Annotated in this window: 79 protein-coding genes, 1 tRNA gene and 3 pseudogenes (1 of these 83 running past the window's edge); 50 read left to right on the top strand and 33 right to left on the bottom strand. The window is 71.3% G+C overall.

What is annotated here, in order from left to right; genetic code table 11:
- Window positions 1–494 carry the 5' end (the start) of an ABC transporter ATP-binding protein gene (locus ACIQMX_RS24385; RefSeq protein ID WP_402481041.1) on the bottom strand. Its footprint begins 1288 nt before the window's first position, so the window shows 494 of its 1782 coding nt (coding positions 1–494); it begins with the start codon at window positions 492–494; the stop codon falls past the left edge of the window.
- Window positions 491–2341 (bottom strand): ABC transporter transmembrane domain-containing protein, encoded by a 1851-nt coding sequence (locus ACIQMX_RS24380; protein WP_402481039.1) that lies wholly within the window; start codon window positions 2339–2341, stop codon window positions 491–493. Before ACIQMX_RS24380 ends, ACIQMX_RS24385 begins: the two co-directional genes overlap by 4 nt.
- A 289-nt stretch (window positions 2342–2630) precedes the next feature.
- Here ACIQMX_RS24380 and ACIQMX_RS24375 point away from each other — a divergent pair, with 289 nt between their 5' ends.
- Window positions 2631–3371, top strand: coding sequence for a L,D-transpeptidase family protein (locus ACIQMX_RS24375; protein ID WP_363073521.1), 741 nt, complete (start codon window positions 2631–2633; stop codon window positions 3369–3371).
- 15 nt (window positions 3372–3386) lie between these two features.
- Here the strand turns inward: ACIQMX_RS24375 and ACIQMX_RS24370 are convergent, their stop codons facing one another.
- Both ACIQMX_RS24370 and ACIQMX_RS24365 read right to left on the bottom strand, forming a co-directional pair.
- Window positions 3387–6320, bottom strand: coding sequence for an FAD-binding and (Fe-S)-binding domain-containing protein (locus ACIQMX_RS24370; RefSeq protein WP_402481037.1), 2934 nt, complete (start codon window positions 6318–6320; stop codon window positions 3387–3389).
- Between the two features lie 43 nt (window positions 6321–6363).
- Window positions 6364–6807, bottom strand: a complete 444-nt coding sequence (locus ACIQMX_RS24365) for a MarR family transcriptional regulator (RefSeq protein ID WP_363073525.1) — start codon at window positions 6805–6807, stop codon at window positions 6364–6366.
- A gap of 208 nt (window positions 6808–7015) precedes the next feature.
- Here ACIQMX_RS24365 and ACIQMX_RS24360 point away from each other — a divergent pair, with 208 nt between their 5' ends.
- Window positions 7016–8827, top strand: a complete 1812-nt coding sequence (locus tag ACIQMX_RS24360; RefSeq protein ID WP_363073527.1) for an ABC transporter ATP-binding protein — start codon at window positions 7016–7018, stop codon at window positions 8825–8827.
- Between the two features lie 433 nt (window positions 8828–9260).
- The gene (gene mltG, locus ACIQMX_RS24355) at window positions 9261–10115 is read left to right on the top strand and encodes an endolytic transglycosylase MltG (RefSeq protein ID WP_402481034.1); all 855 of its coding nucleotides are present in this window, start codon (window positions 9261–9263) and stop codon (window positions 10113–10115) included.
- Window positions 10116–10122: 7 nt separating this feature from the next.
- Here mltG and ACIQMX_RS24350 read toward each other — a convergent pair whose 3' ends face one another.
- Complete coding sequence (locus ACIQMX_RS24350) at window positions 10123–11214, bottom strand: NAD(P)-binding domain-containing protein (protein ID WP_402481032.1); 1092 nt, start codon at window positions 11212–11214, stop codon at window positions 10123–10125.
- Window positions 11215–11345: 131 nt separating this feature from the next.
- Between ACIQMX_RS24350 and ACIQMX_RS24345 the strand changes: the two genes are divergently transcribed.
- Window positions 11346–11768 (top strand): YjbQ family protein, encoded by a 423-nt coding sequence (locus ACIQMX_RS24345; protein ID WP_363073533.1) that lies wholly within the window; start codon window positions 11346–11348, stop codon window positions 11766–11768.
- Window positions 11769–11894: 126 nt separating this feature from the next.
- Here ACIQMX_RS24345 and ACIQMX_RS24340 read toward each other — a convergent pair whose 3' ends face one another.
- Both ACIQMX_RS24340 and ACIQMX_RS24335 read right to left on the bottom strand, forming a co-directional pair.
- Complete coding sequence (locus ACIQMX_RS24340) at window positions 11895–12212, bottom strand: hypothetical protein (RefSeq protein WP_402481029.1); 318 nt, start codon at window positions 12210–12212, stop codon at window positions 11895–11897.
- A gap of 95 nt (window positions 12213–12307) precedes the next feature.
- Window positions 12308–12610 (bottom strand): hypothetical protein, encoded by a 303-nt coding sequence (locus tag ACIQMX_RS24335; RefSeq protein ID WP_402481026.1) that lies wholly within the window; start codon window positions 12608–12610, stop codon window positions 12308–12310.
- A 342-nt stretch (window positions 12611–12952) separates the two neighbouring features.
- Between ACIQMX_RS24335 and ACIQMX_RS24330 the strand changes: the two genes are divergently transcribed.
- Window positions 12953–13681 (top strand): SMI1/KNR4 family protein, encoded by a 729-nt coding sequence (locus ACIQMX_RS24330; RefSeq protein WP_402481025.1) that lies wholly within the window; start codon window positions 12953–12955, stop codon window positions 13679–13681.
- 43 nt (window positions 13682–13724) lie between these two features.
- Here the strand turns inward: ACIQMX_RS24330 and ACIQMX_RS24325 are convergent.
- A pseudogene (locus ACIQMX_RS24325) lies at window positions 13725–13850 on the bottom strand (AAA family ATPase); the annotation flags it as partial.
- Between the two features lie 456 nt (window positions 13851–14306).
- On the opposite strand from ACIQMX_RS24325, the gene ACIQMX_RS24320 reads away from it, so the two are divergent.
- On the top strand, window positions 14307–16205 hold the full coding sequence (locus ACIQMX_RS24320) for an RNA polymerase sigma factor (protein ID WP_402481022.1): 1899 nt from the start codon (window positions 14307–14309) through the stop codon (window positions 16203–16205).
- Window positions 16206–16534: 329 nt separating this feature from the next.
- Here the strand turns inward: ACIQMX_RS24320 and ACIQMX_RS24315 are convergent.
- Window positions 16535–16714, bottom strand: a pseudogene (locus ACIQMX_RS24315) (IS5/IS1182 family transposase); the annotation flags it as partial.
- A gap of 162 nt (window positions 16715–16876) precedes the next feature.
- Window positions 16877–17050: a hypothetical protein gene (locus tag ACIQMX_RS24310; RefSeq protein ID WP_363073549.1), complete on the bottom strand. Its 174-nt coding sequence runs from the start codon at window positions 17048–17050 to the stop codon at window positions 16877–16879.
- Between the two features lie 167 nt (window positions 17051–17217).
- On the opposite strand from ACIQMX_RS24310, the gene ACIQMX_RS24305 reads away from it, so the two are divergent.
- The 5 genes from ACIQMX_RS24305 to ACIQMX_RS24285 all read left to right on the top strand — a co-directional run bounded on the left by ACIQMX_RS24305 (window position 17218) and on the right by ACIQMX_RS24285 (window position 22467).
- The gene (locus tag ACIQMX_RS24305; protein ID WP_363073551.1) at window positions 17218–17658 is read left to right on the top strand and encodes an ATP-binding protein; all 441 of its coding nucleotides are present in this window, start codon (window positions 17218–17220) and stop codon (window positions 17656–17658) included.
- A 549-nt stretch (window positions 17659–18207) separates the two neighbouring features.
- Window positions 18208–18963 (top strand): (5-formylfuran-3-yl)methyl phosphate synthase, encoded by a 756-nt coding sequence (locus ACIQMX_RS24300; protein WP_363073568.1) that lies wholly within the window; start codon window positions 18208–18210, stop codon window positions 18961–18963.
- 8 nt (window positions 18964–18971) lie between these two features.
- Window positions 18972–20381 (top strand): aldehyde dehydrogenase family protein, encoded by a 1410-nt coding sequence (locus tag ACIQMX_RS24295; protein WP_402481019.1) that lies wholly within the window; start codon window positions 18972–18974, stop codon window positions 20379–20381.
- Window positions 20378–21484 carry an NAD(P)-dependent alcohol dehydrogenase gene (locus tag ACIQMX_RS24290; RefSeq protein WP_402481016.1) on the top strand — a complete coding sequence of 369 codons (1107 nt, stop codon included), beginning with the start codon at window positions 20378–20380 and terminating at the stop codon, window positions 21482–21484. The genes ACIQMX_RS24295 and ACIQMX_RS24290 overlap by 4 nt, the downstream gene beginning before the upstream one ends.
- Window positions 21481–22467, top strand: coding sequence for a class I SAM-dependent methyltransferase (locus ACIQMX_RS24285; protein WP_402481013.1), 987 nt, complete (start codon window positions 21481–21483; stop codon window positions 22465–22467). Before ACIQMX_RS24290 ends, ACIQMX_RS24285 begins: the two co-directional genes overlap by 4 nt.
- A gap of 213 nt (window positions 22468–22680) precedes the next feature.
- Here the strand turns inward: ACIQMX_RS24285 and ACIQMX_RS24280 are convergent, their stop codons facing one another.
- Complete coding sequence (locus ACIQMX_RS24280) at window positions 22681–23214, bottom strand: EF-hand domain-containing protein (RefSeq protein ID WP_402481415.1); 534 nt, start codon at window positions 23212–23214, stop codon at window positions 22681–22683.
- A gap of 499 nt (window positions 23215–23713) precedes the next feature.
- On the opposite strand from ACIQMX_RS24280, the gene ACIQMX_RS24275 reads away from it, so the two are divergent.
- The 8 genes from ACIQMX_RS24275 (at window position 23714) to ACIQMX_RS24240 (ending at window position 30577) form a co-directional block, all read left to right on the top strand.
- Window positions 23714–24415, top strand: a complete 702-nt coding sequence (locus ACIQMX_RS24275; RefSeq protein ID WP_402481010.1) for a hypothetical protein — start codon at window positions 23714–23716, stop codon at window positions 24413–24415.
- A gap of 7 nt (window positions 24416–24422) precedes the next feature.
- On the top strand, window positions 24423–25058 hold the full coding sequence (locus ACIQMX_RS24270; protein WP_402481008.1) for a MauE/DoxX family redox-associated membrane protein: 636 nt from the start codon (window positions 24423–24425) through the stop codon (window positions 25056–25058).
- Window positions 25034–25582 (top strand): hypothetical protein, encoded by a 549-nt coding sequence (locus ACIQMX_RS24265; protein WP_402481005.1) that lies wholly within the window; start codon window positions 25034–25036, stop codon window positions 25580–25582. Before ACIQMX_RS24270 ends, ACIQMX_RS24265 begins: the two co-directional genes overlap by 25 nt.
- Window positions 25579–26502: a peptidoglycan-binding protein gene (locus ACIQMX_RS24260; RefSeq protein ID WP_402481003.1), complete on the top strand. Its 924-nt coding sequence runs from the start codon at window positions 25579–25581 to the stop codon at window positions 26500–26502. Before ACIQMX_RS24265 ends, ACIQMX_RS24260 begins: the two co-directional genes overlap by 4 nt.
- Window positions 26503–26691, top strand: coding sequence for a hypothetical protein (locus ACIQMX_RS24255; protein ID WP_402481001.1), 189 nt, complete (start codon window positions 26503–26505; stop codon window positions 26689–26691). It abuts the gene before it with no gap.
- Window positions 26692–26763: 72 nt separating this feature from the next.
- A complete protein-coding gene (locus ACIQMX_RS24250) occupies window positions 26764–27267 on the top strand; it encodes a hypothetical protein (RefSeq protein ID WP_363073588.1) in 504 nt (167 codons plus the stop codon).
- 588 nt (window positions 27268–27855) lie between these two features.
- On the top strand, window positions 27856–29604 hold the full coding sequence (locus tag ACIQMX_RS24245) for a glycoside hydrolase domain-containing protein (protein ID WP_363073590.1): 1749 nt from the start codon (window positions 27856–27858) through the stop codon (window positions 29602–29604).
- A 34-nt stretch (window positions 29605–29638) separates the two neighbouring features.
- Window positions 29639–30577: a penicillin-insensitive murein endopeptidase gene (locus ACIQMX_RS24240; protein WP_402480998.1), complete on the top strand. Its 939-nt coding sequence runs from the start codon at window positions 29639–29641 to the stop codon at window positions 30575–30577.
- Window positions 30578–30632: 55 nt separating this feature from the next.
- Here ACIQMX_RS24240 and selD read toward each other — a convergent pair whose 3' ends face one another.
- Window positions 30633–31676: a selenide, water dikinase SelD gene (selD, locus tag ACIQMX_RS24235; protein ID WP_402480995.1), complete on the bottom strand. Its 1044-nt coding sequence runs from the start codon at window positions 31674–31676 to the stop codon at window positions 30633–30635.
- A gap of 56 nt (window positions 31677–31732) precedes the next feature.
- Between selD and ACIQMX_RS24230 the strand changes: the two genes are divergently transcribed.
- The 7 genes from ACIQMX_RS24230 (at window position 31733) to ACIQMX_RS24200 (ending at window position 41394) form a co-directional block, all read left to right on the top strand.
- A tRNA-Sec gene (locus tag ACIQMX_RS24230) sits at window positions 31733–31826 on the top strand.
- Between the two features lie 68 nt (window positions 31827–31894).
- Window positions 31895–33169 carry an L-seryl-tRNA(Sec) selenium transferase gene (gene selA, locus ACIQMX_RS24225; RefSeq protein ID WP_402480993.1) on the top strand — a complete coding sequence of 425 codons (1275 nt, stop codon included), beginning with the start codon at window positions 31895–31897 and terminating at the stop codon, window positions 33167–33169.
- A 2-nt stretch (window positions 33170–33171) separates the two neighbouring features.
- The gene (selB, locus tag ACIQMX_RS24220) at window positions 33172–34959 is read left to right on the top strand and encodes a selenocysteine-specific translation elongation factor (RefSeq protein ID WP_402480990.1); all 1788 of its coding nucleotides are present in this window, start codon (window positions 33172–33174) and stop codon (window positions 34957–34959) included.
- A 585-nt stretch (window positions 34960–35544) separates the two neighbouring features.
- On the top strand, window positions 35545–36288 hold the full coding sequence (locus ACIQMX_RS24215) for an IPT/TIG domain-containing protein (RefSeq protein WP_402480988.1): 744 nt from the start codon (window positions 35545–35547) through the stop codon (window positions 36286–36288).
- Between the two features lie 157 nt (window positions 36289–36445).
- On the top strand, window positions 36446–37204 hold the full coding sequence (locus tag ACIQMX_RS24210) for an IPT/TIG domain-containing protein (RefSeq protein WP_363073602.1): 759 nt from the start codon (window positions 36446–36448) through the stop codon (window positions 37202–37204).
- A 271-nt stretch (window positions 37205–37475) separates the two neighbouring features.
- Window positions 37476–37973, top strand: coding sequence for an Ig-like domain-containing protein (locus tag ACIQMX_RS24205; RefSeq protein WP_402480985.1), 498 nt, complete (start codon window positions 37476–37478; stop codon window positions 37971–37973).
- Between the two features lie 1396 nt (window positions 37974–39369).
- Window positions 39370–41394, top strand: coding sequence for a beta-N-acetylglucosaminidase domain-containing protein (locus tag ACIQMX_RS24200; protein ID WP_402481412.1), 2025 nt, complete (start codon window positions 39370–39372; stop codon window positions 41392–41394).
- A gap of 256 nt (window positions 41395–41650) precedes the next feature.
- Here the strand turns inward: ACIQMX_RS24200 and ACIQMX_RS24195 are convergent, their stop codons facing one another.
- Window positions 41651–42490: a helix-turn-helix domain-containing protein gene (locus ACIQMX_RS24195; protein WP_402480982.1), complete on the bottom strand. Its 840-nt coding sequence runs from the start codon at window positions 42488–42490 to the stop codon at window positions 41651–41653.
- 70 nt (window positions 42491–42560) lie between these two features.
- Between ACIQMX_RS24195 and ACIQMX_RS24190 the strand changes: the two genes are divergently transcribed.
- A complete protein-coding gene (locus ACIQMX_RS24190; protein WP_402480981.1) occupies window positions 42561–43388 on the top strand; it encodes a phytanoyl-CoA dioxygenase family protein in 828 nt (275 codons plus the stop codon).
- A gap of 863 nt (window positions 43389–44251) precedes the next feature.
- Here the strand turns inward: ACIQMX_RS24190 and ACIQMX_RS24185 are convergent.
- The gene (locus tag ACIQMX_RS24185; protein WP_363073612.1) at window positions 44252–44692 is read right to left on the bottom strand and encodes a hypothetical protein; all 441 of its coding nucleotides are present in this window, start codon (window positions 44690–44692) and stop codon (window positions 44252–44254) included.
- A 110-nt stretch (window positions 44693–44802) separates the two neighbouring features.
- Between ACIQMX_RS24185 and ACIQMX_RS24180 the strand changes: the two genes are divergently transcribed.
- From ACIQMX_RS24180 to ACIQMX_RS24155, 6 genes and pseudogenes are all read left to right on the top strand, one after another.
- A complete protein-coding gene (locus ACIQMX_RS24180) occupies window positions 44803–45408 on the top strand; it encodes a class I SAM-dependent methyltransferase (protein WP_363073614.1) in 606 nt (201 codons plus the stop codon).
- A gap of 93 nt (window positions 45409–45501) precedes the next feature.
- Window positions 45502–46427: pseudogene (locus ACIQMX_RS24175) on the top strand (helix-turn-helix domain-containing protein).
- 121 nt (window positions 46428–46548) lie between these two features.
- Window positions 46549–47409: an ABC transporter ATP-binding protein gene (locus tag ACIQMX_RS24170; protein WP_402480977.1), complete on the top strand. Its 861-nt coding sequence runs from the start codon at window positions 46549–46551 to the stop codon at window positions 47407–47409.
- 237 nt (window positions 47410–47646) lie between these two features.
- Complete coding sequence (locus ACIQMX_RS24165) at window positions 47647–48714, top strand: iron-siderophore ABC transporter substrate-binding protein (RefSeq protein ID WP_363073618.1); 1068 nt, start codon at window positions 47647–47649, stop codon at window positions 48712–48714.
- A 10-nt stretch (window positions 48715–48724) separates the two neighbouring features.
- Complete coding sequence (locus ACIQMX_RS24160) at window positions 48725–50821, top strand: iron ABC transporter permease (RefSeq protein ID WP_402481410.1); 2097 nt, start codon at window positions 48725–48727, stop codon at window positions 50819–50821.
- 117 nt (window positions 50822–50938) lie between these two features.
- Entirely contained in the window at window positions 50939–52060 is a 1122-nt protein-coding gene (locus tag ACIQMX_RS24155) for a peptidase C39 family protein (RefSeq protein ID WP_363073622.1), read from the top strand.
- On the opposite strand, the gene ACIQMX_RS24150 is transcribed toward ACIQMX_RS24155, so the two are convergent.
- Together ACIQMX_RS24150 and ACIQMX_RS24145 are read right to left on the bottom strand one after the other, a co-directional pair.
- The gene (locus ACIQMX_RS24150; RefSeq protein WP_363073624.1) at window positions 52027–53535 is read right to left on the bottom strand and encodes a DUF4246 domain-containing protein; all 1509 of its coding nucleotides are present in this window, start codon (window positions 53533–53535) and stop codon (window positions 52027–52029) included. The two genes, ACIQMX_RS24155 and ACIQMX_RS24150, sit on opposite strands and share 34 nt — an antisense overlap.
- A 129-nt stretch (window positions 53536–53664) precedes the next feature.
- Window positions 53665–55539 (bottom strand): transketolase, encoded by a 1875-nt coding sequence (locus ACIQMX_RS24145; RefSeq protein WP_363073626.1) that lies wholly within the window; start codon window positions 55537–55539, stop codon window positions 53665–53667.
- 319 nt (window positions 55540–55858) lie between these two features.
- Between ACIQMX_RS24145 and ACIQMX_RS24140 the strand changes: the two genes are divergently transcribed.
- On the top strand, window positions 55859–56509 hold the full coding sequence (locus ACIQMX_RS24140) for a DUF4230 domain-containing protein (RefSeq protein WP_363073628.1): 651 nt from the start codon (window positions 55859–55861) through the stop codon (window positions 56507–56509).
- 138 nt (window positions 56510–56647) lie between these two features.
- A complete protein-coding gene (locus ACIQMX_RS24135) occupies window positions 56648–57823 on the top strand; it encodes a cellulose-binding domain-containing protein (RefSeq protein WP_363073630.1) in 1176 nt (391 codons plus the stop codon).
- Between the two features lie 83 nt (window positions 57824–57906).
- On the opposite strand, the gene ACIQMX_RS24130 is transcribed toward ACIQMX_RS24135, so the two are convergent.
- Window positions 57907–58797, bottom strand: a complete 891-nt coding sequence (locus tag ACIQMX_RS24130; RefSeq protein WP_363073632.1) for a helix-turn-helix transcriptional regulator — start codon at window positions 58795–58797, stop codon at window positions 57907–57909.
- Window positions 58798–59031: 234 nt separating this feature from the next.
- Between ACIQMX_RS24130 and ACIQMX_RS24125 the strand changes: the two genes are divergently transcribed.
- Both ACIQMX_RS24125 and ACIQMX_RS24120 read left to right on the top strand, forming a co-directional pair.
- Window positions 59032–60048: a zinc-dependent alcohol dehydrogenase family protein gene (locus ACIQMX_RS24125; RefSeq protein ID WP_363073634.1), complete on the top strand. Its 1017-nt coding sequence runs from the start codon at window positions 59032–59034 to the stop codon at window positions 60046–60048.
- Between the two features lie 83 nt (window positions 60049–60131).
- Window positions 60132–60548, top strand: coding sequence for a cupin domain-containing protein (locus ACIQMX_RS24120; RefSeq protein WP_402480970.1), 417 nt, complete (start codon window positions 60132–60134; stop codon window positions 60546–60548).
- Between the two features lie 10 nt (window positions 60549–60558).
- Here ACIQMX_RS24120 and ACIQMX_RS24115 read toward each other — a convergent pair whose 3' ends face one another.
- The 4 genes from ACIQMX_RS24115 to ACIQMX_RS24100 are packed head-to-tail and all read right to left on the bottom strand — an operon-like array spanning window position 60559 to window position 64528.
- Entirely contained in the window at window positions 60559–61917 is a 1359-nt protein-coding gene (locus ACIQMX_RS24115; RefSeq protein ID WP_402480968.1) for a dipeptidase, read from the bottom strand.
- 10 nt (window positions 61918–61927) lie between these two features.
- On the bottom strand, window positions 61928–62365 hold the full coding sequence (locus ACIQMX_RS24110) for a hypothetical protein (protein ID WP_402480966.1): 438 nt from the start codon (window positions 62363–62365) through the stop codon (window positions 61928–61930).
- A complete protein-coding gene (locus tag ACIQMX_RS24105) occupies window positions 62362–63825 on the bottom strand; it encodes an APC family permease (RefSeq protein WP_363073641.1) in 1464 nt (487 codons plus the stop codon). Before ACIQMX_RS24105 ends, ACIQMX_RS24110 begins: the two co-directional genes overlap by 4 nt.
- Window positions 63826–63850: 25 nt before the next feature.
- On the bottom strand, window positions 63851–64528 hold the full coding sequence (locus ACIQMX_RS24100) for a GAP family protein (protein WP_363073643.1): 678 nt from the start codon (window positions 64526–64528) through the stop codon (window positions 63851–63853).
- Window positions 64529–64770: 242 nt separating this feature from the next.
- Between ACIQMX_RS24100 and ACIQMX_RS24095 the strand changes: the two genes are divergently transcribed.
- The 3 genes from ACIQMX_RS24095 to ACIQMX_RS24085 all read left to right on the top strand — a co-directional run bounded on the left by ACIQMX_RS24095 (window position 64771) and on the right by ACIQMX_RS24085 (window position 71306).
- Window positions 64771–65256 (top strand): DUF1269 domain-containing protein, encoded by a 486-nt coding sequence (locus tag ACIQMX_RS24095; protein WP_363073645.1) that lies wholly within the window; start codon window positions 64771–64773, stop codon window positions 65254–65256.
- Window positions 65257–65332: 76 nt separating this feature from the next.
- Window positions 65333–67042: a SulP family inorganic anion transporter gene (locus ACIQMX_RS24090; protein WP_363073647.1), complete on the top strand. Its 1710-nt coding sequence runs from the start codon at window positions 65333–65335 to the stop codon at window positions 67040–67042.
- A 169-nt stretch (window positions 67043–67211) separates the two neighbouring features.
- Window positions 67212–71306 (top strand): S8 family serine peptidase, encoded by a 4095-nt coding sequence (locus ACIQMX_RS24085; protein ID WP_363073649.1) that lies wholly within the window; start codon window positions 67212–67214, stop codon window positions 71304–71306.
- A gap of 25 nt (window positions 71307–71331) precedes the next feature.
- Here ACIQMX_RS24085 and ACIQMX_RS24080 read toward each other — a convergent pair whose 3' ends face one another.
- Window positions 71332–72162 (bottom strand): helix-turn-helix transcriptional regulator, encoded by an 831-nt coding sequence (locus tag ACIQMX_RS24080; protein ID WP_363073651.1) that lies wholly within the window; start codon window positions 72160–72162, stop codon window positions 71332–71334.
- Between the two features lie 195 nt (window positions 72163–72357).
- Between ACIQMX_RS24080 and ACIQMX_RS24075 the strand changes: the two genes are divergently transcribed.
- Window positions 72358–76113 (top strand): S8 family serine peptidase, encoded by a 3756-nt coding sequence (locus ACIQMX_RS24075; RefSeq protein ID WP_402480961.1) that lies wholly within the window; start codon window positions 72358–72360, stop codon window positions 76111–76113.
- Between the two features lie 55 nt (window positions 76114–76168).
- On the opposite strand, the gene ACIQMX_RS24070 is transcribed toward ACIQMX_RS24075, so the two are convergent.
- The 3 genes from ACIQMX_RS24070 to ACIQMX_RS24060 form a co-directional block, all read right to left on the bottom strand.
- On the bottom strand, window positions 76169–77554 hold the full coding sequence (locus tag ACIQMX_RS24070; RefSeq protein ID WP_363073655.1) for an MFS transporter: 1386 nt from the start codon (window positions 77552–77554) through the stop codon (window positions 76169–76171).
- Between the two features lie 136 nt (window positions 77555–77690).
- Window positions 77691–79355, bottom strand: coding sequence for an amidohydrolase (locus ACIQMX_RS24065; RefSeq protein ID WP_363073657.1), 1665 nt, complete (start codon window positions 79353–79355; stop codon window positions 77691–77693).
- Between the two features lie 183 nt (window positions 79356–79538).
- The gene (locus tag ACIQMX_RS24060; RefSeq protein ID WP_363073659.1) at window positions 79539–80438 is read right to left on the bottom strand and encodes an Lrp/AsnC family transcriptional regulator; all 900 of its coding nucleotides are present in this window, start codon (window positions 80436–80438) and stop codon (window positions 79539–79541) included.
- Window positions 80439–80649: 211 nt separating this feature from the next.
- Here ACIQMX_RS24060 and ACIQMX_RS24055 point away from each other — a divergent pair, with 211 nt between their 5' ends.
- The 8 genes from ACIQMX_RS24055 (at window position 80650) to ACIQMX_RS24020 (ending at window position 102030) form a co-directional block, all read left to right on the top strand.
- Window positions 80650–81651 (top strand): C-terminal binding protein, encoded by a 1002-nt coding sequence (locus ACIQMX_RS24055; RefSeq protein ID WP_363073661.1) that lies wholly within the window; start codon window positions 80650–80652, stop codon window positions 81649–81651.
- Entirely contained in the window at window positions 81648–82436 is a 789-nt protein-coding gene (locus ACIQMX_RS24050) for a class II aldolase/adducin family protein (RefSeq protein WP_363073663.1), read from the top strand. Before ACIQMX_RS24055 ends, ACIQMX_RS24050 begins: the two co-directional genes overlap by 4 nt.
- 177 nt (window positions 82437–82613) lie before the next feature.
- Complete coding sequence (locus tag ACIQMX_RS24045) at window positions 82614–85913, top strand: S8 family serine peptidase (RefSeq protein WP_402480956.1); 3300 nt, start codon at window positions 82614–82616, stop codon at window positions 85911–85913.
- A gap of 254 nt (window positions 85914–86167) precedes the next feature.
- On the top strand, window positions 86168–87025 hold the full coding sequence (locus ACIQMX_RS24040) for a helix-turn-helix transcriptional regulator (RefSeq protein WP_363073667.1): 858 nt from the start codon (window positions 86168–86170) through the stop codon (window positions 87023–87025).
- A gap of 148 nt (window positions 87026–87173) precedes the next feature.
- On the top strand, window positions 87174–90917 hold the full coding sequence (locus tag ACIQMX_RS24035; protein ID WP_402480952.1) for a S8 family serine peptidase: 3744 nt from the start codon (window positions 87174–87176) through the stop codon (window positions 90915–90917).
- A gap of 296 nt (window positions 90918–91213) precedes the next feature.
- Window positions 91214–94729 (top strand): S8 family serine peptidase, encoded by a 3516-nt coding sequence (locus tag ACIQMX_RS24030; protein ID WP_363073671.1) that lies wholly within the window; start codon window positions 91214–91216, stop codon window positions 94727–94729.
- Window positions 94730–94822: 93 nt separating this feature from the next.
- Window positions 94823–98413 carry a S8 family serine peptidase gene (locus ACIQMX_RS24025; RefSeq protein ID WP_363073673.1) on the top strand — a complete coding sequence of 1197 codons (3591 nt, stop codon included), beginning with the start codon at window positions 94823–94825 and terminating at the stop codon, window positions 98411–98413.
- Window positions 98414–98433: 20 nt separating this feature from the next.
- Complete coding sequence (locus ACIQMX_RS24020; protein ID WP_402480949.1) at window positions 98434–102030, top strand: S8 family serine peptidase; 3597 nt, start codon at window positions 98434–98436, stop codon at window positions 102028–102030.
- A 92-nt stretch (window positions 102031–102122) separates the two neighbouring features.
- On the opposite strand, the gene ACIQMX_RS24015 is transcribed toward ACIQMX_RS24020, so the two are convergent.
- The 3 genes from ACIQMX_RS24015 to ACIQMX_RS24005 form a co-directional block, all read right to left on the bottom strand.
- Entirely contained in the window at window positions 102123–103601 is a 1479-nt protein-coding gene (locus tag ACIQMX_RS24015; RefSeq protein WP_363073677.1) for a M20/M25/M40 family metallo-hydrolase, read from the bottom strand.
- A complete protein-coding gene (locus ACIQMX_RS24010; RefSeq protein WP_363073679.1) occupies window positions 103594–104658 on the bottom strand; it encodes a DUF917 family protein in 1065 nt (354 codons plus the stop codon). Before ACIQMX_RS24010 ends, ACIQMX_RS24015 begins: the two co-directional genes overlap by 8 nt.
- A 65-nt stretch (window positions 104659–104723) precedes the next feature.
- The gene (locus tag ACIQMX_RS24005) at window positions 104724–106355 is read right to left on the bottom strand and encodes an OPT/YSL family transporter (RefSeq protein ID WP_363073681.1); all 1632 of its coding nucleotides are present in this window, start codon (window positions 106353–106355) and stop codon (window positions 104724–104726) included.
- Window positions 106356–106608: 253 nt separating this feature from the next.
- On the opposite strand from ACIQMX_RS24005, the gene ACIQMX_RS24000 reads away from it, so the two are divergent.
- The gene (locus ACIQMX_RS24000) at window positions 106609–107391 is read left to right on the top strand and encodes an IclR family transcriptional regulator (protein WP_363073683.1); all 783 of its coding nucleotides are present in this window, start codon (window positions 106609–106611) and stop codon (window positions 107389–107391) included.
- Window positions 107392–107398: 7 nt separating this feature from the next.
- On the opposite strand, the gene ACIQMX_RS23995 is transcribed toward ACIQMX_RS24000, so the two are convergent.
- From ACIQMX_RS23995 to ACIQMX_RS23975, 5 genes are all read right to left on the bottom strand, one after another.
- Window positions 107399–108079: an AroM family protein gene (locus ACIQMX_RS23995; RefSeq protein ID WP_402480946.1), complete on the bottom strand. Its 681-nt coding sequence runs from the start codon at window positions 108077–108079 to the stop codon at window positions 107399–107401.
- 183 nt (window positions 108080–108262) lie between these two features.
- Complete coding sequence (locus tag ACIQMX_RS23990) at window positions 108263–108433, bottom strand: hypothetical protein (protein WP_363073687.1); 171 nt, start codon at window positions 108431–108433, stop codon at window positions 108263–108265.
- Window positions 108434–108593: 160 nt separating this feature from the next.
- Entirely contained in the window at window positions 108594–111956 is a 3363-nt protein-coding gene (locus tag ACIQMX_RS23985; RefSeq protein ID WP_363073688.1) for an AAA family ATPase, read from the bottom strand.
- A gap of 96 nt (window positions 111957–112052) precedes the next feature.
- Complete coding sequence (locus tag ACIQMX_RS23980; protein ID WP_363073690.1) at window positions 112053–113072, bottom strand: DUF389 domain-containing protein; 1020 nt, start codon at window positions 113070–113072, stop codon at window positions 112053–112055.
- An 85-nt stretch (window positions 113073–113157) separates the two neighbouring features.
- Window positions 113158–115053, bottom strand: coding sequence for an alkyl sulfatase dimerization domain-containing protein (locus ACIQMX_RS23975; RefSeq protein WP_363073692.1), 1896 nt, complete (start codon window positions 115051–115053; stop codon window positions 113158–113160).
- Between the last annotated feature and the right edge of the window lie 290 nt (window positions 115054–115343).

Here is a 115343-nt window from a genome sequence, read left to right as displayed (position 1 = left end):
CCGATGGCCAGCTGCGGCACCGCCTCACGCATGGCGTTGGCGAGCCGGTCGATGTCCGTGGTGATCCGGGACAGCAGGTCTCCCGTACCGGCCCGTTCCAGTACGCCCGGCGGCAGCCTGACCGACCGTACGAGGAAGTCCTCACGCAGATCGGCCAGCATCTCCTCGCCCAGCATCGCGCTGCGCAGCCGCATCATCCTGGTGACCACGGTCTGGATGACCAGCGCCAGTGCGAACACGGCGGCGGTGCGCTCCAGATGAAGGTCGGTGACTCCTTCGGACAGGTCCTCGACCAGTCCGCCCAGCAGGTACGGACCCACGATCGAGGAGATCACCGCGACGGAGTTGAGCGCCGTGACCACGACGAACGGCCGCCGGTGGCGCCGCATCAGCTCCCGGACATAGGTGCGTACGGTCGTGGGGGTACCGACCGGCAGGGTCGTCGCCGACTCCGGGGCGGCCGGGTCGTACGGCGGTGGTGCGAGGCCGATCATGCCCTCTCCTCGATTTCCTCGATCGTGTCGATCGTGTCGATGTCCTCGTGCGTGCCCGGTCCCGCCGCGGCGATCTCGTCGTCGGTCTCCCGGGTGACGACCGCGCGGTAGAGCGGTTCGTCACGCAGCAGTTCCCGGTGGGTGCCCACCGCCACCACGGCCCCGCCATGGATCAGCGCGACCCGGTCCGCCAGATCGAGCAGCAGCGGTGACGAGGCGAAGGCCACCGTCGTACGGTCCTTGCGCAGCGCCTTGACGCCCTCGGCGACCCGCGCCTCGGTGTGCGAGTCGACGGCGGACGTCGGCTCGTCGAGGACCAGGGCCTCCGGGTCGGTCACCAGCGACCGTGCCAGGGCGAGCCGTTGCCGCTGGCCGCCGGACAGCGACCGGCCGCGCTCGGTGATCCTGGTGCTCATGGGGTCGCCCCCGGTGTCGGCGGACGCCTGGGCGAGCGCGTCCAGGACATCGCCGCACTGCGCCGCAGCCAGCGCGTCGGCGGCGGCCACCCGCCCGGACGACGGCACGTCCAGCAGGTCCCGCAGCGTTCCGGAGAGCAGTACCGGGTCCTTGTCCTGGACCAGCACGGCGGTCCGGGCCGCGTCCAGTTCCAGTTCGTCCAGGGGTACGCCCCCGAGCAGGACCGAAGGCACCGCGGGAGCCTCGGCCTCCTCGGCCTCACCCTCCTTCGCGACGGCCGGCTGGGCATGGCCGCCGAGCCGGTCCGCGAGGCGGCCCGCCTCGTCCGGGTCGCCGCAGACCACCGCGGTGAACAGCCCTTCCGGAGCCATCAGCCCCGTGACCGGGTCGTACAGGTCACCGGTCGGGACGGTGTCGATGGTGGACGGCCGCGCGACGCGGTTCAGCGAGAGGACCCGGACCGCGCGCTGCGCGGACGGCCGGGAGAAGGAGTACGCCATCGCGATCTCCTCGAAGTGCCGCAACGGGAACAGCATCAGCGTCGCCGCGCTGTACACCGTCACGAGCTGGCCGACGCCGATCTTCCCGTCCTGGGCCAGCGCCGCCCCGTAGGTGACCAGCGAGATCAGCAGAACACCCGGCAGGAGCACCTGGATCGCCGAGATCAGCGACCACATCCGCGCACTGTGCACGGCAGCCGTGCGGACCTCCTGGGAGGCGCGCCGGTAGCGGCCGAGGAACAGCTCCTCGCCGCCGATGCCGCGCAGCACGCGCAGCCCGGCCACCGTGTCGGAGGCCAGCTCGGTGGCCTTGCCCGCCTTCTCGCGCTGGACGTCGGCGCGGCGGGTGGCCCGGGGGAGGAGCGGCAGTACGGCCAGCGCGAGCAGGGGCATGGCGAGCGCCACGAGCACGCCGAGCGAGGGCAGGTAGAGGACGAGCCCCGCACAGATGATGACGAGGGCCGCGGCGGCCGCGGCGAAGCGGGAGAGCGCCTCGACGAACCAGCCGATCTTCTCCACATCGGCGGTGGACACCGCGACGACCTCGCCCGCGGCGACCCTGCGCGTCAGCGCCGAGCCGAGCTCCGCGGTCTTGCGGGCCAGCAGCTGCTGGACCCGGGCGGCAGCGGTGATCCAGTTGGTGACGGCGGTGCGGTGGAGCATCGTGTCGCCCACCGCGATCAGCACGCCCAGCACCGCGATCATGCCGCCGGCCAGCGCCAGCCGTCCGCCGGACCGGTCGACGACCGACTGGACGGCGAACCCCACGGCGAGCGGCAGCCCCGCGATGGAGCACTGGTGCAGCAGACCCCAGGCCATGGACGTGAGCTGTCCGCGGATCTGGTTGCGGCCGAGCCAGAGCAGGAAGCGAGGACCCGACCGGACATCGGGATCGCCGGGATCCGAATACGGAAGATCGCGAATGTGCATGACGTCCCAAAAGATCGGAAGGAGCTGAGATCCGAGGGGATCTCCAGAAACGTGTGGGGGAGGCCGTGGGGGACCCATGAGGGACCCACGGGGGAGCCACGGGAGACCCCTGGGGGACCAAACCGTCCAAGCCTCGCTCCCCGCAGGAGCCGAGGCAAACCCTTTTACGTACGGCCCCGTGAACGCCCGGGAAGCCGGGGCCCGTCCACGGAGTAAAGATTGGGCACGCATTCACCGGCCCCGGCGGCCGAGGACGACTCCGGCCGCCGCGTGGTGCGAGCATGGACGGATGCGTATAGCCGGTGCGGTACGAGTGGTGGCCTCGGCGGCCGCCTGCGGTGTCCTGCTCACGACCCTGACGTCGTGCGGCGGCGGGCAGAAACCGAAGAAGGCGGACGCGCGGTCCGCCGATGCCCGCAAGGACAAGGACAAGGAGCGGACCACCGGGCTGAAACGCATCCCCGACGTGGGCGACCGCCTTCAGTCAGAGATCCCGGACGACTCCCGTCAGGTCGTCGCCGTGTACGGCGCGGGCAGGAACTCCGCGGACTCCACGGTCGTCCTGTACACCCGGACCGGCTCCACCTGGGACAAGGCAGCCGGCTGGAAGGCCCACAACGGCCGCAAGGGCTGGACCACCGACCACCACGAGGACGACAAACGCTCCCCGGTCGGCGTCTTCACCCTCACCGACGCGGGCGGCGCACTGCCCGACCCGGGCGCCCTGCTCCCGTACACGGAGTCGGACGCCATCCGGGCCCCCCGCTACTGGTCCAAGCCGTACTGGCACGACTTCGACTACGTCATCGCCATCGACTACAACCGCGTCAAGGGCACCGCTCCCAACGATCCGACGCGCCCTCAGGGCCAGTCCAAGGGCGGCAGCATCTGGCTCCACATGGACCACGGCAGCGGCACATCGGCCTGCGTGAGTCTGCCGAAGGCGGCCATGGTGAAGCTGCTGCGCACCCTCGACCCGAAGCAGAACCCGGTCGTGGTGATGGGCGACCGCGCAGGACTCAAGGCCTGAGCGGCCGCCCGGCACTCATACGGGCCCGGGCCGGGTCGCCCGCTCCAGCTCCATCAGCGCCGAGTGGTACGAACGCCCGGTCGCCCGGTCCATGCCGATCTCGCACATGCGGTTCGCGCACAGATAGGTGTCGTACTCCCGTGTGTTCACCTCGGCGGCCTCCTTCGCCGTGGCCGAATCGGTCAGTTCCTTGTGCAGCATGCCCCGGTCGCCCGCAAAGCCGCAGCACGCGGCGTCGTCCGGGATCACGACCTCGTCCGCGCAGGCCTCCGCGACCGTACGCAACTGGTCGACGTCGTCGAGATGCTCCATCGAGCACGTCGGGTGCAGCACCGCCGAACCGGATTTCCTCAGCACCGTCAGCTCGGGCAGGAGCTCGTCGGCCGCCCACACCAGCGAGTCGACCACCGTCAGCTCCCGGTGCAGCTTCCGGTTGTCCTCGGTCAGATACGGCACCACCTCATGGGCGATGCCCAGCGTGCACGAGGAGGCGTCGACTACCAGGGGCAGCGTTCCGCCGGCGGTCCAGCCCCAGGCGGCCTCGACGATCCGGTTGGCCATCACCGCGTTCCCGGCGTCGTACCCCTTGGAGTGCCAGATCGTCGCGCAGCAGGTGCCCGCGACATCCTCCGGAATCCAGACGGGCTTTCCGGCACGGGCCGAGACGAGGACGACGGCCTGGGGCAGCGAGGGGCCACGGTGCCCCTCCGGGCCGCCGAAGATGCGGTTGACGCAGGCCGGGTAGTAGACCGCGCTCGCCCCCACCCTCGAGGTGCGGGGCAGCTTACGGGCTGCCGCTCCCGGGATCTGCGGCAGCCATTCGGGTACCAGATCGGGGCGCACGGCCTTGCGGGCGAGCCCGGTGACACCCTGGAGCAGCCGGTCGTCGATCCTGTCGGCCGCGGCGATCGCCAGCCGGGCCGCCGCTTCGACCACGCGGAAGTTCTTCGCGGTGAGCGCGGCGATCCGTTCCTCGCGCGGGGAGTGCCGGCGGTGCCGGAAGTCCTTCATCATGGCGCCCGTGTCGATCCCGACGGGGCAGGCGAGCTTGCACGTGGAGTCGCCCGCACAGGTGTCGACGGCGTCGTATCCGTAGGCGTCGAGCAGTCCGGCTTCCACCGGTGAACCGTCCGGCTGCCGCATCATCTCGCGGCGCAGCACGATGCGCTGGCGCGGTGAGGTGGTCAGATCGTGGCTGGGGCAGGTCGGTTCGCAGAATCCGCATTCGATGCAGGGATCGGCCACCGCCTCGACCTCGGGAATGGTCTTCAGCCCGCGGAGATGGGCCTTCGGGTCGCGGTCCAGCACGATCCGGGGGGCCAGGACCCCGTCGGGGTCGATGACCTGCTTCGTACGCCACATCAGCTCGGTCGCCCGCGGGCCCCACTCCAGCTCCAGGAAGGGCGCGATGTTGCGGCCGGTGGCGTGCTCCGCCTTGAGCGATCCGTCGAACCGCTCCACCGTCAGCCGGCAGAAGTCCGCCATGAAGGCGGCGTACCGGTCGACGTCGGACTGCTTCGCAGCGTCGAACGCCAGCAGGAAGTGCAGATTGCCGTGGGCCGCGTGGCCCGCCACGGCGGCATCGAAACCGTGTTCCTCCTGGAGCCCCAGCAATGCCTCGCAGGCGTCGGCCAGCCGGGAGGGCGGGACCGCGAAGTCCTCCGTGATCAGCGTCGTACCGGACGGCCGGGAGCCGCCGACGGCGGTGACGAAGGCCTTGCGGGCCTTCCAGTAGCCGGAGATCGTCCGGGCGTCCCGGGTGAACTCATTGGTCACCGAGGTGACGGGACGGACCAGCTCCAGCTGCCGCACGACCCCGGCCGCGGCCTCCTCGTACGCCTCCTGGCCCGCCTCGTCGGGAGCGCGGAACTCCACCAGCAGGGCCGCGGTCTCCTTCGGCAGCCCCGCCCAGTCGGCGGGCACCCCCTTGACGCTGACCGAGGCGCGCAGGGTGTTGCCGTCCATCAGTTCCACGGCGATGGCGCCGGCCTCGTTGAACAGCGGGACGGCCGCCGCGGCGGCCGTCAGGGAGGGGAAGAAGAGCAGTGCGGTGGAGATCCTGCGGTCCAGCGGCAGCGTGTCGAAAACGACCTCGGAGATGAACCCGAAAGTCCCTTCCGAGCCGACCATGAGACCGCGCAGGATCTCGACCGGCGTCGAACCGTCCAGGAACGCGTCCAGCCGGTATCCGTTGGTGTTCTTGATCTCGTACTTGGCGCGGATCCGGGCGGTGAGCGCGGCATCGGCCTCGATCTCCGCCTTCAGGGCGAGCAGCCCCTCGCAGAGCCGCGGCTCCGCGAGGGCCAGGGCCTCGTCCGCCCCGGGATCCCCGGTGTCCACCACGGTGCCGCCGGGCAGCACGACGGTGAGCGAGGAGACGGTGCGGTACGAATTCCGGGTGGTGCCGGCGGTCATCCCGGAGGCGTTGTTCGCGACCACGCCCCCGATCGTGCAGGCGATCGCGCTCGCCGGGTCCGGCCCCAGGAGCCTGCCGTGCCGGGCGAGGGCGGCGTTCGCCCGCACGACCGTCGTCCCCGGCCGGATCCGGGCTTGCGCGCCGCCGTCCAGGACCTCGATGCCCGCCCAGTGGTGGCGTACGTCCACGAGGATGTCCTCGCCCTGCGCCTGGCCGTTCAGACTGGTGCCCGCCGCCCGGAACACGACGTTGCGGCCCTTGCCGTGCGCGTACGACAGGATCGCGGAGATGTCGTCGATGTCCTCCGGAACGACCACGACCTGGGGAACGAACCGGTACGGACTGGCGTCGGAGGCGTACCGCACCAGGTCGGAGATCTTCCAGAGCACCTTCTGCGGGCCCAGGAGCTCGGTCAGATCGCCCCGGAGCGGCTCGGGGGTGCCCGGTGCCTGCGCGTCGGGAACCCGGTCGTGGGACGGGGGGCGTGCCACCCCGGGGCGCAGGGATTCCGGGTTCGGTTCGAGCAGTGGCATGTCCAGATCCCCTCGGCGGCTCGGCGCGACGCTTCGCGCCCGGTCAGCAGGTGCGCTCCGGCATTCCGTTGACCAGAGCGGTCAGCAGTCCGCCGAGCACCTCACGCTGATCGGCGGTCAGTGGAGCCAGGATCTCCTCTGCGGCCGCCCGGCGCGCGTTGCGCAGCGACCGCAGCGTGGCGATGCCCTCGTCCGTGATCTCGATCCGGACCACCCGGCGGCTGTCCGGATCGGGTGCCCGACGCACCCGGCCGCTGGCCTCCAGCCCGTCGACCAGCGTGGTCACGGCGCGGGGGACGACGTCGAGACGCTGCGCGAGATCCGCCATCCGGGGAGGGCCGTCGTAGTGCGCGACGGTGCGCAGCAGCCGGAACTGCGCGGGAGTGATGCCGATCGGCTCCAGCTGACGGCTCTGAATGCGCTGGAGCCTGCGGGTCAGCCGCAGCAGCTGTTCGGCGAGCACGCCGTCGGGGTCGGGGGTGTCCATGACGGGAACAATATCAGGACCTTGTTCATTGTGAGTATAGGTAACAATGAGCTAAGCTCTCATCCGTCCGGCTGTCAGGGGCTGCGAGGTCCGGGCCTCCGGACCTGCCGGGCGGCCATCCACCGCCCTGTCACGCTGTGGACGCGCACGCTGTCGCACACTCACGCGTCTGCCCCTCCCCGTTGTCGCACGCCTGACGAAGGAGCCCATGAAACCCGACCAACCCACGTGGACACCCCCGCCCCGGGATGCCGCCCAGCCGCCCGCCGAGCTGCGCCGCATCCTCCGCCTCTTCCATCCCTACCGCGGCCGCCTCGCGGTGGTCGGACTGCTCGTCGGTGCCTCGTCGCTGGTGTCGGTGGCCTCTCCGTTCCTCCTGCGCGAGATCCTGGACACGGCCATCCCGCAGGGGCGCACCGGGCTGCTCTCGCTGCTCGCCCTCGGCATGATCCTCACCGCGGTGATGAACAGCGTCTTCGGCGTGCTCCAGACGCTCATCTCCACCACGGTCGGCCAGCGGGTCATGCACGACCTGCGCACCGCCGTCTACACCCAGCTCCAGCGGATGCCGCTCGCCTTCTTCACGAAGACCCGCACGGGTGAGGTCCAGTCCCGGATCGCCAACGACATCGGTGGGATGCAGGCCACCGTCACCTCGACGGCGACCTCCCTGGTCTCCAACCTGACCGCGGTCATCGCCACGGTCGTCGCCATGCTGGCGCTCGACTGGCGGCTCACCGTCGTCTCGCTGCTCCTGCTGCCGGTCTTCGTCTGGATCAGCCGCCGGGTCGGCCGTGAGCGGAAGAAGATCACCACCCAGCGCCAGAAGCAGATGGCCGCCATGGCGGCCACCGTCACCGAATCGCTCTCCGTCAGCGGCATCCTGCTCGGCCGCACCATGGGCCGCTCGGACTCGCTGACCAAGGGATTCGCGGAGGAGTCGGAGCGCCTGGTCGACCTCGAGGTCCGCTCCAGCATGGCCGGACGCTGGCGGATGTCGACGATCGGCATCGTCATGGCCGCGATGCCGGCCGTCATCTACTGGGCGGCGGGCCTCGCCCTGCAGTCCGGTGGTCCGGACGTCTCGATCGGAACGCTGGTGGCCTTCGTCTCGCTCCAGCAGGGCCTCTTCCGGCCCGCCGTGAGCCTGCTCTCCACCGGGGTGCAGATGCAGACGTCCCTCGCCCTCTTCCAGCGCATCTTCGAATACCTCGACCTCACGGTGGACATCACCGAGCCGGAGAAGCCGGTACGCCTGGAGAAGATCCGCGGTGAGATCCGTTTCGAGAACGTCGACTTCAGCTATGACGAGAAGAGCGGTCCGACCCTCAGCGGCGTCGATGTGACCGTGCCCGCCGGAGCCAGCCTGGCCGTCGTCGGCCCCACCGGTTCCGGCAAGTCCACCCTCAGCTATCTCGTGCCGAGGCTCTACGACGTCACCGGCGGCCGTGTCACGCTCGACGGGGTCGACGTGCGCGAGCTGGACTTCGACACCCTCGCCAGGGCGGTCGGCGTCGTCTCCCAGGAGACGTATCTCTTCCATGCCTCGGTCGCCGAGAACCTCCGCTTCGCCAAGCCGGACGCGACGGACGAGGAGATCGAGTCGGCGGCCCGCGCCGCACAGATCCACGACCACATCGCCTCCCTGCCCGACGGCTACGACACCCTCGTGGGTGAACGCGGCTACCGGTTCTCCGGAGGCGAGAAGCAACGCCTGGCCATTGCCCGCACGATCCTGCGCGATCCGCCGGTGCTGATCCTCGACGAGGCGACGAGCGCCCTCGACACCCGCACCGAATTCGCCGTGCAGGAGGCGATCGACGCGCTCTCCGCCGGCCGCACGACGATCACCATCGCCCACCGGCTCTCCACCGTGCGCGATGCCGACCAGATCGTCGTCCTCGACGCCGGCCGCACCGCCGAGCGCGGCAGCCACGAGGAACTGCTGCGTCAGGACGGGCGGTACGCGGCCCTGGTCCGCAGGGACGACATCCGGGTCGCCGCCCCCGTTGCGAGCTGACCGGCCGGGGCCGGGGGCGCGATACGGCAGGGTCCCCGGCCGTGAGAGCTCTCCCCGGGAGGCCTGCAGCCGCACGCGACGACGCCGCCCCTCCCGTGGGACGGGGAGCGACGGCGCCGGGGTGGAGCAATGGTCAGATGAGCCAACCCACGAAGTGGACGACGCCGGCGAGCAGGTTGGTGATCAGGTTCATCGGGTGTTTCTCCTTGTGCATGGTGAATCTCTGGGACAGCGCAGTCGCGGTCTGCAGCCCGTCGCTTGCGCCCTGTAATCATCAACCGCGGTCCGGCAGTTGAGCAACGAATGCCGACATGATCACGCGTTCCAGCGAACATCCGATCCCCTGTTCGTGTGTTCGTGTCACGTGGTCCGTGCAGCGTGTCGCCACGGACCACGCACCGACGGCATGATCCGCGCGGGATAGCGTGCCCGCATGGCGAACGAGTCCCCGGACACCCGTCCCCACCGCAGGATCCGTCCGACCCGGCGGGGTCGTCTTCTGCTGGTCGTCGCCGCCGTGCTCGCACTCGGGGCGGCCGCCGCCGCTGTTCTCGTACCCCTGCTGTCCAAGGAGCCGAAGCCCGCCGAGCAGGCTCGCTCCCTGGTGATTCCGGAGGGGTGGCGGGCGTCACAGGTGTACGCGGCCGCGGACAAGGTCCTGGGCGAACCCGCCGGAACCACGGAGACGGCGGTCGCGACGGCGGACCTGTCACTGCCGGCCGAGGCGAAGGGCAACCCCGAGGGCTACCTCTTCCCGGCCACGTATCCCGTCACCTCCGGCACGACCCCCAAGAGCCTGCTGCGCTACATGGTCTCCACGGCACGGACCCGCTTCGGCGCGGACCACATCACCGCCGGAGCGCAGCGCAACAACGTCACCGTGTACCAGACAGTGACGATCGCCAGCGTCGTCCAGGCCGAGGCGGACACGGAACCCGACATGGGGAAGGTGGCCCGGGTCGTCCACAACCGGCTCGACCGCTCCATGCCCCTCCAGATGGACTCCACGCTCAACTACGCGTTGAACCGCAGCACCCTGGACACCACCACGGGCGACACGAAGATCGACAGCCCGTACAACAGCTACGAGCACAAGGGACTCCCGCCCACCCCCATCGGCAACCCGGGTGAGGAGGCGATGGTGGCGGCCATCAACCCCACCCCCGGCCCCTGGCTGTACTTCGTCACGGTCGCGCCCGGAGACACCCGCTTCACCGACGACTACGCGGAGCAGCAGCGCAACGTCGCCGAGTTCAACCGCAACCGCCGCAGCGAGGGCACCGGCTGAACGGCGCTCACGCGGGGACGGCCATGGGCTCCTCCGCCTCGGGCGCGGCGCGCTCCAGGAGCCGGCCGATCCCGCGCACGGCGGCGCGGCCGGCCCGGTTCGCACCGATCGTGCTGGCGGACGGCCCGTACCCGACGAGATGGATGCGCTCGTCGCGCGCGGCCTGCGTCCCTTCGACCCGGATCCCGCCGCCGGGCTCACGCAGCCTCAGCGGGGCGAGGTGGTCGACGGCGGCGCGGAAACCCGTCGCCCAGAGGATGACGTCCGCCGCGACGGTGCGGCCGTCGTCCCAGGCCACCCCGTCCGGTGTGATCCGGTCGAACATGGGCAGCCGGTCGAGCACCCCCGACTCGCGGGCCCGCCGGACCGCGTCGGTGACCGGCAGCCCCGTGACGCTCACGACACTCTGCGGCGGCAGCCCGCGCCGCACCCGTTCCTCGACCAGGGCCACGGCTGCCCGGCCCTGGTCGGCACCGAACGGGCCCTCCCGGAACACGGGCGGCCGGCGCGTCACCCAGTACGTCTCCGCCGCCACATCGGCGATCTCCATCAGATGCTGCGTCCCGGAGGCCCCACCGCCCACGACGACCACCCGCTGCCCGGCGAACCCGTCCGGCCCCGGGTAGTCCGCCGTGTGCAACTGCCGCCCGCGGAAGGTCTCCTGCCCCGGATAACGGGGCCAGAACGGACGGTCCCAGGTGCCGGTGGCATTGATCAGCGCGCGCGTCGCGTAGCCGCCCTCGGACGTCTCGACGAGCAGCCGCCCGCCCGTACCCTCACGCACGGCGCTCACCTCGACGGGCCGGTGCACCCGGAGCCCGAAGGTGCGCTCGTAGGTATCGAAGTACGCCCCGATCACCTCGGACGAGGGCCGGCTGTCGTCGGCACCCGTCAGCTCCATGCCGGGCAGCGCGTGCATGCCGTGCACCTTGCCGTACGTCAACGAGGGCCAGCGGAACTGCCAGGCGCCGCCGGGACGCGGGGCATGGTCGAGGACCACGAAATCGCGGTCCGGTGCCAGACCGCTGCGACGCAGGTGGTACGCGCTGGACAGCCCTGCCTGCCCGGCGCCGATCACCACGACATCCACTGTGCGCATCCCGAGACTGTTCACGCTTCTACCAACCGCATCGGCGACGCGGATCTTCCCGCCGCCCCCCGGCCGCTCCGACCGGCACCGTCCCGGCCCGTGGTCGCGCATTCCCGCGGCGCGGGCAGGACAATGAACCCATGTCCTCAGCGTTCACCACCAGCGTCCTGCACCTCACCACGGGCACGACGGAGACCGTCACCGACCTGACGTCCGACTGCGAACAGTTCCTCACCCGGACGGCCGCGGGCCGCGACGGCCTGCTCAACATCTTCGTCCCGCACGCGACCGCCGGAATCGCGGTACTGGAGACCGGCGCGGGCAGCGACGACGACCTCCTCAGCGCCCTGCACGCCCTGCTCCCCGCGGACGACCGCTGGCAGCACCGCCACGGCAGCCCGGGCCACGGCCGCGACCACGTGCTCCCGGCCTTCGTCCCACCGCACGCGACGCTGCCCGTGATCGGGGGGCGGCTGGAGCTGGGGACCTGGCAGTCGGTGTGTCTGGTGGATACGAACGTCGACAATGCCAACCGCAACGTCCGGCTGAGCTTCCTCGGGTAACTCCGAGGAAGCCGCGACTGCAGGTGCGTCTTCCGGCCGCACCAAGCGAGAATCTGGCCGTTGCCGGTGTCGCCCGATTGCTCGGCGAGTTCCGCGCCGGTCACGACCCTCTAATCCGCCTGCGGTTCACCCTCCGATCCACTGCGGACCACTCCGCCCATCCTCGAGGAAGCGGGGAAGCGTGGCTTTGATATTGAGGAAGAACTCGGGACGGTTCGCCGGATTTTCGCCTGAGGCAGCTGAGAGCGTTGCCGCGCTGGTACCTCCCAGCCACATGCCTACCGTCAGGTCGGTCAGGTAGTGCTCCAGACTCACGGCGGCATGACGTACATCGCTGTGCCCGACGGTAAACAGGGAATCGCGACCGGAACGGGCGGCCCCAACAGCAGCCAGAAACTTCGCTGGTACGACGTAGACATTGCCGCTGCTGGGGATGAGAGGCAACGCTGAAAACGGTCAGTGACAATGCCGAAAACGCTCAATGGCTCTGCCCCCGATCCCCTGCCGACAAGACCCCGGGGGCTGAGTGACACCGCCGCCTACTCCGCTTGGCGACTCGCTCGCAGCATCTCCTCGACCATGCGCTTTGCGTCAGGGCGCAGAGACACAAGCAGCTCCTCAGGGCACCCGCCGTCCCGGGCCAGGATCCGACCCAGGGACTCTGCTGCCGAGTCGAGCACAAGCTCGTCCTCGACCGGCGAACTGGTCACGTCGATGAGCGCCTTCACCACGTGCTCACCCGAGTACGCCTCAAGGTCCATCGCGGCATCATCGCGCTCGTCGACGCGAGCAGCCCTGTTCAGCAGAACCGATATCAACCCTGCCGGCTGTGGAACAACCACGCCTCCCCCTCCTCATGGATTTCTCCCACCAGCATCCACATGTGAGGCGCTTTGGTCGAGCACGACCACCGACGGCAGGCCCCGGCGTGAAGGGGAATCGACCGCATCTGGCTTCGCCGGGGCTGGGAGCGGGGCGGCGTGCGTGCCCCGCCGGCCGGCGATGGGTGTTCGCGTTTGCCGAGCAGTTCGGTCTTGGCTTCGTAGGCGAGAGGGGGAGCGATTGATGTCGTGTTCGGAGAACGGATGTTGATCAATCGGGTCGAGATGGTGGGTTTCGATAGCGCGTGGCTGGTGTGTCGGGGCATGGCCAGGGCTGCAGATCGGGGCGGATATCGTCGTGATATGACACATGAGTTCGATCTTGCTGCCTCCCTCGTTGACGCCGTCAGGGGACGCAGCGGCGCTTGGGGCTTCATCCGAGACTTTGCTGGTCATTGGGCCAGCCCTCTGGAGGTCACCGATGGGTGGTCAGAGGCCGATCTGGCCGCAGCTGAGGAGAGACTCGGAATGCGGCTGCCGGCTGCGTTGCGCGAGGCGTATCTGCTGTTCGGGCGCCGCCGGGATCTGACCAGTAACTACGACGTGCTCCTCGGCCCGGCCGAGCTCTATGTGGATGAGGCCAGGCAGGCCCTGGTCTTCCGGCATGAGAATCAAGGCGCGGCGTCTTGGGGAATCCGCCTCGATAGCCTGCAGGACGACGACCCTGCGGTGTTCAGCCGGACTGATCTGGCGGACAAGAGCGCCGAACGGTGGGAAGGCTGGCTGGAGCGCCTTTCCCTGTGCTTCATTGAGATTATTCTGTCCGAATCCCTGCATGCCGATGAAGAGCGCTGCGACTTCCTTGACTCCGATGAGTCCGACGTCGAGTTGCTGGAGGAGAACTTCGTCCGGCTGCCGTTCCCGCTGTATCCCACCGGTGATGACGAAAACGGGAGCCGATGGTTCCTGGGCCAGGACGCCCTGCTGCGCGACGACGCTGGCGCAGCCATTTTTGCCCGTGGCCGGACGGCAGAAGACCTCGACCGAGCTCGGAACCTGATCCCGGGAGACTGGCTCAACGACCACTGGTGACCACAATCATGCGGCCATTTCGGCCAGGCTCCCGAGGCTGGAGTCAGCCCAGAGACTGCTGTTCGGCTCGTGCTCGGATGGTGGCGAGGCGGTAGGAGTCGGTCCCGGTTCCGATGATGTTGCTGCCGAAGGTGAGGCGGTCGACGATGGCTGCGCAGAGGCGGGGGTCCCGTCGTGACCCCGGCGTCACTCGATCGTGGCCACGTTGAAAAGGCTCAATGTTCGTGCAGCACGGGCGAGAAGACTCGAGGTCGCAGTCTCGGGCCACGACGAACGCGTCTCGGAGTCCTCGTAGTCTCGTCGGACCCCCGGGTCGCCAGTTCCGTGAACGTGCGAGACTGAGAAAATCAGGACTGCATGTCATGAGGATGCCCTGCTCGTCCCTCTCTCTTGTGAACGGCCACCGCGCCCACTGAGCGCAATGGCCCACACCAAACGGGAGGTTGAACGGTGGAGCTCACCGCTGCACTCTTGTCCGCTGTCACCCTTTGCGCCCCTGCGTTCAAGGGCTGGCTTGACAGCATGGCGCAACGCAATCGGTCGCTCGCCCGAGCCGAGATCATTCGGGCCCGCCTGGCAAGTTCGACCGGCTTGCAGGATGTGCGGGCGAAGCGAGAGGGAGAAGATGGCTGAGCGGGAGGCGGTGACCGGGGAGGAGTTGGGTGCCCTCTACGCGCAGTACCGGGTCAGTCTCTCGACGATTGCCCGGAACGAACTCTTTGCTCGCGGCGTGCCTGAGTCGGTTGTCTCGGCAGAGGACATCGTGCAGGATGCCTTTGCCAAGGCCCTGCGTAATCCGGCATCCATCGAGAACCCGATCCCGTACTTGCGCGTGGTGATCCGCGCAGAGGTGGCCAATCGGGCCCGGCAGCAGGTGGTTCGAGCCCGTTTGGAGGCCCGTCGCGCGGCTGATCCCCTGCGGTTCGACCCAATGCAATCCGCAGACATCGCCGCATTGATTGCCAACCGTTGTGCAATCGAGCAGGCTCTGGCAGGCCTGTCTCTTCCGCAGCGAACAGCGGTATGGGCAACGAAGGCATTGGACTGTACTCAGGGCGAGACCGCAGCCCTGATGGACAGAGCGCCAGGGACGGTCGCCACGCATGTGTCTCGTGGCATGGCACTGCTGCGTTCGAGCCTGGCGGCCGCTGTGGTTGCCACCATCGTGATTTTGGGAGGTCGTCACTTCGGAGGCGGGCTGCAACACGGTGATCCTGCGAATCGACGCGGCGATTCGACTGTCCCGACGAGCTGGTGGAATGAAGGACGGGCCCTACTGAATCCGCTGTACGAACAGTGGCCCGTGGTCGCTTGGATTTCCATTCCGGCTGCGTGCTGCTCCCTGTGGTGGCTCTGGTGCTGCATGCAGAGGAGATCCGCGACGTGCCTCAACGCCTGGCTGCGGGTTCGCCGAACGGGGCAGACGTGGTTGAGGACTATGCGTCGATGGCGAAATTCCTTTGGTACGCCCCGCGTTACCCGCGACAGGCTCTCCAGCCTTCAAGACTGCCCGAACACGCGCTTGCAGGATCTATTGAGCCTGGCCGGCTGGTCCAGGGGCGAACTCGCCGGACTGGTGAACCGGCGGGCGGCGGCCGTGGGCCATCCGCAGCTGGCGACCGACACCTCGCGCGTACGGCGCTGGATCGACATGGGCGAGAGCCCGCGTGAGCCTGTACCAACGGTGCTGGCAGCGCTGTTCACCGAACGTCTCGGGCGTGTCGTGACCGTTGAGGACCTCGGGTTCGGACGGCCGGGACGCGCAAGGAAGCGCCGGGACGTCAGTAGTGCGGAACGCGCCAACCCCGACGGCCTCCCGTGGGCGCCCGAACGGACGGCAGCAGTCCTCACCGAATTCACGGGAATGGACCTCATGCTCAACCGACGCGGCATGGTGGGCGCGGGCGCCGCGCTCGCCGCAGGATCTGCACTGAGGAGCGGCATCCACGACTGGCAGCAAAACGATCCCGAACCCACTCAACAGGCCGACGACCAGGCCGCGGCGGATACGGATCTGGGAGCGCTGGACGCGCAGTGCCATCATGCAATCCCGGAAGCCTTGAAGATCTTGGAAACACTTACACATTCCCCGCAAGGAGTGGTGACTCGGGCGCAGCTCGCTCGCTCCTTGAGGGCGTTCGGCTCGGCTGAGTCAGCAGCCCTGTCGATGCTGATCCGCCAGGGCTACGTCCAAGGGCTTCCGGGCAGCAAGTACACGCTCGGACAGGGCTTCAGGAGTCGTCTCGTCAGCCCAGGCACAGAGAAGTCCCTGCTCCTGCCGGCGCGGTCTCAGCTCCAGTCCGGAGAGGACCGTTTGTGGAGTGGCGGCTCCAGTTCGTACGCCGTGTCGTCAGGCGAGTCCGGGCTCATCCGCCGGGCGAGTATCACGTCAGCCGTCGATGACGATCGATTTGGCATGTTCGTCGCATCGGGCGTCGCTTCGGGCGTCGTGCGGTCCTCCATGCCACAGCGGGCTGCTTACCGTATGCGGTGGCTACGGGACGGAAGTGATTCAGCGCGCTGATCGTCCGCTCAACTCCGTCTCTCCACTTGTAGATCGCCTCGTCTGTAGATCGCCTCGTCGAAACCGTGGGCCGACCACCACCGAGCCAGGGCGTTTGCGGGTCGGCCCGCTGATCCTTCGGTTCCGGGATGATGTGCGTGATCTGTCGTCTGCTGAGGAACGAGGTTCACGGCGGGACGAGTACGTCTGCCAACCCCCGCCTGCTCGGGCCGGGTGCACGGCCGTCCAACGCTGCGGCGAGACCCGGATGCGAACGGGACGGGGACGAACTGCGGAGCGTCGGCCCGCTGGTTCGGCGTGATCAGCAGAACCAGCGGGCAGCCATCGCTGTACGCGGCAATCAGCAGGGCTCGGTCTTCCAGCCGGAGGCCCCACGGCCGGCCCTCGCGGACCGCACCCGCACCCTCACGACGCGGAACGCTCACCAACTTCCCGAAGGTGCGAGGGCTCAGCCCGGTGAACGGGCTTGTCCAGACACCCCGCGGCGCCGAGCCGGCAGGTCGAGACAGCGAGCACGAGCTCACTGCTCGATTCCAAGCTCTACGGGTGGCCACCAGGGAGCGTCCTTGATGTGGCCTCGGGCCAAGTCCCATGGAGGGGTGCATGGGTGGCCGCGTACTCGTCCGCGATGTGGAAGACGCTCCCGCCCCGCCGGGTTCCCGCCCGTGCCGTCAGCGTCTGCGGGAGGGGCGGGAACCGGCTCCGATTCCCGATACGTGCAGGGCCAGAAGTGCCAGACCCAGGAGCATGAGGTTCACGGAGGAGAAGACGTCGTTCGTGGTGATGTCTGCTGCGTTGATCAGGAAAGCGATGACGAACAGGACGGCTGCGCCTATGCCGAGCATGGAGTGCTCCTCTCGAAGGGGTGCAGTGCGTGTGCCCTCATATCCCAAGGGCAGACCCCGATTGCGCTTCGGCTTCGGGACGGCGACCGGACTGTGTGTCGGGGTTCCAGGGGTGCGCTTCGCAGCCGGGGGCAGGAGAGGGAGAGGAGCGGAGTGAGGGAGGACCGATGGCGAAGGACGCGTCGCTGCGCGCGGTCGGATGGGCGCAGTCTTTTCCGGTGTCGCAAGGCGTGCGGGCCGGCCGTCGGTGGACGCGGGAACACCTGATGTCCCTGGAGTGGACCGAGAGCGCCCCCGAGACGGTGGACGCGATACTGCTCAGTGTCTCCGAGCTGATCACCAACGCGCACATACACGCGCACAGCGACGCCCAGCTGGTACTCACCTGGGACAGCCACTGCCTGCACGTGAGCGTCCACGACTCCGACCCTGTTCCTCCTGCCAAGCAGTCCGAGGACCTCACGACGACCGGAGGGCGGGGGCTGGCCATCGTCGACGCGCTCGCCGATGGCTGGGCCACGCATCCGCAGGCGTCGGGCAAGACTGTCACCGCGTGCTTCGTGCCACCAGGTGCGCCGAAGCCTCAGCATGGCGGGCACGTCAGCTGAGTTCCGGATGGAAGCGACCCGGAGCGGAGGAATGGTGTCCGTCCGACCTGGCGCATGCCTCACGCCCGTGCCGCCCGACATGTTTGTCGCCAGGCCGTGCTGGGCGCATCGTGGAGAGGGCGCGTTGCGCTCTCAGGAGCCAGTGATTGAAGGCGGCCATCGCCTTCTGCGGACTGTGACGTGGAGCCTGCGGCCTCCGGTAATTTGAGTGTTCTTAACGGATGTTGGTGGACGCGAACGCCGACTGCGCCAACCGGCAGATTCGGTTGGGCTTCATTGGTGAGCGCGCTTTCTGATCAGGCGGCGGACACGGTTGCCGGCCGAGGCCAGTCACGGTCCAGCAGGCCCGCGGTTTCAAACCGGCTCCTTCGGGCGTTCTGCGCCGGTGTACTCGGAGTCATGCCCATGCGTACACGCGCCGTCCGGGGACTCCGCACGCCCTACCGCCCCGCGGCGGCAGTGGAAATGATGAGCACACCGCACATGAACCAGGTGATCCGCGGTTCCCCGTGCCCCGGCCGGGCGGATTCGCGGCGGAAGGAGTTCACGGTGTTGCTTCTCATCTCCCCGGACGGCGTCGAGGAAGCGCTCGCTTGCGCGAAGGCGGCGGAACACCTCGACATCGTCGACGTCAAGAAGCCCGATGAGGGTTCTCTCGGCGCCAACTTCCCTTGGGTCATCCGGGAGATCCGCGACGCGGTTCCGGCGGACAAACCGGTGTCCGCCACTGTGGGCGACGTGCCGTACAAGCCGGGCACCGTGGCGCAGGCCGCGCTCGGCGCGGCCGTCTCCGGTGCCACGTACATCAAGGTGGGCCTGTACGGATGCACCACTCCGGAGCAGGGTGTCGAGGTCATGCGGGCGGTCGTCCGGGCGGTCAAGGATCACCGCCCGGACGCGCTCGTCGTCGCCTCGGGCTATGCCGACGCCCACCGCGTCGGCTGCGTCAATCCGCTCGCCCTGCCCGACATCGCTGCCCGCGCCGGTGCCGACGCGGCCATGCTGGACACCGCGATCAAGGACGGGACGCGGCTGTTCGACCACGTTCCGCCGGACGTGTGCGGCGAGTTCGTCCGCCGCGCCCACGCGTCCGGTCTGCTCGCCGCCCTCGCGGGCAGCGTCAAGCAGGCCGACCTCGGTCCGCTGACCCGTATCGGCACGGACATCGTGGGCGTGCGGGGAGCGGTCTGCTCGGGCGGTGACCGCAACACCGGAAGGATCCAGCCGCACCTGGTCGCGGCCTTCCGGGCGGAGATGGACCGGCAGGCCCGGGAGCACGCCGCCGACGTCCCGGCCCTGAACTGAACGCCGGGATGCCGACACCCGAATCCGGCCGCGGCCCCGGACACCGTGCCCCACGCCTCGCCGTCATCGACCCGGCCACCGGGAAGACCTTCGACGAGACCCCGGACCAGGGGCCGCACGAGCTGGACGACGCGATCGACGGGGCCCGGCGCGCCTGGACCGGATGGCGCGCCGACCCGGCCGCCCGTACCACCGGACTGAACGCCGCAGCCGACGCCGTGGAGGCTGCCGGGGACGACCTCGCTCCGTTGCTCACCCGGGAACAGGGCAAACCCCTGGCCGAGTCGTACGCCGAGGTCGCCCGTACGGCGGCCCGGCTGCGGTACTTCGCCGACCTGGCTCCCCGTACCCGCCGGATCGACGACGGCCGCCCCGTGCACAGCGAGATCCGCTGGCGCTCCCTCGGCCCGGTCGCCGCGATCGTGCCGTGGAACTTCCCTCTCCAGCTCGCGTCGGCCAAGTTCGCGCCCGCCCTCGCGGCAGGAAACACCGTGATCCTCAAACCGTCCCCCCACACCCCCCTCGCCACCCGGCTGCTCGGTGCCGTCCTCGCCACAGCTCTGCCCGAGGACGTCCTCACCGTCGTCACCGGCCGGGAACCCCTCGGCGCCCGCCTTGCCTCCCACCCGGGCATCCGACACGTCACGTTCACCGGCTCAGTGCCGACCGGGCGGGCCGTCGCCGGTGCTGCGGCGGCCTCCCTCGCCCGAGTCACCCTGGAACTGGGCGGCAACGACGCGGCCGTCCTGCTGGACGACGTCGACGTGGACCGGATCGCGGACCGGCTGTTCTGGGCCGCTTTCCGTAACTGCGGGCAGGTCTGCATGGCGGTCAAACGCGTATACGCACCGGCCCGGCTCCACGCCGAGGTCGTCGAGGCCCTCGCGCACCGCGCGAAGACCGTCGTCGTCGGACCCGGCCTGGACCCGGACACCCGGCTCGGGCCGGTCAACAACGCCGCCCAGCTGGCCAGGGTCGAGCGGGTCACACAACAGGCCCTGGCCGCCGGCGCCCGGGCGGTGACCGGTGGTCACCGGCTCGACGGACCGGGCTACTTCTTCGCTCCCACGATCCTCACGGACGTCCCTCCCGACGACCCGGTGGTGACCGGGGAACAGTTCGGACCGGTTCTGCCGGTGCTGCCCTACCGCGACCTGGACGAGGCCGTCGAGGCGGCCAACGGCACAGGCTTCGGGCTGGGCGGCTCCGTGTGGGGGACCGATCTCGACCGGGCGGCGGCGACAGCCGACCGGCTCGAATGCGGCACGGCCTGGATCAACCACCACGCCGAACTCTCCCTCGCCCAGCCCTTCGCAGGCGTCAAGGACAGCGGTGTCGGTGTCGCGGGCGGGCCATGGGGCCTCTACGGCAACGTCCGTCCGTTCGTCGTGCACCGACCGCGGGAGGAGGAGCGATGAGGTTCCGAGCCGCGGTGCTGCGCTCGTACGAGTCCCCGTTCGCGGTCGAGGAGGTCGTCCTGGGCACCGTCCCGGCCTCCGGTGAGATCCTCGTCGAGATCGCGGGATGCGGAATGTGCCGGACCGATCTCGCGGTCCGGCGATCAGCCGGCCGTACCCCGCTGCCGGCCGTCCTCGGCCACGAGGGGACCGGAGTGGTGGTGGCTGCGGGCGACTGCCCGGACAGCGCGATTGGCGTCGGTGATCACGTCGTGCTGAGCTTCGATTCCTGCGGAGACTGCCGGAACTGCCGCGGCGCGGCCCCCGCATACTGCGACTCCTTCGCCTCGCTCAACCTCTTCGGGGGACGCGAGGAGGACGCGCCACGGCTCACCGACGCCGCCGGGGGAGCGCTGGCCTCGCGGTGGTTCGGCCAGTCCTCCTTCGCCGAATACGCCCTCGTCCCGGCGCGCAACGCCGTCCGGGTCGACCCCTCCCTGCCGCTGGAACTGCTCGGTCCGCTCGGCTGCGGCGCCCTCACCGGCGCCGGAGCCGTACTGAACACCTTCCGTGCCGGTCCCGGTGACACCCTCGTCGTACTCGGTGCGGGAGCGGTGGGCCTGACCGCGGTCATGGCGGCCGCTTCCGCCGGCGTACGGACCGTGGCCGTCGACCGGCATCGCGGGCGTCTGGAGCTGGCCGAGCGGTTCGGTGCGGTCCCGCTGTCCGCCGAGACGGCCGGACTGGCCGAGCGCATCCGCCGGCACACCGACGGCGGCGCGCAGTACGCCCTGGACACCACGGCCTCCGTCCCGCTCATCAACGACGCGCTCCGCGCGCTGCGTCCCACCGGCACCCTCGGACTCGTGGCACGTCTGCACACGGCCCTGCCGCTCGAACCGGGCACGCTCGTCGGGGGCCGCGGCATCCGGCACATCTGCGAGGGGGATGCCGTACCCGAACTGCTGATACCCCGGCTGATCGGTCTGTGGCAGGCCGGCCGCTTCCCCTTCGACCAACTGATCCGCACCTACCCCCTGTCCGACATCAACGAGGCCGAACGCGACTGTGACGCCGGACGCGTGATCAAACCCGTCCTGCTGCCGGAAGGAAGAGAACGATGAGTGAAACGTCCACGACCGAAGACCCCGGCCGTCCCGGCAGCGACCCTTCCGAGCGCTTCGCTCCCACCGAAGGCGACACGACCGCGTCGGCGGCGCAGCCGACCGGTGCGGAAGGCGTGAACGCAGGCGTGGGACTGACCGCCCTCCTCGTCGCCGCCGCACGGGCGATCGAGACCCGCCGCCCCGACAGCCTGGCACAGGACGTCTACGCGGAACACTTCGTACGCGCGGCCCCCGCCTGTGCGGACTGGCCGGTGAGTATTCAGCAGGTTCCGGACGGGGACGGCAACCCGTTGTGGGGAAGGTTCGCCCGCTACTTCGGTCTGCGGACCGGGGTCCTCGACGACTTTCTCCAGCGGTCGGCCGGTACGGGCGTGCGCCAGGTGGTCCTGCTGGGAGCGGGACTGGACACCCGGGCCTTCCGGCTGGACCTGCCGTCCGACTGCGTCGTCTTCGAGATCGACAGGGCCGGCGTGCTGGCCTTCAAGCAACAGGTGCTCACGGACCTGTCGGCAGCCCCGAGGGCGAAGCGGGTCCAAGTTCCGGTCGACCTGCGCGACGACTGGGCCACCGCGCTGACCTCCGCAGGCTTCGACCCGGCTGCCCCGAGCTGCTGGCTGGCCGAAGGACTGCTCTTCTACCTTCCGGGACCCGCCGAGACGTACCTCATCGACACGGTGGACCGGCTCACCACCGGGGGTAGCGCCCTGGCCTTCGAGGCCAAGCTGGAGAAGGACCTGCTGGCATACCGCGACAGCCCGATCTATGCGGCGACGCGGGACCAGATCGGCATCGATCTGCTCGACCTCTTCGACCGGGGCCCACGCCCCGACTCCGCGGGTGACCTGGCGGCGAAGGGCTGGTCCACCTCGATGCACACCCCGTTCGAGTTCTCCCGTCTGCGGGGACGTGGTCCCCTTCCCGAGCCGAACGACGCGCTTGAGGGGAACCGGTGGGTCTTCGCGCACAAGAACCGCCCCTGACGCCCACCCACCACGACGTCCGCGCGGGCCCGGCACCGCCGTGACCTCCCGGGGCCGATGCCCGCGCACGAGGCAGAGCCGAAGACCCGCACGTACGCGGAGATCGTCCGCCTCCGATGCCCGCGCGCACGAGGAGGAGCCGGGTGTCCGTGCCGGCGTTCGGCGTTCCGTGACAGCCGGCGCCGCCACGGAACGCCCGACGTCCGGGCCGGGTCAGACGGCCCGGACAGCCACCAGCTGGTCAGCCGGAATCCCGCCCATGTCCGGGGCGTAGTAGTCCTCGATGCCCCTGGCCCACGTGGTCACGGTGATGCGGTCCTCGGCGTCCGGGCCGAAGGCGTCGAAGAGTGCGTGGATGTTCGCCTCGGCGAAGCCGATCGCCGTCATCAGCGAGACGAAGAGCGGGCGCTCGATCAGTCCGTCCCCGTCGGGGTCGCCGAGTACGGCGAGCGCCTCGGCGAACTCGGTGATCGTGGGACCGAAGCGCTCGGGGTCGAGCACGAACGGACGGAACTCGTCGACGGAGATCACCCCGTCGCCGTTGGCGTCCAGCTCGGTGGCCAGCGTGGTCCAGTACCGGCGGAACGCGGCTCGGATGGCCTCCCTGGCGCCGTCGTCCGAGGCGACCGCAACCTCCAGGACACGTCCCGTCATGAGGTCGAAGTCCTCGGAGTCGAGGACCCCGTTGCCGTTGGCGTCGAAGAGGGAGAAGACCAGCTCGGCCCTCTCGGTGGCCTCGGTTCGCATGTGCGTCACCTGTCTCCTGCGGTCCGTGCATCCCGGACTCGGCTGAATGCGTGCTTCTACGTAACCTCCTGGGGAGGCAGGCGTGACGGTGGGGAGACCTTCGCTACCAGAAGGAGTGAGTCCGCCGACAACCAGTTCGTGCGGCAGGGCCCGGACATCTCGTGCCGTCGGCCCCGGACATCTCGTGCCGCCGGACCGCCGCAGCCGGTGAAGCCAGGCTGTGGAACACGGGTGCCGGCCGGGGCTTGCCGCGGCTCTTCGGCCCTCCGGTTTCCGCGCCCGGTTCGAGGGGGAGGACGGCCACGGGGGACGGGCCCGGGGTGTGCGCGGCAACCCGGACAGGCGGTATCCCCGCGCTGAAGCAGCGGTGGGGGACGACGCGCGCGCAGTGGCTGATCCGGAGTGGTCGGGCGCCCCGTGATTGACAGGGGCATGACTTGTGTCTAGTTTCCTCAGCGGCTGCGGTGTCACATCGGACCCCCGCCCCGGGAGGATGCACATGGCCGCATCGTTCGTCACTCATCGCGCGCTCGATGGCGGGACGTATCACCTGGAGGGCGACATCGACCTCCGGGAGCCGTGCACTTCGGCGGTCGAGGTGGTGGCCGGTGGCCGGCTGGTCGAATTCACCGCCGGGCCGGCTTCGCTGGGGGATGATGTCGCCGCCTCCCTGGGTGTCGGGTCGCCGGAGTCCGAGCTCACGTTCCAGAAGGGCACGCTGCGCGTTTTCCGGTCGGTCGAACGCGAGCCGCGCTCGGGGCTCGTGGAGCGGCCGTCGCTCGTCGTGTGGTGTGGCGAGCGCCATTCACTCGTGACCCGGCTGTACGGCATGGGCGTGGCCGAGGTGCTCGGGCTGCTCCGGTCCGTGCGTATCGCGGAGAGCGAGTACGGGGTCACCCTCCAGCCGGACCCCTCGGCCGGAAGCGCCTTCGCGCGTCCCGCGACGCTGGTCAAGGAGGTGCCCGGCCTCGGACTGCTGGAGCTGTCGCGGCGCACGAAGGAGCACACCGCCCAGCTCCCGCCCTGGAAGGGCGTGGCGGTCGCGTCCGGCGAGCTGTTCCGCGACACGCTCTCCGACGGCAGCCCGTTCTTCGTGCTCTCCTCCACCGCGATCTGGGCCACGGTGGTGCCTCTCGCGTCGACTCCCGTCGAGAAGGTGCCCGAACTCGTCGGGCGACTCACGCTGCGGCACACCGGGTGATCCGCCGGTGACCGGTTTCTGGGGCGGCCTGACCGCCTCCGTCGTCGTCCTGACCCTGCTCATGGGTGCGGGCTCCCACGCCGTCAGCCCGGCTGCCCTGGGCGACGCGCTGTGGGCGCACGGCGTGCTGGGCCCGCGGGTCCGCCGGTCGGCCGCCGCCGTGCTGCCGGTCGCGGAGGGTCTCCTCGGGGCGGCGGGCGCGACCGCGCTCCTCACGGGGCACCAGCGGGGGCTGCGGACCGTGCTCGTCGCGGGGGCCGTCCTCTTCGGGTTCTACGCCGCCTACACGCGGCACGTCCTCGCCCTCGGCCGCGGCGGGCCGTGCGGCTGTTCCGGACAGGATGTGCCCCTGAGCCGCTGGGTGACCCGACGGGCCGTGGCCCTCGCCGTGCTCGCGATCAGCGGTGCGGCCGCGGCCGGGGCCGGCCCCGGCCGGTTCTCCACGGCGGAGCTGGTCACGCTGGCGCTCGCGGCCCCCGCCTGCACAACTCTGCTGTGGTACCTGCCCGCTGCCATGCACGAGCCGACCGCAGCCTCCGTCCACCTGTCAACGAGGGCCACTGCTCACCAGCAGACCAAGACCACCGTGCACCGGACCGCCGAAGGAGTGCCAACGCGATGGACTTCACCACCAGCGCCCTGATTGCCTCGTGGGCGGCGATCGCGCTGCTCGCGCTGGTCGTCTCGGGGCTGATCAGGCAGGTGCACCAGCTGTCACGCACGCGGCCGCACCCTCCTGGGCGCATGGGCATCGCCCCGGGCGCGCACGCTCCGGGCCTCGATGCGGCCCGGCCCGGTCCCGCAGGACTCGACGGCCTCCTGGCACCGGGCCGCGCCGCGCTCCTGCTCTTCCTCGACGCGGACTGCCGCACCTGCGGCCAGGTGCTCGCCGAGGCCGGTGCCTGGACGGCCCGCCAGGGCGACGCGACGGGCCCGCAGGTGCTCGGGCTCTACGCGGGCGCCGGACCGCAGGCCGGTGAGGGAGCCGTCCCGGTCAGGGACCACCGGCCGGAGCTGTTCACGGCCTACGACATCCCCGCCACCCCCTACGCGGTGGCCATCGATCCGGAACTCTGGATCGTGCGTTCCGAGCCACTCGGTTCACCCACCGCGCTGCTGCGGCTGCTCGACGACATCGCACCCGCAACGCCGAGGAGCCGGCCATGACCTCACTGGACGACGTGCCCACACTGCGCCGCGCAGGGAGCGGCGGCCGCCGCCGCTCCTGGACCGGGCGCGGGGCGGCCCTCCCCTCCTTCGCACCGTCCCGGCGCACCGTGCTGCAGGCGGCGACCGCCGCGGGCTTCGCCGCGCTGGGAGTGTTCTCCGCGGCCCGGGAGGCGTACGCCGACGGGTACGACATCTGGACCGGTGCGTGCCCCAGTTACGCCGCGGACCACAACTGCTCCCCGGGCTGCGGGCCCAGCACCATCTATGCCGACGCGTGCGTGACCTCGGGGACGAACACCGGCTTCCACCGGACGGACGGAGTCACCTGGACCCTGCGGCCCAACCAGTGCTACGCCGGTACCTACGACGGCTGGCTGTGGCGCTACAGCGCGGCCTGCGGCAGTTGCGGCTGCGGCATCGAACGGCGGTGCCACGACGGGTACCGCAACACCGGCTCCGGCTGGGTGAAGTCCATCTGCCGCTGGACCACCGACTGCGACTGCCCCGGCTCCGTCACCTGGCCGGCCGTCGCCCGCGGCGCCACCGGACCCGACGTCTTCACCATCCAGCATCTGCTCACCCAGCACGGTCATCCCACGGATGCCGACGGCATCTTCGGGGTGGACACCGAGGCGCAGACCGAGGCGTTCCAGTCGGCGAACGGACTCAGTCCCACGGGCAGCGTCAGCGCGGCGACCTGGCCGGTCCTGGTGGTCACCGTGCGTCAGGGCGATGTGAGCGATGCCGTACGGGGCGCGCAGCGGCAGCTCAACAAGCACGGTTCCGCGCTGACCGTCGACGGCAACTTCGGGACGCTCAGCCGGCAGGCCGTCGTCTCGTTCCAGTCCCTGCACGGCCTGAGTGCCGACGGGGTGGTCGGCCCGAACACCTGGCTCACACTGACCGGGACGGCCTAGATGAGCGAGCCCGTCCGTCCTGCGAGCCGGCCGGCCGGCGCCCGTGCCGTACGGGCGCTGCTCACCGACCCCGTTCTGCCCGTGGCGGCCCTGGCGATCGCGATGATCGCGGCAGTCCTCCACGCCCCGGTGCTGACCTGGGCGGTCACCGGCGGTCTGGCCGGCTACTCGCTGTCCGGCTCCGTTTGAACGCGTAACAGCGCTTTCGCGCTGGCCTCGCCAGGTTGGCGGGCAACATACAGGCAGGCGCTGGTTCTCGGCGTGTTCACCTGCGGTCTGCTGGCCGGCGGGTTGCTTTCGGCCGGGGTGCTGTGGCTCGTGTCCGGTCTCTTCACACCGCTTCCGGCCGGCGTGCGGCAAGGACTGATCGTGGCCGTCGCGCTGCTGGCCGCGCTGCGCGACGCGGGCAGGCTGTCGCTGCGGCTGCCGCAGAACGCCCGGCAGATACCGCAGGACGTCCTGCGGCGTCATCTTGCGCGCGGAGCACTGCAGTTCGGCTTCGAACTCGGTACGGGTGTGCGCACCTACGTCTCGGCGAGCGCGCCGTACGCGATCGCGGTAGCGGTTCTCCTGTCCGGGGGCTCCTACGCGCCCGCGCTGGCCGCCGGACTCGGCTTCGGAGCCGGCCGGGCACTCACCCCGGTCCTGCGCAGGCTCTCCGGAGACGGAGAGCGCTGGGACGACCGGCTCGCGCTGCGGCTCAGCGGCATGACCGTCGTGTGCTCCGCGCTGATCGCCGTTGCCGCCTGCGGGGTCGGGCGGTAGGGGCTTCGTCCTGCCTCGTGCCGGTCCGGCCGGGCAGGAGCCGTACGCCCCGCCGCACCGGGTGCCGCCCGCGGGAGGGGCCTGCCGCAGGTCTGGTCCTGTGGCGGCTGAGGATGGTGTGGACACGTCATGGAGGGCCGGGTCAGACTCGCCTCAGCCCTTGAGCGGGGAACCGGGAAGGACTCACAACGGAGGCGCCATGCTGAGGCGTGCGGCGCGGACCGCCCTGTCGTTTGATTGTCATGATCATGGCGGTGGTGATGGGAGGAGCGCCGGCCACCGCTGCCCCGGTCCGGTCGGCGGCCCGTCGTTCTGCGCGCTCGCCCGGCGGGCGCGCCCGCACGGCTCCGGCGGCATCTTCGGCCACCGCTGCCCCGACCACGACGACCGCATTCATCCGGACGGACGCGCCAGCCGCTCGTGGCCCGCCCCCAACTGCGGTGTCTGACCGCCACGTCACCACCGCCCCCGCACGGCATCCCGCCTTCCCCGGGCCGGACTCCCGCCCGGCCGCGCATTCTGTGGACGGCGCGGGGCCGAACCGCTCTCCCTCACTCTCCCCTCACGCATTCGCATAGGAGTGAACCGATGTCCTCTCGGACCCCCTGGCGCGCCCGCGCCGGAACCGCCCTGCTGGCGGTGCTCGCCGGTATCGGCGCATTCGCCACCCCCGTCCCCGCCGCGGCGGATTCCCAGCCCGAAGGCCTGCGGAGCGTCAGCTACCACGGCTACCGCATCGAGGTGCCCGCCGAATGGCAGGTGGTCGATCTGGCCGAGAACCCGCGCGCCTGCCTCCGGTTCGACAGACCCGCCGTCTACCTGGGCGAGCCCGCCGAGCAGAGCGACTGCCCCTCCGGGGTCGTCGGCCGTTCGGCGGGCATCGTCGTGGAGCCCCTCACCGCCCGCTCCGCCGGCCAGGCGACGGCCGCGACCGCGCGGACCCAGCGCGGCAAGGCCGTCGCCCCGTCCGCCGCTTCCAGCAACGACACCATCCAGATCGCGGTCGAGGACGCCGGCGTCCTCGTGACCGCCGCCCACACGGCGGAGACGGAGAACCTCGTGCGCGGCGTGCTCGCCTCCGCCGAGCTCACCGAAGGTGCCGAGCGCACCGCGCTGCCCCGCGCGGCGCAGCGCTCCGACGCCACCCCCCTGGCCGCGGCCGGGCCGCAACCCGGCAGCTACCAGGGCAAGGGCTTCGACGCCTGCGCCGCGCCCTCGCAGGCGGCGATGAACGCCTGGCAGGCGAGCTCGCCGTACAGTGCGGTCGGCGTTTACATCAGCGGATCCTTCCGCGGCTGCGCCCAGCCGAATCTGACGGCGAGCTGGGTGACCAGCCAGACGGGCAACGGGTGGCGTCTGTTCCCCATCGACGTCGGCCGCCAGGCACCCTGCACCGGCTACTCGCTGAAGATGTCCACCGACCCGGCCACGGCCAAGGCCCAGGGCGTCACCGCGGCCACCGGTGCCATCACCGCCGCTTCGAACCTCGGCATCCCGGCGGGCAGCGCCATCTACAGCGACATCGAGGCGTACACCTCCACGGCCTCCTGCAAGGCGTCCGTGCTGTCGTACCTCTCCGGCTGGACCGAACGGCTGCACAGCAGCGGCTACCTGTCGGGCTTCTACTCCAGTGCCGCCTCCGGGATCAAGGACGCCGCCGCCGAGTACAACAACGGTGCCTACACGCGCGTCGACCATCTCTTCTACGCGTGGTGGAACGGCGCAGCCGACACCAACACCGGCTCCTACGTGCCGTCCTCCTACTGGTCCGGCCACCAGCGGATCCACCAGTACGCGGGCGAGGTCACCGAGTCCTACGGCGGCTACTCGATCAACATCGACCGTGACTACCTCGACGTCGGCAACGGCTCCGCCCCCGCACCGACCTGCACGGGGGCGAACCTCGACTTCACCGCGTACACCACCGTCCAGAGCGGCTCGACCGGAGACCGGGTCAAGGCCGCCCAGTGCCTGCTGAAGGCCGCCGGCTTCGACCCGGGCACCCCCGACGGGATCTTCGGGCCCGACACGGGCGCCGCCGCCCGGAGCTTCCAGGCCGGCAAGGGGCTCACGGCGGACGGCGTGATCGGCGCGAAGACCTGGACGGCCCTGCTGTCCCGCGGATCCACCCCGACCGTCCAGAGCGGCTCGACGGGAGAGGCCGTCACCCGGCTGCAGCGCGCCCTGACCGCCGCGCTCGGCCGGACGGTGGCCATCGACGGCGTGTTCGGCCCGGGCACCGGTCAGGCCGCGCGCGACTACCAGTCCTCGCGCGGGCTGGGTGCCGACGGCATCGTCGGCCCCGCCACCTGGGGCGCCCTCCAGTCCGGAAAGTGAGCAGGCGAATGAAGAGGAATGTGAGGCAGACACGGTGAGACGACTCGCCCGCATCATCACGTTGTTCGCCGCGCTGACGGGCCTGCTCCTCGGGCTCGGCGTCCCCGCGCAGGCCTTCCCGCAGGCGGCGTTCCCGCTGACCAGCAGTGGCAACCGCGGCTCCGACGTCGTCGCGCTGCAGCACCTGCTCGCCGCGCACGGCCGCCCCGTGGCGGTGGACGGTGCCTTCGGCCCCGGCACACAGAGCGCCGTGGTGGGCTTCCAGCAGTTCAAGGGCCTGACCGCGGACGGCATCGTCGGGCCCGCCACCTGGGGCGCCCTCCTCATCACCGTCCGCCAGGGCGACAGCGGGCCCGCGGTGACGGCCCTCCAGACGCTGCTCAACGCCAAGCGGGGCGCCGGACTCACGGCCGACGGGGCGTTCGGACCCGCCACCGGCACCGCCGTCCGCACCTTCCAGTCCCACGCGGGAATCGGCGCGGACGGCGTCGTCGGGCCGGCCACCTGGCAGAACCTGCTGTGGCACTACGAGAACATCGACTTCGGCGGCACCACGATGTGCGCGCAGAGCCCCGACGGCAACGCGGGCGCCCACTGGGCGACAGCCGGCGCCGCCGGCCAACTGGAGGCCGCCGCCGCCACCTTCGCCGCCACCGGGAACGGCAGACTGCCGGTGGGCGACGCCGGCTTCGAGCACGGCGGGGACATCCCCGGCCACGGCAGCCACGAAGTCGGGATGGACATCGACGTGTGGCCCGCGCGCACGGACTCGGCGCAGTGCACCGCCGGCCGCATCACCTGGCAGTCGAGCGCGTACGACCGGGCGGCCACCCGCAGACTCGTGCAGGAGATCCGTGCGAAGGCCGTCGGCCACGTCCAGCTGATCTTCTTCAACGACCCGCAGCTGATCTCGGAAGGGCTGACCACGAGCTACGCCAACCACGACAACCACCTGCACATCCGCTACCGGTAGGGAGCCGGCCGCGGGACCCGGGCCCCGCCCGCGGACCCGCGGCCGTTCGCAGCGCTCAGCGGACCACCAGCGTGGTGCCGGCCACGGCGGGAACCAGTTCCCCGATGACCGGATGTCCGGGCACCTCACCGGCGATCAGCAGCCCGCCGGAGGTCTGTGCGTCGGCGAGCAGGTGCAGTCGGTCCTCGCCCGCCTGTCCCGCGTCGAGGTGCGGGCGCACCCATTCGAGATTGCGCAAGGTGCCGCCGCTGACGTAACCGGCCCGCAGGGACTCCCGGGCGCCGTCGAGTACGGGAACGGCGGCCGCGTCCACCACGGCCGTGACGCCGCTGGCCCGGGCCAGCTTGTGCAGATGGCCGAGCAGCCCGAATCCGGTCACATCGGTGGCGCACACGGCGCCGGCCGCCAGAGCGGCCGCAGAGGCCTTGTCGTTGAGCGCCGCCATGGTGGCGACGGCGTGCGCGAAGACCTCGCCGGTCCGCTTGTGGCGGTTGTTGAGTATCCCGACGCCCAGCGGCTTGGTCAGGGTCAGGGGCACCCCGGGCCGCCCCGCGTCGTTGCGCAGCAGCCGGTCCGGATCCACCAGGCCGGTCACGGCCATTCCGTAGAGCGGTTCCGGGCTGTCGATGCTGTGGCCGCCGCCGACGAAGCAGCCGGCGCCGCGGGCGACTTCGAGGGCGCCCGCCAAGACCTCCCGGGCCAGTTCCGCGGGCAGGACGTCGCGGGGCCAGCCCAGCAGATTCAGCCCGACGACGGGCCGGCCGCCCATCGCGTAGACGTCGGACAGGGCGTTGGCCGCGGCGATCCGGCCCCAGTCGCGGGCGTCGTCGACGACGGGCGTGAAGAAGTCGGCCGTCGACACCAGGGCGGTGCCGTCACCGGTGAGCACCACCGCTGCGTCGTCACCGTCGTCGAGTCCGACCAGCAGCCGGTCCTCGTCCCCGCCGAGGGCCTGTCCGGGATCCCGGGGCGGCAGCAGTCCCGCGACCATCGCCTCCAGTTCCCCCGGAGGAATCTTGCACGCGCAGCCGCCGCCGTGCGCGAACTGGGTCAGCCGTACGGGCGCAGCCGGTACGGCGGTCGGGCCAACTGGCTTCATACGGCGATCATTTCACCTCTTGCCCCAGCAGTGTGCGGGGACCACAATCTTGCTCCGGAGGCGTTGGGCGGGCTGGTGCCCCTCCCGATCTTCAAAATCGGTGTGGTCCGGGAACCGGGCCAGGCGGGTTCGATTCCCGTCCGCCTCCGCTGACTTCGATCGGGGTGGCACGGGTGGCGGACAGGTCGGACGAGCCGCCTGCGGACATCCGGAGGCAGGTGCCGAGCACCACGGTCCTCCTCGGCGACCCCCGCCTGGGCGAGGCGTCCGCACGGCTGGGCAGGTCCGTCGTCAAGGCCGCGGTCGGCGCCGCCCAGCAGCTCGTACGCGAAGGACGGATCTGCCCGGGCGACGCGGTCCGGGCCGCACTCGCCGCGCTCCCCGCGCACACGGGCGCACTGAGCCCCGTGCACAACGCCACCGGCGTCGTACTGCACACCAATCTGGGACGGGCCCCGCTGTCGCCGTCCGCGCGGGAGGCCATGGCGGCGGCAGGCGGATACACGGACGTCGAGCTGGACCTGAAAACCGGCAGACGGGCGCCACGCGGCCGCGGCGCCATGGCCGCCCTGCGGGAAGCGGTGCCCGCCGCGGAGGCCGTGCACGTGGTCAACAACGGAGCCGCAGCCCTGGCCCTCGCGGCGGTGACGCTGGCCCCGGGACGCGACATCCTGCTCAGCCGGGGCGAGTTCGTCGAGATCGGCGACGGGTTCCGGATCCCCGAACTGCTGGTCTCCTGCGGCGCACGGATACGCGAGGTCGGCACCACCAACCGGACCCGTCTGCGCGACTACGCGGACGCCGCGGGCCCCGACACCGGCTTCATCCTCAAGGTCCACCCGTCGAACTTCACGGTGAGCGGCTTCACCGGTGGAGTCGGGCCCGGGGAGCTGGCTTCCCTCGGCCTTCCCGTCGTCGTCGACATCGGCTCCGGCCTCCTCGCTCCCGACCCGGTGCTGCCGGACGAGCCCGACGCGGCCACGGCCCTGCGCGCCGGGGCCACCCTGGTCACGGCCAGCGGTGACAAGCTGCTCGGCGGGCCGCAGGCCGGGCTGGTCCTCGGCGAGGCCGCCGTCGTGGAACGGATGCGGCGCCATCCACTGGCCCGGGCCCTGCGCGTGGACAAGTTCACCCTGGCCGCCCTGGAAGCGACACTGCGCGGCCCCGAGCCACCCGTGCGCGCAGCCGTGCGCATGCCGCTGCCGCAGCTGCGCGTCCGCACGCAGCGCCTGGCCGAGGACGCCGTCCGCCGAGGCCTGGACGCGCGCGTCGTACCCCACGATGCGGTGGTCGGAGGAGGCGGCGCGCCCGGGACCGTTCTGCCGTCCTGTGCGCTCAGCGTCCCCGACCACCTGGCCGAAGCCCTGCGCACCGGTGAACCGGCCGTGCTCGGGCGGGTGGTGCGCGGCCGGCTGCTGCTGGACCTCCGGTGCGTTCCGGAGGAGTCCGACGGCGAGATCCTCGCCGCGGTGCTGCGCGCGGCGGGGCGGTGACCATGCGGGTCATCGCGACGGCCGGGCACGTCGACCACGGCAAGAGCACACTGATCCACACGCTGACCGGCACCCACCCCGACCGGCTGGCGGAGGAACGACGCCGTGGCCTGACCATCGACCTGGGCTTCGCATGGACTGATCTGCCATCGGGTGAACGGCTGGCGTTCGTCGACGTCCCGGGACACGAGCGGTTCGTCCCCACCATGCTGGCCGGGGTGGGACCCGTGCCGGCGGTGCTGTTCGTCGTCGCCGCCGACGAGGGGTGGAAGCCCCAGTCCGCCGAACACCTCGCAGCCGTGGACGCGCTCGGCGTACGGCACGGACTGCTCGTCATCACCCGTAGCGATGTGGCCGACCCCGGTCCGGCCATGGTGCAGGCACGGGACCGGATCCGGTCCAGCACCCTCGGCAGCGTCGGAGCCGTGGCCGTCAGCGCCCGCACCGGCGCGGGAATCGCCGACCTGCGCGCCGCCCTCGACCGGCTCGTCGCGCGGCTGCCGGACGAGGACACCGAATCCCCCGTGCGGCTGTGGATCGACCGGGCCTTCACCGTGCGCGGCAGCGGGCTGGTGGTCACCGGCACCCTCGGGGCGGGGCGGATCCGCAGGGGCGACGTCCTGGTGACCGCACGCTCCGGCTGCCCCGTCCGCGTCAGAGGACTGCAGGCCCTCGGCGAGGAGACGGACGTGGCACGGGCGACCGCCCGCGTCGCCGTCAACCTCCGAGGCCTCGACAAGGAGGCGACGGGCCGTGGTGACGCCCTGCTCACACCCGACGGTTTCCTGCCCTGCCTGAGCTGCGACGTGCGCGTACACGGCGGAACGCCTGCCACGGAACTTCCCCGCACCGCTGTCGCCCACCTCGGCTCGGCGGCCGTGCCGGTGCGCGTACGGCCGCTCGGTCCGGACCTCGTCCGCCTGACCCTGGAAAAGCCGCTGCCGCTGCGCATCGGTGACCGCGCGGTGCTGCGCGATCCCGGCCTGCGACGGGTGCTCGCCGGCCTGACGGTGCTCGACCCCCGGCCACCGGAGCTGCGGCGCCGCGGCGCGGCTGCCCGGCGGGCCGCGGAGCTGGACGACGCCCACGGCGCACCGGCCGAGGCCGCCGAGCTGCGGCGCCGGCTGCTGGTCAGGCGCAGCGAGTTGACCGCGATGGGGGTGGCCGTACACACCGCGCCCGTCGTGGGGGACTGGCTCGCCGACCCTGCACACTGGACCGCCCTGCGCACCCGGCTGGCCGAACTGGTGGCGGCGTACCTCTCCGAGCGGCCCACCGAGGACGGCATACCGGTGGAGGCCGCCCGGCATCGTCTGGGGCTGCCCGCGGTCTCCCTCGTGGAGGCGCTGGTCACGCCGCCCCTGCGGATGAGCCGCGGACGCGTGAGCGCCGGACCCGCGGCACAGCCGGCCTCCGTGACGGACGCGGTACTCCGGCTCACCGCTGAACTCGACGGGCGGCCCTTCGCCGCTCCTCACGCCCAGCGGCTCGCGGAACTCGGCTTCGGCCGCCGAGAGCTCGCCGCGGCGGTCCGCCACGGAGCGGTACTGCGGCTCGCGGAGCACGTGGTGCTGCTGCCGGACGCCCCCCGGCTGGCGGCCGACCGGCTGAGCGGACTCGACCAACCGTTCACCGTGGGAACGGCGAGCCGCGCCCTGGGCGCCACCCGACGCGTCACCGTTCCCCTGCTGGAGCACTGCGACGGTCTGGGCATCACCCAGGTGCTTCCTGACAAGCGCCGCCGGTGCGCGCACCCGCGGCGGCCGGCGCCGGTCACCGCATCACCCTGATCGCACGGACGGCGGCCTTCGACGGCGGGCAAGCCGAAGCCGGGTGAAGGCGGCGAGGATCCGCCGGGTCCGGGTGGTCGGCGGCCAGATGGCTGCGGATCCTCGGGCCGGTCGGGAGCAGGGCCTGTCCGGACAGGCGGAAGGTGTGCTGCTCGTCGTCGAGGCGCCGCGTGAATGCCCAACGGGGCAGGCCGAGTTCATGACCGCGCGCGGCCGTTCGCCCAGCGCCTCCGCCCAAGGACCCAGCGCCTCCGCCCAAGGACCCAGTGGTGGCCGTGTACCACTGGAACGTGCGCCACCGTACGCCCGGCGCGCTCCGCCAAATGGTTGATACCGCGTCAATTCCCCTGGCGCAGGAATCACTCTGATGGGTCAATTCAGGTGTCTGCACCAACGGGCGGCGGTCCATCGGATCCTCGCGGACAGACCTCCTTCCGGGACTGCACGCGTCCCACCCGGACGGGGCCTCCGCACATCCTGCCTGCCGGCGGCCGGACGAGCAGGCCCGGGCCGGTCCGGGGCCTCCGTGGACCGGAACATCCAGTCACCGCTCGGAGAAGACTTCCGAGTGAGGAGGAATCCCTCATGCCCATCAGTCCCAACCAAGGTTCCACCAGCGGCGGAACGACCGTCACCATCACCGGCGTGAACCTGGCGGGTGCCACCGCCGTCCACTTCGGTTCCAGGACGGCCACGATCACCTCGAACACCCCGACCTCGATCACCGTCATCGCCCCTGCGGGCTGCGGCGTCGCCGATGTCAACGTGACGACCGCGGGAGGGACGAGCAACTCGCTCTCCTTCTTCTACATCAGCCCGCCCATTGCGGTGTTCATCGATCCGGGAGCCGGTCCGACCGCGGGCGGCAACGCGGTCACCGTCAACGGCTACGGCCTCTCCACGGCCACCACCGTGTCCTTCGGCTCCAACGGCGCAACCCCGACCGTCGTGTCGGACAGCCAGCTGTCGGTGATCGTTCCGGCCGGCAGCTCCAGCGGTTCCGTCGATGTCACCGTCACCACCGCCGGGGGGACGACCGCCCCGCTCGTCTACGCCTATGCCGACGCGCCGGCACTCGTCTCGCTCACACCCGCGTCGGGGCCGACGCCCGGAGGCACTTCGGTGACCGTGAACGGCACCGGTCTGGCGTTCACCACGGGCGTCACCTTCGGCGGCACCCCCGCATCCTTCGCCGTGCTGAACAACACCACGCTGGTGGCCTTCACCCCTCCCGGCGCCACGGGTTCCGTCGACGTCGTCGTGACAACCGTGGGCGGTAGCGCCACCCTCAGCGACGGCTTCACCTATGTGTCCGGCCCCGGCATCTGACGGTGCCCCGGACACACGGCCACTCACGGCCCCGGTCCGCTGCGTGCACCGGGGCCGTGCCCGGCGGAAGCGGGGCGCGGCTCGCCTGCGTAGCCCTCACCGCTTCCGCGCCCCCGTTCGCGGCCCAGCCGGGCCGACCACACTCCCTGGAGTCACCGTGGCCCCTCCCGTCCTCACGTCGGTCGTACCCCACACGGGTCCGGCGGCGGGCACGAATCCCGTGACCCTCAACGGAAGCCAGTTCACCGGCGCCATCGCCGTCACGTTCGGATCCGCGGCCGCCCTGTCGTACACGGTCAGCACACCGTCGACGATCACGGCGACGGTCCCGCCCGGAACCGGAACGGTCAACGTCACCGTGCGCACACCCGGCGGCCTCAGCAACACGATCCCCTACACCTACGCACCCACCCCGTCCCTCAGCGCGATCGCGCCCGACCGGGGCCCGACGTCCGGCGGGACCGGCGTGATCCTCACCGGCACCGGCCTGACCGGGACCACCGCCGTCACGTTCGGCAGCACCCCCGCGACCTCGTTCACCGTCAACTCCGCCACTCAGATCACCGCGGTCACACCGCCCGGCACCGGATCCGTCGCATGCACCGTCACCGGCCCCGGCGGCACCAGCAACTCCCTCGTCTACACCTATCTGACGGCACCGGCGCTCACCGCGCTCGTGCCCGCGCAGGGGCCGACGAGCGCCGGTGCCTCCGTGACGCTGACAGGAACCGGTCTGACCACGACCTCCGCGGTCAGCTTCGGTGCCGCACCGGCGGCCTTCACCGTGGTGTCGGACACGACTGTGTTCGCGATCGCCCCGGCGGGTCCGGCGGGTCCGGTGCTGGTGAGCGTCACCACGTCGGGCGGCACCAGCAACTCGCTCGCCTACCAGCGCGTCGCGCCTCCCGCGATCTGAGGGCTGCCCCGCCAGGAACTGCGGGACAGCCCTCAGGGCCGCGGCAGGCAATGTTTGCTCCGCCCACACCTGGCCCGCCGTGGCACCGGCCAGTCGCCCCGGTGCCATCGGCCCGCGCCTCCGGCCCGCTCCGGCGCATTCGAGCGAGTCGATGACTCAGGTGGCTTCGCCGGGACACGCGCCTACCGCACATGCCGTCAAAAGCGGCCTATGGTCACGCTCCGAACGGTCGGGCGAACCCGCCTGACGATCAGACCGAGGAGGCTCCTCAGTGAAAGCGTGTCTTGCGCGTAAGGCCGGAATCGTGGTCGCCGTGGCGGCGGCCACGGTGCTGTCCCTCGCTCCGTCGGCTGCGGCCGCCGATCCGTCGTCGACCACGCTCCAGGCCACGCCCTCCTCGGCTGTGACCGGGCAGTTGGTGACCCTCGACGCGACGGTGACCTGCAGCTCGGACCCGAGCGGCGGCCTCGGCGTGTCGTTCTTCGACGGCTCGGACCTCCTGGCGACCGCACCCGTCTCCGCCGACGGACACGCCTCGCTGACCACCGGTTTCACGACCACCGGAACGCGCACCGTCACCGCCGCCTACAACGGCGACGACAGCTGCGGCGCCTCGAACGGCACCACCACCGTCACCGTGTCCCAGGCCCCGTCTCCGCCGGCCGGCAATCCGGGCTGCCTGTTGTGCGGGCTGATCGACTTCCACGTCGGGGACGTCCACAACGAGGTCAACGTCAACAGCAACAATGTGACGCACATCGACAAGTGAGCTCGCCCCAAGGGATGTTGGGCGCAGGCGAGGGGGAGACGCGGGCCGTGGTACCTCCCTCGCCCGTCCGCTGGACGGGCGTGGTGGCCCGAGGGATGCCAAGGGGCTTGGGGTGGGTCGGCGGAGCACGTGGGTGAGGTGTCCGGGTCGGTGTCGCGGCAAGATCGTGTGATCGCCCCAGGGGCTCCCGCGCGATCCGCCGCCGGACCGGCAACGGGATCCCACGGCGACCGGTTCACGAACTGCCGCTCCGACCCTGAAGCCGCTCTTCTCCGAACTCGTCCGACCCCGCCCGGAGAAGCGCACCCACCTCGCCGGGCGGCACCGTGGCCTGACGGACCGGTGCCGCCCGGCGAGCGCGGCGGACGCTGTCGGAACGGAGTCCGGGCGGCTCCGCCCACGGACGTCGGTCGCCGTTCCCCGCACATCACGGCATGATCGGATCGATGGGCCGAGCCGGAGCCGCCGGCCACGCGGCGTTGGACAATTCTCCTCGCGCTGCTGCGGAACAGTGGTCTCGCCCGCATCCAGAGCGCCGTCGCATGTGCTCCGTGCGGCGGGCTTCCCCTGCTCCGGCGGCGGGGAAGGTCACGGTCGGGGCAGCGGCGCAGCCGTGGCCGGCGCCTGCATCGCCCAGATGTGCGTGCAGGCGACCGGTGAAGCCGTGCCGGGGTTCGGGTCCGCCGGGCAGCGATGACGGCTGCGGCGCAGGCTGCGAGGCCCTCGGTGCCCGCTGGCCATCGGTGTCCTTGCGGGTGGCGAAGCGGCAGGAGCGAACCGCATTGCCGGCGCCGGCCTCGCAGGCGACGGACGCCATGGAGAAGCCGAGTTTCTCGTGCACGCAGGGGCGGCAGGGCGCTGTCGACGAGGACGGCGAACTCCGCTGGCACCGGGGCGGGTTGACGGTGTGCAACCACCGCCTGGCCGGGGTGCGGGAGATGGCGCTCGCCGGTGACGGCTGTGGCGCTGCGAGGAGTTCCGCGAAAGGCCGTTCGCCGCGCCGGGCCCGGTCTCTCGCTCCGGCTGTGAATGGCGGCCGGGCGCCCCGGGCGCGACCACCGCCGACGCGTGTCCGCTCATGAACTTCCGGGAAACCAAAGCTCAGGCCGATGGTCTAGACCAAAAGGTCTAGACATGGTGCGGCGCATGTGCGATTTTGATGCCCAGGCTGCACCAGGGCCTTCGCTCCTCCGTTCCAGCACCCCTGAGCTCGCGATTCTCCGATTCCTCTCCCCGACAACTGACGTCAAGGGAAAGGGAGTTGGTGCGATGTGCAGGGCGTCGCCATGCGTTCCGGGCGCGCTGCTGGAGTGGTTGAGCGCAATCGAGGACACACGCTCAGCTCCACCCATCCGCTGAAGCAGGCGGGCCGCTGTCACGAACGGCTCGACTGCGCATTGATCGGAGAGCCTTGAAGAGATCTCGTCGTCTGGTAAGAGCATCACTCCTGGTTGCCGCGCTCGGCGCGAGCCAACTCGGGCTGGGGCCGTTGGCCAGTGCCGATACCGGACCCGCCGCAGCCTCCGCCCGGCCTCCCCTCCCCACCGTCTCGCCCACACCGCAGTCGATCGCCCGGGTGGATGCTGACATCGTTGTCACCGGGCGAGCGGTGATTGTGGCGGACGCCGGCACCGACCCCGCGGCGCGGGAACGGCTCGTCCGGGAGTTGCGCGCCCACGGCGTACGCCGCGTCGACACCGTAGCCCCCGGCGCGAGATCCGCCCCAGGGCTGCTGACCGTGCGTCTGGGGGCCGCATCGCGGCCCGACATCGCCGGTGGACTCGGGGACACGCCGGTGCCCGGCCAGGGCGAGGGGTACGCCCTGCAGGTCACCTCCCACGGTCCGCACAAGGAGGTGGCCCTCGGCGGCGCCGACGCCGCAGGGCAGTTCTACGCCGTGCAGACCCTGCGCCAGCTGTTCGTCCGCTCCGCCGAAGGCTGGCGACTGGCGGGCGCCCGCGTCAGTGACCACCCCGCGATGCCGCTGCGCGGCACCATCGAAGGCTTCTACGGCCAGCCCTGGTCAGCTGCCGAGCGCCTCGATCAGATGGACTTCTACGGAGATGTCAAAGCCAATACCTACATTTACGCTCCGAAGGACGACCCGTACCACCGGGAGCAGTGGCGGCAGCCGTATCCGGCCGACAAGCTCACCGAACTCGGGGCGCTGATCGACCGTGCGAACGCCAACCACGTCCGGTTCACTTTCGCCGTCTCCCCGGGCCAATCGATCTGTTACTCCGACGCCTCCGACCTCGCGGCGCTGAAGACGAAGCTCCAGGCGGTCTACGACCTGGGTGCCCGCGCCTTCTCCATCCCGCTGGACGACATCAGTTACACCCGCTGGAACTGTGCCGCTGACCAGGCGGCCTTCGGCGCTCCCGGCCGCACGGCCGCCGCCGAGGCGCAGGTCGCACTGCTCAACGACGTTCAGCGCACCTTCGTTGCCACACACCCCGGCACCCGGCCCCTGCAGATGGTGCCCACCGAATACGGCGACCTCACCGACACCACGTACAAGCAGACTCTGCGTGCGGCACTCGACCCCGATGTCGTCGTCATGTGGACGGGTACCGACGTCGTGCCGCCCGCCATCACCAATCAGCAGGCCGACGCCGCCTCGACGCTGTTCGGACGCAAGGTGTTCGTCTGGGACAACTACCCCGTCAACGACTTCGGCGCCACCAGCGGCCGGCTGCTGCTCGCGCCGTACGACAAGCGGGAGCCGGGGCTCTCCGATCACCTGAGCGGGGTCGTCGCCAACCCCATGAACCAGCCGTACGCCAGTAAGATCGCCGTGTTCGGCGCGGCCGGCTTCGCCTGGAACGACCGTGCCTACGACGCCGGGACGAACGGTCGGCAGGCACTGTCCTACCTGGCTGCCGGTGACCCGACGGCCACGGACGCCCTGGCCGTCTTCACCGACCTGGAACACCTCGCCCCCACGTTCGGGGCGAAGCCGTGGCAGCCGCAGGCGCCCCGACTCGCCTCGCTGTTCACGCGGTTCTGGGACCGGTGGAACGCGGGCGAGCGCACGGCCGCACTGTCCGACCTGCGCTCCTACGCCGTCGCCATCGCGGACAGTCCTGCGCAGATCCGCGCAGGATCCGTGCAGGCGGGCTTCGTCGTGGACGCCAAGCCGTGGCTGGACGCCACTGACCTCTGGGGCCGTGCCCTGGTGTCGATGGTGGACGCCCTCGCTGCCCGCGTGGACGGGGAGACGGAACGGTCTCAGAGCCTGCTCGGCAGTGCCCGGACGCTGGCGCAACAGGCGGCCGCCGTACGGGTCGAGCCTGCCCGCAACCGCTGGGGAGCCGCCCCGGTGAAGGTCGCGGACGGCGTTCTGAACACCTTCCTCGGAACGGCGGGAGGCATTCTGGACCAGTGGGACGACGCCGGCCGGTCCGACATCACGCCTTGAGACATCCGGCTCGTGTGCCGGGCCCCGGCCCGTACAACTGCTGAGCAGGCAGGGCCGTGCAGCGTCGTGCTGCACGGCCGAGCGGCCGGGGTGGCGGTGGCGCCCGGCCTGTCGGTCGCCACTCCTGCCGCCCCGCCGCTCCGGCGTGTCCCTCTTGTCCGCCGCCGCGCCTCCTGCCGAAGGTGCCACGCCCATGGCGCACACCGGCGGACCGACGGCTTTGTCACCGGCAACGGCGAACGAACGCGGCGGTGTTCTACGGAACGCCCCAGCTGGAACGGAACCGGGACGGCGACATCGCGGTGAGCGCGCGGAAGCGGCGGGAGAAGTGGAGCGGATCGGCGAAGCCGACCTGACCCGCGACGTGGGCGATCGGCAGATCGGTGTACCGCAGCAGGTGCCGGGCCCGCTCCATGCGCCGGTGATCCACGTACGCGATCAGGCTCGTACCGAGCTGGGCCGAGGCGAGGTGGGCGAGGCGCGAGGACGACACACCGCCGACCCGGGCCAGGGAAGCGACCGTGTGCGGCTCGTCGAGGTGGTGGCCGACGTGTTCGAGGACCGCGCGCAGACGGGGATCCATGACCCTCTCCCGCGGGTTGGCCGTGTCGCACCACAGCAGAGCCTCTTCGACGGCGTTCATCGCGAACATCCTTTCGCGCCGCAGCCCGCCGTGGCGCGCCGCGGTGGCCCGGTCGAGCGCCCGGACGATGCGGGCGTGCACGGTCGCGTCGACGTCGATCCGGCGGATGCCGGCCGCCGGCGACGGCCAGTCGAGCAGCAGGAGCCACTCGGGACGCGGCAGGATGTGGGCCCAGCGCAGCGACCACCGGCCGCTGTCCCGGTCCGTGCCGTAGTCGTGCGGGGTTCGCGGCTCGATGACCGCCACCTGGCCGGGTGCGACGAGTACGTCCGGCCGGCCCGGCAGACACAGCTGCCCGCACCCTTCCACCGTGACCAGCACCAGCCAGTCCGCGGTGCCGCCCGGCCGGACGGTGCGGTAGGAGAGGTCCTGACCGTCCAGGCGACCCGTGACCACGGGGTCGGCCGGCTCGGTGGGGGAGCGGAGGGCATCGGGCGCGCGCTGAGCCGGCACAGCAGGATCCTCCATGGAAGCGGCCGATTGCTCCATGCCCGTACGGAGCGACCGGCATGACGATGGAGCCATGACAACAAGTGCATTGTCCCTTGCGCGGGACGACACCGCCGCGCTCCGCGACCGCTACGAGCGTGACGGCGTGGTCCAGGTCGACGGCCTGCTCACGGACTGCGAGACGCAGGCTCTGCGCGATGTGTTCATGGCACAGGTCGAACGCGGCCACGCGGATCTCGGAGCGTCCGACGAAGTCGCTCCGGACGACGTCCTGGCCCGCTACCCGCGGTTCATACAGCCTCACCGGCGTACCGACCTCGATGTGGGCCGCGCCGCCCGCCGCCTGATGACCGACCGCCGGCTGCTCGACGTGGTCACGGCGCTGATCGGCCCCGCGTACGGTGCCCAGTCGATGTTCTACTTCAAGCCCCCGCAGGCGAGGGGGCAGGCCATGCACCAGGACAACTACTTCCTCCGTGCCCACCCGGAGACCTGCCTTGCCGCGTGGATCGCCGTGGACCGCTGCGACGAGGCGAACGGCGCCCTCAAGGTGGTCCCGGGCAGCCACACCATGGACATCGCCTGTCCGGAGGCCGCCGACCGGGCGGAGTCCTTCAGTACGGGACTGGTGCGGCCGCCTGCCGGGCTGGCCGTCGTACAGAGCGAACTCCGCCCCGGTGACGTGCTGTTCTTCCACGGCAGCCTGGTGCACGGATCACTTCCCAACACGACGCGCGACCGCTTCCGCAGGTCGCTCATCTTCCACTACGTCCCCCGGACCGGTTCGGAGATCGCCCGCTTCTACCAGCCGCTCGTCGACGTGGACGGCCAAGACGTCCGCATCGACGAGAGCGCCGACGGCGGCCCCTGCGGCGAGGGTTGGGAGGGGGCGGCCCACTGAGGCCGCCGCGCGGCAGCCGGACCGCCGAAGCCTCCGGTCCGGGGCCGGCGCTCCCGACGAACCCCGGAACGTGGGCACACCGGATACGAGCGCGAGCCGGGGTACCGGACGCTCATGTCGCAGCCGCCCCCGGGGACTGCTGCGGAGTCCAGTACTCCAGTAGTCCCCATATTCCGAGTACGAGCGAGGCCGATGCCGCGAGCGCCGCGGCCCAGGGGCGGCCCGTCCAGCGTGTCGTCAGCATCCAGGCGAGCAGAGGGACCAGGGCGCCGCCGAGCGCGACGAGCGGAAGGCCGACGAGGAGCACGCTCAGATCACGGTCCTGGCCCTCGAAACCGCCGTGGACACTGTCCGAGACCCGTGGCGCCCATGCCAGTGGCGCGGCGGCTGCGCCGAATGCGGAGATCAGGCAACCCACACCGCCGGCTCCAACCGATACGGCTTTCCTGTTCCGTTTCACGAGGTTCGTGCTCCGCTCTGTGGCAAGCGCTCAGTGGCAAGCGCTTGTTGTGCGGCAGACGCCGGCGCTGCGGTGCGTGGTTCCGTTCGGGGCGAAGCCGGCACGTGTTCTCGCGGTGGAACGGCCATCTGTTCCGGCCGGGAAGCAGCCGGCTGCGCACCCGGCCCGCGAGCGCCGGCATCCGGCTCCTGAGGCGGGGGCCAATCGGGCCGGCTCCGGCGCGTCCTGGGCCCCGGGCTCAGTACCTGCTCAGCCCGGTCCACTTCCCGATGGAATCACCCCGGGCCGAACCCGGGCGGCCGACGAGGGAAGCCGAACAGCGGTCGGACACATGAGCCGTCCGGACGGACCGGCGCGGCCGACGGTCCGGTGTGACGCGCGCGGGTGCGCCGGTGACCCCCGGTCAGCGGCGGCCTGCGGTCAGGGTGACGAGGAACTGGCCGCCGCCCGGCTCGATGCCGGCGGTCACCGGCAGGCCCGGTACGAGCCGGGAGAACCGGTCGACCAGCCAGTCCGCCGCCTCCTGGGCGTCCTGCCTGGTCGGACAACGGCCCACCATCTCGCGGCCCCCCTTGCGCTCCAGCCTCCCCGCGACGGTGATCAGCGGCGCGGGTTCGACCACGTACAGGCGGTCGGGCCAGGCGATGACCACCTTGACCGCGCCCTTGCGGGTGTTGCAACCGCGGTGCGCGAGCCGTTCGGCGACCTTGGCCTTCCGGTCGGCGGTCCGGCTGTCGACGCTGGGCCCCCGCGGGTCGTTCACCGACTCGTCGGGATCGACGGCTTCGTCACACACCCAGCATCGCCAGCCGTCGCGCTCGGCCACATCATCAAGGAGACTCATCCGAGCAAAGTAGCCTGCCCGGCCGCCACCCCACGCACCAGGGCTCCGGCGGAGCCCCGGACGGTCTGGCTGAACTCCGGGCGGCCGGACGGCCGACCTATAGTTGGCCCATGAGCCGTTGGTCCGAGTTTGCTGGGAAAGCGTCCGGGGAGGACTACGCCGCACGATTCGCGGCCCTGGCCCGTAGCGGCAAGAACGTGCACGGTGAGGCCCGGTTCTGTGCGGCTCTCGTGCCCGCCGGAGCGCGGGTGCTGGACGCCGGGTGCGGTACCGGACGCGTCATGATCCGGCTCGCGGAACTGGGCTACGACTGCGTCGGGGTGGACCTTGACGCGTCGATGCTGGCCGTGGCGCGGAAGCAGGCTCCCGACCTGCCCTGGTTCGAGGGCGATCTGGCCGAGTTCGAGCCGGACTCACTCGGTGTCGCGGGGGGCTTCGACCTCGTCGTCGCCGCGGGCAACATCTTCCCGCTGCTCGCCCCCGGTACGGAGGCCGCGGTGGTCGAGCGCCTGTCCGCGGCACTGCGTCCGGGCGGCCTGCTGGTTGCCGGCTTCGGCCTGGACGCGGCCCATCTGCCGGTGCCGCCCGGCCTCACACTGACGGACTACGACGACTGCTGCGCCGCGGCCGGCCTCGCACTCGTCGACCGGTTCGCCACCTGGGACGCCGACCCGTACGACGGCGGCGGCTATGCCGTCAGTGTCCACCGCCGGTGAGGGCGTGCGGGTGCCTGCCCGGGTGCGCGGCGCCCTGACGGCCGTGCCCACCGGCCGCTCGGGGGAACACGGGCCGCGGATAGAATCCGCCGTATGGTCCGGTCGTCCTGCGGTGAAGTGATGCCCGCGATGTGGCGGCGCGAGGCGGGCACTGTGGTGCACAGAGCCCCGGCACCGCCGCCTCCGGAACAGGGCGAGGGCCCCTTCGCCATCAGCGCCGGGTTCCGGATTCCGCCCGTTCCCACGGAGTGGGCACCGCACGCGCATCCGCTGCACGAGCTCGTCTGGGTGCGGGGCGGAACGCTGACGTCCCAGGTGGGGGACCGCATCTTCACCGTGTTCGAGGGCAACGGGCTGTGGATGCCCGCGGGAGTGGTCCACAGTGGCCGGGCGACGGCGGGCGCGGCGTTCCACGACGCCCTTTTCGCACCCGACCGCACGCCGTTCGCGTTCGGGGAGCCGAAGGCGATCGAGATGACGCCTCTGCTCGAGTCGCTGCTGGCCCATCTGTCCCGTACGGATCTCGACCCATCGGCCAGGGCGCGGGCCGAGTCGGTGGTGTTCGACGTGATCCGGCCGTCGGAGCGCCAGTTCGCCCTGCAGCTCCCGGGCGATCCCCGGATCGACGCGATAGCCGAAGCCCTGCTGGACGATCCTGCCGACAGCCGCTCACTGGAGGAGTGGGCGCGGCTGCTGGAGACCAGCGAACGCACGGTCACCCGTGCGTTCCGCCGGGCGACAGGCCTCTCCTTCGCCCAGTGGCGGCAGATGCTGCGGGTCCATCGGGCCCTGATGCTCCTCTCCGAGGGTTTCGATGTGATGACGGTGTCCGAGACGCTGGGATACGCGCAGCCCAGCTCCTTCATCGCCGCGTTCCGCCGGGTCATGGGAACCACGCCCGGCGCCTTCTCCGCAGTGGCCGGCGGGCCCGCGTGAATGTCCGGAATCCCGTATCGCATGTCCAGAACGCCTGGTTGTCGACATGGCAAGCGGAATATAACCTTCTCGGAGTTAGGTAACCCTTAGTTGGTGCTTGCCGTGAAGGGCGCTGCCCGAACGCGGAAGAGTTGGCTGTCCGGCTCGTGAAGACCGGACGGAGGGTGCCGCAGTCCTCGCCCCTTCGAATCTCCGGACGCATCCATGTTCACAAGCCCCTTCCGGCAGGCCGCCCCCGCGGCCGACCCCGGCACCCAGGCGGCCGCGCTCAACGGGCACGACCTGGTGCTGAGCTACGGCGGCCGGACGGTCGTGCACGGCGTCTCGATCGCCCTGGAACCGGGCCGTGCGACGGCACTGGTGGGACCCAACGGCAGCGGGAAGTCCACGGTGCTGCGCGCGCTCTCACGGCTGCACCGGGTGGACGGCGGCCGGATGACGCTCGGTGTCCCCGGCGGGGCGGACGAGTGCGACGCCGCACTGCTCAGCGCCCGCCGGTTCGCCCGCGAGGTCACGCTGTTCTCCCAGTCGAGGCCCGCGCCCCAAGGGCTGACGGTCACGGAGGTCGTGGCCTTCGGGCGCCACCCGTACCGGCGCGGCTTCGCCGGACTCACGGCGCAGGACCGGGTCGCCGTGGACCGCGCCATGGGTGTCACCGGCGTACGGGACATGGCCGGCCGGCCGGTCGGGGAACTCTCCGGCGGTGAGATGCAGCGCGTCTGGCTCGCGGCCTGCCTGGCCCAGGACACCGGCGTCGTACTGCTCGACGAACCGACCAACCATCTGGACCTGCGCTACCAGATCGAGACCCTCGATCTCGTGCGCGACCTCGTCGAGAAGCACGGCATCGCCGTCGGCATCGTGCTGCACGACCTCGACCACGCGTCACGCGTCGCGGACACGCTGGTCCTGATGCGCTCCGGCCGCGTACACGCGGTGGGAGCACCCGCCGATGTCCTCACCGCGCAGAACATCGGCGAGGTCTACGACATCCCTGTCGAGGTCGGTACCGACCCCCGCACGGGCCGCCTCCGTATCGATCCGATCGGACGCCATCCCGTCTGAGGAAACCGGGCCCCGGCCCCTACCGCCCGAATCCACCGGGACCGTCCGTCCCGCCCGAAGACACCGGAACCGTTCCGTCCGCTCTGAACCGCCGGGCTCCGTCCGCATGCGCCGGCCCGGCGACACCCCCTGCCCGAAATCCCCGCCCGAGGCGGTCGGACAGCACCCCGCCCCCGCCTCGGCCGCGGCGGCACATCGTCCGCCGCCACAACTCATCGTAAGAAAGAGGACCATTTCATGAACCGCACCCATCGCCTCGCGGCGTCAGCCTCCACCGGGCTCATCGTCCTCGCCGCAACGGCCTGCGGCACGACGTCCGTCGACAGGACCGAGGCCGCCGGCAGCAGCGCCGGCGCGGCGCCCGCGTCGGCGAGCTGCGCCGAGGACACCACGTCCACCTCGACCGAGCCGGTCTCCTTCACGGACGGTGTCGGCCGGCAGGTGAAGCTGGACAAGCCCGCCAAGCGGATCGCCGTCCTGGAGTGGCAGCAGGTGGAGGACGCGCTGACGCTCTGCGTGACCCCCACCGCGGTCTCCGACGCCAAGGGATACAGCACCTGGGTCAGCGCGGAGAAGCTGCCCGGCGGGGTGACCGACATCGGCACCCGTGAGGAGCCCGACCTCGACACCCTCTACGCGGCGAAGCCCGACCTCATCGTCGTGGAGGCGTTCAAGGCCGACGACGAGACCCTCGCGAAGCTGGAGAAGCGAGGTGTCCCCGTGATGGCCACGCTGGGGGCGGACCCGAAGGACCCGATCGGGAACATGAAGAACGTGTTCAGCATGATCGGCAAGGCGACGGGGCGCACCGAGCGGGCGGACCAGGTGCTCAAGGAGTTCGACGCGCACCTCGCGACGGCGAAGAAGCAGGTCACCGACGCCGAGCTGCCGACCAACGACTTCCTGTTCTTCGACGGATGGCTGGAGGGAGGCAACCTCACCGTCCGCCCCTACGGCAAGGGCGCCCTGTTCACCCAGATCGGTGAAGAGCTCGGCATGAACCCCGTGTGGACCGACGACGTCAACAAGGCCCACGGTGACGGAGGCGTCGACCCCTCCTACGGTCTCGCGCAGACCGACGTCGAGGGACTCACCGCGGTGGGCGACGCCAACTTCTTCTACGCCAATGACGAAGGGGCCGGCGGGTACGTCGCCGCGCTGGAGAAGAACCCGCTCTGGAAGACCATCCCGGCCGTGAAGGAAGGCCGCGCGCACGCCTTCCCGTCGGGTGTGTGGGGCGCCGGCGGCCCGCTCTCCTGCGAGCAGGCGATCGACGCCTACGTCGACGTACTCGACAAGAAGTGAGCACGTGACCATCTCACAGACATCGGTGTCCCGGAGGGAAGCGCTGCCACGCGCCGAGCGCGGCAGCGGTCCCGCCGGGGCGGCCGTCCTGACAGCCCTGTTCGTCCTGACCGTCCTGGTGGGCATGTGGCACCTGACGCAGGGAACGTCAGGGGTCGGCGTCGGCGACCTGGTGAGGTACTTCACCGGGGAACAGGAGAACACCGGCGGAGCGCCGGTCGGCGACATCCTCATCGGCTCGCGCCTGCCGCGCCTGCTCGCGGGCGTCGCGGTGGGTTTCGCCCTCGGATCGGCCGGCACGCTGCTGCAGTCCGTCACGCAGAACACACTGGCCTCCCCGGACACCCTCGCGGTCACGGCCGGGTCCTACTTCACGCTCTCGCTCGTCGCCGCCCTCGGGCTCACCGTCCCCCTCTGGGCATCGGGCGCCGTCGCCTTCGCCGGCGGCCTGGCCGCCGCGGCACTCGTGCTGCTCCTCGCGGGCCGGGCGGCGGGCACCTCCGGTACCCGCCTCATCCTCGCCGGGTCGGCGATAGCGATGGCCCTGGACTCGGCGACCGCGATGGTCCTCATCCTGTTCAAGGAGAACACCACCGGTCTCTTCGCCTGGGGGAGCGGTTCGCTCGCGCAGATGAACATCGACGCGTCCGTGCGCGCCCTCCCGGTCGTGGTCGTGGTGCTGTGCGTCGCCCTGGCACTGTCCCGGCGGCTCGACGTGATGAACCTCGGCGACGACGCCGCGTCCACCCTCGGCGTGCCCATCCGGGCGACGCGCGTGACCGCCGTGATCTGCGCCGTGGTCCTGACCGGCACGGCGGTGACACTCGCGGGCCCCATCGCCTTCGTCGGCCTCGGCGCCCCCGTCTTCGCCCGGCTCATCGCGGGACGGGTCCGCGCGCTGCGCCGCCACCTCTACCTGGTGCCCGCGGCCGGGCTGCTCGGCGCGCTGCTCATCCTGCTCGCGGACGCGACCCTGCGCGCGGTGCAGGGCGCGGACGGGGCCGCCTCCATTCCCACCGGTGTGCCGACCGCGCTGCTCGGTTCCGTCGTGATCGTGGTTCTCGCGCTGCGGCTGCGTGACACGGGCCGGCTCCGGCAGCCACCGCACGCCCGGGTCGTCGCACGGTCGCGCCGCGCGTTCCTCCTCGTCGTCTCCGGCTCGGCGGGACTCCTGGTCGTGGCGGCCGCCGTGGCGGTCCTGGCCGGAAGCCTCTGGCTGCGGACGGGGGACGTCGTGCTCTGGATCCAGGGCACCGCACCCGACCTGATCGGACAGGCGCTCGACGACCGCGTCCCGCGCGTGGTCGCCGCGATCCTCGCCGGTGCGGCACTCGGACTGGCCGGCTGCGTCGTACAGGGCGTGGTCCGCAATCCGCTGGCGGAACCGGGCGTGCTGGGCATCACGGCGGGCGCCGGACTGGGCGCCGTGGTCATTGTCACGTCCGGGCTGTCCGGCGGCCGTCCGCTGCTCATCGTGGCGGCCGTCGTGACGGGGCTCGCCACGTTCGGGCTGATCGCCCTGCTGTCCTGGCGCGGCGGCTTCCTGCCCGACCGGTTCGTGCTGATCGGCATCGGCTGCGGGTACGGCCTCAGCTCCGTCACCACCTTCCTCCTGCTGCGTGCCGACCCGTGGAACACGCCCCGGATCTTCACCTGGCTCTCCGGTACGACCTACGGGCGCACGTTCCCCGACGTCGTACCGGTCGCGGTGGCCCTGGCGCTCGCACTCCCCGTGCTGCTCGCCCTGCGCAACCGGCTGGATCTGCTCGCCGTCGACGAGGACACCCCGCGCATCGTCGGCATCAGGCCGGTACGCGTGCGTTTCGCGGCCCTGGCGATCGCCGCGGTGCTCGCGGCACTCAGCGTGGCCGCCGTCGGCGTCGTCGGCTTCGTGGGACTCGTCGCCCCGCACCTGGCCCGGTCGCTGGTGGGCGCCCGGCACGGGCGGTCGATCCCGGTCGCGATGCTGCTCGGCGGGCTGCTGGTCTGTGTGGCCGACGCCCTCGGCCGCACCGTCGTCGCCCCGTCCCAGGTACCGGCGGGCCTCATGATCGCCCTGGTCGGTGCCCCGTACTTCGTGTGGGTGCTCCGGCAGTCCCGCGCATGACACCGGGCGGCGGCCGGGTCCCCCCGGCCACGTATCCGCGGGTGAACGCCACGTACCCGCGGGCGAACGCCCATCCGCCCCCTTCCTTCCCCCCGCCGTCCCGCCAGGAGCACCCGAATGCCGTCCCCACAGGAAACGTCCGTGAAGAGCGTCGTCGTCCCGTTCGTGCCCGATGAGTCGCCGGCCCTGGCGAGGAGGCTCGGGGGCCGCCGGGTGCCGGAGCGCTGGCAGACGGCCGACCGCTCGGCCCACGCCCCTCACCTCGTCGCCGTACCGAGTGACGACGGTGCGGGGTGGAGCGCTGCCGCGCTGGTGACGGCACGCCCGAACACGGCCTATCTGAAGATCGTCGATGCCGTCGGCGATGTGCGGGCAGCCGTCGCGGCAGTCGTCGACCACGCACGCCGGCGAGGGCTCGCGCAGGTCAAGTGGGAAGGCTGGACGGCCGGCCCCGAGGACGCCGCTGCCGCGGGCTTCGCACCCTTGGGGCCTCCGCTCGCACAGCCGGAGGGTGCGGCCGGACCCGATTCCGGATACGTCCGCTGGCTGAGCGACGGCGTGGTCGCCGAGCCGCCTCCGTACTACGGGCAGAGCACGCACTTCACGTGTGGTGCCGTCACCGCCCTGGTCGCGCAGGCGCACGCGGGGACACTGCCGCGCGAAGCCCTCGACCGTCAGGCGGAACTGACGCTGTGGCGCGACGCGAACAACTTCCTCGCTTGCGAGCCGGTGGGACTGGGGGTCGCCGTACGCCGGGCCTGGCCGTCGTCCCCCGTCCAGGTCCACCTCGACACGGAACGGCCCGTCCTGCTCGACCACCTCCCGGAGAAGGAACAGGAATGGCGTGCCCTGCTCCAGCGCGCGTCACGTACGGACGCCGAGCGGACCGGGGTCCCGGTCGACCCCGGCCACCTCTCCATGACGGCGGTCCGGGACGCGATCGGCCGGCGTGAGCACGTGCTGCTCCTGCTCTCGCTGGCCGACATGCAGGGGTTCGACGTGCCGCACTGGGTGCTCTGCCACGGGGTCGTACCCGGGGCTGTCGTGATCGAGGATCCGTGGGCCAACGCGGCAACGGGGGACACCTGGGTCGATGCCCACCTGCTGCCGGTCCCCGACGCCTCGCTCGACACGATGTCGACCCTGTCCCCGGACCGTTTCCGGGGCGCCGTGACCATCGGCCGCCCCGGGCGGCACGGTGGGATTCAGTGCTCGCAGAGGGAGAATTCCCGTTCGTAGAGCTGCTCGTTGTGCTCGTCGACGAAGAACTTGCGTTCTCGCATGAGCTGTTCGCGAAAGCCCCGGGCCTGATCGAGCGTCATGGTGGTGGTAGCGGACCATGGTTGCTGCGGTGGCACATCGGAGGTCGAGACGATCCTTTCCGACGGGTCGACCAGGAAGAACGCGAGGATCTTGCGGTGTCCCGCGCGCGTGGGGTCCGTGAGGCGGAACGATCCGACGCGGTGCTGAAGGATGTTCGGGAACGCCAGGCAGCGGCCCGCCGGTGTCGATGCCGATCCCAGCGTCTGGTTGAGCGCGTCCTCGTTCTCCAGGCCGTAGACCTCCCGCAGACCGTTGTCGTCGTTCTGCTCGTAGCGCGGGTCGTCGAGCGCCGTCCGGAAGCTCAGCCGGCTTTCGGTGATGTTCTCGCTGTCCCAGTAGTAGATGCCGGTCGACACGATCCGCTCGTTCAGCATCCCCTCGACATGCCAGGAACCGCCGGCGTACTCGGGCTTGTCCGGGGTGAGGTGAATGGTGGCGAGTTTGACGATGACCTGGAGACGGCGGCCGCGCAGGTCGACCCGGGCGGACTCATCGGGCAACTCGGGCGCGACGAAGGCCGGGGCGTCCGGAACGACCGGGCGCCGGCTCTCCCACCAGTCCTCCACGGCCTCCTCCCACGCGTCGACGGCTTCCGCGTGGGCGGCGTCGTCACTGTAGGAGGACTCGTCCGGATACTCCGGCTCCGAGTCGTACCAGCCATAGGGATCGGCCTCGATCCGCAGAGGCCGCGGATGACGCAGGTCGGTGAGCACCCTCTCGAACAGAGGCCGGACGCGCGCGAACAAGTCCGGCAGGACGGCGGCGAGTTCGTGATGAGTCTCGGGGTGGACGTTGTTGACGTACGAACGGAACGCGACCTCGCCGTCCGCACTGACGTCGACGTCCGTGGGCAGCCACTGGAACGTGTCCGAGAACTCGTACTTCGCATAGCGATTCGTCGGGTTCGGCCAAGCCCGGCCGGGCGCGCCGCTCACCTCTCTGACCAGACAGAACAGCGAGGGATGGACCAGGTCCAGGACCTGGCCGCCGGATCCGGGATGCCAGTCCCGGTCGGCTTCGGGGACCTGTTCCAGAACCCGGACCGCCTCGCGCAGCCGTGCTCCGAGCTTGTCGTCGATCAGTGTGTCCGACTGCCACACCCCGTCGACGGCGGACACCTCGATGCCGGTCCGGCCGTCCCGCAGGGCCGCGTAGTGCGCGAGTTCGGCCAGTACATAGCCGATCTGTGCCTCGGTGAGCCCTTGGGCGACCGCTTCCCGCGTCCACCTGCCGACGATGTCGGCATCGGTCATCTTGTCGAACCATCGCGGCTTCGCCCGAAGGTGCGAGCTGCACCGCATCATCTGAAGTTCCCGCAGCGTCCGGGGTGTTGCGAACGGCAGGGATCGGGAGGCTTGAAAGGGCAGCGGGAAGGCGGACAGGCCGGTCAATTCTCTTGGTCCTTCGAGTCGGCGTGCGATGGCGGGAACAGTACTGCAGCCCACTGACAGCGCAGCAGCCGTCCCCGCCTTCGGGCGCCGGGCGGAAGGAGCCGGGGAGGCCCGGCCTCCCGCTCCGCGTCAGCGGCGCTTGACCAGGGCGCGGGCGGCATCGGCGATATGGGAGCGGGAGATGCCGGCCGCGTCGAGGAGTTCGCCGGGTGTGCCCGACCCCGGCAGGCTCGTGACGGCAAGGTGGGCGAAGCCGGGGTGGCTGCCTGATGAAGCCAGAGCCGAGAGGACCGCTTCGCCGATGCCGCCTTCGGGATGGTGGTCCTCGGCGACGACCAGGGCGCCGGTGTGCGAGGCGGCTCGGGCCAGGGCGTCGGCGTCGAGCGGCTTGACCGAGTACAGATCGATGACGCGGGCCGCGATCCCGTCGGCGGCGAGCTCCTCGGCGGCGGCCAGACACTCGTGCAGGGTGACACCGGCGCCGATCAGGGTGACCTGGTCGTCGTCACCGCCCCCGCGCAGGGTCTTCGACCCGCCCGGCGCGAAGGTCTCGTCCTCGCCGTACAGCACCGGGTACGCGCCTCGCGTGGTGCGCAGGTACGAGATGCCTTCGATGTCCGCCATGGCGGCCGTCAGGGCGGCGGCCGAGGTCGCGTCGGACGGATACAGGACGGTGGACCCGAGGATCGCGCGCATCATCGCGAGGTCCTCGACGCCCATCTGGGAGGGGCCGTCGGCGCCGATCTCCACCCCGCTGTGGGTTCCGCACAGGGCCATGGTGATCCCGGAGACGGCGGCCATCCGGATGAAGTCGTGTGCCCGGGTGAGGAAGGCGGCGAACGTGGTGGCGTACGGGCGGTAGCCGCGGACGGCCATCCCGACAGCGGTGGCGATCATCTGCTGTTCGGCGATGTAGACCTGGAAGTACCGCTCCGGATGGGCCTTCCGGAAGTCCTCGGCGTGCGTCGAGTTGCCGACCTCGGCGTCCAGGGCGACGACCTCGGGGCGGGCGCCGAGAGCGGCCAGTGCCTTGCCGAAGGCGACCCGGGTGGCGACGTCGTCCCCGACGTCGTAGCGAGGCAGCTCGACCGGACCCGCCGCGGGGGCCGCGGCAGCCTTGGCCTCGGGGGGCCGGGGGCCGCGTACCCGCAGGTCGCGGACTCCGCCCAGTTCCGCGACCGCGCGTTCGGCCAGATCCTCGGGCAGCGGTTTGCCGTGCCAGTTCTCCTGGTCGGCGACCTCCTCGACGCCCCGGCCCTTGACGGTCCTGGCGACGATGACGGTGGGCGCCTGCCCGTCGGCGGCCGTGGTCAGAGCCCGGTCGACCTCTTCGAGGTCATGGCCGTCGACCACGAGGGCACGGCAGCCGAACGCCTCGGCACGCCGCGCGTACGCGGCCGTGTCCCACTGGAGCTCGGTGGGCCCGCTCTGACCGAGCCTGTTGACGTCGATGATCGCGGTGAAGTTGGCCAGCTGGTGGCGGCCCGCCTTGTCGAGCGCCTCCCAGACGGAGCCTTCGCTCATCTCGCTGTCTCCGCAGAGCACCCACACCCGGTAGGGCTGCTTCTCCAGGTCACGGCCCGCCAGCGCGATGCCGACGCCGTAGGCGATGCCCTGGCCGAGGGAACCGGTGGCCACGTCGACCCAGGGCAGAACCGGGGTGGGGTGGCCCTGGAGACGGTGGCCGAACCGGCGGTACGTGGTCATCAGCTCCTCGTCACTGATGACTCCGGCTGCCTTGAACATGGCGTAGAGGAGAGGCGAGGCGTGCCCCTTGGAGAAGATGAGGTGGTCGCCGGCGGGATGGTCCGGTGCGGACCAGTCGTAGTGCAGATGGCGGGTGATCAGCACGGCCATCAGGTCCGCGGCCGAGAGGCTGGAGGTGGGGTGCCCGGATCCGGCGGACGTGCTGGAGCGCACCGAGTCCACACGGAGCTGCTGCGCGAGTTCGAAGATCTGAGGCAGGTCGGTGCCGGCATCGAGCGTGGTCGGTCGGGCGGACATGGCCAGTTCCTTTCGTCGGGGGCGCGAGGCGACGCGAGAGAGGGTTCCCCGGATTGGCTCGGTCCATCACGCCCGCGGGACCGCTTGACCTCGTTCGGCCGTGGGCCCGGGGACGGGACCGAGCCGATGCCGTCCTCCTGAGCTGCCCGCGCGCGCCTGCCTGCCCGGCCCGCGCGCGGCCTGTCGGCCGGTGCCCGGACACGTCCGCACCGGCCGTCGTGCGGCACCGCATCCGCCCGCTTCTTGGTGTGTTTCTCAACTCGCCTGTCTCGTAAGGGTTTCCGGGGGCATTCGAAGTACAGGAAAGGAGGGCCATCGGATGACGACTTCTCTCGGACGCCTGCCCGTTTGGGTGAAGGTGGTGACTGCCCTGGTGCTGGTGCTGGCGGTGCTGTTCGCCGGGATCAGGCTGGCCGTACTGCCGGGCATCAAGGATCTGTTCGGAACCGAGACGACCGACCGCTCGGGCCCCGCTGTCCTCAAGTCCATCAGGGACCTGAGCCGTTTCGACGCGGCCTCCGGAAACTTCCAGGTGGTCGTCGACCTCGAGAAGGACGCCAAGTACCTGCCGGACGCCGTACGCGGCTCCCGCACGCTCTATGTGGGTGCGGGCACGGTGGAGGCGTACGTCGACCTCGGCAACATCGGCGGGAACGGCGTGACGGTGAACGAGGACCGCACCGCTGCCACCCTGCGGCTCCCGCACGCGCGGCTCGGCAAGCCCGCCCTGGACGCCGACCACTCCTACGCGGTCTCCAAGCAGCGCGGGCTGCTGGACCGCCTCGGAGACGTGTTCTCGGACAACCCCAACAGCGAACACGCCGTGCAGAAGCTCGCGGTCTCGCACATCGGCGACGCGGCCAAGGACAGCGGGCTGACCGCGAGGGCCGAGGCCAACACCACCACCATGCTGGAGGGTCTCCTGCACTCCCTGGGCTTCAAGGACGTGCGCATCTCCTACGGGACCTGACGCGCGGCCCCCGGTGTCCGGGATGCCGGGGGCGACCGCCGTATTGACAGTACGCCGTCATGTCGCTGTGATGAATGGGAGCGCTCCCATGCGCTGCTGTCGCACTGTCCTACGGTTCCCCACCCCGAGGAGGCGCACATGCCGAATCTTCTCCCGCGATTACTGCGCAGACCCTGGACGGCGGTCGTGGCCGCTCTCGCGCTGGTGTTCTCCGTCTTCGTCGTGGTGCCCGCCAGCGGTTCGGACCTGGCGTCCGGATGCCGGGTCGACTACACCGTCAACGAGTGGACGGGCGGTTACTCCGCCCAGGTGCGCATCGTCCATACGGGGTCCGCGCTCAGCGGCTGGCGGCTGACGTGGACGTACGCCGGCGACCGGCAGGTCACCTCCGCGTGGAACGCGACCGTCACGCAGACCGGTCACGTGGTGACCGCCGTCAACACGGACTGGAACGGAGCGGTGGCCGACGGGGGGACAGTCGACTTCGGTCTGCAGGGGACCTGGCAGTCGGCGGGCCCGGCCCCCACCGATTTCGCGCTCAACGGGGTGTCCTGCGGTGGTGACGGCACCTCACCGCCGACCACGCCACCTCCCACGACACCACCGCCCACCACACCGCCTTCGGCGGAGTGCGGCGATGCCGCCGTCTGTGAGGACTTCGAGGACCAGACCGGCCCGGCCCCCGCCGGGAACTGGCGGTTCACCGCCCCCGACTGCCAGGGCACCGGCACGGCCGCCGTCGACACGGAGGTCGCGCACAGCGGCACGAGATCGCTGCGGCTGGACGGGCGGGCCGGCTACTGCAACCACGCCTTCGTGGCTGCCGCGGCCGACCTGTCGTCGGTGGGCCCGGTGCTGCACATCCGCATGTGGGTGAGGCACACCACCGCGCTCCCGGCCGCGCACGTCACGTTCGTGTCGATGCCGGACGGTTCCCAGGGCGGCAAGGCGTTGCGGATCGGCGGGCAGAACGGTGCCCTGCAGTGGAACCGGGAGAGCGACGACGCCACGCTGCCGGCGCAGAGCCCCGTCGGGGTGGGGCTGAGCAGGCCTCTGCCGACGGACAGCTGGCAATGTCTGCGATTCGCGGTCGACACCACGGCGCCGGAGCTCGACACCTGGCTCAACGACGAACAGGTGCCGGGGCTGCACGCCGACGGCGTGCCGACGCAGGACATCGACCAGCAGTGGCTCTCGCGGACCACTCCGCCGGACCCTGCCGAGCTGAGGCTGGGCTGGGAGAGTTACGGAACCGGCGACGACACCCTGTGGTTCGACGACGTGGTCGTCGGCTCCTCACCGGTCGGCTGCTGACGCACATCCCGGTGGTGCCGGTTCTGACCGTGGCCGTCGACCGGCTGCCGGCCCTGATCCGGCTCCGCCCGTCCTGACGGGGGTCAGCGGGACGTCTGCCGGGCGGCATCGCCGGCCGCCCGGGTGGCGGCCCAGGAGGCGAGGAGGCGCAGGCCCTCCTCGGAGGCGGAGCCGGGTTCGGCGGTGTAGACCGTCAGCGTCAGGCCGGGTTCCGCCGCCATCTCCAGCCCTTCGAAGGCGAGGGTGAGATCGCCGACGGCGGTGTGGTGGAAGTTCTTGGTCCCGGTGCCGTGGTGGCGGACGTTGTGGGCGCCCCATCGCGTGCGGAACTCGTCGCAGCGGGTGGACAGTTCGCCGACCAGGTCGTGCAGGTCCTTGTCGTGGGGATTGCGGCCGGCCTCGGTGCGCAGGATGGCGACGGTGACGTCGGCGGCGAGCTCCCAGTCGGGGTAGAAGCGGCGCGCGGCGGGATCAAGGAAGGTGAACCGGGCGAGGTTCGCCTGATTGCGGGGCGTGGCGTACACATCGTCGTAGAACGCACGGCCGAGCGCGTTCACGGCGAGGACGTCCATGCGGCCGTTGCGGACGAAGGCAGGCCCGGCGGTGATCGCGTCCAGCGTCCACTGCAGGCTCGGGTGCGGGGTCCACTGGCCCTTGGCGCGCCGCCTGCGGGGGCGGGTGAGGGCATCCGAGCCGTCGGCGGCCTGGGCCAGGTGGAGCAGGTGGGCGCGCTCGGCCTCGTCGAGCCGCAGCGCGCGGGCGACGGCTTCGAGGACGGCCGGGGAGACGCCCGCGAGGTTGCCGCGTTCGAGCTTGGCGTAGTACTCGACGCTCATGTCGGCGAGTGCGGCGACTTCGCTGCGGCGCAGGCCCGGGACGCGGCGTCTGCTGCCGGAGACCAGTCCTGCCTGGTCGGGGGTGATCTTGGCGCGCCGCGAGGTGAGGAACTCGCGGACCTCCTGGCTGTTGTCCACCCCTCGACGGTACGTCGTGCGCGCATCGTGAGGGATGTACTGCTGGTACACCCATCGACGGTGACTGGCTGCCCGCGGTGAATGGCGGTTACCTGGATGACGTGGCACTCCTTCCCGCCGCCCGGCGGCAGAGGAAGCGAGGGCCCCGGGCCCGTGCCGTACGGCACGTTCCGGCCCGGGCAGCACGCGGGCCGTCCGAAACGGCCCCACCCCCAGTACGTAAGGAACCCCCTCATGCGCGGCGCAGTGATCCACGCCCCCGGCGATGTCCGCTTCGAGACGCTGGACGACCCGAAGATTCTCCACCCCACCGACGCCGTCATCCGTACGGCCGTCTCCTGTGTGTGCGGCTCCGACCTGTGGCCCTACCGCGGTCTGGAGCCGATCGGTGACCCGCACCCGATGGGGCACGAGTACGTCGGCTTCGTCGAGGAGGTCGGCAGCGAGGTCACGTCCGTCAAGCCGGGGCAGTTCGTCGTCGGCTCGTTCGCCACCTCGGACAACACCTGCGCGAACTGCCGCAACGGTTTCCAGTCGAACTGCCTGCACCGCGCGTTCATGTCCACCTGCCAGGCAGACTACGTACGCATCCCCAACGCCCAGGGCACCCTGGTCGCCACCGACGGGATTCCGGCCGAGGAGCTGTGGCCCGGGCTGCTCGCCGTCTCCGACGTCATGGGCACCGGCTGGTGGGCCGCCGACGCCGCCGAGGTCCGGCCCGGTTCGACCGCCGTGGTGGTCGGTGACGGCGCGGTCGGCCTCTGCGCGGTGATCGCGGCCAGGGAGAGGGGTGCGGAGCGCATCATCGTCATGTCCCGCCACGCCTCCCGCCAGAAGCTCGCCCGCGAGTTCGGTGCCACCGACATCGTCACCGAGCGCGGCGACGAAGGCATCGCCCGGATCAAGGACCTCACCGACGGCATCGGCGCCGACAGCGTGCTGGAGTGCGTCGGCACGGCGCAGGCCATGCGGCAGGCCCTGCACACCGCACGCCCCGGCGGCAACGTCGGTTTCGTCGGCGTCCCCCACGAGGTCGCGATCGACGGCCAGGAACTCTTCTTCTCCCACGTCGGCCTGCGCGGCGGCCCCGCGCCCGTCCGCCGCTACCTGCCCGACCTCATCGAACGCGTGGTGTCGGGCCGGATCGACCCGGGCAAGGTCTTCGACCTCACCCTGCCCCTCGACCAGGTCGCCGAGGGCTACCGGGCCATGGACGAACGCCGCGCCGTCAAGGCCCTCCTCAAGCCCTGACCCGCACCCTTCTCCCCGCTCCGCGGCCGGGAAGGAGTCTCCCGCCCGGCCACCACCGCAACCCCGGTACCGAAAGGCCCCCCATGGAGTTCGTCACGCAGCAGCCCACCAGCAAGGCACCGTCCGCATGGTTCACCGGCGACGTCTGGTGGGACGTCATCGTCGCGGGACAGGAACCTTCCCGGATGCGTGCCAACCTGGTGCGCTTCGCACCCGGCGCCCGCACCAACTGGCACTCCCACGCCGTGGGCCAGACGCTCCACATCGTCTCCGGCACCGCTCTGATCGGCACCCGTGACGGCACCGTCCTCGAAGCCGGCCCCGGCCGGACCGTCAGCTGCCCGCCCGGCGAGGAGCACTGGCACGGCGCCGTCCCCGACCGCTTCATGGAACACATCGCCCTGTGGGAGGCCACCGCCGACGGCACTCCCGAGACCACATGGGCCGAACCGGTCACCGACGCGCAGTACACCGGCCCCCGGCAGACCCACGACGGGTAGTCAGCCGCGGTCACCGGTCCCGGGCGACTCCGTAATGACGGAGGAAGAGGGCCTCGACGTGGGCCATGTGCTCGATCTCGGCCGGGTCGACGCTCTCGTTGGGGGCGTGGATGAGGCACTGCGGTTCCTCGACGCCCATGAGGATGATCTCGGCGTGCGGGAACTGTTCGGCGAGGACGTTGCACAGCGGGATGGAGCCGCCCTGCCCCAGGTACGCCATCGGCGTGCCGTAGACCTCGGTCATGGCCCGGTCGAGGGTCGCGTACGCGGGGCCGTCGGTGGCCGCGTGGAAGGCGGACCCGGTGCTCTCGGTCTCGACGGTGACCGCGGCACCCCAGGGAGCCGCCGCACGGAGGTGGGCGGTCAGCGCGTCGACGGCGGTCCGGGCGTCGGTTCCCGGCGGGACGCGCAGGGAGACGCGGGCGCGGGCGGAGGGCGGGATGGAGGCGGAGGAGCCGACGACGGGCGGGCAGTCGATGCCGAGGACCGTGACCGCAGGCCTGGCCCAGAGGCGGTCGGCGACGCTGCCGGTGCCCGTGAGCCGGACCTCGTCGAGGACACCTGCGTCGGTGCGGAACTGCTCCTCGTCGTAGCCGACTCCGTCCCAGACGCCCCGGCAGTCCAGGCCGTCGATGCGGGTGGCCCCGCTCTTGGGATCGCGCAGGGTCGAGAGCGTCTGGATGAGCGCGGCGAGGGCGTCGGGGGCGGGGCCGCCGAACATGCCGGAGTGGATCTCGCCCTTGAGGGTCTCCACGGTGACGACGACGTTCGCCAGCCCGCGCAGGGAGACGGTCGCGGTACCGGTGCCGACGGTGGCGTTGCCCGTGTCGCAGATCAGGAGTGTGTCGGCCCGGAACTCCTCGGGGTGCCGGGCGACGTACTGTTCGAGGCCCCCCGTGCCCTGCTCCTCGGAACCCTCGGCGACGAACCTGATGCCGACGGGGAGGTCGTCGCCGAGGGCGCGCAGGGCGGTGAGGTGCATGACGATGTTGCCCTTGCAGTCGGCGGCGCCGCGGCCGTACCAGCGGCCGTCGCGCTCGGTCAGCCGGAAGGGCGGGGTATGCCAGGCTGCGTCGTCGAGCGGGGGCTGTACGTCGTAATGGCAGTAGAGGAGCACGGTCGGCGCTCCGGGCGGCGGCGGGCGGTGGCCGAGTACCGCCTGGCTGCCGTCGGGGGTCTCCACGAGACGTACGTCCTGGAGGCCGGCGTCGGTGAAGGCGTCCGCGACCCACCGGGCGGCCCTGCGGCACTCCTCGGCCGGGTACTGGCGGGGGTCGGCGACGGAGGGGATGGCGACGAGTTCCGCCAGGTCGTCCTGGGCACGGGGCATCAGGGCGGCGATGCGGGCGGCGAGTTCTGTGTCCGTCACGGGGGCTCCCTCAGCGTCGTACGGTCGTGTCGGTCTTGAGGCTGTCCAGGGCCTTGTCGAAGTCGTCGACCTTGTCGGGGCAGTAGACCGACAGGACGATCCGCTCCACCTCGACGGCCTTGGTGTCGGCGATGACGGGCCGCATGCCGGGGCCGGTGGCGCCGTTGGAGAGGTGGATCTTCCACAGGGCCTTGGCCAGCGCGCCCCCGGGCTTCTCGCAGACCGGGCCTCCGTCCGTGCCGAGCACCTGCTCGACGGTGTCCGTGTCCGGGGAGGGATAGCCGGCTTCGACCAGTTTGTCCTGGAGCTGCTTCGCCTTGGCGGTGGACTTGCTGGAGGTCGAGACGTTCTCGTAGCGGAGGAGGCCGACGACCGCCAGGGCGAGGAGCAGGGCGATCGCGCCCCAGTAGATCCACTTGTGTTCGGCGGCGAATCGGGTGGGGCTCATGACGCGTCACCCTCCGCCGTGGCCGCCTCGGTGGTCTGCCAGCCGGGTTTGCGCAGCTTGAGGAAGGCCCACGGGACGATCAGCCCGAGGATCACCAGCCCGCCGCCGATGATGCCGACATACGCCCAGGTGCTGCCGTTGCCGAACTGGGAGGGGGGCACGAACCCGATGAGCAGGGCGGCGGCGGAGGCCAGCCAGCCCACGACGCACAACAGGCCCAGGGCGGGTGCCCGGTAGCCGCGGGGGTGGTCGGGCTGCAGCTTCCGGAGCCGCAACGCGGCCACGAACATCAGCAGGTACACGATGAGGTAGACCTGTGTGGTGATGGTGGAGAAGATCCAGTACACGTCGGAGACGTTCGGGATCAGCGCGTACATGAGGGCGATGACCGTGGTGACGACGCCCTGCGTGACGAGGATGTTCTGCTGGATGCCGTTCTTGTTGAGCTTCTGCAGGAAAGGCGGGAGGTAGCCCTCGCTGCGGGAGATCTCCAGAAGGCCCTTCGACGGCCCCGCGAGCCAGGTGAGCATGCCGCCGAGCGAAGCGGCCACGAGGGCGACGGCGGCGATCGGGGTCAGCCAGCCGATGTGGAAGAAGGTGAAGAACGCGTCGAACGCCTGCATGACGCCCGCCGTCAGGCTGAGCTGGTCGGCGGGGACGACCCAGCTGATCGCGAGCGCGGGAAGGATGAAGATCAGCAGCACCAACCCCATGGCCAGGAACATCGACTTGGGGTACTCCTTGGCCGGGTTCTTGAGCGAGGAGACGTGGACGGCGTTCATCTCCATGCCCGAGTACGACAGGAAGTTGTTGACGATCAGGACCAGGCTGGCCAGGCCCGTCCACTGCGGGAGCAGGTTCGCGGAGTCCATCGGGGCGGCGGAGGCGTTGCCCTCGCCGAGAAAGACCATGCCGAGGACCACCAGCACCGTGCCGGGGATCAGCGTGCCGATGATCAGGCCCCAACTGGCCAGTCCGGCGAGTGCCTTGGTGCCGCGCGAGGAGATCCAGACGCCGGTCCAGTACAGGACCATGATGACGACGGCGGTGTACGGGCCGTTGGAGGCGAGCGCCGGGTCGATGATGAACGCGATGGTCGAGGCGACGAACGCGAGCAGGCTCGGGTAGTAGAAGATCGTCATCGCGAACTGGCACCACACGGCGAGGAATCCGAGCGGTTTCGACAGTCCCTCGCTCACCCACCGGTAGACGCCGCCGCTCCAGCCCGAGGCGAGCTCGGCGGAGACGAGCGCCGTGGGCAGGAGGAACAGGATCGCGGGCAGGAGGTAGAGGAAGACGCAGGCCAGGCCGTAGACGGCCATGGTCGGCGCGGCCCGCAGACTCGCCACCGACGCGGTGGTCATGAAGGCGAGCGTCACCCAGGTCATGGCCGATGTCGCCGGCCGGGCAGCGGCCGTCCGCGGTCTGGGCAGGTCCGCCGAAGCTTCCGTACTGCTCATGAAGGGGTCTCCTCGGGAGAGAGGGTCAGGAGGTGAGACCGCTGAGGGCGTCGCCGATGTACTTCACGCCCAGAACCACCAGGAGGGTGGTCATGATCGCGCTGTTGTGAAGGGCCATCCATTCCTTCCAACCCCCGAGCACGCGCGTGGCCTTGGCGCCGCCGGCGAGGTAGACGCCGAGCGGGACCAGCGCGCAGAGCGAGGCGATCAGGACCATGAGGACGGCGGCGACGGCCTTGCCCCCAGCGCCGGCGGTGGAACTCGCGATGGAGACCGCGCCGCCGATCGCCAGAACGAGGTTCTTGGGGTTGGCGACCACCAGGACGACGGCGAGGCCGGCAGCCTTGGCCGGGCTGAAGGTGTCGATGGCCTTCATCCAGCCCGGTGTGGCGGCGTCGTGCCCTTCGCGGGGCCTGTCCTTCCACTGCTTGGCGGCGAACAGGAGGAAGAGCGCGCCGAGGGCGAGCTTGAGCCAGAGCGTCCAGGTGGCCGGCCCGTCGTCGCCGGAGGCGTCGGCGCCCGACCCGGCGAGGACCACCACGGTGACCACGGCCGCGACCGACACGATCCAGCCGGCGGTGAACGCCAGGCCGTTGGCCCGGCCCTTCGGAGTGGCGAGCATGAGGATGACCGCGATGAGCGGCACGGGGCTGATGGCGATACCGACGGCGGAGGCCAGCATCTGACCGATGGCGTCACCCATGATCGTCTTCTTGTGTCATGTGGTTGTCCATCCACTTCCGTACGGCCGTTGCTGCGAGGTTGTGCTGATCCTCACGGGCAATTCCGGCCACGGCGCCATGGTGAGGGCCGAACGAGTGAACGGGCGGTCAGGCATGGATTGCCGCCTGTCCCTGAGATGCGTGGTTCATCTGTTCAGTTTTGAATGGTCGGTGTTCGGCGCCCTTGCGGCGTCTTTGTCTGCTCGCACCCCGCGGAGGATTCATGGCCACGCTGACCGTCTGGAAATTCGACTCGCCCGAAGGTGCCGCCGGCGTCGAGAGCACCCTCCTGGAGTTGCAGAAGCAGGAGCTGATCAAGGTGATCGACGCGGCCACGGTCAGCTGGCCCGCGGACGCGACGAAGCCGAAGACGAAGCAGCTGAGCAACCTCGCCGGTCTCGGAGCCCTCTCGGGCACCTTCTGGGGCATGCTGTTCGGCCTGATCTTCTTCATGCCGCTGCTCGGTGCCGCCGTCGGTGCCGCCGCCGGCGCGCTCGGCGGGAAGATGGCCGATGTCGGTATCGACGACGACTTCATCGACTCGGTCAAGTCGAAGGTCACGCCCGGTACGTCGGCGCTCTTCCTCCTCTCGCAGGACGCCGTGGTCGACCGCGTCCGGGCCGCCTTCCCCACCGGCCACTCCGAGCTGATCCGGTCGAACCTGGACGGTGAGAAGGAGGCGAAGCTCCGCGAGGTCTTCGCCGGCTGACTCCCGCCCAGCCGTTCGTGAGCCCGCCGTGCCGTGATGTGCGGCGGGTTCTGTATCCGGGAAAGGGGGCGGGCCGATGCCCGGACGGTGGACGGCGCTGCTCCGCAGGGCGCGCCTGGGCAGACCGACGCCCTCCGACGTCAGCTCGGGTGCGGTGACCGGGCTCTTCTCGATTCCGGAGGGCATGGCATACGCGGCCATCGCCGGATTCAACCCGGTGGCAGGTCTGTACGCGGGTGTGGTGCCGGCGATCGTCGGCTCGCTGACCTCCCGCACGGTCCTCATGGTCACGACGCTGACCAGCGCGATCGCGCTGACGTCGCAGAGTGTGCTGTCGGACGCCGGGCTCGACCCGAAGGACGCAGGCAACATCGCGCTGCTGACGGTCATGGTCGGTGCGGTGATGCTGCTCATGGGAGTGCTGCGGCTCGGGGCCGTGATGAGCTTCGTCTCCAACGCCGTCATGACCGGCTTCTCCACCGGCATCGCGCTCCAGATCATCACCGGCGTCCTGAAGGACGCCACCGGCTACGAGCCGCAGGGACACAACCGGCTCGTCCAACTCGGCGACTGGCTGTGGCACATCGCCGACTGGCAACTCGCCGCCACCCTCACCGCGCTCGCCACCATCGCCGTCTGGGCCCTCGCCCGTGCCGTGAGAAGGCTGGAACCGGTCGCCCTGCTCATCGCGATGGTCGCGGTCAGCGTGGGCGCGGGCCTGCTGGGCACGGACATCGAGACGGTGAAGGACATCGCGTCGATTCCCGGCGCCCTGCCCTCCTTCACCGCGCCCGACCTGTCGGCCGTCCCTGACCTGGCTTGGGGCGCGGTCTCGGTCGCCCTCGTCGGCCTCGCCCAGGCCGCCGGAATCGCGCCGTCGATGCCCAACCCCGACGGTTCGCGCTCCGACATCAACGGGGACTTCCGCTCCCAGGGCTACGCCAACCTCGCCGGAGGACTGTTCCAGGCGCTGCCCTCGGGCGGTTCGATGTCCCGCACGGGTGTCGCGGTGTCCGCGGGGGCCCGCACCCGGTGGGCCGGCATCGTCTCCGGCGTCTTCCTCGCCCTGGTGGTGCTGCTGTGCGGCTCGCTCGCCGAGCGCATCCCCATGCCGGTCATCGGCGGCCTGATCCTGGTCGTGGGCGGCGAGCTGATCTGGGGCAAGCGCCACGACATCCTGCTCGTCCTGCGCACGTCATGGATGTCGGCCGGAGCCATGGTGCTGACCTTCCTGGCCACCACCCAGCTCCCGCTCCAGCAGGCCATCGTCCTCGGAGCCGTACTGTCGTTGCTGCTGTACTGCGCACAGTCCGCCCGCCAGGCCGAGCTCCTCGCGCTCGTACGCAAGGGCCGGGGCCGTTGGGAGACCGGCGAGCCGCCCCCCGCCCTCACCCCCGGCACAGTCACGGTCCTCTACTACGCCGGTTCGTCCTTCTTCGCCGAACTGCCCCGGATCGAGAGCCGGCTCCCGGCCACGGACGGCGCGCGGGGAGCGGTGCTGATCCTCGTCGTACGGACGATCCCCGACGTGCCGTCCTCCGCGATGCTCAAGCTCCTCGACCGGTACGCGAAGGGCCTCGGCGACCAGGGCGGCCGTCTGATCCTGTGCGGCGTCGACCCCTCGCTCGTACGCCTCCTGGAACGGACCGGAATCGCCGACCGGCTCGGTGAGAACGGGATCGTCCCGGCGGCTCCTGAACTGTTCGGCCCCCTTGCGACGGCACTCGAGGACGCCCGTCGGTGGGCGGCCGCCCGGTCGCCCGACGGGCCCCCGCCGTCCGCATAGAGCCCTTCGCTCCCGGGACCGTCGGCACCCTGCTTCGAGTGCCTCGCCGGTGATGGCGGTTTGACGACACGTCGTGAATGCGCCACCGGGTGCCCTTCCGTCCTGCTCCGCCACGCGTCGATGATCGAGCGAACGTCACCGGCGCAGTCCAGAGTGGAGCAAGGCACATATGACGCATGTCCCGGAACAAAGACGCCTGTCCCTGGTGATGGCGGCCGCCGTCCTCGCCGCCGCGGCGGGTACGGCGCCCGCGGCCGTCGCCGCACCCGGCCCGGGCACCACGCCGAGCGCCGTCGGTGTGCTCGCCTCCCTGGACGGCCAGGAGCGAGAGGCGCTGCACCGGATGGCGACGCTGGACATGGGCGGCCTCCACGTCACGGACAAGGCCGCGTTGAAGTCCGCCGACCCCGTCGACGTCATCGTGCAACTGCGGACGCCGCCCGCCAGGACCGCCCGTCTGCTTGCCGCCGCCGAGGGCCGCAGCCTCAGCGAGACGGACGCGCGCACCGCGGTCACCGAGGCACAGAGCGCGTTCCGCGACGTGCTGAAGGACATGTTCCCCGAGAAGCAGGCGTCCGCGGAGAAGTCCGGCGAGCAGTCCCCGGCGCCCCGGCTGCACCGCAGCTACACCCGCAGCTTCGACGGGGTCAGCCTCAGCCTGCCCGGTGACCGGGTCGCCGAGCTGCTCGACCACGCGGAGGTCGCCTCGGTGTGGCCCGACAGCACGGTGAAGGCGCTCTCCGACCCGGAGGCCACCGGATCCGGCGGCGCGGAGACGGACGGTGCCGATGACGGCCTGGCCCGCCTGCACGCCGAGGGCATCACCGGCAAGGGCGTCAAGGTCGGCATCATCGACACCGGCATCGACTACCGGCACCCCGACCTCAAGGGCGTGTACAAGGGCGGCTACGACTTCGTCGACGACGACGCCGACCCGATGGAGACCACGTACGAGGACTGGAAGGCCTCCGGCCAGGCCGAGACCAACGCCGGTTCCACGTACTACACCGAGCACGGCACCCACGTCGCCGGCATCATCGCCGGGCAGGGCGCCGACGCGAAGGCGCGCGCCGCGCACGGCGTCGCCCCCGACGCCTCCGTGCACGCCTACCGCGTTCTCGGTCCCTACGGCAGCGGCAGCACCAGCAACATCATCGCCGCCATGGACAAGGCGGCCGACGACGGCATGGACGTCGTCAACATGTCGCTGGGCGCCGCCATCAACGACCCGCTCAGCCCGCAGTCCATAGCCGCCGACAACCTGGTCCTCGCGGGCGTCACCACCGTCATAGCCGCCGGCAACAGCGGCCCGAAGGCGGGCACCGTCGCCACACCGGCCGCCGCCGCCCTCCCGCTGACGGTCGGCGCCCACTCCGAACCGCTGACCCTGCCCTCGTACACGCTTGCCGCCGGATCGGTGACTGCGCAGGGCCGGCTGCTCGCCCAGCCCTACGGCGACGCCCTGGACAAGCTGACGGACGGCTCGCTCGACGTCGTCGACGTCGGCACCGGCACGGCCGCCGGCTACACCGGCAAGGACGTCACGGGCAAGGCCGCCCTCGTCCGGCGCGGCGGCATTCCGCTGGACGAGAAGGTGCGGCGCGCACAGGACAAGGGCGCCGCGGCCGTTCTCCTCGTCAACGACAACGCCGCCGAGGGGCACATCCCGTTCTACATCGGTGAGAACCCGAACTACGTCCCGGCGTTCTCGCTGACCGCGGCGGACGGCGCCGCGCTGATGGCGGCCGGTGCCGACGTCTCGTTCACGTCGGCCGGAACCTTCCGCCTCGGCGACGGGTCGCTGGCCGACTTCAGTTCGCGCGGCCCGGTCTACGGCAGCGCCGCCATCAAGCCCGAGGTCACCGCGCCGGGCGTCAGCGTACTGTCGTCCGTCCCGGCCGACATCGTCGACCCGGCCGGCGGCGACTACACCTACGCGTACGCCCGCCTCAGCGGAACCTCGATGGCCGCGCCGTACGTCGCCGGCACCGCCGCGCTGATGCTCCAGCACGACCGCGGACTGAGCCCCGACGACATCAAGACGGCGCTGATGAACACGGCGACCTCCCTGCCCGGCGACGTCAGCGTGTTCGAAGCCGGCGCCGGAGCAGTCGACCCGTACGCGGCCGTGCACGCCACCGCCGCCGTACAGGTCCCGGAGACCACCCCGCACGTCACGGTCGACGGCACGCAGACCGAGGTCGACGCCGTCACCGGCGCGTTGGACCTCGGCGTGCTGCCGGTGGGCCGCGCCACGAACCTCCAGCGCACCCTGCGCGTGGTCAACGACAGCGGCAGGCCCGTCACGTACGACGTGCGCACCGCCTTCAGCCGCGGCTCCGGCAGTTCCGCGGACGCCGACGCCGCGCACATCACCCTGACCACCAGTGACCGGATCACGGTCGGAGCCCGAGGCAAGAAGTCCCTCGCCGCCGCCCTGCGCGTGCCCGCCGGTGCCGCGGCCGGCTACTACGAGGGCACGGTCACGCTGACACCGAGCAGCGGCAGCGGGACGCCGGCGCTGCACGTCCCGTTCGGGCTGCGTGTCGCCAAGTCCGGGTTCGAGGAGGTCGACATGACCAAGTCCGTCATGTCGACCGGACGGGGCTCCGAAGAGGGCGCCGTCGGGTCCGGCGCGGCCACCTTCAACCTGCGGATGGCCGGACAGCTGCGCAGCATCGACATCTTCCTCACCGACGCCGACGGCAAGGACCTCGGCTACATCGGCGGCATCAACACCGTCGGTCTCACCGAGGGCGTCCTCTACGGCCCGGCGACGGTGGGCCCCTGGTACTTCCCGTCGACCGGTGACAAGGCCACCCCGTTCGACCCGCGCGGCCGCTTCATCGACGACGGTCACTACAAGCTGCGCATCGTCGGCACGGACGCCGCCGGCGGCACCGACAGCGAACTGCGTGACGTGTACGTGGACTCGGAACTTCCCACGTACCAGGACGCCTACGGAGCCTGGGACTCCGCCCACCCCACCGTCATCGAACGGGCCGCCGACGCCACGTCGTTCAACGTGACCGGCACCCTCCTGGACGCCCAGGCCGACGACATCCGCGCCGCGGGCCTCGACATCGGCCAGAGCGACAACCGCCTGTACTACTCGCTCTACAGCCCGAACGCACCCGAGAGCAGTCTCCCGGTGGGGCCCGACGGGACCGTGAACGGGCAGGTCAAACTTCCCGTCGGGCCGCCCGTCGCGAATCTCAAGCTGTGGCCCACGGACGCCGCGGGCAACATCAGCGGCATCCGCCAGGTCAACATCATGAGAAAGGGCACGCCCTATGTGGTCGGCGACGCGAGCACCGCGTCGGCGCGCGCCGGTGACCGTGTCACGTACACGCTGACCGCGCACGAGCTGAAGAACTGGAAGACGTTCACGTCCCAGTTCCGCTACGACGACCGGAACGTCAAGCTCGTCTCCATCGAACCGACCGCCGAACTGAAGGCACACGGCCCGTCCGAGATCCGACGCACCGACGTGTCGGCCGGATCGTCCTCGTACAGCACGCTCTCCTTCGATGTCGCCGACAGTGCGGGCCTCAGCGGCGATTCGATGCCGTTGGTGAACGTGACGTACGAGGTGACCGGTGGCACGGTGACGGCGAGCGCCGGCCTGAGCACGGGCAGCACCTCGGCCGTCGACACGGCGGGCACCAAGACGAACCTGAACATCCAGTTCTACGGTGCGGTGCGCATGCTCAACCCGACGTCGACCTTCGTCGCCCGCCCGGCCGTCCAGGCCCTGCTGACCCGGGAAGGCGCGTACGACAACGTCCGCGACCACACCGCCGACGGCATCGAGGCGACCCTCACCGCACCCGACGGCACCAGCCGTGAGGCGGCCCTGGACAAGACCGGCCGGATCTCCGTCAGCGGGCTGACCCCGTCCGACAAGCCGTACCGGTTCCGGGTGACGGCGCCCGGCCACTTCACCTGGACCGAGGACATCGACCTCGGCCTGGACGGCACCTGGGGTGTGGCCGGCAACACCGCCAGTTCGGCGGCCGCCCTCGTCGCAGGTGACGTGAACGGCGACGACGTCGTCGACGTCAGGGACGCGGCCGCCGTGTACGCGGCGCGCGGGACGGCCGACCGCGCCGCCGACATCGACCACGACGGCACCGTCGGCGCGAAGGACCTCGCCTGGGTGAAGGACAACTATCTGGCGCAGAACAGCAGGTCCGACCGGTACACCGACCCGGTCAAGCGCCTGCGCGGCAAGTCGCTGGAGGACTACCTGAACCTGATGTAGCCGGACGGCCGTCGTGACGGGGTTCTCAAACCCAGTTGTTGCGCATCGCGTACCAGCCCAGCTGGACGCGCGACGCCACGGCGGCCAGATCCATCAGCGCCCGGACCCGGCGCTGCACCGTACGCGGCGACGTGCCCAGCTGATGGGCCGTCGCCGCGTCCGTGAGTCCGGACAGCATCAGCTGCAGAATGCGGCGGTCGGTGGGGCTCAGATCGCCGTCCTCGCGCAGATACGGGCGCGAGCGGCGCCACACCGACTCGAACAGCTCGATCGCCAGCACCACGAGCGGCGGCCGCAGCTCCAGCGACCGTCCCGGCTCCACCTGGACCATGGCCGTCTCACCGTCCGCGATGAGCAGTTTGATCAAGGGCTGGTCGACGACCCGGACTTTGTGGCCCCGTTCCACCCGCAGGTCCAGCGCGCGCAGCGCGGCCGGCTCGGAGAGGAAGTCGCGGTCCACGACGATGCGGTACGACGCGTCCGGATTGCCGTCCTTGCGCATCGGCGGTCCACTTCCGTCTCTCCGTCGACCGTCCGGTCCGTCCGGCCCGTCCGGCAGGGTCGTCGGTACGGGCGCCACCGTGTTCGCCCCCGACTGGAAGCCCCACAACGTGGTGCGGGCGGCGTACTCGATGTCGTAGATGCGCCGTGCCTGCTCCTCCCGGCTCTCCAGGACCCGGACGATATGGTCGTCGCTCCCGCCGGCGTCGGATCCCCACTGTCCCAGCAGCCGGGCCAGCGCGGCGTCCGCGCCACGCAGATGGTCCTGCAGCTCGGTGAGCGACGCGCGCAGGGCAGGACCGGACGGCGCGGAGCCGGCAGGCCGCTGGGAGGGTGTTCCTGGGACGGGCGACATACGCCCATTCTCCCCGCTCCCGTGCACAACCGGCCAGGGACCCCCGCCGCGCCACGTCAGCGGCGTGCGGGTCCGCGGTGCCCGCCCTGTCGTGATTACGCCATGGCGGCCTCTCGCCAGCCCGAACGCCCCCATGAGGCACCGGAATTGGTGACGCTTCTGGTTCAGCGCCCTTTCGACCAGGAGTTGTTCCCTGTGAGACGCATCAGACCATGGCGGACCACCGCCGCCGGGCTCGCGGCCGTTGCCCTGCTGGGCGTCGGTATACCCGCGGCCCAGGCCGGACCCGCCACCACCACACCCGTCACAGGCAGCGGCACCGACACCGCCCGCACCGTGACCGTCACCCTCGTCACCGGTGACGTCGTCGACACCCGGGTCGACCACGACGGCCGGGTCCTCTCGGCATCGCCCCGCCCCGTGGACGGCACCGACCACCCCGCCGCCGTCTGGCAGGACGGCAACCGCACCTACGTGTTCCCGCAGGGCGTCGAGAAGCTCGTCGACGCCGGACTCGTCGACGTGCGCCTCTTCGACATCGGCCGGCTCGTCGCCGACGGCTACGACGACGCCCACTCCGCCACCATGCCGGTGATCGTGGAATACGCCGGGGGCCGCATGCCGCGCACCGCCCGCCCCGGCGTCAGGACGACCGCCGCGCTCGACTCCATCGGCGGCGCCGGACTGTCCGTCACGAAGACGTCCGCCGCCGACGCCTGGAAGGACCTGGCCCCGGCGAAGGACTCGGCCCGTGCGGCCGGCGGCGTCACCAGGATCTGGCTCGACGCCAAGGTCCGGGGGAACGCCGTCGACGCACTCGGCACCCCGACCGTCCCCCTCACCGGAGCCGCCACCGCGCACAAGGCGGGGCTCGACGGGTCCGGCGTCAAGGTCGCCGTCCTGGACACCGGCGTGGACGCCGGCCACCCCGACCTCGCGGGCCGGATCAAGCAGACCAAGGTGTTCGTCCTCAACCAGGACGCCCAGGACCGCACCGGCCACGGCACCCACACCGCGTCCACGATCGCCGGAACGGGCGCCGCCTCCGCCGGCCGGTACGCGGGCATGGCCCCGGGCGCCGACCTCCTCGTCGGCAAGGTGCTCGGCGACGACGGCTCCGGCACCCTCAGCGGCATCGTCAACGGCATGGAGTGGGCCGTCGCCGAAGGTGCCCAGATCGTCTCCATGTCCCTCGGCGCCGACGGCTCCACCAGTTGCACCGGGCCGGATGTCGAAGCCGTCCAGCGGCTCAGCGGCAAGGCCCTGTTCGTCATCGCGGCGGGCAACGCCTCGCTGCGCGGCACCGTCTCCACGCCGGGCTGCGCACCCGGCGCCCTCACCGTCGGCGCCGTCGACCGCAAGAACGAGACGGCGTCCTTCTCCAGCCGCGGACCCTCCGCCGACGGGATCAACGCCAAGCCCGACATCGCCTCCCAGGGCGTCGACGTCGTCGCGGCGCGCGCGGGCGGCCGTGACGCCCAGGCGTACCAGTCGATGTCCGGCACCTCCATGGCCACCCCGCACGTCGCCGGCGGCGCCGCGCTCCTGCTCCAGCAGCACCCCGGGCTGGCTCCCGCCCGCCTCAAGGCGCTGCTCACCTCGTCGGCGAAGGGCACCGACGCACCCGTCCTCGACCAGGGCGCCGGGCCGATGGACGTGGCCCGGGCGACCGCCCAGCCGGTCGTCGGCGACCCCAATCCGCTGCTGGGCGACTTCGCGTACCCGCAGGCCGGACTCGACGCGGTCGACCGAGCGGTCACGCTGACCAACGTCACGGACAAGGACGTCACGCTCACCGTCGCCGTCAGCGACGTCCGCGGTGACGACGGCTCCCGTGTCCGCGGCTTCGCCTCGGCCGCCCGCACCCGGGTCACCGTCCCCGCGAACGGCACCGCCGACGTGCCGGTGCGCATCGACCCCGCGGCCAAGCTCGACGCCGGCGACTACGGCACCCTCACCGGCCGCCTCGTCGGCACGGGCGCGCACGGTGTGCGCGTCACCGTTCCGTTCGGCGTGCACCTGGAGGTGCCGTCCGCCGATCTGACGGTCAAGGGCTTCGACCGGCACGGCGACCCGGCGTCGTCCCTCTCGGCATTCCAGCTGTTCGACGACCACCGCGACACCGCCGGCAGGTACGTCATCGGCTACCCCGAGGCCGGCAGCACCACGATCCGGGTGCCGCTCGGCACCTACTCCCTCAGCGGGATGATCATGACCAGGGACGAGCCGGGCGACATCGGCAGCGTGGCCTCGGTGTCCCAGCTCTACCGGCCGGAGCTCACCGTCTCCGGCGACACCACCGTCACCCTGGACGCCCGCGACGCCGAGCGGGTCGCGTGGGACACCGACCGCGCGAGCCGGCCCAACGGCTTCGCGATGGGCCTGACCTACGCTCTGGGCGACAGCGGCCGGATGCTCGCCGGTTACGCGACCTCGATTCCGTCGTACGTCAAGGAGATCTACGCCCAGCCGGTCCGGCACGCCGACAAGGCCACCTTCCTCGCCTCCGTACGGCAGACCGCGCCGCAGGCCCGGTTCACCACGGGCGGCGGACGGGTCCTGGACTCGCTGCCGGTGCAGAAGGCCACCGAGTTCGACGGCCGGGGCTCTGCCGAGGTCGTCGCGATCGGCAAGGGAACGGACGCCAACTTCGCGGCCCAGGACCTGAAGGGCAAGGTCGCCCTGGTGGACGCCGGGACGGGCGGGGGCAACGCCTACCTGTGGGACACCGCTGCCAGGAAGGCCGGAGCCGCCGGTGTGCTGGCCGCGGTCCCCGACAGCAAGGGCCGCTTCCAGATCACCGGTCCCGACGGGGGAGCGCCGCAGGCCACCATCACCTGGGACGACGCCCTCGCGCTGAAGGCGGAGGCCGGCCCGACGGGTTCGGCGCAGGTGAGCTGGTCCGGCACCGCGACCGCGAACAGCCCGTACGTCTACAACCTGGCGTACACCTCGAAGGACGCGATCCGCCCCGGCATCCAGCGGGTCCGTGACAGCAAGCTCGCCGTCACCGACGCCCGTTACCACGTGCAGCAGGCAACGGGCGACACCACGTACTGGTCCGATGTGAAGGTGGGTCTGCCCGGCATGGCCGCCGTGTGGGCCGGTGGCACGACGCTGCCGCTGCACGCCCCGCAGCAGCGCACCGAGTACTTCACGCCATCCGGCAGCGAAGGGCTGACCTGGACCACGCTGATGCGCCGGGACCTCGGCACGACCAGCGGGACCGCGTACGACGGACCGCGCGCGGCGGTGCGGCAGGGCGCGTCCACGGCGAACTGGTACAAGTCGCCGTACGGCCCCGTGCGCAACACCTACAGCCCCGCGCTGATGAAGCGTGACAGCAACCGGCTCACCATGACCATGGCCCCGTTCGGCGATGCCGGCGGTCATGACTCCACCCTCGGCCGGTTGGACATAGGCACCCTTCAGCTGCTCGTGAACGGTGAGCCGCAGCCCCAGGTCTCGGGCATGTACGAGCTGCCCGTGGAGCAGGCCGACGTGACGGTGCGCAAGACGTGGCGGCGGACCGCCACCGCGATCGACCGCGTCGGGCTGGCCTACGCCACGGAGTGGAACTTCCGCTCCGGCGCCGCCGACCAGGGCGCCCAGCGCCTTCTCGTCCCGGTGCTCGACCTGCCGTCCGATCTGCGTAACTCCCGCCCGGCGGGCGAGGCGACGACGATCGGCCTCGGGGCGGTCGTGGACGGTGCGGACGGTCCGGTCGCCCTGGAGAACGCCCGCGTCGAGTACGCCTACGGCAGTCAGACCACCACGGAGGCGGTCACCGACTGGCACCCGGCACAGACGGAGCGGTCGCACGGGACCTGGCAGGCGGTCGTGCCCGGCGACGCCCCCGCCGGCACCTTCGTCCACCTGCGCGTCACGCTCGCCGACGGGCAGGGCGCGTCGGTAGGCCAGACGATGGTCCGCGCCTACGAGGTCCGCTGAGACACGCCGAGGGGCCGCCCCTTCCGGGACGGCCCCTCGGCGCACGGACATCGGCTCAGGCGTCGACGGCCACCCGCCCGGGTGCGACGGCCGGCGTCTGGGCCGCGACGCGCCGCCGGTGGTACGTGCGCAGTCGCAGCGTGCACCAGATGCCGATGGCGGAGACCACCATCAGCGCGACGGCGGGCGGCCAGTAGGCGCCGCCGGCCAGCGAGGACAGCCACACGGCGGTGACCGGTGCGAAGCCCGCGAAGACCAGGTTGCAGACCTGGTACGAGAGGGAGATCCCGGTGTAGCGGACGTGCGGGGCGAACCCGTCGGCGAGGATCGCGGCCATCGGCCCGTACAGCGCGGACATCACGAACCGCATGGCGAGCATCGTCAGGTAGATCAGCACGACGCTGCCCGTGTTCATGACCATGAACTGCGGAATGGACAGCAGCACCACGCCCGCGAGACCGCCGACGACGACCTTGTGCGCGCCGATCCGGTCGCCGAGCAGGGCCAGGAACGGGGTGACGAGGAGCTCCAGGAACGCGGCGAGGGTGAGGCCGTTGAGCAGCATCGACTCGGACAGATGCCGGTCGTCGGTGCCGTAGGTGAGGAGATAGCTGGTCACCACGTAGTAGCCGCCGGTGGCGGTGGCCAGAGAGAAGACGCCGACCAGGACGGTCTTCCAGTCGTTGCGCAGCACCTCGGCGACGGGCAGCCTGCTCACCGCGCCCTGCTTCTTGGCCCGCCCTGCCGTGTCGCGGTCGCTCTTCCTCTGCTCGGCGTGGATCTCGTCCATCACCGGCGAGTCCTCCAGCTTGGTGCGGACGACCAGGCCGATCACGACGAGGACGGCGGAGGCGAGGAACGGCACGCGCCAGCCCCAGCTGTTGAACGCGTCGTCGCCGAACAGGTTCATCAGACTGAACATGCCGGTCGACAGCAGCGCACCGACGGACGAGCCGAGCTGGGCGAAGGAGCCGAAGAAGGTGGCCCTGCCCTTGGGGGCGTTCTCCACGGCGATGAGCACGGCGCCGCCCCACTCGCCGCCGATCGCCAGACCCTGGATCAGGCGCAGCACGATCAGCAGGATCGGGGAGAGGGCGCCGACCTGCTCGTAGGTGGGCAGCAGACCGATCGCGAACGAGGCGATGCCCATCATCATCAGGGTGATGACCAGGGTCTTCTTACGGCCGACGCGGTCACCGATGTGACCGAAGACGATGCCGCCGAGGGGGCGCAGCAGGAAGCCGACGGCGAAGGTGGCGAAGGCCGAGATCGTCTTCAGGGTCGCCGGCATGTCAGCCGGGAAGAAGACGTCGTCGAAGACGATGGCCGCCGCCGTGGCGAATGCGTAGAAGTCGTACCACTCGATGGATGTTCCGGAAAGGGCGGCGAAGGCCGTCCTGAACGGGCTCTGCGGGGAGCGCTGGGTGGTGCGGTCCGGCACGGGGACCTCCGGGCGGATGAGGACGGTCGGGGACGGGAACTGCTGCGGTGCGGGGGAGCGGCCCCGGAAAGGGCCTGACCCGGCGGCCGGGCCGCGGACGGGATCGTCCGGCCGCCGGGGAGTTCGGGGCGGTGGTTCAGCGGCCCGCGGCGGCCCAGGCGCGGCGGCCGCCGACCCACGTCTCGCGCACACGGATGCCGGTGAGCTCGTCGACGGGCACGGTCAGCGGGTCGGCGTCCAGGACGCAGAAGTCGGCGAGCATGCCGGGAGCGAGCGCGCCGACCGCGTCCTCGCGGTGGAGGGCGGCTGCCGCCGCGCCGGTGTGGGCATGCAGCCCGGCCTCGACCGGCAGGCGCAGCGACTCGTCGCCCAGGACCGTGCCCAGCACGGTGCGCCGGGTCGCGGCGGCGGCCACGGCCTCCAGCGGGGCGGGCGGGGCGACCGGGGCGTCCGAGGAGAAGACGACCGGCACGCCGGCCTGCGAACAGCGGCCCGCGGGGTTGTAGCGGTGTCCCATCTCGCCGATCGCGGTCAGGGTGCCGTCGCCGGTGCGCAGGTGGTGCTGCGGCTGCATGACGGGGATGACGCCGAGCTCGCCCATGCGGTCGATCTGTTCGTCGGTCGGCAGGCCGGAGTGCTCGATGCGGTGACGCATGTCCTCGCGCGGCCGGTCCGCCTGCGCCTTCTCGATCGCGTCGAGCACCATGCCGATGGCGTACGGGGACTGGGCGTGCGTCGCGGTCTGCAGACCGGCGGCGTGCGCGCGGCGGACGATCTGCGCGTACTCCTCGACCGAGTGGTAGAGCTGGCCGTGGTGGCAGCAGTCGGCCGCGTACCCCTCGGGGAAGTAGGCGGTCCAGCCGCCGAGCGTGCCGTCGGCGTAGAACTTCACGCCCTGGATGCGGAACAGGTCGTCGCCGAAGCCGCGCACCGCGCCCAGTTCGAGGGCGGTGTCCAGCAGCGCGGACGTCAGATAGGCGGAGACGCGCATGCGCAGGCTGCCGTCGTCGTGGGCGCGCAGATACGTCTCCATCTCGCGGCGCGAGACCTGGGCGTCGCCGATCGTGGTGACACCGGCGGCGAGGAAGACCTCCTGGGCACGCAGCAGATGGTCGGCCATGATGGCGTCGGGCTCGGAGAGGTGGAAGTTCGGGCCGTGGTTGCCGATCTTCACGCCTGCCGGGCCGGTGAGCATGTCGCAGGCCGCGTCCCACAGCTGGCCGTCGGGCTCCCCGTCCTCGAAGTGGCCGATACTGCCGCCTTCGGGGGACGGGGTGGCGGCGGTGATGCCGCAGGTGCGCAGGGTGTGGGAGTTGACGACGCCGCCGTGGCCGGAGGCGTTCATGGCGTAGACCTCGCGGTCGTCGGCGACGCGGTCCAGGTCGTGGCAGTTCGGGTGGCGGCCCTCGGCCAGGCGGCGGTGCTCGTAGCCGAAGCCGCGGACCGGGACGCCGGCGGGCAGGTCGCGGCCGGCCTCGCGCAACACCTCGACGAGCGTGTCGATGTCCCCGACGCGCTCGGGCCGCAGGTCGACCCAGGCGAGGGCCTGCCCGTACATGACCGGGTGGCAGTGGGCGTCGACGAAGCCGGGGTGGACCAGGCCGCCGTCCAGGACGAGTTCCGTGTCGACGCGGCCCCCGAGTGCCGCGCGGGCCTCCTCGGCGGTGCCGACGTGCACGACGCGGTCACCGCGGACGGCGAGCGCCTCGGCGCGCACCGAGGTGCCCGCAGCGGCCACGGCGGCACCGGTGACGAGCAGCGTGCGCTCGGGGGAATCGGGGGATTCGGACGGACGGGACATGACGGGCCTGCTTTCGACCGGAGAGGTACGGGGGTTGCGTCGACAGACGATTCGACTTGCTGAACCATAGATAGCGAACGACTGATTGACCAGAGGGTCAGTGAAAGAATGTTTGTAACGTCGAATCGCTGAATCGGTTACGGATCGACTGTGTTGAGTGCGGCCGTCCCCTCGGGCGGTCGGTCAGGCCGGGCGGGGTCCCATGCCGTACTGCTCCTTGACCAGCTCCAGATGGAGCCAGCTCTCCACCTCGCGCACCTCCGGCAGCTCCCGCATCTCCTCCAGCGTGGTGCGCACGGCGGTGAACGACTCAGCCGTGACGGTGCCGACCAGCTCCGCGCGCCCCAGGCAGGTCGACAGGAACGTCACTCGCGGGAACGCGGCCACCAGTTCCGCCGCCCGCGCCGCCGCCCCCGCCACCCGCAGGCTGAACCCGCACAAGTAGCCCATGCCCAGTACGTCCGGCCGTACCAGCGCGACCACCTTCGCCACGCCGCCATCCAGCAGTCGCAGGGTGCGCGCGCGGGTGGCGCCGGCCGAGAGGCCGACCCGCCCCGCCAGCTCCGCGAACGGCAGCCGGCCGTCCTGCTCCAGTTCCGCGAGGATCCGCGCGTCCATCTCGTCCTGGAGGGTGACGGTCGGCTCCTCGGCCAGCAGATAGGGGTCCTTCACGTGCCGCGTCGCGATCAGTGGATCCACCACGCGGACGCCGTCCAGTGCCCGGATGTGCTCGACGGTCCGCTCCAGCTCGCCGAATCCCGCCGTACGCAGCTCGGCCATGATCGACCGCCGGCCGCTGGTCAGGGTCACGAAAGGGGCCTGTGGAAGCGTGGCGATCGCGCGGGCGACCGGGGCGGACGCGCCGTTGGTGTCGATGGCCAGGTGTGCGGAGGCGGTGAGGCGATGCACCGCCGGATGGGTGATGGCCACGATGCGCACGGCGCCTGACTCCTGGAGCCGGTGCACCCGCGTCCGGGTCGCCGGCCGGGACAGTCCCACCTGCTGGGCCAGGGTCTCGTAGGTCAGCCGGCCGTCTGTCTGCAGTCCGCGCACGATCGCCAGGTCGGTCTCGTCGAGATCCATGGATGGTCCCCCTCGGTGACGGGTCTGCCCGGTCTTGGTCCGGCCGGGGTCTGCGCTCATTCTCGGCCAGGGCGCCGCCTGCCCCGACGGCGGCTTCGGTGGGGCGTCGGCAACCGACTCGGGCAATCATCCCGTCCGGGCTGGACATCTTCCACAGCTGAAACGTAAGTTTCACTCCCATGAGACAATCGAATCATTCCTGGAGGCTGTAGTGGTCCGCCCTGTGGCCGTGGTCACCGAGACGGAGGAGCTGGACCCGGAGCCGGGTCTCGAGCTCCTCACCGGCGCCGGCTTCGACGCCCGCTTCGTCGGCAGTCGCGACCCGGACGCCATCGCCGCCGCCGCGCACGACGCGGACGCGCTGATCGTCGGATACGCGCGTGTCGACGCGGCCCTCCTGGACCGGCTCCCCGGAGTGCGCATGATCGCCACCATGTCCGCGGGCCACGACATGGTCGACACCGCCGAGGCGGCCCGCCGCGGTCTGTGGGTGTCGAACCTGCCGGACTCGGCCACCGAAGAGGTCGCCGTGCACGCCCTCGCCCAGGCCCTCGCCCTCACCCGGCGCCTCCCGCAGGCCGACGCGGTGGTCCGGGGCGGCCACTGGAACAGCGACTTCACCGAGACGCCGCGCCGTGTGAGCGAACTGACCCTCGGCCTGGTCGGGTTCGGCCGTATCGCCCGCACCCTCGCCCGTATCGCCGCCCCCCTCTTCGGCCGGATCGTCGCCCACGACCCGCACGCCACCGACTGGCCCGACGGCGTGGCGAGCGCCGACCTGGACACGGTGATCGCGCAGGCGGACATCATCTCCCTGCACACCCCGTCGACCCCTCGGACCCGGGGCATGGTGAACGCGCCGCTGCTGGCCCGCATGCGACCCGGCAGCCTCCTGGTGAACGTCTCGCGCGGCGACCTCGTCGACACCGACGCCCTCCTGGCCGCCCTCGACAGCGGCCACATCGGCGGCGCCGCCCTCGACGTCTTCCCCACCGAACCGCCCGCCGCCGACGACCCGTTGCGCCACCACCCCCGGCTGCTGCTCTCCCCGCACAGCGCCTTCCTCTCGGACGCCTCGCTGCGCTCGTACGTCACCGGCCCCGCGCACAATGTCATCGCCTGGTGGACCACCGGACGCCCGAACACCCCGGTCGTCGTCCCCGACCGGCCCGCCACCCCCGCCGCGCCCCGCACACCAGGAGCCCCCGCGTGACCGACCTTCTCACCACCCCCGTCACCACGGACGCCGCTGCCGAGGAGCTGCACCTGCGCCGCGAACTCGCCGCCGTCTACAGGCTGGTCGCGCACTTCCGCATGACCGACCTGATCTTCACGCACATCTCGCAGCGGCTGCCCGGCCCCGGCAACCACTTCCTCATCAATCCCTACGGGCTGCTCTTCGAGGAGATCACGGCCTCCAACCTGGTCAAGATCGACCTCGACGGAAACCCCGTGGAGCCGAGCCCGCACCCGGTCAACCCGGCCGGCTTCGTGATCCACAGCGCGATCCACCGGGCCCGCACCGACGCCCACTGCGTCCTGCATACGCACACGAAGGCGGGCTGCGCCGTCGCCGCCCAGCAGGGTGGCCTGCTGCCGGTCAACCAGATGTCGATGGAGTTCCACAACCGCGTGGGCTACCACGACTACGAGGGAGTAGCCCTCAACCTGGACGAGCAGGAGCGCCTCGTCGCCGACCTGGGCGGCCACCCCGCGCTCATCCTGCGCAACCACGGCCTGCTGACCGTCGGCGACAGCGCCAAGCGGGCGTTCCTGCGCATGTACTACCTGGAGAAGGCCTGCGAGATCCAGGTCACCGCCCAGGCCGCCGGCACCCCGCTCGTCATTCCCTCCGACACGGTCGCCGAGTACACCGCCCAGCAGCTGACCGGAGAGGGCGGGGCGTCCTCGGACTTCGAGGACCACGACGCGTACGACCTGGCCTGGGGCGCCCTGCTGCGCCTCGTGGAGCGGATCGCGCCGGACTACAAGGACTGATCCGGCCGTATGCCACCGGGCCGGGCCGTCGCACGACGGCCCGGCCCTTTCCGTGCCCCGGTGCGGTGGCGGGTCTACGACGCGTCGTCAAGTCGCCACCTCATGAACCCGGTTGACGGGCCCCTGCGCTGCGAGGATGCGACGCGTCCGTTCCGTGAACCTTGGGGGGTTCCCTTCATGCAGGTCAGATCCATCGTCGCCGCCGCCGGTCTGGTGGCAGCGACGCTCATACCCGTCACCGTCGCGCAGGCGGCCGGCCCGCCGGGCCCGGCCGGCACCACCGCCCGGCCCGAGGTGCCCGCCACCTTCACCGTGCCGCTGCCCACCGGCGACACCGTCACGGTCGAACGCTCCGGCACCGCCATCCGCTCGGCCACCGTCAGCCCGGCGCCCGGCCGCGAGGGCGTCTCCTTCACCACCAGTTCCGTGGGAGCGGACGACGTCAGCGTCATCCCCGCGGACGCCGATCCGCTGCTCGCCGCCGGCCGGATCGACCCCCGCCTCTTCGACGTCAAGGCGCTGCTGGACGCCGGTTACGGCACGAAGGGCACCACCGCCGACGGCGGCGTGGGAATGATCGTCCAGCACGCCAAGGGAACCGGTGCGGCCAGGCAGGCCCGCAAGGCGGCCGGCAGCGCGGCCCGCCCCGGCCACACGATCCCCCGCCTGGGCCTGACCTCGCTCGACCCGCACGGCCGCACGGACGCCGCCGCCACCTGGAAGCGCCTCACCGCCGGCACCGGCCGCTCGCTGGCCGGCGGTGCGAACAAGCTCTGGCTCGACGGCCGGATGCACGTCGCCCTGGACAAGAGCGTCCCGCAGATCAACGCCCCGCAGGCCTGGTCCGACGGATACACCGGCAAGGGCGTCACCGTCGCCGTCCTCGACAGCGGCTACGACTCCGACCACCCGGACCTGGCGGGCCGGGTGAGCGTCTCGGCCAACTTCCTCGGCGGCGACACCGCCGAGGACGACAACGGCCACGGCACCCATGTGGCCTCCACCATCGCCGGCGTCGACAGCACCTACCGCGGCGTGGCCCCCGACGCGTCGCTCGCCGTGGGCAAGGTCTGCGACAACACCGGCTCCTGCCCGACCTCGGCGGTTCTGGCCGGCATCGACTGGGCCGTCAACACCGTCCACGCCAAGGTCGTCAACATGAGCCTGGGCGGGCCGGCCGACGAGACGGACCCCGCGATCGCGGCCATCAACGACCTGTCGGCGAGCAGCGGCACGCTGTTCGTCGTCGCCGCCGGCAATGACGGCGAGTACGGCACCGGCACGGTCGGGGCGCCCGCCATCGCCAACGCTACCCTCGCCGTCGGCGCGGTCGACGCCGACGACGAACTCGCCGCGTTCTCCAGCCGAGGCCCGCGACCCAGCGACAACGCGGTCAAGCCCGACATCACGGCACCCGGCGTCAGCATCGTCGCCGCGAAGATGGGCGGCGGCCACACCTCCAAGAGCGGTACGTCGATGGCGACCCCGCACGTGGCGGGCTCCGCCGCGCTCGTCGCCCAGGCGCACCCCGACTGGAACGGCGAACAGATCAAGACGGCGCTCATGAACAGCGCCGAGCCGAACACCAAGCGCTCGCCCTACCAGCAGGGCACCGGCCGGGTCGACGTGGGCACCGCCGTGCGGCAGACGGTCCTCGCCTCCCCGGCGAACCTGACGACGACGGCCGGCTGGTCCGACGGAGCGGGCAAGGACACCGAGCACACCGTCACCTTCACCAACAACGGTGACAGCGCCACGACGCTCGACCTGGCCATCGAGAAGCCGCTCTCGCCCACCGCCCAGCCGGGCAACGCCGGGCAGTTCTCCGTGGACCGCGACCAGGTCACCGTCCCCGCGCACGGCACCGCGACCGCGACCGTCACCACCCGCGCCGCCCTGCTGCCGCACGGCCCGTGGTCCGCGGTCCTCACCGCCTCGCAGGGGGGCACGCCCGTCACCCGCACGATCCTCGCCGTGAACAGCCCCGTGCCCAGTCACCAGGTGACGGTCCACGCCGAGCAGCGCGACGGCACTCCGGCGACCGGCACCGCCCTGCTGGTCAACCGCTGGACCGGCGACCGCTACCCGGTCCGCATCACCGCGGGCACCGCAGCGGTGACCGTGCCGGAGGCCCAGTACTGGGTCGGCATGACGATCACCAGCGGCACCGGCACGGAGCGCACCACCACCATGGCCGCCACCTCCGTCACCCCGATCGATGACACCGCGGTCGACCTCGACGCCCGCACCGCCGTCCCGGTCACCGTCGACGTCCACGACCCGGCCGCCCGTGCCACGGCCGTACAGGCCGCGCTCGCGCTGCCCGCCGGCACCGGGAAGTACACGCTGAGCGTGGTCACCACCGGCGAGCGTGCCGGAAAGTCCCTGTACGCGACGCCGTTCGCCGATGCGGACGCCAAGTACCGTACGTTCGCCGTGTTCGCGGCCAAGGACGCCTCCACCCAGGCACCCAGCCCGTTCTTCTACCACGTGGCACGGACTTGGAACAACGGTGTGCCGGCCGGCCCCGCCTTCTCGGTCCACCGCCGTGACCTGACCGACGTACGCGTCCACCTCAACGCCCAGGGCGCTCCTGGCGCCGGTACCACCGGGGCCACGCCGGACGACGACGCCCTGCTGCCGCTCTTCATCGACCAGCAGGTCCGCTTCCCCTCGATCGTGCGCGACTACCGCACAGCCGGTGAGTGGCTGGACCGGGCCACGATCGCCGGCCGCCAGTCGATCGCGACCTCGGCACAGACCTTCGGCCCGCACGCCCTGCGCCGCCTGGACTTCGCGGCCGCGGTGGTCGGACCGGCGCTGCCCGCCGTGGCCGCCTACCGGGTCGACGACACCGTGGTCTGGGCCGGAACACCGTGGTTCGTCGACGGCGACGGCACCCGCGGCGGCTCCGACTGGGGCGCGACGGGCACGCTCACTCTGGCCAAGGACGGGCAGCAGGTGAGCCAGTGGAGCGCCATCGGCAGCGCCAAGTCCGTCGCGGCCCCGGCCGGTCCGGGCCGGTACACCCTGGACGCGGACCTCACCCGTGACCAGGCCTATGCCGCCCTGTCCACCCGGGTGCAGGCGCAGTGGGCCTTCGATTCGGACACCGACGCAGGGGCCGGCACCGTCCTGCCGCTGATGGCTGTCCGCTTCACCCCGCACGGTCTCGACGAGTCCGGCGGGGCACGGTTCCTCGCCGTGACGCGAGTCGACCTCGCCGTCCAGCGTGTCCCGGGCGCCGCCGAAGCAACCGTCGGCCCCACACGGCTGGAGGTCAGCTGGGACGACGGGGTCACCTGGCACTCCGTCAAGGTGACCGCCGGACAGCATGGTTCGCCGGATCACGCCGATCTGATCGCCCCGCTCCGCGCCTCGTACGCGACCCTGCGTGCCACGGTCACCGCGAGCGATGGCAGCTCGGTGAAGCAGACCGTCACCCGAGCCTTCGAGGTCAACAAGTCGCTCGGCTAGGGTCGTTCGTTGATCTGAACGAGAGGCCCTGGACGGACCTCGGGCGGGCCGGCTCCTTCTGGGGAGTCGGCCCGCTTTCACGTTCGCGGGGGTGGCGAGGATACGACATGACGTACTTTCGCCATCGTCGCTTTCCAGGCGGTGGCGCCCCGCTCAACGGCCAGTAATCCCAAGGTGAACGGGCCCTCCCACCCTTCCGTCGAGCGGATCCGGGCCTCGGTGGGCGGCCGTGGTCGTCGGCGAGACTGAGGCCCATGTCCACGCCCAAGCCCCCGCTCGATCCCGGAAATCCCGCGAGGACCACCGAGGTGCCGGAGCGCGCGTCTCCTCCGCCCGCCCGCGAACCCGCGCACGACGATGAGCCGGCGGACACGGAGGAGAGCTTGCAGGCCGTCTTCCGGCAACTGGGGGAGGACCTGCGGCGCGCCGAGTCGGCCGTGGCCGGCCTCGTCCGGGCCCGGCCCGCGGACGACGGCCTGGTGTACGTGGAGACCGTCGAGGGCCCGGTGGCCCAGGGGCGCAGGATCCTGGAGCTGGAGACCGGCGCCCGGCACACGTTCCAGGCGTTCCTGACCGGACTGAACACCGTCACACCGGTCCCGAGGACCTTGACGTCGCCGGCGGACGCTGCGCCGCCCGGGTTCGACTCCGTCCCGGGCGTCACCTACCAGCTCCTGGTCGACCGCGACTTCCTCGCCGAACCGGCCGCGGTGGCCGCCCTGGAGGAGCGGGTGCGCCGAGGCGAGCAGGTCCGGGTGATCGACAGCCCGCTGCTGAAACTGGCCATCGCCGACGGTGAGGTCGGCATGGTCCAGCTCAGCCAGGAGCGCGCGGTGCTGCTGCGGCAGCCGCTCACCATGCTGGTCACCGAGCTGTTCGCGACCGCCTGGCGGCACTCCCGTCCCTATCTGCGTGAAGTCGCGGAACTCGCTCCGGTCGACCGGCAGATCCTCCAGCTGATGCTTTCCGGCCTCACGGACGCGGCCACCGCCAAACAGTTGGGCACCTCGCCCCGCACCGTCCAGCGCAGGCTGCGGGCGCTCATGGACCTGGCGTCGGTGACGTCCCGGCTCCAGCTCGGCTGGTACGCCATGCGCAACAACTGGATGTGACGGCCGGTCGCGTCCACCGGCTGGCGAGGCGGCGACAGCGCGCACGCTGTCGCACACTCGCCAGCGGTACGCCTTGTCGTGGCGTGCGCGCATCCGCGAGGCTCCGGGGATCTCCCTGCACTTCCCCCGTGTCGACAAGGAGTCCCGCGTGCCCGGATCCAGACGGTTCCCCCTCCTGGCGGCGGCCGCCGCCCTCGCCCTCGGCGTGAGCGGCCTCGGCCAGACGCCAGGCGTGGCCGCCCCGTCCGCCCCCGAAAGTCCCGGCCGAGCAGCGCAGCCCACGGAGCACCAGGTCACGCTCGTCACCGGCGACGTGGTGCGCCTGACCCAGTGGCCGGACGGCCGTCGCTCGGCGATGATCGTCCCCGCCGAGGGCGGCACCGTCCGCCACAACGCCTTCATCAGCGAATCCTCCGACGGCCTGTTCGTCATCCCCGAACAGGCGCGGGAGCTGGTCGACGCGGGCAAGGTCGACGCGCAGCTGTTCAACGTCAGCGCCCTGGTCGAGCAGGGGTACGACGACGCGCGCGCCGCCGACCTGCCCCTGATCGTCTCCTACGGTTCCGGCGCCCGCGCGGCCCGTGCCGCCGTGCCCGACGGCGCCGCGCGCACGCGCACCCTGGCCAGCCTCGGCGCCGCCGCGCTCCGTACGCACAAGAAGCAGGCCCGGACGTTCTGGGACGAGGCGGTGCGCCCCGGAAGCAAGGACGCGAAGACCACGCTCGACGGAGGCATGACCCGGATCTGGCTCGACGCCAAGGTCAAGGCCTCCCTCGACCGGAGTGTCCCGCAGATCGGTGCCCCGGCCGCCTGGCAGGCCGGCTACGACGGTAAGGGCGTGAAGGTCGCCGTGCTCGACAGCGGCATCGACGCGACCCACCCCGACCTGAGCGGCAAGGTCGTCGAGTCCCGCAACTTCACCACCGAGGGCGACGCCGACTCGGTGGTCGACAACAACGGCCACGGCACCCATGTCGCGGACACCGTCGTCGGCAGCGGCGCCGCCTCCGGCGGCAAGTACAAGGGCGTCGCCCCCGGCGCGCAGCTCGTCATCGGCAAGGTGCTCGACAAGAACGGCCAGGGGAGCACGTCCGCCGTCATCGGCGCCATGGAGTGGGCCGCGCACACCGGCGCCAAGGTGATCAGCATGAGCCTGGGCAGCGGCCCCGGCAACGGGGACGACCCCTCCAGCCTGGCCGTCGAACGCCTCACCGCGGAGACCGGGACGCTCTTCGTCATCGCGGCCGGCAACGACGGACCCACCCCGAACACAGTCGCCAACCCCGCCGCCGCGCCCTCCGCCCTCGCCGTCGCGGCCGTCGACCACAACGACGCCACCGCGTCGTTCTCCAGCCGGGGCCCGCTCACCAACGGCACCCTCAAGCCCGACATCGCCGCGCCCGGCGTCGGGATCGTCGCCGCCCGCGCCGCCGGAACCGCCAAGGGCCAGGTCGTCGACGACTACTACACGGCGCTCAGCGGCACCTCCATGGCCACCCCGCACGTGTCGGGCGCCGCGGCGATCCTCGCCCAGGAGCACCCCGACTGGTCGCCGCAGCGGCTGAAGGACGCCCTGATGTCGACCTCCGAGTCCGTGGCGGGCGCCACCGGATACGAGCAGGGCGCGGGACGGGTGGACATCGGCCGGACAACGGCCCGGACGCTCTTCGCGACCGGGTCCGTCGGCTACGGCTCCTTCAAGTACGGTGCGGCGAACGAGCCGGTCGCCCGCACCGTGACCTACCGCAACGACGGCGACACCGCGCGGACCCTCGACCTGTCCGTGCGCGGTGACAACGGGCTCGGCACCCCCCTGCCCGCCGGCATGGTGACCCCGTCCGCCGACTCCGTGACCGTGCCCGCGCACGGCACCGCCGAGGTCACCCTGACCGCGGACCCCGAGGCCGGACCGAGCGGACGCATCAGCGGAACGCTGACCGCCCAGGCGCGCGACGGATCGGGCGCCGTGCACACCGAGTTCGGCCTGGTGAAGGAGGACCGGGTGGTCACCCTCACCGTGCACGCGGTCAACCACGCCGGAAAGGTCGCCTACCGCAACAGCGCTGCGAGCCTCTACAACCTTGACACCGGCGCCCTCACCACCCTTCCCTTCAACGCCAAGGGCGACGTGGTCTTCCGCGTGAAGCCCGGCACGTACAGCATGATGGGCTTCCTCGCCGGCTTCGACGATGCGGGCAAGCAGGTCGTCGACTTCACGCTGGCCGGTGACCCGCAGATGGTCGTCGACAGCGACCGCACGGTCACCCTCGACGGCGCCGCCGCGAAGGAGATCAAGGTCAAGACACCGACCCCGGCCGAGCACCGCGGCCTGATGGTGGGGTACGAACGCTCCAGCGGGTCGCGCTCGGCGACACAGATCGCGCAGCTCGACCAGTACGTGGACCACGTGTACGCGCTGCCGACCGAGAAGACCACCCGGGAGCGGTTCACCCTGTTCACCCAGTGGGTGATGTACACCCCCGAGATCCGCATCGACGCGGTCGGACACGGCGTCGTGCGCAGCCCGGAGTACGTGGTCGGCTCACCGAAGCTGGACGGCGTCTCGCTGCGCCGCGTGGTCCCGGTCGGCACGGCCTCGGCGGCCGACCTCACCGGGGTGGACCTGTCCGGTCGGATCGCGCTGATCCGTGCTTCCACGGACCTGGCGCTCACCGACCAGGTCACGGCCGCGGCGAAGTCGGGTGCGAAGGCGGCGCTCGTGTACAGCACCGCGCCCGGCCGCTTCCTCGCCTCGGCGGGCGCGGCGACGCTGCCCGTCCCCGCGCTCACCCTGGACGCCGGTCCGGGCCAGGAGCTTGCCCAGCAGGCCGCGTCCGGACACCAGGTCCTGCTGATCGCCGCGGAGGCCGAAAGCCGCTACGCGTACGACCTGCTCTTCCCGTGGGACGGGCAGATCCCCGAGGACACCACGCTCAAGGTCGACACGACCACCACCGCCCGGGTCGAGGCCGACTACCACTCCCACACCGAGCACCCCTTCGCCCAGGACCTGCGCTGGGCCTACCGGCCGGGCCAGGCGACCGCCACCTCCTGGAGCACGCCGCGACCGCTGCCCGCACCCATTCACCGCACCGAGTGGGTGTCGGCGAACGGAGTGACGTGGCGCCACCTCGTCTATCTGGACAAGGACTGGGGCAGCCACTACAGCGGCCCGATGACCGACTACAGCCCGGGTCAGGTCGTCAAGGAGGACTGGCTCAAGCAGGTGGCCCGCCCCGCCGTTCCCGAGAACGACCCGGAGTACATCCCGGTGCGCGGTCCCGCCACGATGAACCTGGCCATCACCCCGTGGACCGACTCGGAGGCCGTTCACGACGGCGTGTACTCGTACGCCACCGACACGTTCTCCACGCAGCTCTCCGCACACGGCGAGGTGCTGGCGAAGCGCATCACGGCCGTCGGTTCGTTCCCCGCTCCGTACGCCGAGCCGACCGAGTACACGCTGACCATGGACAGCGCCCGAACCGCCGACTACTGGAAGATGTCCACGCGTACCCACTCCGAATGGCGCTTCACCTCGGCCCGCCCGGAGTCCGGGACCGCTCCGCTGCCGCTGCTCCAGCTCTACTACGACCTGCCGCTCGACCTGCTCAACCGGGCTCCCGCAGGTGAGAGGTTCAGCTTCGCGGTACGCACCGAGGAACCCGGCACGGCAGGCCCCGTCAGGGCGCGGACGATGACCGCCGAGGTGTCGTACGACGACGGGGCCACCTGGCGGAAGGCGTCGGTGTCCGGTGGCGCCGACGGCCGGTTCACCGTGTCCACCCGCCATCCCGAGGGGGCCGGATACGTGTCGCTGCGGATCGGTGCGCAGGACGCCGACGGCAACTCCGTCCAGCAGACCATCACCCGGGCGTACGCCGTGAAATGACGGGAACCGGCCCGCCCCGCCGGGTGCCCCCGGACGCCGCCGCGTCCGGGGGCACCCGGCGTTTCGGACAGTGCGCTCCGCCCGTCCGGACGGTCGGTTGGCGAGTGGTCGCCATGTCGCCAACTCGCCAGCCCTGAGCGCCCGGTGACGCGGTGTGCCGCTCCCATACTGCTGTGTGGTCACCACCGCGCGATCATCTCGCGGCCCTCGTGCGGATTTCCTGTGAAGGAGAGTGCGTGTTGAGGCAAGTCCCCCCACGACGGCGCGCCGTCGTCGCAGCCCTGGTCTCTGGTGTCATGAGCCTGCCATTGATGGGGGTGCTGCCCGCGTCGGCGGCCGCCCCGCCCGAGCCGAGCCTGTACGCACAGAAGACGGCCGGCGCGGTCCGCGACCAGCTCGACGCCGAGGACCGGGTCACCTTCTGGGTCCAGCTCGGTGAGCAGGCCGACACCACCGCCGCGCGCAGGGAGAAGAAGAAGGCCGATCGGGGCCGCGCCGTCATCGCGGCCAAGAAGGCCGAAGCCGGCCGGAGCCAGGCCGCACTCGTCTCCCTGCTCAAGAAGGCCGGCGCGCCCTACACGTCGTACTGGATCGCCAACACGCTCAAGGTGACCGGCGACAAGGACCTCGCCCGGAAGATCGCCGCACGCTCCGAAGTCACCGCCATCGAGGAGGACGAACCGCTCGTCCTCCCGCACGCCACCACCGGCGGCCGGGTGAACACGGTCGAGGGCGTGGAGTGGAACATCGACCGGATCGGCGCCCCCAAGGTCTGGAACGACCTGGGCAAGCACGGCGAGGGCATCGTCGTCGCCAACATCGACTCCGGAGTCGACTACCGTCACCCCGCACTGGCCGGAAGCTACCGGGGCCACCGCGCCGACGGCACGTACGACCACAGCTACAACTGGTACGACCCCGCCGACGACTGCACCGGCGACAGCCCCTGCGACAACGACGGGCACGGCACCCACACCATGGGCACCATGGCCGGCGACGACGGCACCGGCAACGCCGTCGGCGTGGCCCCCGGAGCGACCTGGATCGCCGCGAAGGCCTGCGAGAGGGACGCCTGCCCGCGCGACGCGCTGCTCGCCGCCGGACAGTGGATCCTCGCCCCGACCGACATGACCGGCGCCAACCCCCGACCCGACCTGGCCCCGGACATCGTCAACAACTCCTGGGGCTCCACGACGCTCGACCTCTGGTACAAGGCCACCGTCCAGGCGTGGCGCGACGCCGGCATCTTCGCCTCCTTCTCCAACGGCAACTCCGGCCCGAACTGTGTGACGAGCGGCTCTCCCGGCGGCTACGACAACGCCTACTCCTCCGGCGCCTTCGACAGCAACGGCGACATCGCCGACTTCTCCTCGCGCGGCGCCGGCGAGGGCAGCGGCATCAAGCCCGACCTGGCCGCACCAGGCGTCGACATCCGCTCCGCCTGGCCGGGCGGCGGCTACCAGTCCCTCAACGGCACGTCGATGGCCGCCCCGCACACCGCCGCCACCGTCGCCCTGATGTGGTCCGCCTCGCCCGACATCCGCGGCAACATCGAGGAGACGGAACGTCTGCTCGACAGCACCGCCGTCGACACCTTCGACCCGAGCTGCGGCGGGACGGCGGCCAACAACAACGTCTGGGGCGAGGGCAAGCTGGACGCCTACGCGGCCGTGATGTCCACCCCGCGCGGCCCGCTCGGCGCGCTGACCGGCACCGTCACCGCCGACGGCATGCCCCTCGCCGGGGCGACCGTGCGCCTGGACGGCCCCATGCAGGCGAGCGTCCGCACCGCCGACGACGGCACCTACGCCCTCGGCAAGACGATGGCCGGCGACTACACCGTGTCCGTCTCGCAGTACGGCTACCTCACCGACACAGCCGCCGTCACCGTCGTCGCCAACGGCACGGTGACCCGGAACGCCGACCTGAAGACCGCGCCCACCGGCACGGTGACCGGCACCGTACGCGTCAAGGGCGGCCCCGAGGCGGGCGCCGGGCTCGCGGTGTCCGACACACCCGTCTCCCTGACGACGGGCGACGACGGCGCGTACACCCTCCACCTGCCCGTCGGCACGTACCAGGTGGCCGTCACCCCCGGTGACAAGTGCGCCAAGGCCGTGGCGTTCCAGATCACGGTCGAGGACGGCACGAGCAGCAAGGACCTCGACCTGCCCGTACGCACGGACGGTTACGGCACCACCTGCCAGGTCGTCGCCGGTGCCGCCTACCCGACCGGCGCGACCAAGCTGCCGCTCAGCGGGGCATCGGGCAGCGCCCCCGTCGAACTGCCCTTCCCCGTCGCCCTGTACGGCCACACGTACACCTCGGCCAACGTCACGGTCGAAGGCGTCCTCGCCTTCGGACCCAGCAGCACGACCAACATCAACGAGGAACTGCCGTTCACCGGCACCCCGAACGGCGCCCTCTACCCGTTCTGGGACAACTTCCTGATGGACTCCTCCTCCGGCGTCTACACCGCGTTCCGGGGCACCGCGCCGCATCGTGAACTCGTCGTCGAGTGGCGCAACATGCTCCTCAGCGACAACAAGCCCCAGCGCGTGAGCTTCGCCGCCGTCATGAACGAGGACGGCACCTACACCTTCCACTACAAGGACATCGAGGGCGGCGCCGCCGAACGCGGCTCCAGCGCCACCGTCGGAGCCGAGAACCACGACGGCACCGACGCCTTCCAGTACTCCTGCAACGAGACCGCCCTGCGCGACGGCATGACCATCGCGTTCCGGCCCGAGCGGACCGCGTCCGTCGCCGGCACGGTCACCGACGCCAACGACGGGAAGGCCCTCGCCGGAGCCGGCGTGACCGTCAGCCGCGACGGGGCGACGGTGGGCACCGGCACCTCGGGCGCCGACGGCCAGTACCTCGTACAGGTCCCGGCCAAGGACGCCGGCGCGTACGAGATCCGCGTCGACGCACCCCACTACGAGGCCGCCACCCGCACGGCGACGCTCGGCGGCGCCGAGGTCTCGCGCGCCGACACCGCCCTGCGCACCGGCCGGGTGACCGCGTCCCCCGACGACGGCTGGCAGCTCGTCGTCCCGGCGGGGGAGCGGCGCACCCGCACCTTCGCCCTCGCCAACTCCGGGCTCGCCGCCGACTACACCGTCGCGGAGAAGGACGGCGCAGGCTGGCTGACGGCCGACCCGGCGGCCGGCCGGCTCGCCACCGACGCCACGCAGAAGGTGACCGTCACCTTCGACGCCTCGGGCGCCACGCCCGGCTCCGTCCTGCGCGGCACCCTCCGGGTGGCGTCCGAGAGCGGCCGTGCGCCGGTCCTCGACATCCCCGTCACCGTCGCCGTGCCCGCCTACCGCACCGCGATCGACGCGGGGTCCGGCGCCGCGGGACCGGTGGCCGACTCCGCCGGTGACCTCTGGGCCCCGGACCGGGCCTACACCGAGGGCTCGTACGGCTACCTCGGCCGCACCGGCACCGTCACCACCCGTAAGCCCATCGCCGGCACCGACGACCAGGCGCTGTACTCCAGCGCCGCGAAGGGTGCCTACGAGTACCGCTTCGACGGTCTCCCGGACGGCACCTACCAGGTGGAGCTCGGCTTCGCCGAGCTGAGCAACACCCAGCCCGGCAAGCGGGTGTTCGACGTCCTCGCCGAAGGCGTCCAGGAACTCCCGGACGTCGACATCGCCCTGGAGGCGGGCGGCACCTTCCGCGCACTGGCCCGGACGTTCACCGTCCACGTCGGAGACGGACAGCTCAACCTGCGGTTCGCGAGCCCCGCCGACCAGCCGCTCGTCAACTCCATCCGCGTCACCCACCGGCCCGACCTGGGCTGACCCCGAACCCCTGCACGGGTGCGGACGGCCTCCGAGCCCGGTCCGCACCCGTGCCGGCCCTGCAAGAGAACCCTTTGGAAAGAGAGTGCGTACGTGAGACAGCAACTCGCGCGACGGCAAGGCCTGATGGCCGCCGCGCTCACCCTGGCCATGGGGGTGCCGCTCCTCGCAGCGGTGCCCGCCTCCGCGGGCCCGGCCCCGACGCCCGCGGCCCAGCTGCTGGGCAAGGCCGACACCGAGGTGGTCCGGCAGCTGGACAAGAAGGACACCACGACGTTCTGGGTGCAGCTCGGCTCCAAGGCCGACACCTCGGCCGTCAAGGGGGCGAAGACCCGGGTGGGCCGGGACAAGGCCGTCATCGCGGCCAAGAAGCAGCACGCCGCCACCACCCAGGCCGGCATCGAGGCCCTGGTGAAGAAGGCGGGCGCACACTCCACCTCGTACTGGATCAGCAACATCGTCAAGGTCACCGGTGACAAGGCCCTCGCGCAGAAGATCGCCGCCCGCCCGGAGGTCGCCTCCATCGCGGCCGACAAGCTCCTCCAGCTGCCCGAGGAACTGCCCGCCGAGCAGGAGCCGACGGTCAACGGCGTCGAGTGGAACCTCGACAGCATCAACGCGCCCAAGGTCTGGGACGAGGTGGGCATCAACGGAAGCGGCATCGTCGTCGCCAACATCGACACCGGCGTCGACTACCAGCACTCGACGCTGATGAACAAGTACCGCGGTCTGAAGGCCGACGGCACGTACCAGCACGAGTACAACTGGTTCGACGCCACCGCGAGCTGCTCGGGCGACGCCCCCTGCGACGACCACGGGCACGGTACCCACACCATGGGCACCATGGTCGGGGACGACCGCGACGGCAACAAGATCGGTGTCGCTCCGGGCGCCCAGTGGATCGCGGCCAAGGCGTGCACCCCGCTCGGCTGCCCGCAGGACGCGCTGATGGCCGCCGGCCAGTGGATCCTCGCGCCCACCGACCGCAACGGCCAGAACCCGCGCCCGGACCTGGCCCCCGACGTCGTCAACAACTCCTGGGGTGCCGACGTCATCGACACCTGGTACAAGGACATGGTCCAGGCGTGGACCGACGCGGGGATCTTCTCGGCGTTCTCCAACGGCAACGCCGGCCCCGACTGCGCCACCGCCGGTTCCCCGGGCGCCTACAACAACAGCTACGCCACCGGCGCCTTCGACAGCGCCGGCGACATCGCGTACTTCTCGTCCCGGGGCACGGGCGAGGACGGTGCCGTCAAGCCCGACATCGCAGCCCCGGGCGTCGACATCCGTTCGGCCGCCCCCGGCGGCGGCTACGCCGTCATGTCCGGTACGTCGATGGCCTCACCGCACACCGCCGCCACCGTCGCCCTGATGTGGGCGGCGTCCCCGGCGATCCGGGGCGACGTCGCGGCCACCGAACGCCTCCTCGACCGCACCGCCCACGACGTGGACGACACCACCTGCGGCGGCAGCGCCGAGAACAACAACGTCTACGGTGAGGGCCGGCTCGACGCCTACGAGGCCGTCGCATCCGTCCCCCGCGGCCCGCTCGGCGGTCTCAACGGCACCGTCACCTCCGACGGCGCTCCGCTGGCCGGCGCGACCGTGGAACTCGACGGGCCGATGAACGCCCTCGCCGAGACCCACGCGGACGGCACGTACAGCCTGCCGAAGCTCATGGTCGGCGACTACCGGGTCAAGGTCACCAAGTTCGGCTATACGACCGCCGAATCCACCACCACCGTCATCGAGGACGCCACCGCCACCCGCGACCTGGCCCTCACCGTCGCGCCCGTCGGCACACTCACAGGCACTGTGACAACGCTGTCCGGCCCCGAGGCCGGCGCGAAGATCGTGGTGGCGGGTGCCCCCGCCGACACCACCACCACGACGGCGGCCGACGGTACGTACGCGCTCCGGCTCCCGGCCGGTGCCTACCAGCTGACGATCACCCCGGTCTCCCGCTGCGCCACGATCGGATCGTTCGGCGTCCAGGTCGTCGCGGGCGAGGCGGGCAAGGACCTCACCCTGCCCAACCGCGGCGACCGGTTCGGGACCGTGTGCCGGACCACGCACGACACCGTGTTCCCCTCCGGATCCACCAAGCTGAGCACCAGCAGCGACTACGACGGCTCGGCCACGGTCAAGTTCCCCTTCCCGGTGGCGCTGTACGGCAAGACGTACCGGCAGGCCGGCGCGAACATCGAGGGCTACCTCAGTTTCGAGACGTCCAGCAGCGTAAGCGCCAACCGGACCGTCCCCTATCCGGGACTCCCCAACGGCTCGCTCTACCCGTTCTGGGACAACCTTCAGCTGGCCAACGACGGCGGCGACATCTACTGGTCGGCCCGCGGCACGGCCCCGCACCGCGAGATCGTCGTGGAGTGGCGTAACGAGGTGACGTCCGCCGCACGCACGCAGAGGCTCGACTTCTCCGTGGTGATCGGTGAGGACGGCACGTACTCCTTCCACTACCGCAACCCCGTGGGCGGCGACTACGCGAAGGGTCTGGGCGCCACCATCGGCGCCGAGAACGCGGACGGCACCGACGCGCTGGAGTACTCGTACAACGAGGCGTCCGTGAGCGACGGCCTCGCGGTCGAGTTCCGGCCCACCCGTAGCGCAGCCCTGACCGGCACCGTCACCGACGGCAACGACGCCAAGGCGCTCGCCGGAGCCACCGTCACCGTCTCGCGTGACGGCGAGCCCGTCGCCACCGGCACCACGGGGTCCGACGGCACGTACCTGGTGCAGGCGCCGGTGACCGGCGACAAGACCGACTACGACGTCACCGTCACTGCCGCGCACTACGGCGCGGGAACGCGTACCGTCGCCCTCGCCACGGGCTCCACGGAACAGTTCTCCACCGCGCTGACCACCGGAAAGGTCACCGCCACCCCGGCCACCGCGACCACCGTCATCGTGCCCGCTGAGGAGAGCCGTCAGCGCACCCTCACCCTCGCCAACTCCGCCTCCGACACCGGCTACACGGTCACCGAGGCGAGTGGCGCCTCCTGGTTCAGCGCCGCACCCGCACAGGGGCAGCTGGCCAAGGGCGGCGGGCAGAAGGTCGTCCTGACCTTCGACATGCACGGTGTGGCGCCCGGCACCGCCCTCAAGGGCACCGTCGTCGTCGCCTCCGACAGCGGACGCGCCCCGGAGATCAGGATTCCGGTGACCGTGTCCGTGCCCGCCTACCGCACGGCGATCGACGCCGGCGGGGCGAAGGCGTACACCGACTCCGCCGCCGACGCCTGGACCCCTGACCAGAAGTACACGGCCGGCTCGTACGGCTTCGTCGGCCAGTCCACGAAGGTGAGCACCACCAACGCCATCGAGGACACCACCGACGACAAGCTGCTGCGCACCGCCCGCGAGGGCGCCCTCGAATACCGCTTCGACCAGGTGCCGAACGGCACCTATCAGGTCGAGCTGGACTTCGCCGAACTCGGCAAGGTCACGGCCGGACAGCGCCTCACCGACGTCCTCGCCGAGGGCTCCGTCCGCCTGCCCGACCTCGACATCGTCGCCGAGACCGGCGGCAGCTACCGGGCGCTCGCCAAGTCCTTCACGGTCACCGTCACCGACGGCCAGCTGAACGTCCGGCTGGTCGCCACCGGCGCCGAGAAGACCCTCGTCAACGCCATCCGCGTCACCCAGCGTCCCGACCTGAGCAGCTGATCCCCATGAGGAAAGCAGACGTGAACCGACACAGAACACCCCGGTGGCGAGGACTCCTCACCACCGCGCTCGCCACGACCCTCGGCGCCCCCTTCCTGGGTGCCCTGCCGGCCGTCGCAGCCGACACCGAACCGGTCCCGCCGACCACCCTGCAGAGCAAGGCGGACAGCGCCCTGCTCAAGGACTTCACCCGGCACGACAAGGTCTCCTTCTGGGTGCAGCTCGCCTCCCAGGCCGACACTTCGGCTGCGAGGAAGGCCCCGACCAAGACCGGCCAGGGCCGTGCGGTGCTGAAGGCGAAGACCGCGTACGCCAAGAGCTCGCAGCGAGGACTCACGGCCTTGCTGAAGCAGGCCGACGCGTCCTACACGTCGTACTGGATCAGCAACACCGTCAAGGTCACCGGCAGCAAGGCCCTGGCCGCGAAGATCGCCGCCCGCTCCGACGTCGCTTCGATCGAGGCCGACGACACCGTCCCGCTCCCGCCCGCGGTCAACGGCACCAACGAGGCCAAGGTCGACGGCATCGAGTGGAACATCGACCGGATCAACGCCCCCAAGGTGTGGAACGAGTACGGGGTACGCGGTGAGGGCACGGTCATCGGCAGCATCGACACCGGCACCGACTACCAGCACCCCGCCCTCGCCGCCGCCTACCGCGGCCTGAAGGCCGACGGCACGTACGACCACGCCTACAACTGGTTCGACGCGACCCACACCTGCGGTACGGCACAGCCCTGCGACGACCAGGGCCACGGCACCCACACGATGGGCACCATGGTCGGGGACGACGGCGCCGGCAACTCCACAGGCGTCGCACCCGGCGCACGCTGGATGGCGGCCAAGGCCTGCACCACGCAGGGCTGTCCGCGCGAGGCGCTGCTCGCCGCCGGGCAGTGGATGCTCGCGCCGACGGACGCCGACGGGGAGAACCCGCGCCCCGATCGCGCCCCCGACGTCATCAACAACTCGTGGGGCTCCGACAGCCTGGACACCTGGTACCAGGCGATGGTGCAGTCGTGGCGGGACGCCGGGATCTTCCCGGCCTTCTCCAACGGCAACGCGGGACCCTACTGCGACACCGCCGGCTCCCCGGGCGCGCTCACGAACACGTACGCCTCGGGCGCCTTCGACAGCAACAACAAGATCGCCTCGTTCTCCTCGCGCGGACCCGGCGTCGACGGCACCGTCAAGCCGAACATCGCCGCCCCCGGCGTCAACGTCCGCTCCGCCACCCCCGGTGGCGGCTACGCGGCCAAGTCGGGCACATCGATGGCCTCGCCGCACACCGCGGCCACCGTCGCCCTGCTCTGGTCGGCGGCCCCGGCACTGCGCGGTGACATCACCGCCACCGAAGCCGTGCTGAACAAGTCCGCGATGGACGTCGACGACACCAGCTGCGGCGGCACCGCGGCCTTCAACAACGTCTACGGCGAAGGCCGGCTCGACGCGTACGCCGCCGTCAACGCGGCCCCGCGCGACCACGTCGGCGCCCTCACCGGCACCGTCACCATCGGCGGCGAACGGGCCGCCGACGTCGAGGTCTCCGTGGCCGGTCCCACGCACGCCACCCTGACCACGAAGAAGGACGGCACCTACGCCTTCCCGCGGCTGGTCTCCGGTGCGTACACGGTGTCCGTCACCAAGTTCGGCTACCTCACCGACACCGCCGGACTCACCGTCACCGACGGCGGCTCCGCCACCCACGACACGGCGCTCGCCACCGCACCCACGGGCACCCTGACCGGTACCGTACGCAGCGACTCCGGCACCGAGGCCGACGTCGCGATCAAGGTGCAGGGCACCCCGGTCCGGGCCACGACCGCGGCCGACGGCAGCTACAAGCTGACGCTGCCCGTGGGCGGCGGTTACCGGATCAGCCTGACCCCGCTGAACCACTGCGCGGCCACCATCGGCATCGTGACCGACGTCGCCACGGGCACGGCCACCAAGGACATCGCCCTCGCCACCCGCACCGACGCCTTCGGCACCACCTGCCGCCAGGTGTCCGCGGAGTACCCGACCGGCGAGACGAAGGTCGATTTCCCGCCGCCGTCGAGGGCCTACTCCGCAGTGACGCTGCCGTTCCCCGTCGCCCTGTACGGCCACACGTACGACAAGGGATGGATCACCCGCGACGGACAGGCGATCTTCGGCTACCTCTCCGTGCTCGACAACACCCCGCTGCCCGACAAGGCCCCGGCCAACGGCGCGCTCTCGCCCTTCTGGGACCAGCTCGCCATGGACGCCTCGTCCGGCATCTACACGTCGGTCCGTGGCACTGCCCCGCACCGTGAATACGTCGTCGAGTGGCGCGACATGCTCATCGCCCGCGACACGACCGAGCACATCGGCTTCGCCGCCGTGATCGGCGAGGACGGTACGTACTCCTTCCACTACAAGGGCATCGACCCGAGCGCGAAGGGCTTCGAGCAGGGCACCGGCGCCACCATCGGCGCGGAGAACCACGACGGCACCGACGCCTTCCAGTACTCGTTCGACCAGCTCTCCGTCCGTGACGGCATGGCGATCAGCTTCCGGCCCGAGGGCCACGCGGTCGTCTCCGGCACGGTGACCGACGCCAACGACGGCAAGCCGGTCGCCGGTGCCACCGTCACCGTCACCCGCGACGGGACGAGCGCCGGCACGGCGACCACCCGGGCCGACGGCGCGTACCTGACGCAGATCCCGGTGACCGCGGCCGCCGACCACAAGGTCACCATCACGGCGCCGCACTACGCCACGGCGACCCGCACGGCCGAACTGGGCAGCCTGTCCGCGCTGCGCACCGAATCCGCCCTGACCACGGGCGCGGTGCGGGCCGACAACGGTTCCGGGTGGCAGCTGGTCGTTCCGGCGGGCGAGCAGCGCCGGCGCACCCTGACCCTCGCCAACGGCGGCTCGTCCGCCACGTACACCGTCGCGGAGAAGTCCGGTGCCTCCTGGCTGAAAATCGCCCCGGCGTCCGGCACGCTCGGCGCGGGCGCTCAGCAGCAGGTCACGCTGACGTTCGACACGGCGGCGGCCAAGCCCGGCACCGTGTACTCCGGCACCCTCGTGGTGACGTCGGAGAGTGCGCGGACACCGACGTTCTCGTTGCCGCTCAAGTTGGTCGTCCCCGCCTACCAGCAAGGTGTCGACGTCGGTGCGGACACCGCCTCCCTGGACGCCCTCGGCGACACCTGGACCCAGGACCGGTCGTACGCGGAAGGTTCGTTCGGATACGTGGGTGACAGCACCGTCCTCACCTACACCCGTAAGGACATCGCGGGTGCCGGCAGCTCCCAGGAGCAGCAACTGCTGCGCTCGGGCCGGGAAGGCGTCAGCGAGTACCGCTTCGGTGCCGTCCCGAACGGCGTCTACCAGGTGGAGCTGGGCTTCGCCGAGCCGGAAGGCGTGAAGCCGGGACAGCGTGTCTTCGACGTGACGGCCGAAGGCGTGGAGAAGGTCGCGGACGTGGACGTCCGCCTGGAGTCGGGCGGCGCCCGGACCGCACTGTCCAGGACGTTCACGGTCAAGGTCACCGACGGCCGGCTGGAGGTGGGCTTCAAGGCGGTCACCGGCACGACGTTGGTCAACTCGATCCGGGTGACTCAGCGCCCCGACCTGACGAGCTGATCCAGCACGTCCGCAGGCACGAACGGGCCCGCTCCGGAAGCAATCCGGGGCGGGCCCTGCCGCATCGGCCGGGGGCCGGTGCCGCGCGTCGTTCACTCCGCGCAGGCGCGTTCCTCGTGCCGGGCCCGGAGGGCGTAGTCGTTGAGGATCAGCGACAGGCTCGACGTGAGGCGCCGCGCGTAGGGGACGTGGAGGGACTCGTTCGGGCCGTGGGCGTTCGCGCCCGGGCCCAGCACTCCGCAGGCCAGGAACTGCGCCTCGGGGAACTGCCGGGTCAGCTTCCCCATCAGGGGGATCGTGCCGCCCTGACCGATCCGTGCGACGTCCGCCCCGTCGAAGCAGGCCCGGCTCGCCGCCGACAGCGCGGCCCGGAGCCACGGCTGTTCGGCGGGTGCGTGCCAGCCGTCGGCGAGAACCCGGTCGGGCGTGAACCGGACCGACGTGCCGTACGGCGGGTCCGCCTCGAGGATCCGGCCGACCTCCGCGATGGCCGCCGCGCTGTCCACCGTGGGCGGCAGCCGCAGAGAGACCTTCACGCGCGTGTGCGGACGCAGTACGTTGCCCGCCGACGCCACCGGAGGAATCCCGTCGGCTCCGGTGACCTCCAGACTGGGGCGCCAGGCCCGGTTGAGGAGAAGCTCCTCGGGGTCGCGCGTCACCGGGGACGCGTTCCCGTACCAGTCGAAGCGGCCCCAGACCTGCTCGCGCAGCAGCGCCGCCGCCGCACGTGTCTGGGCGCGGCGCTCCTCCGGCACCTCGCAGTGCAGTACGTCGGGGCGCAGCGAACCCGTCGCGCCGTCCTCCAGCCGGTCCAGCAGCCGCCGCAGCACCCGGAACGACGACGGCACCACGCCGCCCGCGTCGCCGGAGTGCGCGCCGTCGCCGAGGACCCGCACGTCGAGCGTCCCGCCGCAGGCCCCGCGCAATGACGTGACCAGCCACAGCCGTTCGTAGTCGCCCGCCCCGGAGTCCAGGCAGACCACCAGGCCCACCTCGCCGATGCGTGGCGCGAGCAGGGCGAACCAGTGGTCGAGGTCGGGGCTGCCCGACTCCTCGCCGGCCTCGAACACGCCGACGCAGCGCGGCCGGGCAGCGCCCTGCTCGGCCAGCGCCCGCACCGCGGTCACCGACGCAGGCAGCGCGTACCCGTCGTCGGCGCCCCCGCGACCGTACAGCCGCGGGTGGTCGAATACCGGTTCCCAAGCGGTGCGGCCCTCGGTCCACCCGTCGCCCTCGGGCTGTTTGTCGAGATGGCCGTAGAACAGCACGGTCTCCTGCGCAGGCGTGCCCTCGCCCGGCACCTCGAAGAAGATCAGCGGCGTGCGTCCGGGCGCGCGCAGAACCTCCACCCGCAGGCCGGGCAGCGGCACGTTCCGCAGCCACGCGGCCGCCGCGTCGACGGCCCGGTCGAGGTGGCCGTGGGCCTCCCAGTCCGGGTCGTACGCGGGGCTGACCGCCGGGACGCGGATGTGCTGCCGGAGGAGGGGGAGCACCTCCGTCTCCCACTGGGCGTCACAGAACTCCCGTACGGAGCCGGCCTCGGCGACACCGGCCGGAACCTGCTCAGGCATCGGCGAGGACCCTGGCAGCCGGGGCGAACTCGATGCCGAGCAGCTCCTCCACCGGCGCGTACACCTCGGGCATGTACATCGTCCGGGAGAGCAGGAGGTTGTCGGCCGGGGCGACCAGGACGCTGACCTGCTTGCCGACCTCGACGTCCGCGGAGGCGAGCGGCTGCCCGGCCTCGTCGAACGTCGTGATCAGATCGGGGAACGACGCCCGGCGGACGCCGGCGATGTCGAGCGCCATGTACTCGTTGACGATGTGCAGGGTGGTGCGCGCCGCGTCGTCGAGGATCGCGACGCCGACGTCCAGGCCTTCCCGCTGCTCGCAGCGGTACTCGAGCACCTTGCCGGTCACGGCGATCTCGCCGCCGAGATGCTGGGCGGCGCCGAGCACGCCGCCCGCCAGGAAGCGGCGGCCCAGTTCGATGGCGAAACCGATCGCGCCCGGCGCGCCGTTGCGCACCGCGTAGCCGACCTCGACGGGGTTACGGGCCACGCCCACCCAGCCGCCCGCCTCGACGGAGGCGCGTCGCACCACGTTCGACGTGGCCTCCAGGCCGCCGGAGACCGAGCCCTCGACGTACGCGTACGGCTTGCCGCCCGCGTAGCCCTGGGAGGAGAGGTAGCCCTCCTCCTGGTGCAGGCCCATCGCGCCCATCACGCTGGAGGGGTGGGCGCGGCCGTTGCAGGCCAGGTCGATGACGGGCAGGCCGGTCATCGCGGAGTGGAACCAGCCGTTGATGGTGGTCTCGGCGCCGTTCTCGTTCGTGTGGATCGCGACGAGCGGGCGCGGCAGGTCACGGCGGAGCAGCTCCAGGGCGCGCAGCAGGTGCGTGGGCAGCACCTGCGGGTCGGGCGCCGCGGGGGCGCCGACCAGGGCCACCGTGGCCGTCAGGTCGTCGGCCGCGAACTCGTCGGCCGACCACAGCTCCGGTATGCCGATCTGGAGGGCCAGTTCGGCGGTGCGCAGACCCCGCTCGACGAATCCGCCGCCACCTCCGCCGAGTACGGCACCGCCGTACACGGCCGCGCGGATGTCGTCATGGGTCAACTGTCGCTTCACGGGGGTCTCCCAGGGGGGTTCTGTACAGGGGTGCGAGAGGAAGTACGGAGGGCTGGCTGCTTGGCCTACTTGGCGGCCTTGAACACGCCGTTGCCGAATGAGTAGAGGGCGTCACCGGCGATCGCGCCGCCGGCGAAGACCTCCAGGTCGTCCTTGGCCTTCGGGCCGAGGACGCGCGGGGCGAGCACACGCACGGCGACACCGGCGGCGACCATCCAGCCGGCCATCGGTGTGGTGATCAGCAGGCCGGTCGCCAGCAGGATGCCGAGCTGGCGCTTCGAACCGCCGATGAGCTGCACGATCGCGCCGGGGATCGCCCACAGGGCGAGGTCCCGGGCGGTCTCACCGGACGGGCCCGCCTTGATCGCGGCGACGTACGCGGCGTCGATCGGGGCGGTCTGCCCGTTGTCGAAGAACATCCGGTACGAGACGAGGACGACGACGATGGCGACGCCGAAGCCGATCATCGCGGCGATGAGCTGCTGACGGCGGCCCTCCAGCTCGAAGGCCGGGTCGGCGTTCTCGCCGCGCAGCAGATAGCCCGCCTTCAGGTCGTAGCCCATGTCGGCGAAGGCCGGACCGGTCGCGGCGGTGAAGCCGGACAGCACGACGAGCGCCTCGGGCGGGAAGCCGATGAGGATGCCGAGCAGCAGCGTGATCAGGGCGATCGCGAAGGCCGGGAACCAGCCGGAGTGCATCGAGGCGATGCCGACGAGCAGTTCGTGCAGGAACGCGGCGACGGAGGCGTACAGGAGGAAGCCGATCAGCATGCCCGGGCTCATGTGCGTGGCGGCACCGGTGCCGAACGCGAGCAGGACCGAGATGACGAGGTAGGCGCCGAAGCCCAGCCGCATCGAGCGCCCCAGACGTCGGGCGCCCTCCGGCGCACCGGCCTGTCCGGTCGCGCGGGTGTCGTTCGCCGGGGTGCGCCGGGCCTGGACGATGGTGCGGCCGACCTGGACGAGGGCGACCAGACCCGCTCCCATCATCATGCCGTGAGGCAGGTACATGGCACCCAGGTCGAGGCCGAACAGCGGGTCGGCGTACTGGTTGAACAGCAGGCCCACGCCGAAGGCGGCCATGGCGCCGAGACCGCCGATCAGGGCTACGCCGAACGCCGACATCGGCAGTGTGAACGCGGCGCCGACCAGGCCGGTCAGCAAGCCGAGGCCGAGCACCTTGGCGCGGCGGCCGCCCTCGTCGCCGGCCTTGATGGCCTGAGCCGCTGCGAGCCCGGGGGGCCAGGGGTTCTTCGCGGGGAAGGCCGGGGTGTCGTACATCCGGTAGAGCAGCCAGGCGTCGACCAGCATCGCGGCGGCGACCCCGATCAGCATCGGGATGATCATGTCGTCCATCCCGAACAGGAACGGGATGCCGATCGGCAGGAACAGGCTGTTCGCCGCGCCGAACGTGGCCGAGGAGATGCTGGTCTGCGCGAGGTTCTGGGCGTGCACCGAGCGAAAGCCGCGGAACATGACGAGCGGTACGCGGGCCAGTGTCATCGCGGCGAGCGCACCGATCAGCGAGGTGCTCGGGGTGACCCCGAGCGTGGCGAGCAACTGCACGCCCACGATCGCGCCGAACACGCTGAGCACCACGGTGAGGATCAGGTTGCCGGGGGCGAGGGCGCGGGGATGGCGCAGGCTCTCGCTCGCGGGGTGCGAGGTCTCTGCCTGGGGAGAGGCGTCAGTGCTCATGGGTCTTCGGTGCTCCCGTGCGGGTGGGCGCCTTGTCAGTCGCCTGGGGAAGTTCTAAAATATGGAACAGCTTATGAATATCTGGATCTATCTGGATCATCCATAGCGTGCGGTCCGGCGTCAAGGGTTGAGCCGGGGTTCTCGAAATGTGGGCGGTCCGGAGTCGCGTGCGGGGGGCGGTCAAAAAGACGCCCGGGCGCCCTTTACGATCGGACGACATGACTCGGGGGAGCTCGGGGGAGGCGGGAGAACGGTGAGCACACTCGCCAACGCGCGCGATGTCCTGCAGTTGATGGCGCGTCTGCAGCGCGATCTGACCGTGACGGATGTCGCGGGGGCGCTGGACCTGCCCAAGAGCTCCGTCTCGCGGACGCTCAGCATGATGGCCGACTACGGCTTCCTCGATCGCGACCCGACGAGCCGCGCCTACCGCCCCGGCGTCCTCGTCATGGAGGCCTCGTACCACTTCCGCGCCTCGCGCAGCACGGCCTCCCTCCTGGAGGAGGAGGTGGCCAGGCTGGTCGCCGACATCGGGTACACCGGGTACGTGGACGTGCTCGACGGGCCCGAGTCGCTCGTGCTCCACATGCGGCTCGGGACGACCGGTGCCCTCCAGGCGTACACCCCGGCCGGCACCCGGGCACCCGCCTACGCCAGCTCCATGGGGCGGGCGCTGCTCTCCCGCCTGGACGACGCGCAGGTGCTGCGCCTCGTCGACGCGCGCCTGGAACAGAGCACGGGCTCGGCGCCGCGCACCCCCGGTGAGCTGACCTCCTGCCTGGCGAGGGTGCGTGCCGACGGCTGGGAGTCCTCGCGCGGCGAGTACGTGCCGAACGTCGCCGGCGTCTCCGCAGCCGTACTCGACAGCGACACGGGGCAGATCTTCGGCATCGGCGTCGCCCTGCCCGCGCCCGAGCTGCACGACGGGAACGCGGCCCGCTTCGGCCGGTCGGTACGGGACGCCGCCCTGCGCGTCGGCAAGCGCATCGGCGACCCGTACTGGCTGCGGTACGTCGAGGCCGACGCCGGCCGCTGAGGCGCCCTCAGTCCAGCAGGGGTCCGAGGGCGGCGCCCACCAACGCGCCCGGCGTCAAGATGGGCACGGTGAGCCCCGCCGCGCGCAGTGACCTGCGGTGCCGCGCCCCGTACCCCATGCAGTCGAGCATCAGGGCGTCCGCGCCGGCCTCGAGGTGGGTGCAGGCCGCCGCGAGCAGAGCCGCGTCGTTGTCGGCGTACGGCGAGGCCGTGGTGAACGCGGGGTCCGGAACGACTGTCCGCCACTTCTCGCGCGCCTCGGTGACCTGCTCGGGCAGCGGGACGACGAATCCGACCCGGCTGCCCCGCAGGACGGTGCCGACATATCCCGTGACCAGGGCGTCCGGCTCGACGAGCCGCGCCCGCCGGGTCCGCAGGCCGGGGAACTCGCCGGTGCACAGGAGCACCACGACGTCGGCGCCCGCCTCCTCCACCTGATCGATGCGGGACTGCAGCGCGGCACCGAGGGTGTCCGCGTCCAAGGTCACGGAACTGCCGTCGGCCAGGCGGCTCAGAAGGGTCGCGCGCCCTTCCGTCGCCCCGAAGCGGAGCTCGGTCTCCCGGCGGGTCAGACCGTCGAGCACACCGGCGTGCCGTACACGTGCGGTCGCCGGCAAGTGTGCCTCGATTGCCTCGGACAGGTCCGGGCGGGGGGCCTGACCGATGGTCAGGAAGGTGACCGTGTTCACGGCGCGCCTCATCTCTGGTAGTTCCATATATTGGGTAAGAGTTGCGAATTACTGTAGTCGGCGGTGTCGTGTGGGGGTAGAGGATCTGTGACGCGCGCAGTCGCACGCCCCGGCACGCAGAGAACCCCCTGGGCAGGGCCCAGGGGGTTCTCTGCGTGGCTTCCCGGCGGTCGCCGGGTGGGATCACGACAGCTTGAACGTCGTCATCTGGTGGATGCTGTCGTCCGGGCTGAGGACGCGCCCGCCCAGCTCCTGCGACATCCGGTCATCGCCGGTGGTGTTGAAGTTGAGCGAGATCATCTCCTCGGCTCCGTCACCGTCGAGGTCGACGGCGAGGTAGTTGCGTACTGCCACAGCTTCTTGCCGTTGCCGTTGTAGACGCGGAGGGCGTCGGTCGGGACGAGGATTTCGTCCTTGCCCTTGCCGTTGGTGGCATTGCGGTGCGTGGCAGGTCATGACCGGGTAAACACGGACAAGCCGTCCGCCCGTCAGCAGTGGATCCGGCGTGTGCCCTTCAGGCGTGGCCGCCATCGCGCAACAGGGCTCGCGCCCAGGCGGCTCGGCTCGTCCCGGCCGGGTAGGGAAGGAGCTCGGCAAGCGACTCGGCCCGGGCCAGCTCCCCGGCCCCTGCGGCTGCCTCGGCGAGCACGGTCAAGGAAGCACCGAGTGCGACCCGGGCCTCCACCTCGGCAAGATGCTCTCCGGTACGTTCCGCCCGCGACACCTCCGCCAGAGCGAGCTGCCTGGCGGATTCGGCACGGCCGGAGAGAAGCTCCCCCCAGGCCGCCAGCACGGGTGCCTCGTCGCCGAAACGGTCCAGGACCCGCAGCACTGCCTCCGGACGTCCCATGTGCAGAGCGAGTTCCGCACGTGCGGTGCGCACCGCGTGGCTCGCCCGCCGGTCTCCGAGCGTGGTGGCGACCGACTCGGCGCGGTCCAGGAGGTCCTCGGCGGCGGCTGCCTCGTTCATGGCCCACCGGGTGCGGGCCAGCGCCGCGAGCGCGTACGGAAGACACCATGCCTCGGCCGGTTCCGCGCCCGCGACCGCGGCCTCGGCGAGGGCGCGGGCCTGTTCGGGCTCTTCCAGGAGCAGCCGGAGTTCCGCCAGGTTCGCCCGCTCGAAGGCGGCGGCCGCCGGTCCGCCGGACCGTTCGGCGAGGCCGAGGGCGCGCTCTCCCCGGTCGATCGCCTCGCGCAGACGGCCGGCGCGGCGGGCGTTCTCCCGCAGCATCGACAGGACCGATCCGAGCAGCGTCGGGTCTCCGTAGGCCTCGGCCGGTACCAACGCCCTGTCGCCCGCGGCGCGGGCCAGGTCGAAGTGGCCCGCGAGCCCCAGATTGCTCGCCTGAAGGACGAAGGCGCGGGCCTTCAACCCGTGGCTGGAATGTCCCGGCACCTCGTCCGCCGCTGTCAGGGCGCGTTCGGCGGCGGCGCACCCGTCGTCGTAATGGCCCTGGGTACTGAGGATGACGGACAGCGTCAGGAAGTGACCCGCCGTCGGTTCGGGAGAGGTCTCCTCCGTCACGGGATGCTGCCGCAGGACGGCGAGGCCGGGTGCGGGGGAGCCGGTTCTGACCAGCATCTCCGCCAGGAGTGCCGCCGCGAGGACGCGGTTGTCGTGGTCGTCGAGCCGTTCGAACTCGGCCAGGGCCGGGCGCAGGGCGCCGACGGCCTGCTCGAAGTGGCCCATGCTGCGCAGTACCTGGGCGTGCGCGAGACGGGCGCGTCCGGCGTCGACATCGAGCCGGGCTATCAGGTCCCGGTAGTAGCGGTCGGCCGTGTCGTTCGCGTACAGGGCCGCGGCCCGTTCCGCCGCCAGGCGCAGGTACTCGGCCGCGCGGACGTCGTCGGCCCGCGCGAAATGCGAGGCGAGTGTGTCGACGGCGTCGGGACGGCGCCTGCGCACCGCCTGCGCGAAGGCGCCGTGCAGGTGCCGACGGCGGACGGCGGACAGGCGCTCGTAGCAGGTGAGGCGGACCAGCGGGTGCCGGAAGGCGATTCCTGTCTCGTGCCGTCCGGTCACGACGACGGTCCGCTCCTCGATGAGCGCGGCGCCGATGGCCTCGTCCAGAGCGGCGATCGCCGCGGCCCCGGACAGCGGCGGGTGCAAGCCGTCGGCGGCCACGTCGAGCAGCTCGGACAGTGCCGTCTCGGCACCGCCGACGGACAGCGCCTCCACCACGTGTCGTGTGTTCCCGTCGAGACGGGCGAGCTTCTCCGCCACCAATTGCCGCACCCCGTCCGGCGCCACGCCCTCGGGGCCGTCGACGCCCAGGTTCCGGGCGAGTTCACCGGCGAACAGAGGGTTGCCCAGAGACAGTTCCCACACCCGGTCCCACCGCTCCGGGCTGTCCGTACCGGCCCCGGGAACCGAGGGTGCGACATCCCGTGCCACCGCCAGGCACGCTTCCCGGTCGAGGCGCTGGACGACCTCGTGCACGACCTGCGGCTGCCGCAGCAGAGCCGTGAGATCCACGACCCGAGGACCGGACTCGGCCAGTTCCTCGGCCCGGTACGTCACCAGGACGCGCAACGGGAATCCCGGGCGCGAAGCGTGCCGTGCCAGATGGCTCAGCAGTTGGTACGAACCGGAGTCCGCGGCGTGCAGATCGTCCAGAACCAGCAGCACCGGCTGAACAGTGGCAAGTTCGGCGAGCAGGCCGGCCGTCGCGCCGAACAGCCGGTCGCGTTCCTCCTCGGGGCTGCGGTCACCGAAGGACCGTATCTGCCCCAGCGACGGAAGGAAGGCCGCCAGTTCCGGAAACTCCGAGCCCACGCGGGCGCGCTCCGCCACATCCCGCTCGGCCAGCCAGCCGTCGAGCGCCTCCGCGAAGACGCCGTAGGGGGTGTGCCCCTCCGCGTCGTGGCCGGCGCCCCACAGCACGGCGGACCCGGAGGCGGCGGCGAGCCGCGCGGCCTCGGCCACCAGCCGGGTCTTGCCCACACCGGCCTCGCCGGTCAGTATGCGGACCGGCGGACCCCCGGTGGTGAGCAGCTGGTGCAGCAGCTCGTCCCGGCCGCGCAGGGGGGCCACGTCCGGGCTCTGCAGGGGTGCGGGCAGGGCCACCCGGGCCGGGCCCGGCTTACGTGTGGTGGCCAGGGCGACCCGGTGCAGACGCTCCGTCTCCGGACCGGGCGGGACGCCCAATTCGGCCGCGAGCGCCTCACGGCACAGGTGGTACTGGCCCACCGCACGCCGTCGCAGACCCTGGCGTATGTAGGCGTCGATCAGGATCCGGTGCGCCGCCTCCTCGGCCGGGCTGGAACGCAGGACGTGCTCCGCCGTCGCCGTCGCCTCCTGCAGGGCGCCCCGCTCAAGGTGGGCCGAGGCCAGACCCAGGTACATCTCGTTCGTCAGGGCGGTGAGCCGTGCCCGCCGCGGTTCCGTCCACGAGAGATAGCGGTCCTCCGGCAGCAGCTCGCCCGTGAACAGGGCCAGGGCGTCCTTCAGCGTGGCGGGGTCATGCGATGCCAGCGCGGATTCGGCGGCCTCTTCGGCGTGGTCGGCGTCGACCCATACGGTGGCCGGGTCGAGGGAGAGCATCGCTCCGTCCGACACGAGGTACGAGGAGGCGGCGCGCGGGGCGAGCTCGGGCTCCAGCGCGCGCCGCGCCGCATGCAGCGCGACGCGGAGATTGCCGGCGGCGGCGTGCGGATCGGTGTCCGGCCAGCAGAGGTCCATGATCTGCTCACGGTGCAGCCGGTGGCCCGGAGTGAGAGCGAGCAGCTTGACCAGTGCCTGGGCCGTCAGCCGCGGCCACCTGCCGGTCGGTTCGGGACAACCGTCACGCGATACGCGGAAACGGCCGAAAAGGTGCAGACGCAGCAAAGGGGCGACACGGTGACCGTTGGTGGGGGGTGTTTGCTGCGTGTTCATGGGGGCGCCACTGTAGCCGAGCACCCTGAGCCCGTAGGGCCCGGGGCGCCGTGCCGGACAGTGCCTCCGTAGCCTCGTGGGCCGCGTGAGCCCAGGTCAGCCGATGGCCGAGTCCCGCACGGTGCAGGTGTCGGTGTCCGCCGGGCACCAGTGGGTGCGGCCGCCCACCAGATGAAGTTCCAGATCCGCGTCCCGCATGCCGTTGCGGTCGAGGGCGGCACGCAGCGCCGTGGGTGCCGGCTGGGGCGGCAGCCCGAGTACGCCGATGACCACGACGCCGTTGCGGCCCTCGACGGAGGCGATCTGCCACTTCCCGGTGGCCGCCCACTTCTCGGCGACCGGGCGGGCGTCGGCGGCCAGGGAGCGGTCCCTTGCCACGGTGATCGTCCCGGTGGTCAGCGGCACGGCGATCAGGAGCATGAGCCCCACCACGGCCGCCAGCGAACCTCCGTGGAACCGGCCCACGGCGAAGCCCGACTCCTGCGCCACGCCCCTTACGCCGAAGACGAGGAAGACGATCGTGCCGGTCGCCACGATGGCCGCCACGTTGGTCGCGAACAGCAGCGTGGACTCTCCGGCGTCGTGATACCGGCCCACCGTGAGCAGGAGCCCGGTCACGGCCAGCGGCGGCACCAGGGAGATGGCGATCGCCACACCCGGCAGCGTGTCCGAGATGTCCGCGCGCACCAGCGCGAAGGCGCCCACGGTGCCCGTGGCCAGCGCGGCGAGCAGGTCGATCAGACGGGGGCTGATCCGGGACGTGACCTGGCTGTTGGAAGCGAACGAGTCCGGCGGGGCGGCGATCCAGCCCAGCAGCATGCCGACCGCCACCACGGCCAGCGCACCGCCCAGCACCAGCAGTACGCACCGGACCACCTGCGACCGATCGGCGAGGACCAGCGCCAGTGCGCTGCCCAGGATCGGAGTCATCAGCGGAGCCACGATCATCGCCCCGATGACGGTTGCCGTCGAGTCACCGACCACGCCCGCGCTCGCGATGACCGACGCCAGGACGAGCAGCCCCCAGAACCGGGTCGAGCCGGGGCTGCGAAGCCCCTTCTCGATGAAGAGCGCGTCGCTCATCCGGCGGAGGGTGGCGGCGTCGACGGATGCCATGGGCGTTCTCCTTGCCGAAAACAGCTCGGGGACCAGGTAGGCGCGGACCGGTCCGTGCCGGTCCGCGCCGCCGTGACCGGTCGGATCAGGGAGTGACGATGGTGAAGTCCGGGTCCGGGGGGCTGAGGTGGCCCAGGAGTTCGGTGATCTTCGCCGCGTCACCGGTGATGGTGGCGCGTTCCGGAAGTTCCGACGGGGGGAGGCTGCCCAGCAGGACGGCACGCAGCGCGGCCTCGTCCAGCGCCACCTCGACGTCCGGGGAGGAGACGGCCGGTCCGGTCCCGGCGATGTGGGTGAGCACGCCGTTGCGCAGCCGCAGGGTGACGGGCTCACCGCCCGTCACGTTCCAGCGCACGCTGATGTCCGCGTCCCAGCTGCGAGGACCGTCGACCCGGATGGACAGGGCGTCGAAGAGCTGGTCCAGCGACAGCGCGCGGAGGAGGTCCGCGGACGCCGTTGTGGTCGGCGACCCGACCGGGCCCCGGCGGAGTTCCAGAGCACCTGTCAGGTAGAAGTTGCGCCAGGTGCCGTTCTCGCTGCCGTACCCCAGCTGCTCCAGCGCGTCCGCCTGCAGAGCGAGGGCCTCCGCATGGGTCGGGTCGGCGAAGACGACATGGTTCACGACCTGCGCGACCCAGCGGAAGTCGCCTTCGGCGAACGCGTCACGTGCCCGGCGCACCACCTCGTCGGCGCCCCCCATGAAGTCCACGTACCGTTTCGCCGCCTCGACGGGCGGGTGCTCCCACAGATGGGCCGGGTTCCCGTCGAACCAGCCCATGTAGCGCTGGTAGATGGCCTTGGTGTTGTGACTGACGGAGCCGTAGTAGCCGTGGGTGTGCCAGGCCCGCTCCAGAGCCGGAGGCATGTCCATCGCCTCGGCGATCTCCAGCGGAGTCATCCCCTGGTTGATCATCCGCAGCGTCTGGTCGTGCAGGTAGGCGTACAGGTCGCGCTGTTCGGCGAGGAAGGCCTGCGCCTTCTCCCGCCCCCACACGGGCCAGTGGTGGGAGGCGAAGGCCACGTCGGTGGAGTCGCCGAACAGGGTGACCGCCTCGGTCAGATACATGGCCCACACCCGCGGGTCGCGGACCTCCGCACCCCGGAGCGTCAGCAGGTTGTGCAGGTTGTGGGTCGCGTTCTCGGCGAGGCACAGTGCCGCATGGTCGGGGAAGTGGATGTTCAGTTCGGAGGGGGCCTCGGTGCCGGGGGTGAGCTGGAAGACCATGCGGATGCCGTCGACGGTCTCCGTCTGCCCGGTGCGGGTGATGTCGAGCGTCGGCGGGATCAGGCCGACCGATCCCGTCGAGGTCGTCTGTCCCAGCCCCGCGCCGATCTGTCCCTGCGGGCCCTTGGGGAGGGCGGCCCCGTACATGTAGGCGGCGCGGCGTGCCATCGCCGTGCCCGCGTACACGTTCTCGCTGACCGCGTGCTCCAGGAAGCCCTCCGGCGCGATCACGGGCACGCCCCCGGCGACCTCCTCCTCGGTGAGTACGCCCTTCACTCCACCGAAATGGTCGACATGACTGTGCGTGTACAGCACGGCGGTGACCGGGCGGTCGCCGCGATGGCTGCGGTAGAGCGCGAGGGCCGCGGCGGCGGTCTCGGAGGAGATGAGCGGGTCGATCACCAGGATGCCGCGCTCGCCCTCGACGACCGTCATGTTCGACAGGTCGAATCCGCGGATCTGGTAAATGCCCTCCACGACCTCGAACAGTCCGTGGTCGGCGACCAGCCGGCTCTGCCGCCACAGGCTCGGATTGGCGGTGGGCGGGCAGTCCTGCGCCAGGAACCCGTAGGCGTCGAGGTCCCAGATGACCGAGCCGTCGGCCGTGCTGATCTCGCTGGTCGGTGCCGTTCCCATGAACCCGCGTCGGGCGTCGTCCATGTCGTGGGTGTCATCGAACGGGAAACGGTTCAGAAGCTTCTCGTTGGCCCGGCTGATCGAGGACTCGGCAGGCTTGGACTGCGTATTCCCGGTCATGGTGCGCTCCCTCGCGACAGACTGAGGCAGCCCGTCGGCAGCCCTGCCCGCCAGCCTTGCCGCACCGTCACTCCGCTGCCAGCAGGGCTACTCCGAACGGATCAGGCGCAAACGCGGACGGCGGAGCATCAGCCGGGGGCGCACGCTCCCGGCCGAGCACGGGAGAGGCGGGGGGGGGGCCCCCCACCCCCCCCCCCCCCCCCCCCGGGGCCCCCCCCCCCCCCCCCCCCCCCCCCCCCCCCCCCCGGCCGGGCAGAGGTTGGGGGAACCGGTGGGGGCGCGGACCAAAA

The organism is Streptomyces sp. NPDC091416 (assembly GCF_044756845.1).
In the GTDB taxonomy this organism is placed as follows: Bacteria; Actinomycetota; Actinomycetes; order Streptomycetales; family Streptomycetaceae; genus Streptomyces.
The sequence above is the reverse complement of the archived record's forward strand: the minus strand, read 5'-3'. Positions and strand labels throughout refer to the sequence as shown.

What these genes read in the sequence shown, in the direction of transcription:
- ACIQMX_RS24380 (WP_402481039.1), bottom strand. Translation starts at nt 2,341, where the DNA reads ATGCACATTCGCGATCTTCCGTATTCGGATCCCGGCGATCCCGATGTC.
- ACIQMX_RS24375 (WP_363073521.1), top strand. Translation starts at nt 2,631, where the DNA reads ATGCGTATAGCCGGTGCGGTACGAGTGGTGGCCTCGGCGGCCGCCTGC.
- ACIQMX_RS24370 (WP_402481037.1), bottom strand. Translation starts at nt 6,320, where the DNA reads ATGCCACTGCTCGAACCGAACCCGGAATCCCTGCGCCCCGGGGTGGCA.
- ACIQMX_RS24365 (WP_363073525.1), bottom strand. Translation starts at nt 6,807, where the DNA reads ATGGACACCCCCGACCCCGACGGCGTGCTCGCCGAACAGCTGCTGCGG.
- ACIQMX_RS24360 (WP_363073527.1), top strand. Translation starts at nt 7,016, where the DNA reads ATGAAACCCGACCAACCCACGTGGACACCCCCGCCCCGGGATGCCGCC.
- mltG (WP_402481034.1), top strand. Translation starts at nt 9,261, where the DNA reads ATGGCGAACGAGTCCCCGGACACCCGTCCCCACCGCAGGATCCGTCCG.
- ACIQMX_RS24350 (WP_402481032.1), bottom strand. Translation starts at nt 11,214, where the DNA reads ATGCGCACAGTGGATGTCGTGGTGATCGGCGCCGGGCAGGCAGGGCTG.
- ACIQMX_RS24345 (WP_363073533.1), top strand. Translation starts at nt 11,346, where the DNA reads ATGTCCTCAGCGTTCACCACCAGCGTCCTGCACCTCACCACGGGCACG.
- ACIQMX_RS24330 (WP_402481025.1), top strand. Translation starts at nt 12,953, where the DNA reads ATGACACATGAGTTCGATCTTGCTGCCTCCCTCGTTGACGCCGTCAGG.
- ACIQMX_RS24320 (WP_402481022.1), top strand. Translation starts at nt 14,307, where the DNA reads ATGGCTGAGCGGGAGGCGGTGACCGGGGAGGAGTTGGGTGCCCTCTAC.
- ACIQMX_RS24310 (WP_363073549.1), bottom strand. Translation starts at nt 17,050, where the DNA reads ATGCTCGGCATAGGCGCAGCCGTCCTGTTCGTCATCGCTTTCCTGATC.
- ACIQMX_RS24305 (WP_363073551.1), top strand. Translation starts at nt 17,218, where the DNA reads ATGGCGAAGGACGCGTCGCTGCGCGCGGTCGGATGGGCGCAGTCTTTT.
- ACIQMX_RS24295 (WP_402481019.1), top strand. Translation starts at nt 18,972, where the DNA reads ATGCCGACACCCGAATCCGGCCGCGGCCCCGGACACCGTGCCCCACGC.
- ACIQMX_RS24290 (WP_402481016.1), top strand. Translation starts at nt 20,378, where the DNA reads ATGAGGTTCCGAGCCGCGGTGCTGCGCTCGTACGAGTCCCCGTTCGCG.
- ACIQMX_RS24285 (WP_402481013.1), top strand. Translation starts at nt 21,481, where the DNA reads ATGAGTGAAACGTCCACGACCGAAGACCCCGGCCGTCCCGGCAGCGAC.
- ACIQMX_RS24280 (WP_402481415.1), bottom strand. Translation starts at nt 23,214, where the DNA reads ATGCGAACCGAGGCCACCGAGAGGGCCGAGCTGGTCTTCTCCCTCTTC.
- ACIQMX_RS24275 (WP_402481010.1), top strand. Translation starts at nt 23,714, where the DNA reads ATGGCCGCATCGTTCGTCACTCATCGCGCGCTCGATGGCGGGACGTAT.
- ACIQMX_RS24265 (WP_402481005.1), top strand. Translation starts at nt 25,034, where the DNA reads ATGGACTTCACCACCAGCGCCCTGATTGCCTCGTGGGCGGCGATCGCG.
- ACIQMX_RS24260 (WP_402481003.1), top strand. Translation starts at nt 25,579, where the DNA reads ATGACCTCACTGGACGACGTGCCCACACTGCGCCGCGCAGGGAGCGGC.
- ACIQMX_RS24255 (WP_402481001.1), top strand. Translation starts at nt 26,503, where the DNA reads ATGAGCGAGCCCGTCCGTCCTGCGAGCCGGCCGGCCGGCGCCCGTGCC.
- ACIQMX_RS24245 (WP_363073590.1), top strand. Translation starts at nt 27,856, where the DNA reads ATGTCCTCTCGGACCCCCTGGCGCGCCCGCGCCGGAACCGCCCTGCTG.
- selD (WP_402480995.1), bottom strand. Translation starts at nt 31,676, where the DNA reads ATGAAGCCAGTTGGCCCGACCGCCGTACCGGCTGCGCCCGTACGGCTG.
- selB (WP_402480990.1), top strand. Translation starts at nt 33,172, where the DNA reads ATGCGGGTCATCGCGACGGCCGGGCACGTCGACCACGGCAAGAGCACA.
- ACIQMX_RS24215 (WP_402480988.1), top strand. Translation starts at nt 35,545, where the DNA reads ATGCCCATCAGTCCCAACCAAGGTTCCACCAGCGGCGGAACGACCGTC.
- ACIQMX_RS24190 (WP_402480981.1), top strand. Translation starts at nt 42,561, where the DNA reads ATGACAACAAGTGCATTGTCCCTTGCGCGGGACGACACCGCCGCGCTC.
- ACIQMX_RS24185 (WP_363073612.1), bottom strand. Translation starts at nt 44,692, where the DNA reads ATGAGTCTCCTTGATGATGTGGCCGAGCGCGACGGCTGGCGATGCTGG.
- ACIQMX_RS24180 (WP_363073614.1), top strand. Translation starts at nt 44,803, where the DNA reads ATGAGCCGTTGGTCCGAGTTTGCTGGGAAAGCGTCCGGGGAGGACTAC.
- ACIQMX_RS24170 (WP_402480977.1), top strand. Translation starts at nt 46,549, where the DNA reads ATGTTCACAAGCCCCTTCCGGCAGGCCGCCCCCGCGGCCGACCCCGGC.
- ACIQMX_RS24165 (WP_363073618.1), top strand. Translation starts at nt 47,647, where the DNA reads ATGAACCGCACCCATCGCCTCGCGGCGTCAGCCTCCACCGGGCTCATC.
- ACIQMX_RS24155 (WP_363073622.1), top strand. Translation starts at nt 50,939, where the DNA reads ATGCCGTCCCCACAGGAAACGTCCGTGAAGAGCGTCGTCGTCCCGTTC.
- ACIQMX_RS24145 (WP_363073626.1), bottom strand. Translation starts at nt 55,539, where the DNA reads ATGTCCGCCCGACCGACCACGCTCGATGCCGGCACCGACCTGCCTCAG.
- ACIQMX_RS24140 (WP_363073628.1), top strand. Translation starts at nt 55,859, where the DNA reads ATGACGACTTCTCTCGGACGCCTGCCCGTTTGGGTGAAGGTGGTGACT.
- ACIQMX_RS24135 (WP_363073630.1), top strand. Translation starts at nt 56,648, where the DNA reads ATGCCGAATCTTCTCCCGCGATTACTGCGCAGACCCTGGACGGCGGTC.
- ACIQMX_RS24125 (WP_363073634.1), top strand. Translation starts at nt 59,032, where the DNA reads ATGCGCGGCGCAGTGATCCACGCCCCCGGCGATGTCCGCTTCGAGACG.
- ACIQMX_RS24120 (WP_402480970.1), top strand. Translation starts at nt 60,132, where the DNA reads ATGGAGTTCGTCACGCAGCAGCCCACCAGCAAGGCACCGTCCGCATGG.
- ACIQMX_RS24110 (WP_402480966.1), bottom strand. Translation starts at nt 62,365, where the DNA reads ATGAGCCCCACCCGATTCGCCGCCGAACACAAGTGGATCTACTGGGGC.
- ACIQMX_RS24105 (WP_363073641.1), bottom strand. Translation starts at nt 63,825, where the DNA reads ATGAGCAGTACGGAAGCTTCGGCGGACCTGCCCAGACCGCGGACGGCC.
- ACIQMX_RS24100 (WP_363073643.1), bottom strand. Translation starts at nt 64,528, where the DNA reads ATGGGTGACGCCATCGGTCAGATGCTGGCCTCCGCCGTCGGTATCGCC.
- ACIQMX_RS24095 (WP_363073645.1), top strand. Translation starts at nt 64,771, where the DNA reads ATGGCCACGCTGACCGTCTGGAAATTCGACTCGCCCGAAGGTGCCGCC.
- ACIQMX_RS24090 (WP_363073647.1), top strand. Translation starts at nt 65,333, where the DNA reads ATGCCCGGACGGTGGACGGCGCTGCTCCGCAGGGCGCGCCTGGGCAGA.
- ACIQMX_RS24085 (WP_363073649.1), top strand. Translation starts at nt 67,212, where the DNA reads ATGACGCATGTCCCGGAACAAAGACGCCTGTCCCTGGTGATGGCGGCC.
- ACIQMX_RS24080 (WP_363073651.1), bottom strand. Translation starts at nt 72,162, where the DNA reads ATGTCGCCCGTCCCAGGAACACCCTCCCAGCGGCCTGCCGGCTCCGCG.
- ACIQMX_RS24065 (WP_363073657.1), bottom strand. Translation starts at nt 79,355, where the DNA reads ATGTCCCGTCCGTCCGAATCCCCCGATTCCCCCGAGCGCACGCTGCTC.
- ACIQMX_RS24060 (WP_363073659.1), bottom strand. Translation starts at nt 80,438, where the DNA reads ATGGATCTCGACGAGACCGACCTGGCGATCGTGCGCGGACTGCAGACA.
- ACIQMX_RS24045 (WP_402480956.1), top strand. Translation starts at nt 82,614, where the DNA reads ATGCAGGTCAGATCCATCGTCGCCGCCGCCGGTCTGGTGGCAGCGACG.
- ACIQMX_RS24040 (WP_363073667.1), top strand. Translation starts at nt 86,168, where the DNA reads ATGTCCACGCCCAAGCCCCCGCTCGATCCCGGAAATCCCGCGAGGACC.
- ACIQMX_RS24030 (WP_363073671.1), top strand. Translation starts at nt 91,214, where the DNA reads ATGAGCCTGCCATTGATGGGGGTGCTGCCCGCGTCGGCGGCCGCCCCG.
- ACIQMX_RS24015 (WP_363073677.1), bottom strand. Translation starts at nt 103,601, where the DNA reads ATGCCTGAGCAGGTTCCGGCCGGTGTCGCCGAGGCCGGCTCCGTACGG.
- ACIQMX_RS24005 (WP_363073681.1), bottom strand. Translation starts at nt 106,355, where the DNA reads ATGAGCACTGACGCCTCTCCCCAGGCAGAGACCTCGCACCCCGCGAGC.
- ACIQMX_RS23985 (WP_363073688.1), bottom strand. Translation starts at nt 111,956, where the DNA reads ATGAACACGCAGCAAACACCCCCCACCAACGGTCACCGTGTCGCCCCT.
- ACIQMX_RS23980 (WP_363073690.1), bottom strand. Translation starts at nt 113,072, where the DNA reads ATGGCATCCGTCGACGCCGCCACCCTCCGCCGGATGAGCGACGCGCTC.
- ACIQMX_RS23975 (WP_363073692.1), bottom strand. Translation starts at nt 115,053, where the DNA reads ATGACCGGGAATACGCAGTCCAAGCCTGCCGAGTCCTCGATCAGCCGG.